Genomic DNA, 113,692 nt, shown 5'->3' with positions numbered 1-113,692 from the left:
GCATCATCACGCGCCTGCGCGCCGAAGGCTACGAGATCGCGCGCAAGCATGACGGCGCCGACCTGGTCGTCGTCAACACTTGCGGCTTCCTCGATTCGGCCCGCGACGAGTCGCTCAACGCCATCGGTTCCGCACTTTCGGAGAATGGCAGGGTCATCGTCACCGGTTGTCTCGGCGCCGAACCTGACGTGATCCGCGAACGGCACCCCAACGTTCTCGCCATTACCGGCCCGCAGGCCTATGAGAGCGTGATGGCGGCGGTGCATGAGGCGGCACCGCCCAGCCACGATCCCTATATCGACCTGTTGCCGCCGCAAGGCGTGAAGCTGACGCCGCGCCACTACGCCTATCTGAAGATTTCGGAAGGCTGCAACAACCGCTGCACCTTCTGCATCATCCCGGCGCTGCGCGGCGATCTCGTCTCGCGGCCGGCGGCGGATGTGCTGCGCGAAGCGGAAAAACTGGCCAAGGCCGGCGTCAAGGAAATCCTTGTTATCTCGCAGGACACCAGCGCCTACGGCATCGACATCAAGTACCAGACCTCGATGTTCGGCGACCGCGAAGTGCGGGCGAAGTTCCTCGATCTTTCGGAGGAACTTGGCAAGCTCGGCATCTGGGTGCGCATGCACTATGTCTACCCCTACCCGCATGTCGCCGACGTCATCCCGCTGATGGCCGAGGGCAAGATCCTTCCCTATCTCGACATCCCGTTCCAGCATGCCTCGCCGCAGGTGCTGAAGAACATGCGCCGTCCCGCGCATGGCGAAAAGACGCTGGAGCGTATCCGTGGCTGGCGCGAAGTGTGTCCCGATCTCGCCATACGCTCGACCTTCATCGTCGGTTTCCCCGGCGAGACGGACGAGGATTTCGAAATGCTGCTCGACTGGCTGGATGAGGCGAAGATCGACCGCGCTGGCTGTTTCAAATACGAGCCGGTCAGGGGCGCTCGTTCCAACGATCTCGGCCTCGAACAGGTGCCGCAAGAGATCAAGGAAGCGCGCTGGCACCGCTTCATGCAGCGCCAGCAGAAGATTTCGGCGACGCAGCTGGCCAAGAAGGTCGGCAAGCGCCTGCCGGTGCTGATCGACGAGGCGCATGGCACGTCGGCAAAGGGCCGGACCAAATACGATGCGCCCGAAATCGACGGTTCGGTGCATATCCAGTCGCGGCGTCCGCTGCGCCAAGGCGACATCGTCACCGTCAAAATCGATCGCGCCGACGCCTACGATCTGTACGGTTCAGCGGTCTAGATCAATCGGTTCGCCAAGTCCCTGTGGGATCGCAAGCTGCCGAAAGGGCGCCTTGCGGCGCCCTCGTTTTGGCAGCGTTTCGTCAGAGCTTCACTTGCTCGATTGCAGCCAGGGACCGATCGATGACCTGATTGAGGGTCTTGTCCAGCCGCGTGCCCGCCGAGCCGGCCGCTATCACCGACAGCCGTGCGGCAAATCCCAGATGGTAGTCCACGAACCATTCGGGATGCGGCTCGGGCTCCGGAATGGGCGGCCACCACGGGGGAAGCTTCGGAAGCTTCGGTCGCGTGGGGCACCAATCGTCGAGGTCGCTCAACAACGCTTTCATGTCGAGCCCGCCTCGCTCGGCGCCCCAGGCGTAGCGCACGAATTCGTCGGCGATTGCGGCGCCCAGCTCGTGAGGCGGGAGCGGCTGGGGATTGAGTGCGATTTGCGCAAGCCGCCACTGTGGTCCGTGCGGGATGACGTCGTAGAACGCGGGAATGCGTTTGCCGATAATGGCTAAGAGTTTTTTGCTCAATTGCATAAGACATTCTCCTGCTCAAATGAGTAACGTCGGCCGATTTCGTCAGGCCGCAAAATGAACATGTAAGTAAAAGGCAAATGCGTCTGTGAAGGCGGTCACGGAGCCGGGTTGCAGACATTGCGCCGGGCGCTCGGTCCGACGAAAAGACCGCGATTTACCACATTTCGCGATAGTTGCGGCCGTTTACCCTGTTTGGCCGCGACCTGCCTTATCGTTTCCAGGATGCGGAAACTCGGATGAACACCAAACCTGGCAGGCCGGATTACATCGCGACGCTGGACCTGCTGAGGCTGGCCGCGGCGCTGGCTGTCGTGTCTTTCCACTATTTCTTTCGCGGCTCCGCCGCCGGCGGCGTTCTCGCCGAGGGTTATCCGACAGTGGCGCCGATCGCCATCTACGGCTATCTCGGCGTCAATCTGTTCTTTCTGATCAGCGGCTTCGTCATTGCCTGGTCGGCGGAGAACCGCAATTGGCAACAGTTTGCAATCGCGCGCTTCGCCCGCCTCTATCCGGGCTTCCTGCTTTGCATGACGATCACCTTCGCGATTATCATCACTGTCGGTGCGCCACTGTTCTCAACCTCCTTGCGCCAATATGGCGCCAATCTGTCGATGTTCGCGCCGGCGCTGGGCCAGCCTTTCATGGATGGCGTCTACTGGTCGATCCTGCTCGAGCTTGTTTTCTACGGCTGGGTGACGCTCGCGCTGCTGTCAGGGGTTTTCCAGAAATGGAAGCTGGAGTTGATCCTCATCTGGCTGGCGATCGCAGCGCTGAACGAGTTCTTCGTCGACAGTCGCGCACTGAGGCTACTGTTCATCACCGAGTTCGGCCCCTTCTTCGCGGCAGGCCTGCTGGTTCACCATATCCATGCGCATGGCCGCTCGCCAAAAGCCTTGCTGCTGCTTGCGGCCGCCTTCCTGTTGTCCTGCTGCACGCTTTCGGTGACGCAACGCTGGATGCTCAATGAATATGGCATGGCCGTTTCGCAGACCCATCTCGTGGCCGCCAATGTCGTCATGCATACGGCGCTGATCGGCGGCGTTCTGTTGCGCAACCGTGTCAGGCCGTCCGCGCTGACGCTGGCGCTGGGCGGGCTGACCTACCCGCTCTACCTCCAGCACCAGAACATCGGCTATCTCGCGATCAATGCAGCAGCGCCTGTGGTCGGCAAATGGGCTGCCGCCTTGGGCTGCGTCGCTCTCATGCTCCTGGTTTCGGGGGTGATCTGGCACCATTTCGAACGACCGACCCAACGCATGGTCAAGATCTGGCTCGGTCGCGCGGTCGATGCCGTGCTCGCGCGATTTCGTCCGACCTCACCCGGCGCGCAGCCCGCCGAATGAAAAAGGGCGCCTCGCGGCGCCCTTCCCGTTCGATGTGTTGCCCGGCTTACTTACTGCGGAAGCTTGTCGTCGACACCCTTCACATAGAAGTTCATGCCGAGCAGAGTGCCGTCGTCGGCGACTTCGCCGTCCTTGAGCCATGGCGTGCCGTCCTGCTTGGCGACCGGCCCGGTGAAGGGGTTCCAGCCATCGGCGATCTTCTTCGAGGTTGCCTCGGCCATCGCCTTCACGTCGTCAGGCATGTTGGTGAACGGAGCGAGCTTGACGGCGCCGTCCTTGATGCCAAGCCAGACATTGTCGGGCTTCCAGGTGCCGTCGAGCGCGGCCTGGACCCGGCTGATGTAGTACGGACCCCATTCGTCGGTGAGCGAGGTCAATGCGGCGTTCGGCGCGAACTTGATCATGTCGGAGGACTGGCCGAAGCCGTGCAGCTTGCGCTCTTCCGCCACCTGCAGGGCAGCTGTGGAATCGGTGTGCTGGACGATGATGTCGGCGCCCTGGTCGAACAGCGCCTTGGCAGCGTCGGCTTCCTTGCCCGGATCGAACCAGGAGTTCACCCAGACAATCTTGGCCTTGAAGTTCGGGTTGATCGACTGCGCACCGAGCATGAAGGAATTGATGCCCATCACCACTTCTGGGATCGGGAAGGAAACGATGTAGCCGGCAACACCGGCCTTCGATTCCTTGGCGGCGATCTGGCCGAGCACATAGCGGCCTTCATAAAAGCGCGCGTTGTAGATGCCGAGATTGTCGCCGGTCTTGTAGCCGGTCGCGTGCTCGAACATCACCTTTGGAAATTTCTTGGCGACCTTCACTTCCGGATCCATGAAGCCGAAGGACGTGCCGAAAATGATCTTGCAGCCTTCGCGTGCCAGACGCTCGAAAGCGCGGTCGGCATCAGGGCCTTCGGAGACGTTCTCGAGATACGCGGTCTCGACCTTGTCGCCGAGCGCCTTTTCCACTTCGAGACGGCCCTGGTCGTGCTGGTAGGAATAGCCGAAATCGCCGATCGGGCCGGTGTAGACCCAGCAGGCCTTGAGCTTGTCGGCGGCTTGCGCCGACGCCGCCAGCGAGACAGCGGCCGTCGTGGTCATCAGGGCAATAAGCAGTTTTTTCATTGTGTTACCTCTCTGTGTTAGCCTTGGAGCTTCCCGTTTGTTTTTATTGTCAACGATCCGGAACGAATGGCTGCCCCAAGGAAGCCGGCGTGTTCATCATCGTCAGACGCTTGTTGCGCGAGATTAGAACGAGAACCACGATGGTTGCCAGATAGGGCAGCGAAGAAAGCAGCTGCGAAGGGACCGGAATGCCAAATGCCTGTGCATGAAGCTGGCCGATCCAGACCGCGCCGAAGATATAGGCGCCGGCCAGCACCCGCCACGGCCGCCACGAAGCGAACACGACCAGGGCCAGCGCGATCCAGCCGCGGCCGGCGCTCATGTTCTCCACCCATTGCGGCGTGTAAACCAGCGACAGGTGGCCGCCGGCAAGCCCTGCACAGGCGCCGCCGAAGATCACTGCGAGATAGCGATAGCGAATGACATGGATGCCGAGCGCGTGCGCCGAGGTGTGGCTGTCGCCGATCGAGCGCAGCGTCAATCCGGTGCGGGTCTTGAACAGGAACCACATGACGGCAGTGGTCAGCGCGATCGAGATGTAGAAGATCGGGTCCTGGCCGAACAAAAGCCTGCCGACGATGGGGATCGAGGTCAGGCCGGGAATATCGAGGTTGGGCAGCCGCTCGCCGGGTTGACCGACGAAACTGGTTCCCATCATGCCGGAAAGGCCGAGGCCGAGAAGCGTCAGCGACAGGCCGGTCGCCACCTGGTTGGTGGCCAGCGACAAGGTCATGACGGCAAATAGCAGCGAGAACAGCGCGCCCATGGCGATTGCCGCCAAAAGGCCGATCCAGGGCGAGCCGGTGAGATAGCCGGCGCCGAAGCCGCCGACCGCGCCCATGATCATCATGCCTTCGACGCCGAGATTGAGCACGCCGGAGCGTTCGACGACCAGCTCGCCGATCGCCGCGATGAGCAGCGGCGTCGCCGCCGTGGCGACGGTCAAAAGGATGTTGACGACGATGTCCATCAGCGGGCCTCCTCCAGCTTCGGTGCGGCTTCAAGTTTTGGCGCGGTAAAGCCGATCAGGCGAATGCGGTAGTGAATGAACGTGTCGCAGCCGAGCACGAAGAACAACAGCATGCCCTGGAACACGCGCGCCACCTTGTCCGAGATGCCGAGTGCGCTTTGAACCGCCTCGCCACCGAGATAGGTCAGCGCCAGCACAAGGCCGGCGGCGACGATGCCGAGCGGATTGAGCCGGCCAAGGAACGCCACGATGATGGCGGTGAAGCCGTAGCCGGGTGAAATCACCGGCTGCAATTGACCGATGGCGCCGGAGACTTCCGAGATGCCGGCAAGACCGGCCAGCGCGCCCGACAGCAGGAAGGCGAAGAACACCATGCGGTTCAGGCCGAAGCCGGCAAAGCGCCCTGCCCGCGGGCTTGAACCCAGCACGCGGACCTCGAAGCCTTTCAGCAGGCGGCTCATCAGGATCCAGATCAGCACCGCGGCAACCAGCGCAAAGACGAAGCCCCAGTTTGCCCGGCCGGCATCCGGCATCAATTCCGGCAAAACGGCCGAGTCGTTGAACTGGATGGTCTGCGGGAAACCATGGCCCTGCGGATCGCGCCACGGACCGCGCACCAGCCAGTCGAGGAACAGCTGGGCGACATAGACCAGCATCAGGCTGGTCAGGATCTCATTGGTGCCGAAGCGTGTTTTCAGCAAGGCCGGGATGGCCGCATAGGCCGCGCCGCCGACCATGCCGAACAACAGCATCATAGGCAGCACCAGGGGCCCTTCGAACTCCGGGAACAGCACCGGAATGATCGAGCCGAAAATACCGCCGAGGATGAACTGGCCTTCGGCGCCGATGTTCCAGATGTTGGCCTTGTAGCAGACCGACAGGCCGACCGCGATCAGGATCAGCGGTGCTGCCTTGATTGCCAGCTCATGCAGCTGCCAGACCTGGCTGATCGGCTCGATGAAATAAATCTGGAATGCAGTCAATGGGTTGACGCCAAGCAGAGCGAACAGAATCGCGCCAGCGATCATCGTCAACACGAAGGCGATGAAGGGTGACAGCGCCGAAAACAGCATCGAGCGTTGCGGCCGTTTGACGAGTTCGAGGCGCATCATGCCGTCTCCAGAGTGTGTTCGGCGTGGCCGGGCTCGGCACCGCCCATCAGCAGTCCGATCTTCTCGAAAGTGGCCTCGGCGATCGGCAACGGTTTTGACAGTTCGCCATTGTGCATGACGGCGATGGCATCCGATATCTCGAACAGCTCGTCGAGGTCCTGGCTGATGACGAGAACCGCCGAGCCGCTGCGCGCCAGCTCGATCAATGCCTGGCGGATGTGGGCGGCCGCACCGGCGTCCACACCCCAGGTCGGCTGGTTGACGACCATGACGCTGGGCTTGCGGTCGAGCTCACGGCCGACGATGAACTTCTGCAGATTGCCGCCCGAAAGGGCTGCCGCTTCGGGGTCCGGCGCGCTTTTACGCACGTCCATGGCCTCGATGATGCGTTGGGCAGCGCTGTAGATAGCGGCGCTTTTGACCACGCCGCCGGCGCCGACGAAAACCTTGCGGTCGGTGGCGTGGCGCGACAGAAGCAGGTTTTCCGAAAGCTTCATGCGCGGCGCGGCACCGTGGCCCAGCCGCTCTTCGGGGACGAAGGCAGCACCGATGAGCCGACGGCCGGTAATCGAGAGGCCACCCGCATCCTTGCCGCGGATGCGCACGCAGGCGATGTCCTGCTGCAGCACCTCGCCGGAGACGGATTCGAAGAATTCGCCCTGGCCGTTGCCGGCCACGCCGGCAATGCCGATCACCTCGCCGGCACGCACATTGAGATTGATGTTCTTCAGCGGGATCGAGAACGGCGTCGCCGGCTTGCGGCTCAGCGCGCGGATCTCAAGCAACGATTGGGCCGTCTCGATGCCCTCCGCCGGCGCCCGCACCACCGCCTGCACTTCGTTGCCGACCATCATACGGGCCAGCGACGAGGCGGTTTCCTCGCGCGGGTTGCAATGGCCGACCACCTTGCCATGACGCAACACGGTGGCGCGGTCGCAGATGCGCTTGACCTCTTCCAGCCGGTGCGAAATGTAGAGGATGGACTTTCCTTCCGAGCGCAAACGCTCGAGCGTCTCGAACAGTTTGTCGGCTTCCTGCGGTGTCAACACCGATGTCGGCTCGTCGAGGATGATGAGCTGCGGCGTCTGCAGCAGGCAGCGGATGATCTCGATGCGCTGGCGTTCGCCGACCGAGAGGTCGCCGACCAGCGATTCCGGATCGAGCGGCAGACCGTAGCTGAACGAGAGCGCCCTCGCCTTGGCGGCGATGGTGCTGATTGGCGACCCGTCATCCAGCGACAAAGCGATGTTCTCGGCCGCCGTCAGCGCCTCGAACAGCGAAAAGTGCTGGAAAACCATGCCGATGCCGAGTTTCTTTGCAAAGCCCGGGCTGGAAATCCTGACCGCCTGGCCGTTCCAGAAGATCTCGCCCGAATTGGGCTCGAGTGAGCCGAACAGCATCTTGACCAGCGTCGACTTGCCGGCGCCGTTTTCGCCAAGCAGCGCGTGGATTTCACCCCTGGCGATGTTGAGATCGACATGGTCGCACGCCGTCAGCGTGCCGAATATCTTGGTGAGCCCGCGAACCTCAAGCAAGGTCGCGTCGTCCTGATTTGCACTCACAGTGCCTCCCATCTGGTTTGCCAGATATGTTCTGTGTTCCCGCAAGCATGGTAGGCGCGGCCGGCTCCTGTCGGAAAGCGGCACACGACTTGAAAGAGCTTCAAGAATTTCAGCGGAAACTCAAGGGATAGCAAGGCTAGGGGACTAAGGGATGAGAATGGTGGTCCCGGTCGTCCTGCGGCCCTCCAGGTCTGAATGTGCCTTGCCGGCATCCCTGAGTGCGTAGCGCTGGTTGATCTTGATCTTGACGGCGCCGCTCAGCACGATGTCGAACAGCGCCTTGGTGGAGGTTTCGAGGGCTTCGCGTGTGGCGTTGTAGACGAACAGTGTCGGTCGGGTCACGAACAGCGAGCCCTTTTGCGCCAGCAGCGACATGCTGAAAGGCGGTATCGGTCCCGACGACTGGCCAAAGCTGACGAACATGCCGAGAGGCTTCAGGCAATCGAGCGAAGCGGGAAACGTGTCGTTGCCGACGGAATCATAAACGACATCGCATTTCTTGCCGCCGGTGATGGCGGCGACCCCGGCGACGAAATCCTGTTCGCGATAGTTGATGACATGGTCGAAGCCATGCGCCTTGGCGAGTTCGATCTTGTCGGTTGAACTGGCGGTGCCGATGACGGTTGCGCCAAGGTGTTTTGCCCATTGGCCGAGGATCAGCCCGACGCCGCCTGCGGCGGCGTGAAACAGGATGGTGTCGCCGGCCTTTACCTTGAAGGTGCGGCGCAGCAGATATTCCGCCGTCATGCCTTTCAGCATCATGGCCGCGGCCTGCTCGTCACTGATTCCGTCCGGCACCTTCACCACACGGTCCGCGGCAATCACACGCTGTTCGGCATAAGCGCCGACAGTGACGGCATAGGCGATGCGATCGCCCGGTCTCAGCCAGTCGACGCCTTGGCCGACTTCCAGCACAACGCCGGCGGCTTCGCTGCCCGGTGTCAGCGGGAAGCCGCCAGGCGGCGGATAGAGGCCCGAGCGATGATAAACATCGATGAAGTTGAGGCCGATCGCCGTGTGCCTGATCAGGATTTGCCCGGCGCCGGGTTGTCCGGGATCTGCGTCTTCATAGGTCAGAACCTCCGGACCGCCATGGGCGTGGATACGGATTGCCTTGGACATTGAACAGGCTTTCTTGGAATCAGGATCAGGCTTTGTCGGGATCATCTTTCCTGGCGCCAAGCGCCGGGAAGAACTGCATGATACCGCCGATGCAAGCGAGGTAAAGACCGGTGAAGGTGATGCCGACCTTGGTGAAGACACTGACCTGCTCGCCCAACACGCCGATCTGGTCGTAGAAGGCGGCAAGGGCGGCCTGCGCTAGCGCGAGCGCGCCAAAAGCGCACCATAGCAGCGTCATGCCGAGATTGAGCGGCCGCAGCCGCACCACGCGGACCGGATGGATAAAATTGATCGGCACGAAGGTGAGAATGCCGGCCGCCACGACGATGGCGAAAGAAACCCATTGTCCCGGTTCGATGACGAACAGCGTGAACACCACCATGTTCCAGACCACCGGAAAACCCTTGAAGAAGTTCTCCTTGGTCTTCATGCCAGTGTCGGCGTAGTAGATCGCGCTCGACACGACGATGATCGCCGCCGACAGGAACGACAACCGCTCGCCCATGAAGCCGCGCTGGTAAAGCGCGAAGGCCGGGATCAGCACATAGGTGACATAGTCGATGATGTTGTCGAGCATTTCGCCCGACCATGTCGGTAGGATTTCCTTGACCTCGAGCTTCCTGGCGATAGGTCCGTCGATGCCATCAACGAACAGTGCCAGGCCGAGCCACCAGAACATCGCCGTCCAGCGCTGCTCGCTTGCCGCGACCAGCGACAGGAATGCCAGGAACGAACCCGATGCAGTCAAGAGATGGACCGAAAACGCACGCGCCTGCGGCCAGGTGACTTTCTTTTTCGGCCTTGGAATCCGGTCCGCGATTTTCTTGGCCGTTTTCCTTGCCGTTGTGTTCTTGCTCACGGGCCCCGCCAGTCCAGCTTGCAGATTTCGGCCGAGCGGCCGGCAAAATTCCAGTTGCGGCCGAAAGCCCGCAGCTTGCTCTTGTCGGACCTGGCCACGATGATTTCCGGTGCGATCCAGTATTCCGAGTTGGCGATCACCGTATCCTTCTCGCGATCCTTGCCGGGAATCGGCGTCACCGCCCCGTCGATGATCCTCGGTATCTGGAAGATACGCGTCTTGTCACGCGTCTCATAGGTGATTGGCACCTGCTCGACACCAAGGAACTTTCCGACAAGGATGGAGAGCAGCGACGTGGTCCCGCCGGCCCTGCCGGTGAAAATCTTCGTCAGCGCCTTGACGGCATAGACCGAGGCGCGCTGGTCGATGAACAGGCCGGCCGTCCAGTTGCCGCGGCTCATATAGCCGGGGATTTCCATGATCAGCCCCAGATTGAGGCCGGACAGGTCGACCTCGCCGAAATGGCCGGCGTCGATGCGGAATCCCGCCCAGGTCTGGCAATAGCCCTCGGTCGGCGGATGGTTGCCGAGAGACAGCACGCAAGGGCAAAAAACCGTGCAATTGCAGGAGAGTACGAGCTCTCCTTTCATTGCCCAGCCGTGATCTGCCATCGAAATTCTCTCCCCCTACGCCGAGACTACTAGCAGGGCGGCGGCCCAGACAAGCAGTATCGCACCGGCCAGCCGGGTTGGAAGCCTGCCCGCCGTTTGTTTTTCGATCAGGGTGAACAGGCCGATGAGTGCCATCCAGAACACGTTCATGGCGCCGACGGCGAACATCACCAGCATCAGCGCCCAGCAGCAGCCGAGGCACCACACGCCTTGCTGCAGGCCGAGTTGGAAAATGCGCACAGGCTTGGCACTCCAGTTCGCGAACAGGATCGAGAACGGATTTTTGCATTTCGTCAGGCAGGCCTCCTTGAGACCGCTGAACTGGTAGAGGCCAGCAACCAGCAGGGCGGCCGCTCCGGCAAGCCCAACCACTGGAGCCAGCAATTGCACTGACGTGGCGAAAGCATGGACGGCAAGCGTCAGAGCCGCGAAGCCTGCTGCGGCGACCAGCCATGTGCCGAGGTAGCCGGCGACCAGAACAAGCGGATGGACGACCGGTTCGCCCTTGATCCGCGCCGTGTCGGCGATCTCGCAATAAATTCGGATCATCGGCGCCGCCGACGGCAGCATGGTCGCGACAGCCATCAGGAACCACATGGCAATGAGCGCCAGCGCCCTTGTGCCGACAGTTCCATCAAGCGTCGCAGGCGTAAGGCAAAGCGCGAAGAATCGATCGAGGAAATCGGGCAGCGGCAGATGCGGCAGGTATCTCAGCATGGAATCGCCGTGTGCATCGGTGCCTGGGACCCGGCTTTCGGCGCTGCGGATCGCGATGCTGCCGAGCAGCAGCCAGGCAAGCAGGATGCCCGCGCCGAGGATGATGTTGATCGCCAGCCGCGGATTGCGCGCAACGCCCGCCGTGGCGCGACCGGCACGGTCGAGATGGCTGAAATCATGATCCTGGCCGGTCATGGCAATCGAATGAGCCGAATCGCCGCGTTGATCAAGCCGCATGATCTGACCTATATCCATCAGCAGGCCGAACGTGCCTGCATCGTGATGCGGAAACCGAATTTGGACCATCAGCAGACAGCGCGGATACTGGTTGCCGGCGGCGGCCCGGCAGGGCTGATCGCGGCGCTCGGCTTTGCCGAGGCTGGCTTTCCCGTCACGCTCGTCGGACCTGAGGCAGGCGGCCCCGATGGCCGCACCACCGCTTTGATGAACCCGGCCCTGAAAATCCTCGAGCGATTGGGCGTCCTTGCGGATATCAGGCCCAAGGCGGCGCCGTTGAAGGTGATGCGCATCATCGATGCAACCAGCCGGCTGATCCGCAGCCCGGTGGTCACCTTTCGCGCCACGGAAATCGACGAGGAGCAATTCGGGCTCAATCTGCCCAACAGCGTTCTCAATCCGGCACTTGCCAAGGCGGTTGCCGCCCATGCCGGCATCGAGTGGCGAAAATCGATGGTGCAGACATGGCGCCTCGACGCCGACAGTGCCCATGCCGCCCTCGCCGACGGCAGCGAGGTTACCGCGTCGCTGGCGGTCGCGGCCGACGGGCGCCTGTCGCCGGCGCGCGAGGCAGCGGGTATTCACGCATCCGTGCGCTCTTACCCGCAGGCGGCGCTGGTGCTGAATTTCGGCCATCGCAGCGAGCACGCCTTCACCTCGACCGAATTCCACACCGAAACCGGCCCGTTCACGCAGGTCCCGCTGCCCGGCAACCGCTCCAGCCTGGTCTGGGTGGTGAAGCCGGAGACGGCGAAGGAGCTTGCAGCCCTCGACGATGCCACGCTCTCGCAGCGGGTCGAACAGCAGATGCAATCGATGCTCGGCCGCGTGACCGTCGAACCCGGCCGGCAGATCTACCCGCTTTCGGCGGCGTCGCCCGGGCGCTTCGCGCGGAACCGGGTGGCGCTGGTCGGCGAGGCCGCGCATGTGTTTCCGCCGATTGGCGCCCAAGGCCTCAATCTCGGCATCAGGGACATCGACGACCTGATTGGAATCGCTTGCGAAAATCGCTCTGATCCAGGAGCAGCGACAGCGCTCGCGGCTTACGATTCCAGACGCCGGCCCGACATTCTGGCGCGCAGCGGCGCGGTCAATCTGCTCAACATGTCGCTGCTCTCGGACATGCTCCCGGCCCAGATGGCGCGCAGCGCCGGCCTTGGCGTGCTCGGCAGTTTCGCGCCGCTGCGCGCCTTCTTCATGCGCGAGGGGCTGCGGCCCGGCAGCGGCTTTGCTGCCCTCGCCGGCGGTTTGCGAAGGGCGGCCCGACGCTAGCAGGCCTGTGCCAAAACTTTCGATCCATTCGGCGCGTAGCTTAACGAGGCGTCAATCGCGTCGGGATTGAATTGATGTGGTGTCTGCGCCAAATAGGACTGGCAATCAGCCCTAAAGTCGGGCTCGATTTTTGGCAGCGTGTTGCGTAGATTCAAAGCCTTAGAGCGTCTTTGACCCTTCCAAAGGACGCATAGCGCTCTAGGACTTAAGTGGTGAGTAAGATGAAGACAGCCAAATTCTCGATCGGACAGGTGGTTCGCCACCGGCTGTTTCCGTTCCGTGGCGTGATCTTCGATGTCGATCCGCAATTCGCCAACACCGACGAATGGTACGAGGCGATCCCGGCGGATGTGCGGCCACGCAAGGACCAGCCCTTCTACCATCTGCTGGCCGAGAATTCGGAAACGGAATACATCGCCTATGTGTCCGAGCAGAACCTGCTCGAGGACCAGTCGGGCGAGCCGGTGCGGCATCCGCAGATCGGCGAGATGTTCGACAAGCGGCCGGACGGTCGCTACGAGCCGAAACGCCAATCCAAGCATTGATACGGCCAGACATTAAGATGGGCAGGAACGAAAAAAGCGGGGCATGACCCCGCTTTATTCTTAAATCCTGGACTGTCGGTCGATCAGTTGGCGGCCTTCGCCTTCTCCTGTTCGTCCTTGAGCTTCTTGGCGAAATCCTGGTTGTTCTTTGCAACGAAGTCCTGGAGCTTCTTCTGCCGGTCCTCGATGTCGGACTGCTGCAGCGGCGGGCCGTCGAAGGCGCCGCTGAAGCCGCTGAGCGCAACCTTGATCGGGTTCGGCTGGCTCTGGAAATTGATCGAGGTGAGCGTGATCGCCTGTCCTTTCTTGAAGGACTGGACGAGTTGGTCGGTCAACGGCACTTCGGCGACGCAGCGATCGGGGAAGCAGACCACGTAGTCGAGCTTCACCGGTTTGTTGGCGTCGATCTGCAGGCCGATGCCGGGAGGCACGAGACGACCGGACGGAACCGTTACCTGGAACACCTTGCGGTTCACCTTGCCCTTCAGTTCGATCAAGCTGACGCCGGTGACCAGCTGGCCGTTGCCGGCCGTGGTGATGTTCTGGACATTGCAGATGTCGACATCTTCCTGCTTGGTGCAGGCCTTGAACCAGCCCTGTGGAATCTGCTGTTGCTGTGCGGAAGCGGCGGGAAGTTCGGCGCCCAGAAAGCCGACCACACCTGCGGCCATGACCGTCAGGCGGTACGCGTTGCTGTTCAGGCTCGTCATGTCGTGCGCTTCCTCTCAAATGATCTCAGGACCGGCTTTTTCGTGCCGTGCGGTCCAGCTACCTGTTGCCGAATTGAGGCAACAGGATGACTTTGGACGGCGTGTTACACTGCATGTGCGGCCGAATCCAGCCCGGCGCCTGGAATTCTTGGCGGTGCGATTGGCCGGCGGAATGGTTCAACTTGACCATCCTTTGCTCTAGGGTGCACTGCGAATCATCAAGCCGCCCAGTAAGGAGACGGTCATGGACCGCGTTCTTGTTTGGCTGATCGCCGCCCTCTCGTTTTTCACCCTTTCGCTCCAGCCGGCCGCATCAGAACCGAAGCACGCGATCGCCATGCATGGCGAGCCAGCGCTGCCCGCCGACTATGCGCATTTCAATTACGTCAATCCCGACGCGCCGAAGGGCGGCAGCATCACCTATTGCGTCGTCGGCAGCTTTGACAATCTCAACCCGTTCATCCTGAAAAGCCTGCGCACCACTGCGCGCGGCATGATGGACCAGAACTACGGCAATCTCGTCTTCGAGCCCTTGATGAAGCGCAATGACGACGAGCCCTTCAGCCTCTACGGCCTGCTCGCCGACAGCGCCGACATGGATCCCGAGCGCAAGAGCATCGAATTCCACCTCGATCCCAAGGCCAAATGGTCGGACGGCCAGCCGGTGACGCCGGAAGACGTGCTGTTCACCTACGACGTCTACACCGACAAGGGCCGGCCGCCTTACAGCCAGCGCATGAGCCTGATCGCCAAGCTCGAAAAGACCGGCGACCACAGCGTGCGCTTCACCTTCAACGACAAGGCCAACCGCGAAACTCCATTGATCATCGCGCTGACGCCGATCCTGCCCAAGCACGCCTTCGACAAGGAGACCTTCGACAAGACAACGCTGAAACCCTTGATCGGCAGCGGGCCCTACACCGTGGCGCAAGTGCAGCCCGGCCAGCGTATCGTGTTCAAGCGCAACCCGGATTATTGGGGCAAGGACATCCCTTCCAAGCGCGGCTTCGACAATTACGACCAGATCACCATCGAATATTTCCTCAACGCCAACGCCAAGCTTGAGGCGTTCAAGAAGGGCATCTGCGCCATCGACGACGAGAGCGATCCGGTCAAGCGCGAGCGCGATCTCGACTTCCCAGCCTTCCACAAGGGCGATGTGGTCGCCGAGACCTTCGACACCGGTATTCCGCCTGTCGTCACCGGGTTCCTGTTCAACACCAGGCTGCAGAAGTTTTCCAACCCCACCGTACGGCGCGCGCTCGGCATGCTCTACGACTTCGAATGGGCCAACAAGAACCTCTTCGCAGGCAAATACACGCGCACCATGAGTTTTTGGCAGAACTCGGAACTTTCCGCGCTCGGCCATCCGGCTGACGACAGGGAAAAAGCCCTGCTGGCGCCCTACCCCGGCCGCGTTCCGGCCGACGTCATGGACGGCACGTACCGGCCGCCAGTCACCGACGGCTCGGGCCAGGATCGCAAGGTGCTGAAGGCCGCCTTCGATCTGCTGAAAAGCGTGGGCTACACCGTTCAGGACGGCGTGATGCTCGATCCCGAGGGGAAGCCTTTCGCGTTCGAGATCCTGACGTCCTCGCAGGACGAGGAACGCCTTGCCGCCATCTATCAGCGCACGCTGGAGAAAATCGGCATCGAAGTCGGTATCCGTGGCCTCGAGGGCGACCAGATCCAGTCGCGCAAGCAGCGTTTCGATTTCGACGTCCTCATCGGCTCGGGCGGTTTCAACAACTCGCTGTCGCCCGGCATCGAGCAGCTTGGGCGCTGGGGATCCGCTTCCGCCAAGGCGGAAGGCTCCTTCAACCTTGCCGGCGTTGCCGACCCGGCGGTGGACGCTGCGCTGGACGCAATGCTCAATGCCCGCAGCCGCGAAGACTATGTGGCTGCTGTCCGCGTCCTCGACAGGCTGCTGATCTCGGGCAACTATGTGGTGCCGATGCAGCACAACACGCAGCAATGGATTGCCTACTGGAACTATCTGGAACATCCGCAAAAGACGCCCCTGGCCGGCTATGAACTGCCAAGTTGGTGGCGCAAGGCGAACTGAACTTCCGCGACAGGAGATCAAGCAATGAGCGAACTGAACTCGATCACCGTCGATGTGGTGTCCGATGTCGTCTGCCCATGGTGCTTCATCGGCCAGAAGCGGCTCGACAAGGCGATTGCCGCCGCCGGCGATGTCGATGTGCATATACGCTGGCGGCCATTCCAGCTCGACCCGACCATTCCGCCCGAAGGGAAGGATCGCCGCGAATATATGCTCGGCAAGTTCGGCAGCGAGCAGCGCATCCGCGAAATCCATGCCCGCATCGAGCCGCTGGGCGAAGCGGAGGGAATCAACTTCGCTTTCGACGCCATCAAGGTCGCGCCCAACACGCTGGACGCGCATCGCGTCATCCGCTGGGCGGGTGCGGTCGGCGAGCCTGTGCAGAACCGGCTGGTGCGCCGGCTGTTCCAGCTCAATTTCGAGGAAGGCGTCAACATCGGCGATCATGCCGTGCTGATCGGGGCCGCCCGCGAGGCCGGCATGGATGCCGCCGTGGTGGAGACGCTGTTGCCGACCGACGCCGATGTCGAGGCGGTGCGCACCGAAATCGCCACCGCTTCACGCATGGGCATTACGGGCGTGCCGTGCTTCCTGCTGGAAGGCAAATACGCGGTGATGGGAGCGCAGGACGCCGACACGCTGGCGGACGCCATCCGCCAGGTTGCTGCGGCAAAGGCGAAGGGCGAACTGGAAAAGACCGGCTGAACTAGTTCACCGTCACCTTGGCCTTGCTGACGAAAAAGCCATGGCCGTTGGAGCCGGTGCAAGTCAGCCCCCTAGTTGACGACTCGCACTTGAACGGGCCCTTGCTCCAGCTGTTTCCGTAGGCCAGCTTGGCGACATCGCTGCAGCAGCCTTGCTCGCCGGGGTTCTTGATCAATATGGCTGGTCCCTTCGGTCCCAAGATAACCGTGATGTAGCTTGGCTCGACGCGCGAGCAACTCAGTTCCGGACCACCGTCCTGAGGCTCATAGGTGCTGGTGCCGCCCTTGGGCGTGTAGATGCAGCCAATGTTGCCTGACGGGGTGTTGAACTCGACCTGCCCTTCGGCACTCGCCGGAATGGACTGTTCGGCGGCATGCGCCAAAGGCAGCCAGGCCAAGGCAGCAAGTGTCGCGACTGAAAATGTTCGTGTAAACATGGAAGCCCCCTCAACCCGATGCGCCGAATCAGGTTCGATCCGGATGGCAGCGTTGTCAAACGCGGTTTGGCGTGCATCTGGAAAAGTGCGATTTGGCGGATCGCCCAGACGCCCGGAACCCTTCGCCCGAAACGAATCGAGGCAGATAGGGCTGCCGGTCAGCGATCACGACGGTACTCCTGATGTGGTTGGAGACAGCCAATTTGGGGGCTTGCCACTCAACCCTTAGGAGGAGAATTGGCTGACCGACAAGGCGGAGAGGTTCACAAAACCGTGTGAAAAGCTTCCCCAAGGGAAGGTAAAGACGATCGCCTCACCACTGCTCAACCCATTGTAATAAATAGCAATATTTCCTTTCCGCATACAGGCTCCGCAGCCGGACCTGTTGCCCAGCGGCAACGTTGCGTGCGCCTGTTCACAGTCGCCGGGAGAAAATTAATAGAAAATGATCAATTGGTGTTACTATCCGTAACAAAAGAAAAAAGGTTTGGGCGGGATCGTGATTCGGGTCGGTAGACCATCGCAAGAGTCAGTACCTGAAAAAACACCTCGCGATGCCGCAAGGCCGTCGCCCCTGACGCCGGTTTCCTCGATGCGGACCTTCTGGGGGCTGATGCGAGCCTACTGGTTCTCGGATCGCTGGAAGGAAGCCTGGACACTGACGCTGGTGATCGCGCTGCTCACGGCGCTGTCCAGCAAGTCCGGCGTCTGGTTCGCCGAAGCGTCGGGAGAACTGGTCAACTCGATTGCCTTTTTCCACGATGCGGCAAACACCGCGCCGCTTGAATCACTGCTGACCAATGCCGGCATCCTCGTGCTGCTGGTCGTGCTCAAGGACGCAGGCTTTACCGGCATCCGCAGCCTCGTCTCGGCGACGCTGCATCGCAAATGGCGCGGCTGGCTGGACAGCCGGTTCAACGAAGCGCTGCTCGACCCCAATCACACGCATTTCCATGCCCAGCACGGTTCGTCCGGCAAAGCCGCCCCCGACAATATCGACCAGCGAGTCCAGGAATCGATCAAGGACATGACCGGTGGCGCCATCGGCCTGGCCATGGGTGTCCTGGGCGTCGCCACCTCGCTCTACTTTGTCGGTGGAGCGTTGCTGACAAACTCTGTCGAAGTAAAAGGACTCGAGTTCCTGGGCAGCTATGGCAGCGCGGTCCTGGCCTTCGTGGCGGTCGCCACCTATGTGCCACTGAACACCTGGATCGCGGTCAAACTGGGCAGGTTGCTGGAACGGCTCAACGTCAAGATGCAGCAGTCCGAAGGCAGCTATCGCGGCGAGCTGATCACGCTCCTGCGCCGCAGTTTCCATGTCGCCGCGTCGCACGGCGAGAATGTGCAGAAGACCATGCACAGCCAGCTTTATGTCGATATAGACCGCACCTGGGCGCGGCTGAACATCGTCAACACCGGCTACAATTCGTTCGAGCTGATCTACAATTTCATCGGCGCCCGCATTGTCGCATACGGGCCGGGCCTGGTGCCTTTCATCCACAATGGCTTCGACCTCAAGGGCTACATAACCGGCTCCGAGATGGTCAATTCGCTGATCAGTCAATGTTCGTGGTTCATCCATGTCATGCCGGCCATTGCGACGCTGCGGGCCAACAGCCAGCGCGTGACCGAACTCGCCAACGCCATCGAAAACGTCCAGCGTCCGCAGGAATTCTACAGCCAGACCGGACGTTCGGATTTCCGCTACGACCGCCAGAACCCGGTTTTCGGCCTGACCATCCAGAAACTCGAACTGGCGCATCAGGGCGAAGACGCCACGCCGTTCCTGAGTGCCGCGAATTTGCGCTTCCGCCGCGGCGAGTGGACGTTCCTGAAGGGTGAGTCCGGTTGCGGCAAGACCTCGCTGATCAAGGCAATCAACGGCCTGTGGCCCTATGGCCGCGGCACCATCGTCTTCCCGGACGGTGTGCGCAGTTTCTTCGCCGCCCAGGAGGTCAAGCTGCAGCAGGTCTCGCTGAAGCAGCTGGTCTGCCTGCCCGGCTCCGAATACGACCACACTGACGCACAGGTCGCATCTGCCTTGCACAAAGCCGGTCTTGGCGATTTCATCGAACACATGGCCGACGAAAACCGCGAGGGGAAGAACTGGGATCAGATTCTTTCCGGCGGCCAGAAACAGAAGCTGGTCGTCGCACGTATCGTGCTGCAGCAGCCGGGGCTGCTGTTCCTCGACGAAGCCACCGGCGCCCTCGATCCCGACGGCAAGATCGCTTTCCACCAGGCGATCAAGGACAATTGCCCCGATGTCACGGTGATCAGCATCATGCACGAGGCGGTGGCGCCGCGCTCACTCTCAGGCGCCGAATTCTACCACAGCGTGGTTTCGATCGCCGACGGCGTCGCCACCAAGAAGCCGCTGGTGCCGAACCTGCCTCGCGAGCTTACCACCATTCTCGCCCAGCCAAGGCCGGCCGAGGACAAATGGCTGCGATTCTCCCGCCGGCTGAAGCAGAAATAGCGGCGACACCGAGGGCTTTGGCCGCCGCAGGCTGTCCTTGAGCGACAGCCACACACCGACAGCGATCACAGTCTCGCGATTGGCCCGGTTCGCCGGCGTTTTCGGCCCCTATCGCGATTGACTCGGCAAGACGCGCTCCTATGTTGCGCCGGCTCGCAGAATTCCAACCTACAGCCGCGCGTCACTTCGGACGCGCAAAGGACGCTGTAGAAACTTAGCATTTGCGCATGATCCTTTCCGAAAATCGAAACCGATTTTCGGGGTCATGCGCTAGCCCGCGAGCAGAAAGGTCACCGCGCCATGCCTGGCGACAGTCACAGTCGAACGCAACAGCCGTCCGCCTAGACGTGACCTGACCGGTTCACGTCCTGCCGGATGGCAAGGAGTGAACCATGAACGAATTTTCCCCCGTAGCGGGCGACGATGCCGTCGCGATCGCCCGTATCCTTGCAAACGATCACGTCGCCGACGTCGTCGAGGCCCTGAACCGGGAGCCTCATGAAACAGCGATAGAGCTGCTGTGTGAAGTGCCGTTCGAGCGGCTGGTCGAAATCTTCGACCAGCCGGAGCTCGACGCGGCGCCCGAGCTTGTAGAGGCGCTGCCCCGCGCCAAGGCGGGCAAGCTGCTCACCGCCATGTCGGTCGACCGCGCCGCCGACCTCCTGCGCGAGTTGGAGGAGCCGGCCCGCTCCGAGCTGCTCGGCGGGCTTGCGCCGCCGCTGCGGGCGACCCTGCTTGCCATTCTGGGCTATCCGGAAGGCAGTGCGGCTTCGCTGATGACGACGGAGTTCGTCAGCGTGCCCGCGGACTGGACCGTGGGCCGCACGCTTGACTACATCCGCAAGGTGGAGCGGACGCGCGAGACCATCTACGCCATCTACATCGTCGACCCTGAGACGCATGTCCTGGTGCGCTCGACCGGCCTGCGCCGGCTGATCACCGGCGAGCCGGACGATCTGGTCATGGATGTCGCGCTGGATCGCGCGCCGGTCACGGTTTCACCGCTGACCGACCGCGAAAACGTGGCGCAGCTGATCTCCAAATACGATCTGCTCGCCGTTCCGGTCGTCGACCACGGCAAGATCCTCGGCATCGTCACCGTCGACGACATCATCGATACGATGGTCGAGCAGACGACCGAGGACGTACATCGTTTCGGCGGCATGGAGGCTCTGGACGAGCCCTACATGAAGATGAGCTTTCTCGCCATGATCCAGAAACGCGGCGGCTGGCTGTGCGCGCTGTTCATCAGCGAGATGCTGACCGCCAATGCGATGCAGAGCTATGACGGCGAACTGCAAAAGGCGATCGTGCTGACGCTGTTCATCCCGCTGATCATGAGCTCCGGCGGCAATTCCGGGTCGCAGGCGACCTCGCTGGTGATCCGGGCGCTGGCGCTGCGCGAGATCGGTCTTGGCGACTGGTGGCGGGTCGCCTTGCGCGAACTGCCCACCGGCCTCGTGCTGGAGGCCATGCTTGGCGTAGTCGGCATCTGCCGTATCTCGCTGTGGCAATATATGGGCTTCTACGACTACGGCCCGCACTGGCCGCTGATCGCCACCACGGTTGGCGCAGCGCTGGTCGGCATCGTCACCTTCGGCTCGCTGTCGGGATCGATGCTGCCGTTCGCCTTGAAACGCATCGGCTTCGACCCGGCCAGCGCATCGGCGCCGTTCGTCGCCACGCTGGTCGATGTCACCGGCCTGGTGATCTATTTCTCGGTGGCGATGGTGATCCTGCGCGGCACGCTGCTGTAGCAGGACCCTGGCGTCAGCCATCGCGGCAACCCGTTGTCGCGAAGGCTCGTCTTCGGGCGCATCACGTGCGCGTCAATCCACGCGCTGGCCGTCCTTCACCCGGTAGGTCGGCTTGTACATGGTGACGAGTTCTTCCGCCGCCGTTGGATGCACGGCCATGGTGCGGTCGAAATCGTCCTTGGTCAGCCCGGCCTTCAACGGGATGGCGAGAAGCTGCGCCATCTCGCCGGCATCCGGGCCGAGGATGTGGGCGCCCAACACCTTTTTCGAGGCGCCGTCGACCACCAGCTTCATCAGCATCTTTTCATCGCGACCCGACAGCGTGTGGCGCATCGGCCGGAAGGTGGCGCGGTAGATTTCAATGTCGGCAAAGCGCTTGACGGCCTCGTCCTCCGACAGGCCGACGGTGCCGATCTCCGGCTGCGAGAAGACCGCGGTGGCGATCGTGTCGTGATCGGGCGCGGTCGGATTGCCCTTGAAGGCGGTCTCGATGAAACACATCGCCTCGTGGATCGCCACCGGCGTCAATTGCACGCGGTTGGTGACGTCGCCGATCGCCCAGATGTTGTCGATGTTGGTGCGCGAATATTTGTCGACCTTGATGGCGCCGGTCTGGCCAAGCTCGACGCCGACGCCTTCCAGGCCCATGTTCTCGGTGTTGGGAATGCGGCCGATGGCGAGCATGACCTGGTCGACGGTCAGTATCCTGCCGCCGGTGACCAGCGCATCGAGCCGGCCGTCCGGGCGCTTGCGGATCCATTCTGTGACAGCGTGGCAGAGGATCTTGATCCCCTTCTTTTCCATCGTGTCGTGCAGCATGCGCCGCAGGTCCATGTCGAAGCGAGAGAGGATCTCCTTGCCGCGATAGACGAGCGTGGTGTCGACGCCCAGGCCATGAAAGATGTTGGCGAATTCGACGGCGATATAACCGCCGCCTTCGATCATGATCGCCTTCGGCAGTTGCTTGAGGTCAAAGGCTTCGTTGGAAAAGATGCAGTGTTCATGCCCAGGCAGTGCCGGATGCGGCGCCGGGCGGCCGCCGGTGGCGATGAGGATCTGGTCGGCGGTGACGGTGCGGTCCTCGCCCAGCAGATGCACCACATGCTTGTCGACCAGCATGGCGCGCGAATGGAACGTCTCGCCGCCGGCGCCCTTGACGTTCTTCTCGTAGATCGCCTCCAGCCGGCTGATCTCGCGATCCTTGTTGGCGACCAGCGTCTGCCAGTCGAAACTCGCCTCGGGCACCGTCCAGCCATAGCCGGCTGCGTCGGCAAAATGCTCGGGAAACTGCGAGGCATAGACGTAGAGTTTTTTCGGCACGCAGCCGCGGATGACGCAGGTGCCGCCATAGCGGAATTCCTCGGCGATGCCGACGCGCTTGCCAAGGGCTGCCGCGACACGCGCCGCCCTCACCCCGCCGGAACCGCCGCCGATGACGAAAAGATCGTAGTCGTAACCGGCCATGACGAAGCTCCCGAAGCGCGATGAACTTGCGCCACAGGTAGGCTGCAAACTGGCAAAAGAAAAGCCCGGACAAAGCCGGGCTTTCTTGGTCCAGCGACGAGAACGCCGCTTGGAAAAGAGGGATCAGTTGGCCGGCGCTGCACCATCGGCAGGGGCGGCGCCGTCGGCCGGAGCCGCACCATCCGCAGGGGCAGTGGCGTCAGCCGGCGCCGGTGCGGCCTGCGCCTTGGCTTTCGCGGCCGCGGCCAGCGTTTCGCCAACCTGCTGGGCGAGATCGCGGCCGAGGCCGTTCTGCCAGATGTCGGCGGCCTTGATCAGTTCACGCGTCACGCCCGGGCCGTTGTCGAGCAACTTCTTGCCGGTATCGGAAGTGTAGAAGGTGGCGATGGCGTTGAGGTCCTGCTCGGAGAACACCTTGGCGTAGGCGAGTGCTGCTTCTTTCTCCAGATCGGCGCGGCGCGCGGCCAGCGCCATCGCCTTCTCGCTGACCGTCTTGGCGATCAGTTCCTGCATATCGGGATTCTTCTGGATCAGCTGCTGCTCGAGCGCGGCGGCCGCCTGTGGCAGGATGCTGTCGAACGGGTCCGTTGCGTGGATCGCGGCAACCGCGGCGCGCGCGGCCTTCAGATGCGCTTCGGTGACGTCCTGCGAGAACGCCGGCGAAGAAAACGCAAAGACAGCCGAAGCCACCAGAATGGCGGAAAGGCTGCGAACCCGGTTATGCAACATCATGATCGGTAGAACTCCCTGGTTTTCGGGCGGCATGGACGGTTTGGATGCCGTCGCCGCCGGCGATGATGGCCGCTGACGCCAGCCCGATGAAAAGACCGTGCTCGACCACGCCAGGAATGGCATGGAGAGCATTCGAAAGCGCTCTTGTATCCGGAATGCGGCCAAAAGATGCATCGAGGATAAAATGGCCGCCGTCTGTAACAAAAGGCTGGCTCCCCGTCATCCTCAATGTAACCGGGCCGGAAAGACCGAGGTTTTGCGCCGCGGCACCTACCGCGATTTCGGTGGCGCGCAGGCCGAATTGATTGACTTCGATGGGCAGTGGAAAACGGCCGAGCGTCTCGACCATTTTCGAGCGGTCGGCAATGACGATCATGCGCTGGGACGCCGCCGCGACGATCTTTTCGCGCAGCAGTGCGCCGCCACCGCCCTTGATTAGAGTCAGCTCCGGGTCGACCTCGTCGGCGCCGTCGATCGTGAGATCGAGTTCCGGCGTTTCCTCCAGCGTCGACAGCGGCACGCCAAGCCCGCGGCAAAGGATGGCGGTGCGTTCAGACGTCGGCACGCCGACAACGGTCAGCCCGGTGGCAACCTTTTCCGCCAACAGCCGCACGAACTCTTCGGCCGTGGTGCCGGTGCCGATCCCAAGCCGCATGCCATCGGTGACATGGGCAAGCGCTGCCCGCGCAGCCTCGACCTTCAGTTGCCTCGCATCCATGCCTGCCCCGGAATCCGTTTGTTCGGGCGCTCCTAGCATTTTTGCCGGCCCGGTCAAAGGCTGTGGACCGAGCAAGCCTGCTTGCCTGTATGGGCAGCAAGGGCTATCGCCTGCCGGCAACGCATTTCGCCACAGGACAAGCCATGACCCGACCGATCATCGTGTTCGACCTCGACGGGACGCTGGTCGACACCGCGCCGGATCTGCTCGACAGCCTCAACCACAGCCTTGCCGCCAGCGAACTCGCCGCCGTCGACGAAGCCGGCTTCAAGCGCTTCGTCGGCCAGGGCGGCCGGGTGATGATCGAGCGCGCGCATACCGCGCAGCAGAAATCGCTCGCGGTGGACGAACACGACCGGCTGCTAAAGCTGTTTCTCGATCACTACACCGACAACATCCCCGGCAAGTCACGCCCCTACCCCGGTGTCGTCGAGGCGATCGACCGATTCGAGAAGGCCGGCTATCTCCTGGCCATCTGCACCAACAAATACGAGGCCAATTCCGTGGCGCTGATCGAAGCGCTCGGCCTGACCAAGCATTTCGCGGCAATCGCCGGCCAGGACACGTTCGCCTTCCGCAAGCCCGACCCGCGCCATCTCATCGAGACCATCGCGCTGGCCGGCGGCGACCCCGATCGTGCGCTGATGGTCGGTGATTCGCAGACCGACATCGATACCGCCAAAGCCGCAGGCATTCCGGTGGTCGCCGTCGATTTCGGTTACACCGACCGTCATGTCAGCGAATTCGAACCGTCGGCGGTGATCTCGCATTTCGACGCGCTGACGCTCGACCTGGTCGAGCGGCTGATCAAGGCTGCGGCCGGACGCTGACCGGGCAAGGGGCAGCGTCACGTCGCAAACGGGGTCGAAAGCACGACAATTCCGATCCTGGTCGCAACGCCGCACACCGCCTTGACTTCAACTGCCGGCCTCCCTTATATCGCGGCTCGCTTGGCCTTCGGGCAACGAGCGGGCGATTAGCTCAGCGGGAGAGCACACCCTTCACACGGGTGGGGTCGCAGGTTCAATCCCTGCATCGCCCACCATCTGCCCTAACAGCTACAGTTCGCCCCCTCCCCACCAAAAATCTTCTGGGCGAAATTCAAGGCGCTTGAGTGCGACGCACTTGACCTTCGAGCGCCGGGCCGGCGATTGGGCCAGCGGAAGAGCCGCCATCCGCCTTCCTGAAATCTCTGTGACCCCCTTCACAGACCGGCAAGCGATTTGCGCGCCCCTATGGCTCAAGCGGAAACGGGCATCGCCAATGCGACCAGCCCGGCCGCGATTTATGGCAATGTTTTTCAGCCCCGGAGAGGACAGATGCGGATCTTGTTTGCCTTTGGCACATTTATCGCGGCAACGGCGTTCACCGCTCCGGCGATGGCGACCACCGATGCCTATGTCCTCATCGAAACCGAATCCGGCGCGGCAGGCGACGTTTTGGCCACCAATTGGGGTTTTGGCCAATGCCTGGGACTGTCCCACAGTTTTCGCCCTGACGAGATCGTCGTCCAGATCGCCTGCGACGACCTTGCCAGCCTGAACAAGGCCATCGGCGTGGACATCCCGGCCAAGCAGGGCGTCAAACGCGTCACCCTGTGGATGCTGGGCAACAACCATTAAATGCAGAAATTTCGATCACCTAGTCATTTTCACAGTTGCCGTCTGCACGCTTCCAGGCACCTCCCGGCCGGGCGTGCAGACGGCCTTCTGCCACATTTACTTTGATCGGTCGCGCCGTTGTCGTACAACTATTACAGCCACGACAGACGGAATTTCATCATGCCGACCGCCAGCGCGAACGACAGAAGCGATCTGCCGCGCCTCGCGCGGATCGATCCGCGCCAGTTCGATCTGCTCTTCAGCGGCTGCAAGGTCGAACGCTATGCCGTCGGCCAGCATCTTTTCGTCCAGGAAGATGCAGGCGACCGCATCTACGGCGTGATGAGCGGCACGGTGGAAATCTCGATCTATTCACCAGGTGGCCAGAAGCTGGTGGCCAATATCGAACTGTCGCGCAGTCTCGTTGGCGAGATCGGCGCCCTCGACGGGCGCCCGCGCACCGCCACCGCCATCTGCCTCACCAGTTGCGAGCTGGTCTCGCTCAGCCGAACGCAACTCTTTGATCGTATTGAGAAAAATCCACCCCTGGCACGCGCCATGATCGAACTATTGTGCGCCAGGCTGCGCTGGGTCAGCGGCGAGCTCGGCGACCAGGCTTTCTTCGGCATCGAGGCAAGGCTCGCCAAGCGGCTGGTCTTTCTGGCCGAAGTGATGGCGGACGGCGCCGGATGGATACCGATCTCGCAGTCCGAACTGGGCGAATTTCTCGGCGCCACGCGCGAGTCGGTCAACAAGACGCTCAACGACTGGCGCAACCGGTCGATCATCGCCATCAAGCGTGGCGGTCTGCGCATAACCGACGCCGGCGTTCTTCGCCATATCGCCGAGTCCCAGGACGACGACTGAAGACGTCAGGGCGCAATCACAGCCGCGAAATCAGGTAGCGCAACGCCGATCGACTCGGCATGAAAAAATAGCCGCCGCCCTTGGTGGTGACGAATTGCGGGACCTCTTTCAACACCGTGACCTTTTCCCAGGACGGAATGGTGAACCTGCCATGTCTTTCGCGGGAACCGATCGTCGGGTCCTTTTCAGCGACGAGGCCCTGGAACGAGGCCGATGAAACCCAGGTCTGCTGGATGAATTCGTACTGACGCTCGATGTCGGCGTTGAGGCACATGAAGAGCAGTCCCTTTTCGACCTTTCCAGTCTCGCTGTCCTGCTTCTCATAGGTGCGGCCGACCCGCAGGATGCGGTGGCGCTTGCCGATATTGATCTGCGTATCGCGGTCCTCGCCCAGCGAATCGCGCGGGTTGGAACGGCGTATGTGGGCACCGAGCGGGCAGCGATGGCCTTGCGGATCCTCGGCGCCACTGGCGAAGTTGTTGTCGATGACGCGTCCCGGATGATCGGGGTTCCGCACCAGCGAGGAGCCGTTCTGCCAACGGCCGAGCATCTTGGCGGCAACCCAGTCTTGGGTGATGGCCTGGTTGCCGGTTTGGCTCGCGGCCAATGCCGCGGCCTTTTTGCAATAGTCGTTGAAGGTGTCGACATGCTGCTGGAACTGGCGAATGACGAGGAACGAGCCGTTGCGGCCGAAATCGCGCGGCGGTGGCGGCAGGCCTGGAACAAGCCGGCTACGGCGCACCTGCGAAAGGATGCCGGTCCGGTCGCGTGATGCGCTTACCGAGGGCGAGGACGGATAGAACCCGTGCTCGTCACGATAGCCGAACAGGAACTCGCCGGGCGCGACCAGATGCATTGGCGCGGCGCCCCTGCTGGCGCGGGTGGTGCCGCGGACAATCGGCTGCGAAATCCCGTCGGCGAAGCCGAAATGCTCATAGGCTGGCCCACGTTCCGACCTGTCGTCACCCTTTGCCGCATTCGACGCCGCACTCGACGATTTCGTCTGCTTGTTGGTCGGACCCCGATTGACGGCGAGCGGCAGTTCAGCGACGACCTTCATGCCTGCACCGGTCGTCTTTCGTTTCACGGCGGCGATCTCGGTCTGCAACTTTCCCGGTTCTTCCGCATAGCAGACGATGACCAGGTCGACAGGCTTCTTCAACGACCCCCACTCCCATTCGTCCGCTGCGTCGCCTCGGTCGTCCAGGATGCGCCTACGCTCGGGATTGCCCATGCCATGGCGAAAGGCAATCGGGAATGTGTCCAGAGGATCGTCCTCCACGCCTTCGTCGAGCCCAAGCTGCCGCAGGCCACCGGGACCAAAGGCTACCGTCATGGCTCGCCCGGCAGGCTTGCCTTCGCCGAAACTCGTCTGTTCGATAACGAAATCGAGCCAGGCCTTGCGTTTGGCTGCCGGCAATTTGTCCGGCACTTGGATCGCAAGCATGTGCGAATAGCCAAGCGGGCCGAACGGACCGAAGAAGATGGACTGGATCTCGCCGGTTTCCAGCTGCTGCTCGAGAGGCGGCGGAAAGGCCGAACTGACGTTGGCCAGCACAGAGGTGGTCTTTTGAACGGTGGTCGTTTCGCTCGCCGGACGCTGCAGCGAACCGAACAGGCTCAGCCAGTCGCGCGCCTCGTTGCCGACGGCGGAAGCAATGCCGCGCCTGATCCGGGAATTGATCCGGATGCGCGTGGTGTTGAGATCGGGATAGGCGGAGTACCAGAACAGAGTTGGCACCTGCTGGCGCCGCGCCCAGCGCTTGAAGCGATCGCCGTCGCGCGCGCCGTCGAGGAACAGCCATTGTGTACGTGGATAGCCCACGGTGTTGCTCCACACGCCGGTCAGGCCGGCGGATGCCTTGGCAATGAAGTCCTCGAGATAGCTTTCCCAGCTGCCGCCGTAGTTGGAGAAGAATATCAGTCTGTTGGAGCCCGGCAGCAGCACCCAGCGGGCGAAATGGATGGTGTTGATGGTGTTGAGAAAGCCTGGCTTGAACACCTTCTGCGCGGCGATCGAGATCAGGTAGAAGGAAAACCTCAGCGCCAGCCGCCGCAGGATGCCGGCCTTCATCGTCGAAATCGCGGTCAGATGGTTCTGTGCCGCGTGGTCCTCCTTGGCGAGTATCGCGTTCAATGCAGATATGCCGATCGATGTGCTTTCCGCATGGTCCTTGTCCTCGCGGCGCCGCAGCGCCAGCAAGCACAAAAACATTAGCAGCGCCGCCGCCACCAACACGCCAAGTCCCGACAACAGGAGCGACGTAACTGCTACGGCTATGGCGGTGAAGGAGATTTCATGGGAACTGATGTCGATCGATCTGCCGAACACCACGCTGTAAGTCATGTACCAGCAAGCGGCCCAGATGACCGCCACCGTCACGAAGACCGGCGGCACCAGCAGGGTCGTCATCAGGGCACGGCCCCAATGGCCCGGCGGCTTTTCCAGCTTGCTTTCGGCCGGCTTGAATGCCCAGGCAAACGTTCCCAATGACTGGACATGCTGGCGAACTTCAGCGAGCACGGCCGGAGCGTTGCCGGTGCCTTTGCGTGGCCGCTCCACGATGTCGCGCACGGCTTCGAAAAGCTCCTGCTCGGCCTTGATGCGCTGGACCGAGTGACCCGGCGTGCCCGAAAACACCAGCCCGGCATTGCTGCCGAAAGAGGGCGAGATGTCGACATTGTGTTTGCGCAGGAAGTCGCTCAGCGCTCCGCCTTCCGGCAAGCCGCAGGCCTTGAAGATGGGCCGCAGCCTGCTTTCGATTGCCTGCGCGACAGCAGCGATCACCTCAGCAGCGCTGCCGTCACCGGAGATCTCGAGAACGAGCGCGCCTCTTTCAAGACCTGACGCCTTGTCCGTCTCGCCGGTGCCGACAACAGCGAGACTGGAGAAATGAATGGTGCCAGCACTGTTGAGCGCGTCGCGGATCTCGTCGCCGGCGGGGTTGCCGAGCTCAGCCACCTTGGTGCGGATGGTGTCCAACGAGGTGCCCCGGGTGACTGGACAAACCACTGTCACCATTGACTGGTCGACCGTCTTGCAAAGGGCGTCCGGTTCGAAATCGACCTTCAGGGTTTCGGGGTAAGCACCGATGCGCGTCATCCGCCCGGCCTTGCCCGGCATGCGGCGCAGACCCTGCTTCTGGAACAGAGCGCGCAGGCTCTCGCCGATCTGGATCCTGGCGATCTCGGCGCCGATGCACTGATGGATGCCGTGGCCGAAGACCATGTAGTCGCGGTGCGGGCGTGACGTGTCGAACGCGTTCGGGTTCTGTACGGCGTCCGCGTCGAACATCGCCGACAGCGTTGCCGGCATCACCACAGTGCCCGCCTTCACCAGGCGCTCGCGGTGCGTGCCCTTGCCGATGATTGCGTCGCGCGCGGTGTAGCGCCACGGGCCGATCCAGATCGGCTTGAAGCGCATGGCTTCGAGAACGGCCCGGTCGAGCTTGCCGGTGTCGTTTTCGGCGAGCGCCGCGTCGATGGCCTGCCGTGCATCTGGTCGCGACAGGATCACGTCAAGGCAATTGCCCGCGGCCAGCACATTGGTCGGCACGAAGCCGGCGATCATGCCGAGCATGATCGAATGAAGGTCGGCCTTGGACAGACGCCCTTGATCCATCTGGGCAACCAGCCTCGCCAGCGGCTGCTCGCTGTTGCCCCCCTTGTCCCTGATCGCATCGATGGACCGGTCGATAACCTTGATCAGCCGATCGCCGGCGACCACCGCCAGTTGGCGTACGGTGGGTTCCCCGCTCGGATCGGAAAAAAACAACGCGCTTAAAGCTATGGACCAGTCGGCAAATTCGGATTCGTTGTCGATCTCGATACCGAAATAGTCGCGGCAGATGTGCACCGGAACGAGCTTCATCAATCCGGAGATCGCGTCGAAGCCGGGCCTGGCGCGGGTCATGATCTCCTGCGAATGGCGCGCGGCGATCGGCCTGACGGCGGCTTCGACTTCAGCTGGCGGAAAGGCGCTCAGCACCGACGATTTCATGCGGCGGTAGTCGGCGCCGTCCTGCATGCCGAGGATGAAATTGGACCCCCGCGCGAACTCGGTCATTTCCGGGCCGTACGGGGTCTGGAATTCGTCGCCGCGCTCCAGTATGTCGCGGACATCGGCGCTCTTGGTGACGAGCAGAACCCCGAGCACGGTGATGTTCGGGCGGAAGCGTCGCAAGAAGGCCAACCAGACGCGTGGATGATCTTCGACGATGAATTCGCCGATGCGCGCCAACAGGCCCGTTTTGCGGAGCCGACCCAGATCGAATGCCGGCATCTCCGACAGCGGGCGCTGGTTTTCCTGGGCCTTGCGAATGCCGTCGAAATATTTTGTCATGCGCGTTCAAGCCCCCCGGCTGTCCACGTCATTGCGATGCCGGCTCTCAAAGGCCTATGGTTGCATCGGCTCTGCGTATGTGAATTTTTTCACAGTTGTCAGCGTTCGGCCAGCCAATGACAGCAGCTCATTTGGCGCCTTCGAAATTGGCGATCAGGAATTCGTTTGCCGCCTTGTCCGCGAACGGTATCCAGCGAACCCTCTGCTCGGAAAAATCGGGGTGCCTCGTAGCGAAAATGGCCATTTCGTGCCGCGCCTGTTCCGGCCGACCGCTTCGCATCAGCGCGCCGATCTTCAGGAACCTGGCGTAGAAATAGCCGGGTGACAGGTTGAGCGAACGGTCGGCGGTGGCGATGGCAGACGGCCAGTCCTCGACGAAACTATAAGCCGCCGTCAATTCCCCCAGATTGTGGAACCGGTAGAGATCGAAGGGGCTCAGTCGCTCGGCATCAACAAAGAACGGTATGGCGGCGGCGGCATTGCCGAGCAGCAGATGGGCACTGCCCATCCCCGAGCGCGCAAAGGCAAAGCTCGGATTGATGTGGATCGCTTCCGCCAGATGCTCGACCGCGACTGCGGGTTTTCCCCGCATGATCGCGACGGCGCCGAGATGGGCATGCGGACGCGCATCGAGACTGTCCATCAGCAGCGCCTTGCGCGCGAACTGCTCGACCTTGTTCAAATCGTCGCCATCGCCGGAACGCAGCCACGCCCGCCAGAAATACCACCATGCCAGTTCGTTCAGCACGGCGCTTGAATTGGCGTCTTCCTGGTAAGCTTTCTCGAAAAATTCCAGCGCGGTTTCAGTGTCGCCGCGGGTGCGCCGGTTCATGTGCCAGCGCCCTCGCCGCACCAGCTGCCAGGTTTCGAGGCTTTCCCACGGCACCTGGAACGTTCGCGCCTGCTCCGCCCGGTCGACCTCCTTGTCGAGGATCGAGACGATCTCCGCGCCGATCTGGTCGCGCAGGTCGAATATGTCGACCAGATCGCGATCGAAGCGCTGCGACCAGACCAACCGCCCGTTTGACGCGTCGGCCAGCGAGGTGTGCAGGCGTATCTGGCCGCCGTTGCGCATCAACGTGCCGCTGACGATGTAGCGCGCACCAAGCGCGTTGCCGATCACCCGCGTTCCCAGAGTATCGTCGCGGAACTGGAAGCTGGAGCCTTTGGCGATAACCGAGAGCCATCTGGTGTTGGAAAGACCATAGATGATGTCCTCGGCGATGCCGTCCGCCATATAGCCGACGTCGCGCTCGTCGCCATCGCTCTGGAACGGCAGGACGGCGATCGCGGGCGGACCTTTGGGCGACCGCTTCTGCTGTGCATTAACCTGAGGAATGGCCGCAAACGATGCCGCCGGCGAGGAACCGTTGTCGCTGCGACCCGCGATCAGAACGCGCACCGGCAGCGCGATATTCTTCAGCATGAATTCGCCAAGATCGGTGAACTCGGCTGCCGTCTTGTCTTTCACATGGTGCCATGTCGTCTCTGAAACGGCGAGGCCGTCGCGCGGTGCGAATTCCTGGATTCTGGCGGCGATGTTGACGTCGTCGCCGTAGAGGCGGCCTTCGCGAACGATGACGTCGCCGGTGTTGATGCCGGCCCGAAAGGGCATGCGCATGTCTTCGGCAACCGATGCATTGAGCGTGACGATCCGCCCCTGGAAATCGAAGGCCGCGCGCAGAGCCTCGATCGGATTGCCGAATTCGGCCATGATGCTGTCGCCGGCATCGCCGAACGTGCGGCCGCCAAATGTGCCGCAGCTGTCAGCGATGATGTCGCGGCGCTCCTCGAAGGCGGCGACGGCGGATTCGTCGTCGATACCCATCAAGCGCGAAAATCCGACAGCATCGATAGAAATAATCGTCGCCAGCTGACGGGTGTAATTCCGTTCAGCCATTTTCACGCCTCGGTCCTTCTGGCTCTGCTCCAGCACAGGGACTACCCGCTCCTGAACATTTTCGCCGCTTTCTGAAAAAAATATCAGCAGGTGCGGCGCGCCGATGCCGCCCTGTCCCATCAGGAAGTCTAACAGGGTCTTGGTGAAAGCTCTACCACGATCAGCTAATGGAAGGCATAGCGCGGCAGCATCAATGGTTACTTGATCGTTACCTAATATTCTGTACGGCATATTCGTCCTACGCATTGAAACAAAATGGCTTTTACCAATATTAGACGATGCTCATGGACATATTGGACCTACTTTTAGATGGACCTGGATCGCCGGCTCAATCAGGAGGCGAAACCGGTTCTGGGCGCGACGGAACAAACCGGCATGGAAGCGAGTTTTCCTACACAATTCACGCCAACATGAAATGAGGGCAATCATGCGCATTGTTGTTCTGGCGATCGGTCTGGCAGGTCTCCTCGTCAGCGGATCGGCTTTCGCGGCCGACGACAAACCGCTGCCGCCGCCGAATGCAAAAAAGCTCTCGGAAATCATCGCCAAGGTCGAGCAGCGCGACGGCTTTCGCTATGTGAAGGAGATCGATTGGGACAGCGACGGCTACACCGTCACCTACTACACGGCCGACAAGGCAAAGGTTGAGATCACCTACGACCCGGTGACCGCCGCGCCGAAATAGCATCGCTGCTGGATTGTTATGCCGGACATTCCGTTTGGCGCGCATTTTCCCTAGAGTGCCCACCATCGAACAATGGGGGGCGGTCATGCGTTATTGCAGCCGAATTTCCAACCGGCTGTTGCCAACCGTCGTCATGGCCGGCGGCCTTGCCGTTCTTGGTCCGGCACGCGCCGAGGGGCCGTCCTTCGATTGTGGAAGGGCGAGTTCGCCAACGGAAAAGGCGATCTGTGCAGACCCGCAACTGTCGGCAATAGACGCGCTGATAGCCAAGGCCTTCAAGGATTTTGAGCCGGCCTTTGGTGGCGACAAGCGCAAGATCGCCCGCACACTGGTCGCCGACCGCAACGCCTGCAACAGCGACGTCGCTTGTATCGTCAGCGCGCAGAACAACGCACTGCAGACATTCGGCTTCTCGCCGCATTGGGTCGAAGCCTACAATGAAGGACTGATCGGCAAGAAGGCACTGGACACCGGGGCACGCGAACCCAAAGGCGCCAACCAGCCCCTGCCCGCCGCGATCGGCCAATGCGCGGTCACCCATATCGCCACGCTTACGACACGGCTCGGCGACGATCCTCTCGCCACCGCCTCGGCTGACGGTGGTGCCGCCGCGACCTTCGTCAATGGTGGCTCGGCGGTTTCCTATGAGCGCGATCCGGGGCTGGCCGCTTCGACGGTCGGTGACCCCGCCGTGCTGTGCCTGATGTCCATCCCCAGGGATTGCCCCGAAGGCGATTTGCGCGGCAGGGTCTATTATGGCGTCGATCTGAATTTTGAAAGTGCCTGGTGGGTGCTGCCGGATTCGGAGCATCTGTGCGGCGGTGCCTGAGCGCACCGGGCAAAGGCGGAGCCAGCGGCAACAGTCTCTTCAGCCTCCACTTGCGCCATTTCGTCTTTGATGGCTGACTGCGCCTTATGATTGCATCGCACGGGGGCGCGCGTGGCTACTGTAGGGCATGTCTTGAAACGCATCCTGATGATGCTCGCCGGCTATTTCGTTGCGGTGTTGGTCGGTCTGGTCGCGGTGGCGGCGATCTACGGCGCGCTTAGTTCATTGCCCAATGCGCCGGACTATTTCGATGCCATGGGCGTCACGCCCATCGCGGTCCTGCTGGTGCCGCCGGTCGGCATGTTCGTGTACTTCCTGACGATCATCCTGACAGGCCTGCAATCACTGATCTTTGCGCTGATCGCCGAATTCTTTTCGCTGCGCAATTTCGTACTGCACATGCTGTTCGGCGCCACATCGGCGGCTGCGGGCTTTCTTCTGATCTGGCCAGGCGCGCCGGAAGATACGGAGCGCTGGGCCGATATAGGCATCATCGCCGCCGCCGGCCTTGTCGCAGGCCTGATCTATTGGCTGATTGCCGGGCGCGAAGCCGGGTTTCGTCGCCCGCTTTATCAACGCTTTGATCAAACCTAGAATTGGCCCATTCCGAATTGGGATGGGCTTCAGCTCGTCGGCGAGCGCACTGCCTCGGTCGCATCCAGCGCCTGCATCAGCCGCGTATCGCGATCATAGACGTCGTTGAAATATTCGACATTGCCGGACAGGTTCGGCCAGGCGGTGAAATAGGCGGCGTAGACCGGGATCTTGCGCGTCACGTCTTCGGTCGCATGGCCGTGCTTCAGCTTCTCGGCGACGTCGTCGACAGAGACGCCGAGCACTGCCGCCGCCATGCCGCGCGGATCCTGCAGGCGAATACAGCCGTGGCTCAGCGCCCGCATGTCACGCTCGAAGAACGACTTTTGCGGCGTGTCGTGCATGTAGATGGCGTGCTTGTTGGGAAACAGGATTTTCAGTTCACCGAGCGCATTGGCTTCGCTTGGCTGCTGGCGTACGCTGTAGGGAATGTTGGCGCCGTAGGCGCCCCAGTCGACCGAGGACGAAGGAACTCGCTTGCCGCGCGAATCGGTCACTTCGTAGCCGGCACGGTCGAGATAGCCAGGATCGTTGCGCAAGCGCGGCAGCATCTCATTGACGATGATCGACTGCGGCACGCCCCAATAGGGGTGGAAATCGACCTGCTTGATCTCCTTGAAGAAGAAGGCGGTCTGGTTGGTGGTCCTGCCGATGACGACGCGGGTCTTCAGCTTTTCCTCGCCATTGTCGATATAGGTTGCGGTGAATGCGGGCTGGTTGATGAAAACGCGCGGACTGCCGAGATCGGATGGCATCCAGCGCAACTCTTCCAGCGCGACCTGCACTTTCTGCAGCCTGTCGGCTTTGGAGGTTCCGGCCAACGACGCGACCGTGCGCGGGCCGATGACCCCATCGCCCTTCATGCCGGCCTTCACCTGTACGGCCTTGATGACCGGCACCAGTTCGGGAACATAGACTTCGCTGGTGCCGAGCCGGGCCAGGATCTCGCCATAGGCCCCGCCCATCTCGTCATCGAGATTGCGCGCGATGAGCGTCAGCAGCTTCGGCAGTTCGGGACTGGTTTCGCCCGGCTTCAACAACAGCTTGGGGTCGACGACGATTTCGTTTTCGGCACTGGCCTGCAAAGATTCCAGTTCGACGCGCAACGCCTGGTATTCCGGGTTCTGCGGATGGCGCGATTCGAGATAGGTGCGCACTTCCTGGGTGTGCGCCAGCGTCTTCAGCACGGCTTCCATGTCGACCGGCTTGGGCGGAAATTCGTAGTAGCCGGTCATGCGGTTGGGATCGACGCGGCCGCTTTGGGCATCATGGGCGTAGCGCAGGACGCGCGCCGACAGCGCCATCTCAAAGCGGACGAGTTCCTTCATCTGGGCATTGGCATCGCCGGCCGACGCGCTGGCGGCCGGCACTTCGACCGTGTAGTCAGCAGGCGTGAGGCCGTAGCTCGCCGCTTCGCCGAGCACGCGCACGGCATCCTGGGCGCGGCTGTTGACGGTCGTTCCGGTCACCCAGATGAAATCCGGGTTGGCCGAATAGTAGGCGATCAGCGCCTTGGCGATGTCGGGTTCTGCATAGAGTTCATAGTCGCTCAGCCCGGCAACCGCTTCGCGGAAGGCGGTGCTCGTCGCCGATGGCACAAAGGCGGCGTCCTCGGCCGTCGCCACCTGGGGCTGCGCTGCAACCAGCGACGCGAAGTCGACGCGCACCAGCCGGTCGGCCTTGTAGGTGTAGTAGGACGGGCTGCTGATCCTGGTGCCGCCGCCACCGCCAGCTGCCGGGGGTTTGCGCTTGGGCGGCGGAGGAAATTCGCCTTGCTGCCCGTGCTTGATGCCGCCGCCAAAAAGCATATCGAACAGCCCCTGTGCGCCTGCCTGCGGCGCCCCGAAGGCCAGCGTCGCTGCAACCGCTGCGAGCGGCACCAAGGTTGCTCTTTTTCCAAGGAATTTCATGGATCACCCGCTCCGGTCGCAACCGGCCCCGTTCCGCGCCGCTAGATTGTCTCGCCCACCGCATGGCGGATGTAAGGCGCAACTATACCGATTCATACTGATTTCGTTAAGCTTCCATAAATTTCGGCGGGTCTGTTGCAGAACGGTTTCACAACATCGTGACGGTCGAAGCGATTTTGGCAGGGGCGATGACCGGCCCCGACACGGCGTGACAAAGGCCGCCCGTTGTGCTGGAAATCCGCAAGGCCGGCAAACACGCGGTCGGGAGGATAGCCGGTGAAAAAGGGATATCGTGAGCTGCTCGATGAGGCCAATGCCGAGATCGAAGTGGTCTCGCCTGAGGAAGCGGCTGATCTGCTTGACGACGAAGCAACGATCTTCGTCGACCTGCGCGATCCGCGCGAAGTGGAGCGGGACGGCAAGATCCCCGGCGCAAAACATGTCACCCGCGGCATGCTGGAATTCTGGATCGACCCGGAAAGCCCGTACCACAAGCCGTTCTTCGCCTCAGGAAAGAGTTTTGTCTTCTTCTGCGCCGGCGGCTCGCGCTCGGCGCTTGCCACCAAGACGGCGCAGGATATGGGGCTTTCGCCGGTGAAGCATATTCTCGGCGGCTACACCGCCTGGAAAGCGGCCGGACTGCCGGTCGAGCCCGGCGAGAAGAAGAAACAGACCGTGTAAGCCCGGCTCAGTGCAGCAGCACCGATTCCCGATGGTCGGCAATGAAGCCGACGGCGCGCTCGACCACGCCCTTGTCGGCGAGGATGCGGCGATGGCCGAGTCCATTGGCCCAATGAAGCCGCACATGGTCGCCGGCGCCGGCATAGCGCGTTGCGTGATCGGCGGAGACTTCACGGTCGTCCGGCGCATGGATGACCAGCGTCGGCACCGGCCTGTGCGCAAGCTGGCGGTCGCCCGTGAATTCGTGCAGCGGCCGGCCGGATAGTTTTTCGACCCGATCGGCCATCGCGATTTGTGAGCGCGGGCCGACATTGAGCATGCGGCTGAAGTCGGCGAAGATCGTCGGCAACGAACTCGGCGCAGCGATAAGCACCAACCGTTCGGCCGCCAGCGGCGCAATGTTCCTGACCGAACCGGCAACGGCATTGGCGGCAACGGCACCGCCGAAGGAATGGCCGACCGCTGCTGCGAACGGTCCGAACCATTCGCCAGCGATTCGCGCGGCTTCGACGGCATTGACCAGGTTCAACCGACGGCCCTGCGACTGCCCGTGGCCCGGCAGGTCGAGCGAGACGACCTTGTAGCCGGCGCTGCGATAGCCTTCGATCAGCGTGCGCATATATTCGGTGCGCGAACGCCAGCCATGGATGACGAGCACCGTGCCGGCGGACGCCCTGCCCGGCTCGGGCCTGAATTCATGCACCATCACACAGCCGGTCTTGGTCTTCAGCCGGTGATGACGCGCCTCGGCCATGAAATCGGCGGCGCGCGCGACAGCGCGCCGTTCGCCATCGTTAAGCGCCTTCACATTCGGCGTGCGGCAGAACAATTCGAATGCCGCGCGGCCGCTCAGGCGCGGAGCGACATGTTCAGTGGCTGCGAACACGCCCCGGATGACCTTCAGTCCAAATGATGCCATAGTGGCGATCCATCCATTCCGTTCAAGCATGAACATAATAGTTCAAACATGAACATTAAGCAAGAGCTACCCTGGGACAACCCGCGTTTTCGCAACTGGGTCGCGGTGGCGCGCGCCTGCCATGCGCTGGAACGGGCGCTGGCGGCAAAGCTGGCGCCGCTTGACCTCAAGCCGGCGCAGCTCGACGTGCTGATGAACCTCTATCGCCACCCCGGCATGTCGCAGCACGATCTCGCCCGCCGCCTGCTGGTCGGGCGCTCCAACATCACCATGCTCTTGCCGCAGCTGGAGAGCCGCGGCCTGCTGCGCCGTGAAGGTGACGAGAAGGACAAGCGCGTTTTGCGGCTGACCCTGACCGAAGCCGGCACGGACCTGTTGATGAAGGCGCTGAAGGTGCATATGGCGCTGATCGAGAAGGCGATGAGCCAGTCGACGCCGGAACAATGCGACATGATCGGCGAGCAGATGCGCAAGATCTATGACGTACTGAAGGAAGCGTGATCCAACCGGCCTCGCGACCCACTCACCACATCGTCTTTTTCGCCCGCTCCGGCCATTCCTTGTCGTAGGTCTCGCTGTCAATGTTCTTGCGGCTGGTGACTTCCAGGATTTGTCCCGGCGTCGGCAGCGATTTTGGATCGACATGCTTTGCCGGGTTCCACAGTTCCGAGCGGACGATGGCGCGGGCGCACTGGAAATAGACCGAATCGACATCGACCACGGTGACCGAGCGCGCCGGCTTGCCTTCGACGGTGAACGACGCACAAAGCGCCGCATCGGTGGTGATGTGGGCGCGACCATTGACGCGCAGCGTGGTGCCGGAGCCGGGTACCAAAAACAGCAGGCCGACGCGCGGATCGCGAATGATGTTTTTCAGCGAGTCAGCCCGGTTGTTGCCGCGCCGGTCCGGCATCATCAGGGTTTTCGGATCGTGGATGCGCACGAAGCCGGCGAGATCGCCGCGCGGCGAGCAATCCAGCCCCTCCGGCCCGCTGGTCGCGAGCGCAACAAACGGCGATGCCTCGATGAAGGCGGCGTATTCGGGAATGACATGATCGAGTTCCTTGACCACCGACGCTTCGCCTGGCAGGCCATAGAGGGCTTCGAGCTGTTCGACCGAGGTGATGACGGACATCTTGTTCATCTCCGAACCTTTGCCGGCGCTATCCCAGATCCGTGACGTTTTGACGACAATCCAGAACTAACGATCGCGGCTGAGACCCTTTTCCTCGAGCTCCGCGAGATAGGCGTTCCAGCGCGCGTCCTTCTCGTGGCCTAGCGTATGCAGGTAGTTCCAAGTGAAGATGCCGGTGTCGTGGAAATCGTCAAAGGTGATGCGCACAGCATAGTTGCCGACCGGCTCGATCTTCAGGATGGCGACGTTGCGCTTGCCGGGAACGGTCACGCGCTGTTCCGGCGAATGGCCCTGCACCTCGGCCGAAGGCGAGGCGACGCGCAGCAGCTCGGCCGGCAGTTCGAACGGCCGGTGATCCGGAAAGGTCACCGAGAGCAGTCTGCGGTCTTTCGAGACCCTGAGTTCCTTTGGTGCCGTCATGATGGTAGACCCCGCATCGATCGCCCTTCCCTACGCTGCTTCGCGCAGCGGGAAAAGGCGCTTTAGGGGCAACCGACATGCCATGTCGGCCAGGGAATGTTACCAAAGATCGAGAGCCGCTATCTTGAATGCGAAGCCGGATCGTATCACATAGCGGTATATAACGCCGCCGTTCGCGGCCACGGGAAACGCACAAGCATGAACATGATCGACCCATTCGGTCGCACAATCAGCTATTTGCGCGTGTCGGTTACCGACCGCTGCGATTTCCGCTGCACCTATTGCATGGCCGAGGACATGGCCTTTCTGCCCAAGAAGGACCTGCTGTCGCTGGAGGAACTCGACCGCCTTTGCACCGTGTTCATCGAAAAGGGCGTGCGCAAGCTGCGCCTGACCGGCGGCGAGCCGCTGGTGCGCAAGAACATCATGCATCTGGTGCGCCAGATTTCGCGACACCTGCAAAGCGGCGCGCTGGAAGAACTGACGCTGACCACCAACGGTTCGCAGCTTTCGCGCTTTGCCGCCGAGCTCGCCGATTGTGGCGTCAAGCGCATCAACGTCTCGCTGGACACGCTCGACGCCGACAAGTTCCACAAGATCACCCGCTGGGGCCATCTCGGCAAGGTCATGGAAGGCATCGACGCGGCACAGGCGGCGGGGCTGAAGGTGAAGCTCAATGCGGTGGCGCTGAAGGATTTCAACGACGCCGAACTGCCGGAGATGATGCGCTGGGCGCACGGCCGCGGCATGGATCTGACGGTCATCGAAACCATGCCGATGGGCGAGATCGACGCCGACCGCACCGACCAGTATCTGCCGCTGTCGCTGCTGCGCGCTTCGCTGGAGCGCCAGTTCACGCTGACCGACATCCCCTACAAGACCGGCGGCCCGGCCCGCTATGTCCAGGTCACTGAAACCGGCGGACGGCTGGGCTTCATTACGCCGATGACGCATAATTTCTGCGAAAGCTGCAACCGCGTCCGCCTGACCTGCACCGGCACGCTCTATATGTGCCTCGGCCAGGAAGATGCAGCCGACCTGCGCGCACCGCTGCGTGCCTCCGAAGGCAACGAACTGGTCGCCGATGCCATTGATGAAGCCATCGGCCGCAAGCCGAAGGGTCATGATTTCATCATCGACCGCCGCACCAGCCGCCCCTCGGTTTCCCGGCATATGAGCGTCACCGGCGGCTGATTTTTTCGCCGATCTCGTGCAAGATCGCCTCCGTCATTGGCTGGAGGCATGGCATGAAACGACTTTTCCCGACCCTGGCGTCTTTCGCAGCGATTGCAACGACCACGGCTGTTGCCGCGCCATTCACCTACGTCAACGAGCGTTTCGGCACGGTCTGCACCTTTCCCGACGAGGTCTTCACCGATCGCCAACCCGAACCGGACAATGGCGACGGGCAGGTATGGCTGAGCGCCGACGGCGCCAGCCTGACCTGCTCGGGCATATACAACGTCGACGATGACACACCGAAAAGCTTCGTCGCTGCCGAGAAAGCCAGCAAGGTGCCGGGCTACACGATCACCTACAGCAAGACCGGCAAGGACTGGGCGGTGCTGTCGGGCGTCAAGGACAAAAATATCTTTTACGAGCGCCGCCTGTTCGGCAAGGATGGCGTCATCCGCACCGTCTGGATCGACTATCCGCCTGCGCTGAAATCCAAATACGACCCTCTGGTCGGGCCGATCGCCGGCAGCCTCAAGGGGCCATGAGCATTCTCGGTAACACCCCGGAAAAAGTCTCCTCCGCAAGCGGTTGCCTGATTTACCGCCAGCATGTTCCGGCCTAGCTTTCCGCGCAGCGGAATCGTCGCTCACAGGGGGAATACACCATGCGCAAACTCATTCTTTCTCTCGCCTTGCTCGGACTCGCGACTGTCCCGGCGGCAGCCCAGTCGATCGGCGGCACCTACGCTGTCGCCGGCACCAATTTCGACGGATCGGCCTATGGCGGCGAAGCGACGATCACGCTGACCAGCGAGACGACCTGCACAATTCATTGGGAGACTGGTGGATCGTCCTCGGACGGCATCTGCATGCGCAACGACGATGCTTTTTCCGCCGGCTATGTGATGGGCAAGGAAATCGGCCTCGTCGTCTACAAGGTGCAGGAAGACGGCTCGCTGCACGGCCTGTGGACGATCGCCGGCAAGGACGGCAATGGCACCGAGGTGCTGACGCCGAAGAAATAAGCTCTACCGCTCCAGCCGCGGTCGTGATCTCGCGGCCTGTCCGGGAAACATTGCGGGCCACAACGAAACGCTGTGGCCCAGTCCTTTGGCGTTGCTGTTTGGAAACCGGCTGTTACAGGCTTGATCCAACCCAAAACCGGTAACGCCCTTGCCCCTTTCCCCAAACCTTCGCGGCGCGCTGTTCATGATCGTGGCGATGGTTGGCTTTACGCTCAACGACGCCATCACCAAATTCTCGTCGGAATCGATGAACATGGCGCAGGTCATGTTCATCCGGGGTGCCTTCGCCTCGCTGTTCGTCGGTCTGCTCGCCTGGCAGCGCGGGGCGCTGGCCAGGCCGGCCTCGATGCTGCAGCCGCTGGTGGCGATCCGCGTGATCGGTGAGGCCGGCGCCACCGTCGCCTTTCTCGTCGCCCTTGCCCATTTGCCGATCGCCAATGTCTCGGCCGTGCTGCAGGCGCTGCCGCTGGCGGTGACCATGGGTGCGGCACTGGTGTTCAACGAAGGTGTCGGCTGGCGGCGCTGGCTGGCCATCGCCGTCGGTTTTGCCGGCGTGCTGATCATCGTGCGGCCTGGGTTTGAAGGGTTCAGCGTCTATTCGCTGCTGGCGCTGACCAGCGTCGCCTGCTGCGCGGTGCGCGACCTCGCCACCAAGCGAATACCGCAGGCCATTCCAACATTGCTGGTGTCGACCGCCACGGCGCTTGCCATGACGGTGCTGGGCGCGGCGCTGCTGTCACCGATGGGTGGCTGGACACCAATGACGGCAAAAAGCACGGCGCTGCTGGCACTGGCGGCAGTGCTGGTGCTGATCGGCTACCAGTTTATCATCATGGCGATGCGGGTGGGCGACATCTCCTTCATCGCGCCGTTCCGCTACACCGCCCTTTTGTGGTCGATCCTGCTTGGCCTGTTCATCTTTGGCGACCTCCCCGACCTGCCGATGATTCTTGGTGCCACGATCATCATTGGTTCCGGCCTCTATGCCCTCTACCGCGAGCGCGTCGTCGGCCGGCAAAAAACCGCCGCCGAAAGCGCTGGACCGGACATGGCGCCGGACGGCATATAGGCCGAGCCGACACATACAGGCAGTGAGCGATGAGCCGAGAGGTTGCAGGGATCATTCTGGCTGGCGGCCAGTCCAGGCGCATGGGCGGCGGCGACAAGAGCCTGCTTACCCTTGGCGGCGACAGCGTGCTGGACCACGTCGTTGCGCGTTTTGCGCCGCAGGTCGGATTGCTGACGCTCAGCGCCAATGGCGACCTGTCGCGATTCGCCCAAGTCGGACTGCCGGTACTTGCCGACACGGTGACAGGCTTTGCCGGACCGCTTGCGGGAATCCTGACCGGGCTCGAATGGGCTGGCGCGAACACAGGGTGCAAATCACTTGTGACGGCCGCTGGCGACACGCCTTTTCTGCCAAACAATCTGGTCGAACGGCTGGCGGCGGCGGTCGAAGAGCGCCCCGATGCGATTGCCGTCGCCAGTTCGGCCGGCAAGCGGCATCCGACCTTCGCTCTCTGGCCGCTAAGTCTGCGCGACGCCTTGCGGCACTTTCTGGTCGACGAGAACAACAGGCGGGTTTCCGCCTTCATCGACCGGCGGGAGTTTGTCGAGGTGGATTTTCCGATGCTTGCAGCCGGCGGGCACGAGATCGACCCGTTCTTCAACATCAACACGCCAGACGACCTTGCCGAAGCCGAACTGCTGCTGCAAAGCATAACCCTATGAACAGACGCGTCTTCGGCATCACCGGCTGGAAGAATTCCGGCAAGACGACACTGACCGAAAAGCTGGTCGCCGAGTTCGTGCGGCGCGGCTGGAAGGTGTCGACGGTCAAGCACGCTCATCATGATTTCGACATCGACAAGCCCGGGGCCGACAGCTTTCGCCACCGGCAGGCCGGCGCCATGGAAGTCGCGATCGTCTCCGGCAAGCGCTGGGCGCTGATGCACGAATTGCGCGGCGAGGACGAGCCGACGCTGGAGGCGATCCTGGCGCGGCTGGCGCCATGCGACATCGTGCTGGTCGAAGGCTACAAGCGCGAGGCGCACAACAAGATCGAAACGCGGCGGCTGGAGGCCAGCGACCGGGCGCCGCTCGCGGCAAACGACCCGCACATCGTCGCCATCGCTGCCGACTTTGCGGTTCCCGGCGAAAGCCTGCCGGTGTTCGATCTCGACGATACGAAATCGATAGCCGACTTCATCGAGCGTACGACTGGTCTCGTTACTTGAGCCGTGACGCTGCGGCAGAATAGCTTTGCCGATCGCGATGGTTTTACAGTTGCTTTTTTCCCGGAAAGAGTGGGAGTATCCCGATCAGCGGGCGGTCAAAGCACCGCCCCACAGAGCCGTACGGAACCACGGCCGGGACCATAAAGAGAGGACTATCATGCGTATTGCACTGCGTATCGCGCTCGCCGCATCGGCTGCGCTGCTGACGCTCGGCGTAGCCCAGGCCCAGGAAAAGACCCTGCGGATCGGCACCGAAGGCGCCTACCCCCCGTTCAACAACCTGACCGCCGACGGCCAACTCGTTGGCTTCGACATCGATATCGCCAAGGCACTTTGCGACGAGATGAAGGTGAAGTGCACCTTTGTCGCGCAGGATTGGGACGGCATCATCCCGGCGCTGCAGGCCGGCAAGTTCGACGCCATCATTGCCTCGATGTCGATCACGCCGGAGCGTGCCGAGAAGGTCGACTTCACGAATAAATACTACAACACCCCGCCGGCGATCGTCGCGCCCAAGGACAGCGACATCAAGGGCGTGACCAAGGAAGACCTGGCCGGCAAGACGATCGGCGTGCAGGCTTCGACCACGCATTTCAACTACTCGACCGCAACCTACACCGACAGCACGGTCAAGCCCTATCCGACTGCGCAGGAATACCAGCTCGACCTGGCCAATGGCCGCCTCGACGCCGCCAATGACGACATCGTCGTGCTGCAGCAATGGCTGGATTCGCCGGACGGCGCCTGCTGCAAGCTGATCGGTGCGATCAAGCCTGACGTCAAGATCCACGGCCCGGGCGCTGGCATCGCGGTGCGCAAGGGCGAGACCGATCTGGTCCACCAGTTCAATGCGGCGATCGACGCCATCCGCGCCAACGGAAAGTACAAGGAAATCAACGACAAGTACTTCAAGTTCGACGTCTATGGCGGCGATTCCTGATCGCAGCTTTCTGATCAAGAGAACGGCGGGATAGTCCCGCCGTTCTTGCAAGATGCCGGGCACGAGGGGTGACGCGGCGTGGCTCTCCAAAGAGCGGATGCGGGAGAACAGGCGAGCGGATGCAGAGCGTATGGACGCTTCTCAGTTGGGGACCCGATGGCTGGCTTGACGATATCGTCTCTGGTGCCGCCGTCACTGTTATTCTGGCGCTGGCCACGCTTCCAATCGGTTTGACGATCGGCTTTTTTGTAGCGCTGGGCAAACAATCCGAGGAACCTTCGCTGCGGGTTGCCGCCAACATCTATACGACGATCTTTCGCGGACTTCCGGAGCTGGTGACGCTGTTTTTGTTCTTTTTCGGCGGCCCGCTGATCCTGCAATATCTCGTCAGATTGATAAACCCTGAAGCGACCATCGACATCAACGGCTTCGTCGCCGGCATGATCGTGCTTGCGATCATCTTCTCGGCCTATGCCAGCGAGGTATTCCTCTCTGCTTTCCGGGCCATTCCAAAGGGACAATATGAAGGTGGCTACGCCATCGGCCTGTCATACGGGCAAACGATGCGCAAAGTGATTTTGCCGCAATTGCTCCGCATCGCGTTTCCGGGGCTGGAGAATTGTTGGCTGAGCCTGCTCAAGGACACTTCTCTGGTATCCGTGGTCGGCCTAGCTGAAACGCTGCGTCAAGCCGGTGTGGCCGCACGCGTCACCAAACACACATTCCTGTTCTTTAGCGTGGCCGCAATGGTATTTCTGATCCTGGCCATCATCTCATCCTTCGCCACCGGCGCCATACTGCGCTCGCTTGGCCAGCGGGAGGCACAGCGATGAGCATCGCAGCCGCTGTAGAACGGCCTCCTGTGCGTGCGCGCGGCTGGCCGCGTTCACGAATCGTCGGCCATGTGCTGGTGGGCATCTGGATTGCCGCCGGCGCCGGCATCGTCGCCTATCTGGCTTTGGCCGGGAACAGCGAGCTCTTTGCCAAGTATGGTCCCAGCTACCTGGAGGGGCTCGGCGTCACGCTCTCGCTGGTCGGCATCTCGATTGTCCTGGGCGCAATCCTGTCCCTGCCGGTGGCCTATGCACGCATGTCGCAAAACCGCATACTCTCCGGCATTGCCTACGGTTACGTCTATTTCTTCCGCGGCACGCCCCTGCTGGTCCAGACCTTTCTGGTCTATTATGGTGTGGGCTCGTTCAAGCCACAGCTCGAAATGGTCGGGCTCTGGGGCTTTTTCCGTGAGGCATTCAACTGCGGTGTCTTTGCCTTCGCCCTCAACACCGCCGCCTATCAGGCCGAGATCTTGCGCGGTGCGATTGAAAGCGTGCCGAAAGGCCAGTGGGAAGGTGCTGCTTCGCTCGGCCTGCACAAGTTGCAGACGCTGCGCAAGGTCATCCTGCCCCAGGCGCTGATCGTCGCGCTGAGGCCCTACGGCAACGAACTCATCCTGATGGTCAAGGCGTCCGCCATCGTCGCCATCATCACCGTCTACGACCTGATGGGCATGGCAAAGCTGACCTATGCGCGCACATTCGACATCCAGGCCTATATCTGGGTCGCGCTCGTCTATCTGGTGATGGTCGAGATCTTGCGGCACGCGATCGAATGGATCGAGCGGCGGATCACCATACATCTGAAGCGCTGACCGGTGTGCGCTGCGGCTGTGCCACTCAATCCTGACGCCGCGGCGGCTTGACGAATTCGCCGCAAGGCCTAGACGTTCGGCAAACAAAATCCCGTTTCCCGTCGGAAGGTAGAACTATGGCATCGGTGGCATTTCTCGGTCTTGGCGTCATGGGTTATCCGATGGCCGGACATCTCAGGAACAAGGGCGGCCACGACGTCACCGTCTACAACCGCACCACGGCCAAGGCCGAACAATGGGTTGGCCAGCATGGCGGCAGCTTCGCCACGACACCGGCCGAGGCCGCCGACGGCAAGGATTTCATCTTCTCCTGCGTCGGCAATGACGACGATCTGCGCTCGGTGACGACAGGTGCGCAGGGCGCCTTCGGTTCGATGAAGAAGGGCGCGATCTATATCGACAACACGACGGCGTCGGCCGAAGTTGCGCGCGAACTGGCGGAGAAGGCGCAAGCGCGCGGCTTTTCGTTCCTCGACGCTCCGGTCTCCGGTGGCCAGGCTGGCGCGGAAAACGGCGTGCTGACGGTGATGGTCGGCGGCGAACAGGAGGCGTTCGACAAGGCCAAGCCGGTCATCGATTCTTTTGCCCGCATGGTCGGGCTGATGGGGCCGGCCGGTTCCGGCCAGCTCACCAAGATGATCAACCAGATCACCATCGCCGGTCTCGTCCAGGGGCTGGCCGAAGGCATCCATTTCGGCAAGAAGGCCGGGCTCGACATCGAAAAGGTCATCGAGGTGATTTCCAAGGGTGCGGCCGGCTCGTGGCAGATGGAGAACCGTCACAAGACGATGAATGCCGGCAAATATGATTTCGGCTTTGCCGTCGATTGGATGCGCAAGGATCTCGGCATCTGCCTCACCGAGGCCGACCGCAATGGCGCCAAGCTGCCGGTGACAGCACTTGTCGACCAGTTCTACAAGGATGTGCAGGCGATGGGCGGCAAGCGCTGGGACACCTCTTCGCTGCTGGCGCGCCTGGAGAAATAGGATTCGCGGTGGCCGAGCTTTCGCCTCAATCCAGTGCCGACGACATCGTCGCGTATCTGCGCTCGATCGGCTCGGAGGAAAATCGCCGTGGCATGCTGCGCTACGGCATCAAGATCGAACGTGCGCTCGGCATTCCACATGGGGTGCAGCGGCAGATTGCCAGGAAAATAAAGCGCAACCATGAACGCGCCTTCGAACTCTGGCAGACCGGCATCATGGAGGCGCAGTTCATCGCTTCCGTCACGGCCGACCCGAAGCGGTTCACTGCCGCGGATGCGAGGCAATGGGCGGCGTCCTTCGATTCGTGGGATATCGTCGACGGCGTCTCCGATCTCTTCGTCGATACGGACAGCTGGAAGGAATTGATCGGCGAGTTCGCGGCCGACGACCGGGAGTTCGTTCGCCGCACGGCGTTTGCCATGATCGCCTGGTCGGTGGTCCACCGGAAGAAAGAGCCGATAGCGACCTTCCTCGACTTCCTGCCGGTCATTGAAACGCATGCCACCGATGGCCGGAATTTCGTGAAGAAGGCCGTGAACTGGGCACTTCGCTCAATCGGCAAACGATCGATGGAGATGCACGGCGCTGCCCTTGCTGTCGCCGAGCGGTTGGCGCAGTCGACCGACAAGACAGCGCGCTGGATCGGCAAGGACGCCGTGAGGGAGCTGACCAATGCCAAGACGCTCGAGCGGATCGCCAGAAAAGGCTGATCTGGCAAAAATTCGTTTTGCCGCGGTAAATCGGGAAACGCGCGCTGATTTCGAAAGTCTGTTCGAAGCGCCGGGTGGACCGAAATATTGCTGGTGCATGGCCTGGCGCCACTCCAGCCGCGAGCACATCCAGAACGATGAGAAGAAACGCATGATGATGGCGCGGATCGAGGCCGGCACGCCCGTCGGCCTTGTCGCCGAGCTTGAAGGCCGGACCGTCGGCTGGTGCTCGGTCGCGCCGCGCGAGACCTACCGCAAGCTGTCGCCGCAACAGGACGGTGCCGAGACTGGCATCTGGTCGATCGTCTGCTTTTATGTGCCCAGAGCCTTGCGCGGCGGCGGGCTGGCGGCAGCGCTGCTCGACGCTGCAATCGATCATGCCTTTGCTAAGGGCGCCAGGGCGATCGAGGCCTACCCTGTCGATCAGGCATCGCCGAGCTACCGTTTCATGGGGTTTTCCGACATGTTCAAGGCCCGAGGTTTCCACGAGGTCGGCGTGGCCGGCTCTCGCCGACATGTGATGCGGCTCGAGCGTTGACGCCCTTGGCCACGGCGGCTTTACTCCACCGCAAAGGGAGCGGCCAATGAGCAACCGTCTCAAATCGACCACGGCGCTCGCGGTCGCGTTGTTTGTGTCCGCCGCCGATGCCTCGGCCGAGACCGCGCACATATTCTGGAAGGATCTGCGTCCGGCGACACAACAAGCCGCCGAAAGCGTCGGCCTGCCGATGATCGCGGCCAAAATGCCCGACCATGGCGAGACGCTGTCGCTCAATCTGCAGGATAAGACCGTTCAGTTAGCCGGCTATGCCCTTCCGGTCGATCGCGATGGCGACCTTGTGTATCAATTCCTGCTGGTGCCGTGGACAGGTGCTTGCAGCCACATGCCCACGCCGCCGCCCAACCAGATCGTGCTGGTCACGCCCGCCCACCCCTACAGGATGTCGGAGGCCTATCAGCCGGTTTCCGTCACCGGTGCGCTCACGCCGGGCCTGGAGAAAAGCCAGCTGTTCATCCTTGATGGCGTCAGCGTCATCCAGTCGGGCTACACGGTGCGCAAAGCGGAGGTGGTCAGTGTCGACACGGTGCCGGACACGATCACGCTGCCGGTGAACTCGCCTTGGAGTTTCCTCAACAAAAAGAAGAACTAGCGAATTGAATCTCAAGCGGCGTTGGCGCCTGACTCCTTGTCCAGCACCATATAGTCCAGCGGCATTTCGGTCGTGTACTTGATCTGCTCCATGGCGAAGGACGACGACACGTCGCGGATCTCGATCTTGGCGATCAACCGCTTGTAGAAGGCGTCATAGGCGGCAATGTCGGGCACCACCACGCGCAAGAGATAGTCGACGTCGCCGCTCATGCGGTAGAATTCGACCACTTCCGGAAATTCCTGGACGACCTCCGAAAAGCGGCGCAGCCATTCATGGCTGTGCGAATTGGTGCGGATCGACACGAAGACGGTGACGCGCACATTGACCTTTTCATGGTCGAGGATGGCGACGCGCCGCTTGATGACGCCTTCTTCCTCGAGCTTCTGGATGCGCCGCCAGCACGGCGTGGTCGACAGACCGACTTTCTTGGCGACATCGGCGACCGCAAGCGTCGCGTCCTCCTGCAGGAGGCGGAGAATTTTTCTGTCAAGGCGGTCCATTGGGTGCTCCCTGATGCCTGTCGCCCAAAAGTGCGTAGCGGTTTTGGGACAACGACATGCATAAAAAACAAAATTCAAAGCGCGTTACTTCCCTCAGGCGCGACGCGCTTTGAGGAATGGATTGCCTATAGTCCCTCTTATCTGGGCCTTTCACAAGAAAGAAATTCTGCCGGATGGTGCAAAAGCGAGTGATTTCTTGCTGAAAGCTCAACCGATGCGATAGCGGATTTCCGACCTCAGAAATGGCAGCAAATCCATTTCAAACCATGGATTCTTCTTCAGCCAGCCTGTGTTACGCCATGATGGATGCGGCAGCGGCAGCACTTTCGGGCTGGTCGGCGCATCCCAGACGGCACGCCAATCCATCACCGTCTCGGTCAGAGAGGACCGACGCGCAGTGCCCATATGCCAGGATTGCGCATAGATCCCGATCGTCAGCACGAGATCGATGCGCGGCATCAGCGCCATCAGCGGCGCGCGCCAGGCCGGCGCACATTCGCGCCGCGGCGGCAGGTCCGCGCCTTTGGCGTTCTGGCCGGGAAAGCAAAAACCCATCGGCACGATGGCGAATTTTTCCGTGTCGTAGAACTCTTCGCTGCTGACGCCCAGCCAGCTTCGCAAGCGGTCGCCGGAGGCGTCGGTGAACGGCATGCCAGAGATATGCACCTTGGTGCCCGGCGCCTGGCTGGCGAGCAGGATGCGTGCGCTCGACGAGGGGCGCAGCACTGGGCGCGGCTCATGCGGCAGCGGGCGGCCGACCGAATTGTCAACGCAGATGCGGCAGGCCAGGACTTTTGCCGTGAGGCTTTCCAGTTCGGAGCTCATCCTCAGGCGGCGGCGCTCGGCCGGCTGGAAATCGCGCCGTGCCAGCGCAGCACGTTGGTGCAGTCTTCCGGCACCTTGATGCGCGCCGGCTTCATGAAGTCGATGGCGATCAGTCCGGTGATGTCGGCGATCGAATAGCTGTCGCCGGCGGCAAACTCGCGGTCTGCCAGCTCGGTGTCGAGGAGTTTCAGGAATTCGACCGCCTTGGGCTTGTTGGCCTCACCCCATTCGGGGATCTGGGGGATTTCCCATTCCTTCATCGCAGGATGGATGTGGCGAAAAGCCTGCGCGACGCAGCTCAGCAGATTGAACTCCATGCGCCTTTGCCACATCTCGACCTGCGCCTTGCCGAGCGCGCCCTCCCCGAACAGCGCCGGCTGCGGATGCAGTTCCTCGAAATAGCGGCAGATGGCAACGGATTCGGTGATGATCGTGCCGTCGTCGAGTTCGAGCACCGGCAGGCGCTGCAGCGGATTGCGCGAACTGACCGGCTCCTGCCTGTGTCCCAGCGCCCCCATGTCGACAGGCACCAGCGGAACCTCCAGCCCCTTTTCGGCGAGGAAAACCCTGACCCGGCGTGGATTGGGCGCGCGCCCACCATCGAACAGCTTCATTCCCTTCCTCCTCGATCTCTTCCGCGACTATAGGGCGCGCATTGATGCGTTGAGTATCACCAGAAGCGAAAAATCTCGCGCAGCGCGTCGCCGATCGAAGCCAGCGTGCCATGCTTTCTTTCGACCGGCCCGTCGTGGTGGGTTTCGCGCCAGTCATGCGGCTCGTCGAAGGTGCCTGCCCAGATGCCGGCCTTGCCGGCGCGGGCGCCGGCTTCCTCGATTTCGAAATCACCATAGGCAACCGCCCAGCCGGCCTCGACCTGGGCGCGGTTGAGATCCTTGCCGTCGACCTTGCAGTCGCCGAGCAGCCGGCCATAGCGGTCGCGTTGCCAGCCGCTGCAGTAGACGGGTTTGCCTGATATCAGTCGCACCAGGGACTGGCGCGCGAGCTTGCCGCAGGGATAGTCAGCGCCGTCCTTGCGGCAGGTCTGCGCATATTCGGGAGCGTCGATGCCGCGCATGCGGATGCGCTCGGTGCCGAGCGTGATCGAATCGCCATCGTTGACGATTGCCGCGCCTTGCGCCTTGCGTGTCTCGACCCGGTCAAGACGCGCCGCCAGAAGGATCAGCAGGCCGAGCAGGATGACGGTCAGTCCGTAGTCCACCAGCCTGCGCCACAGGCTTCGCGGCGGCCGCGGATTGTATCGCCGGCGAGGCCTTTGCGACCACGAACGGCTCATATGGCAAACAGTCTCTTAATCATTCGAACGTAGCTTAAGAATTTGAAATCGCTGCGCGTATGAATTGAAGTTTCCATGCCTTTGCTACGCTCGAACACAGCGGATAAATTCATTGTGGACCGCAGGAAACCCCATCGCAACAGCGATGTGGCGCGCGCGGTGCGCAAGACGCGCGACCGTCTCTCGCAGCAAGCCGGCAACCCCGATTTCGACCGCGAACTGCTGAAGCTGCATGCACGCGCCATGGTGGGCGGCGCGATCGCCATCCCGCTGCTTGTGCTGACGATCGCGGCGGCAGGGCTGTTTTCCGGCATGGACGCCAAGCGGATCGGTGTCTGGGCGTTGTTCACCCTCGCCTGCTACAGCGTCGTCGTGTTCATGGCGAGGCGCATCGAACGCACTGAAGCTTCCGAGCTCAACCCATTGCGAACGCGAAGAGATTTGCTCATCGGCCATTGGCTGTGTGGCCTCGGCTGGGCCTGGTTCGCATGGCTCGACTGCAGCGCGTGCCAGGTCGACCAGTTTCAGGTGGTCAAGGCGGTGGTGCTGCTGCTTGCCATGGCGGCAACGGCCGTCATGGCGTCGTCGCTGCGTGGCGCGCTGCTGACGACTTTTGCCATTCCGGTGGCGGTCTATGCCTATTCCGGAGCCAAGCTGTGGCTGCCAGTCGAGGCGATCATGGTCGGGCTGCTGGTCGCCGCCCTGCCGTTCTTCGACTATGTCGCCAGCCATCTCAACCGCTCGTCGCTGATGCTCTTGTCGTTCCGCTCCGAAAAGGACGCGCTGATCGCCGAGGTGGAGACGGCGAAATCGATGTCGGACGAGGCAAGGCGGCGGGCCGAAGACGCCAATCTGGCAAAGTCGCGTTTTCTGGCCTCGATGAGCCACGAGCTCAGGACGCCGCTCAACGCCATTCTCGGCTTTTCCGAGGTGATGGCCAACGAGGTGCTCGGACCGATGAGCAACCCGACCTATCGCGACTACGCCCATGACGTGCACGAGTCCGGCCAGCATCTGCTCGACCTGATCAACGAGATCCTCGACCTGTCGCGCATCGAAGCCGGCCGCTACCAGCTCAACGAGGAGCCGGTGATGCTGCTCGCCATCGTCGAGGATTGCTGCCACATGATGGAGCTGAAGGCGCGCAACAAGGACATCCGCATCGTCCAGGATTTCGAAAGCACCCTGCCGCGTCTGTTCGCCGACGAACGCGCGCTGCGTCAGATCACGCTCAACCTTTTGTCCAATGCCATCAAATTCACGGCAACCGGCGGCGAAATCCGCGTGCGCGTCGGCTGGACTGCCGGCGGCGGGCAGTACATCTCGATCAAGGACAATGGACCGGGCATCCCTGAAGAGGAGATTCCGATCGTGCTTTCCGCCTTCGGCCAGGGTTCGATCGCCATCAAGAGCGCCGAACAGGGGACAGGGCTGGGGCTGCCGATCGTGCAGGGCCTGCTGGCCATGCATGGCGGCGAATTCGAGCTCCATTCCAGACTGCGCGAAGGCACCGAGGCGATCGCCATTTTCCCGCCAAGCCGGGTGATGGAGGAATTGCCGGCGCTGCCGACCCAGGCGGTCGCCGCGCGCCGTCGCTGACGGCACTAGGCTTTGACGGCCGCCGCCATCCCCGAACTGGTGAGCGCGGCGGCTTTCACCAGGCCCGCGGCAAGAGCCGCCCCTACCCCTTCGCCATGGCTCATGCCGAGATCAAGCAGCGGGCGCAGGCCGAGCCGAACAGCCGCCCGCACCTGCCCGGGCTCCACCGACAGGCCGGCAAGCAGACAATGGTCGAGGGAACCAGGATTGGCGGCATAAAGCACGGCGGCCGCGGCGGTCGCGGTAAAGCCGTCGAGCAGCACCGGGATCTTCTGCATCCGCGCGGCCAGAATGGCGCCGGCAATCGCCGCGAATTCGCGCCCGCCGACCCGACGCAAGGCTTCAAGCGGGTCCCTGAGGCTCGCGCCATGAAACGCAAGTGCCGCGTCGACCGCTGCAGCCTTGCGTTCCTGCATCGCCGCATCGGCGCCCGAGCCAAGCCCGACCCAGTCGGCGCCGCGGCCGCCGAAAAGTGCTGCACACAGAGCAGCAGCGACAGTCGAGTTGCCGACACCGAGATCGCCCAAACAAAGCAGATCGGTGCCGCCGGCAATGGCTTCCATGCCGAAGGCCATGGTGGCGGCGCAACCGCGCTCATCGAGTGCTGCCTCCTCGGTGATGTCGGCGGTCGCAATGTGCAGCGCGAGATCGAAGACCTTCAGGCCGAGATCGTTGGCAATGCAGATCTGGTTGATGGCAGCGCCGCCTGCGGCGCAAAGCTCGACCACGTTGGCGGTCGCCGCCACCGGCCGTGGCGAAATGCCGTGCCGGGTGACGCCGTGATTGCCGGCGAAGACCGCCACCAAGGGCCTTGTCACCGCTGGCGGCGCGCGCCCACTCCAGGCGGCGAGCCACGCGGCGATGTCTTCAATGCGGCCGAGCGAATTTTCGGGCTTGTCGGCTTTGGCAAACAGGGTGCGCACCCTGTTTTCCGCAACGGTATCGGCCGGCGGCAGGTTTGCCAGCAGATTGCGAAAATCGTCGAAGGGCAGCGCGCTGGTCATGTCGTTCCTGATCGTCCGTGGAATTGATCAGCGGCATAGCCGCCTTGCCCGGCCGGCACAACCTTCCCTGACATTGGCGCGAAAGCAGTTGCCGGCGGCGCATTCCGAAGGGCTTGCATTGGCTTTGCCGTTGCACCATGTGGAGATGGAACGAGGGATTCTGGACGGAATCTCCAAGAGAAAGTCATGACGGCCATCGAATCCCCGTGCATCCTCGTCTGCTCGATCGACATGAAAACCGGCTTCTGCTTCGGCTGCGGCCGCACGCGCGAGGAAATCGGCGCCTGGATCGATATGACGCCGGAAACGCGCCGAAGCGTGATGGCTGAATTGCCGGCACGGCTGGAAACGGTCGAGCGCCGGCCGCGCCGGGAAACGCGCCGCGGCCGCATGGCGCGCGAGCGCGGCGTCCTCTCGTGAACTGGCACCGCCCATGAACCGGCTGTTCTGGATCGTGATGGTGGCGATCGGCGTCGGGCTTGTCCTGCTCATGGTCAACAATTCCGCCGGCAGCACTTTCGGCATTGAAAACAACGATTTCAGCCGGCTGATCTGGCTGGGCGCCTTCGGCGCGCTGATCAGCGCCGGCCTCATTCGATCCGGCCGGCCGCTCGGCGCCATGGCGCGCAATCTCGGCGCCTGGGGCGTCATCGTGCTGGCGCTGGTTGCCGGTTATCAGTACCGCTACGAATTGCAGGATTTCGCCAGCCGGGTGACGGCCGGCCTCGTGCCCGGCAGTCCGCTGGCATTGGGCGTCGAGGACGGCCACGCAACCGTCACGCTCGACAAGGCCGACAGCGGCCATTTCGAAGCGCGTATCATGGTCAACGGCACGGCAATCCGCACCGTGGTCGATACCGGCGCGACCAGCATCGTGCTGACCGCAGAGGATGCGCGTGCCGCGGGTTTCAATCTGGACAGGCTGAGCTTCACCATACCGGTTTCGACCGCCAATGGCATGGCGCGCGCCGCCTCCGTCAGAACCGACACCGTGGCGATCGGCGACATCGTGCGCAAGGACATGGCGGTCATGATCGCCGCACCCGGCGCGCTCGGCCAGAGCCTGCTCGGCATGAACTTCATCGGCTCGCTGTCTGGCTTCGACGTGCGCGGCGACCGGATGATTTTGCGCGACTGACTTCGTCAGGCTGCCTGTTCGATGCGGCCGAATTCCACCGCCGCAAAAGCCGCCTTCAGCACATCCGGTCCCGCACCGGGTCTGGTCGCGTCGGTCGACAGAATCTGTCGGTAGCGGCGCGCGCCGGGCAGGCCGTGGAACAGGCCGACCATATGGCGGGTGACATGGCCGAGTCGCCCGCCCTGCTCGATGTGACGCGCCGCATAGCCGGCCATCGCGTCGATCAGCGCGGCAAAGTCGAACACGCCGGCTTCGCCGCCATAGAACGCGGCATCGACGCCAGCCAGGATGCCGGGCGTATGGTAGGCAGCGCGGCCAAGCATGGCGCCATCGACATGGTCGAGATGGCGAAGGGCTTCCTCGAGCGACTGAATGCCGCCATTGATGCCGATGAACTGGCTCGGCTTTTTGGCCTTCAGGCGATAGACCCTGTCATAGTCGAGCGGCGGGATGTCGCGGTTTTCCTTCGGGCTCAAGCCTTCCAGCCAGGCCTTGCGGGCATGCACCCAGAGCGCGTCGGCGCCAGCCGCAAAAACCCCGTCGGCCAGCACATCGAGCGCCGGCTCGGGGTCCTGCTCGTCAACGCCGATGCGGCACTTGACGGTGACCGGAATGTTCACGGCAGCCTTCATCGCGCCAACACAGTCGGCGACGAGAACCGGCACCCTCATCAGGCAGGCGCCGAACGTGCCCGACTGGACGCGGTCGGAAGGGCAGCCGACATTGAGGTTGATCTCGTCATAGCCAAAAGCCTCGCCAATGCGCGCCGCCTCGGCAAGTTTTTGCGGATCGGAGCCGCCAAGCTGCAGCGCGACCGGATGCTCGGTGGCATCGAAGCCCAGCAGCCGCTCGCGCGATCCATGGATGACGGCGTCGGCCACCACCATCTCGGTGTAAAGCAGCGCACGGCGCGTGAGCTGACGATGGAAGAACCGGCAATGCCGGTCTGTCCAGTCCATCATAGGCGCAACGGAAATCCTATGAGCTTGATTTATCACACTTTTTCTCGTATTTTCAGGACCTTAAAACGTGCACACGTTCGCCGTTTGTACGACACGATATCCGTCAGTTTTCGCATTTTGTACTCCTCCCTGTGCACACAGCGTGCACGAAAAAGAGACCACCCATGGCATCCATCAACAAGTTGGCTTCCGGCAAGTGGCGTGTGCAGGTTCGCTGCAAGGGCCACTACCTCACCACCAGCTTCTCGCTCCGCAAGGACGCCGAGATGTGGGCGCGCCGAATTGAGCGAGAAATCGACCTGGGTCAGAAGCCTGCTCCCAAGCACAAGGACGGGATCAAAACGGTTTCCGACCTGATCGACCTGCATATCGCGGATATGACGGAAGTTGGCAAGGTGATCGGGCGTTCGAAGGCATTCAGCCTGGACCTGCTACGAGCCAGGCTCGGAAGGCTCAACATCGCCGATCTTAATCGCGAACAGGTCATCAAGTTCGGCAAGGAACGAGCCGAGGAAGGCGCCGGACCTGTCACCGTTGGAATAGATATCGGATACATCCGGACATTGCTGGTGCACGGCGCGGCTGTGCATGGACTGCCTTATTCAGCGGAGCCGGTGGAGCTTGGTCGTGTCGCCCTCACCCGCTTGGGTCTTGTTGGCAAGGGCAACGAGCGCGATCGGCGACCGACGCTTGAGGAGATAGAGACCCTGATCCGATACTTCAGAGGAAACAACTTCCAGATTATCCCCGTCGATAAGATCATTCGCTTTGCGATCTCAACCGCCATGCGGCTCGGGGAAATCTGCAACGCCACTTGGGAGGACCTCAACGACCGCAACAACACCCTGCTGATCCGAGATCGCAAGGACCCACGCCACAAGAAGGGCAATCACATGCGTATCCCGCTCCTCGATGTGAGTGGTTACGACGCCCGCGCGATCCTCGAAGAGCAGCGTTTCTCCACTGAGGGAAAGGGACGCATCTTTCCTTACAATGGGAAGTCGACCGGAACCGCCTTCCGACGTGCGTGTCATGAATTGAAGATCGAGGACCTGCACTTCCACGACCTGCGTCACGAAGGCACAAGCCGCCTGTTCGAAGCTGGCTTCACCATCGAGCAGGTCGCGATGGTCACCGGGCACAAGGATTGGAAGATGCTCCGCCGCTATACCCATTTGAGGCCGGAGCATCTTCATGTGATCGCGGCGAGGCTTCAACAGACACCGCCAAATACGGAGTTGCGGCAAGCAATCGGCTAAATACCACCTTCGGGAAGAGCGGGGTCAGCTATAACGTTAACGTGCCGTCCTAGCCGCGGCTTGCTCCATAATGTCGCTACGCCTATTGCCAGTAGAATTGAACACCACAAGGAATGACGATGACCGACGAAACCCACAACCATTCGACCGAACTAGCCGAACTCACCGCAGATGTAGTCTCCGCCTACGTCGCCAATAACCCGGTCCCGGTGACGAGCTTGCCCGATCTCATCGCTTCGGTTCACGCGTCTCTGTCGGGAATTAGACAGCCAGAAACGAAGCCTGCGGCGGAGCTTGTCCCCGCAGTAAATCCGAAGAAATCAGTGTTTCCTGACTACATCATCTGCCTGGAGGACGGGAAGCGGTTCAAGTCGCTGAGACGGCACTTGAACGTCGATTTTGGCCTCTCCCCTGAGGAGTACCGCACAAAATGGAATTTGCCGCACGACTATCCCATGGTTGCGCCGAACTACTCCGCCACGCGATCTGCTCTGGCGAAAGCAGCCGGATTGGGCGTGAAGGCGGCGCCGGCGAAGAAGACTCCAGGCAAGCGCAAAGCATAATAGGGCAAAAGGCTCGCCGTCCCATTCGCGAGACGGCGAGCCTCCCCATGCCCAACCCTAACCCCAACACACCTTGCAAAGCAATTTCAGTGCCAGCTTATATGTCCCATCGCAGGACGGCATGACGCTACGTCAAGAATCAGCTATCGCTTGGATTGCGGCGGACCTGATACCGTCTGGCTGGCGCCGATCAGGCAACACCTCCCAAGCTGGCGCCAGCCATTTTCTTAGGCTCGAAGCATAGAATTGACGCACGCACCCAAAGCTGAGAACTATATCGGCGGGGGAAATAGATGGTTTTTCGCCGTCTTGGCGCGATCGGTCTCGGTGTGGCATCCATCATCGGCTGCGCTCATGCCCAGGAAGCCTGCGACCCCAACTACGCGGGGGCGTGTGTTCCAATAGCCAGCGATGTCGATTGCTCATCTGGAAAGGGCAACGGTCCAGCATACGTACGCGGCCCGGTCACTGTCGTAGGCACGGATATCTATGATCTCGACCGGGACGGCGACGGCATAGGCTGTGAAAACGGCTAGAGCACTACGGCTTGGACGGCCCGGTTCCGCTCCACTGGATGAACGGCACCTCCCTCCCGGTCACTTCCCGCACGGCTTTCAACAGCATCTCATGCAGGACGCGCGTCTGACGGTAGTGGTCGCAATGCGGCGATATAAACGGCTTGACGATGCTCAGGTGCAGCGCTTCTGCGGCTACTACAAAGCGCTCAATTTCGGCCTGTGAGAATTGCTGCGAACCTTTCGACCTGGCCATGCCCTACCCCCGAAACCTTTCCATGTGCCAGACGATTTTGCCGTCCACCTTCATTGGCTTGTGGATCATCAGCCGTTTCGGCAAGTGCTCAGGGTGAACCTCCATCAGCGTAATCTTGATCTGAGGCTTGCAGCGGCTGCAATCGAACTTCAGCCGGAGCGGATCAGCGCCGCCCCCATAGACCATCATCAGATCCGCCGATCGGCAGTAGCGGACGTTGCCGCAGCTGCACTCGGCTTTCACAAGCATGTTGTGCCGGGTCGCCTTCCCCAGCGTGTCGATCGGATCGTGCGCCATGCTGACAAAAGAGGAACATATTCCTGTTCCGTCAAGAGGGATTGACTCTCGTGTTCCTATTTTGTTCACTGCGGGTAAATTGGAGACACCTGATGAAACCGTTGATTGCCACGGAAGCCGAACAGCCCGAGATTTACGCCACGGTACGGCGCGAGATGCCCGCCATTCATCGAGCCGTCAGCAAGATGGGAAAGCAGATGCGCGGCCTCTCACCCCTCAGCCAAAAGGCGGCCATCGCCGAACTGACCGCTATCTGGTGCCTGGCGAACTATCCCGATGACCTCGATCGTGCATTGTCTTTGGCAGAGGCCATACGCCATCAGGCCGACATCTATCTCCGTGAGAGCCAGAACACCGGCGGCGCTCGCCACTGATGTGCGGCCGCTACACGCGATATCTCACCTGGTCTGAAATCCACCGGCGCTACCGGCTGACGGCAGCGGCCGAGATCGGCCGCAATGACGAACCACGCTACAACATCGCGCCAACGCAGGACGTGCCGTTCGTCACTGCCGGTGAGGATGGCAACCACAGACTACGCGAAGGGCGCTGGTGGCTGGTTCCGTTCTGGGCGAAGGAGATACCCAAGGCGGCGATGTTCAACGCGAGAATTGAGGGCGTCGATACCGCGCCAGCCTTTCGCGACGCCTTCAAATCGAAGCGCTGCCTGATCCCGGCGGACGGTTTCTATGAATGGACCATTTCGCCGGCTGACGGGAAGAAGGACCCTTGGCACATCTACCAGCCCGGCCACGCGCCATTCTCGTTTGCAGGCCTCTGGGCCTACAATTCCAATCTCGACATCACAAGCTGCACCATCATCACAGAGCCCGCCGCAGAGGCGATGAAGCAGTTGCACGATCGGCAGCCAGTCATCCTTGACCAGGCTTATTATGACGCCTGGCTAGATCCTGCGACACCCCAGGACAGCCTCAAGGATATTCTCAGTCACGACATTGACGGCCAGCTTCAGTTCAACCGTGTCGGGCGTGATGTGAACACGAGCGCCGTCAATAAGTTGCCCAATGACCATCCAGGTCTCGTTGGGCCGATCAACCCGTTATGAGCGACGAACCCTCACGACTTGCCGAAGGTATGACAGCGCCCCCGCGCGATCGACGACGCATCGACAATCACGCGTGCGAGCACGCCGGCTGCGGCAAGGATGCGGGGTTCGGCTTTTCGAAGCCGCGTCAGCCCTCGCACTGGTTCTGCATGGAGCACCGCGGCGAAGGCGAGCAACATCTTTCTGGAGCAGGATGGCGCCAATGACCCGCGCGACAAAGCGCGACGTGTTCGCCGTGAGCCGCGCTGGTCTCCAGATCACCGCCCAACGACGTTGACGACCGCCGCGTGCAGGATAGACGGATGAAACGCGAGGTCAGGGAGGCCCTGTCCGACGTCCGCGCCTTCGGTCTCGCGCCTTATGACATCATGAATTCTTAGTTGATGTCGCTGCGGCTGGAACGGCCCGAATTTACCATGTTTGTTTGGGTTTGATTAAAATGGGCAGCGCAAGGTCACCGTATGCGAAAGATCAATCCCACCTGCGCTGCAATCCTCTTGGCTCCATTTCTGATTTCGGCGGCACTATTTGTAGCTGCGCTGACGCTTGACGGAGGTTCGCATACGGACCCTCGGATCACCTCGTCTGTGAGGTAACAACCCCTGCTGCTGGGACCAGCGTCCGGATAGCGTCAAGTTCTTGACAGATTGGCCTTACCTTACGTAAGAACGGACGGGGCCATTTAGGTGAACGTCAGGCGCGGAGCAACCGGAGTACCAGCCAACTCTATTTGACGTTGCGACTTTTCAACCAAGCATGCAATGGGGTGGAACAGGCGCGCGTCACGCGCCTTCAGCTCAAAAGGCAGCGATGATCGCCTCGAGCGATACATTCAATGCGTTGGAAAAGGTCCTGCCCTTCTGCCAAATCGCCACGTAGTGATAGAGCGCGGACGGCTCCACTGGCCTTATTCCCAAGTGAAACGCCGCGTATTCGCGCGCAATGATCTCATTGGTTATCGAAATGCCTAGGCCAGCCGAAACGTATCCGGCTTCGTGACCGTTGCAATCGAATTCCACGAGTATGTCCGGCTCAACGCCGGCGAAGCGCAAGGCATTGAAGTTCATCTGGTGGGCGGCGAATTGGGGATCGATATCGACGATCGTTTCGCCTGCCAGGTCGTGTGCCTCGATACAGGTCTGTTTTGAAAAGCGGTGGTCGGGGTGAAAGATGCATACATTTCGGGCCGACCCAAGCGGCGCCCACTCAAACAGACTCGGATCCAAGGGCAACCTCGAGATACCGAGATCTGCCCGCCCGGCCAGGACGTGCTCGCCGATCTGCTCGTAGCTTCCCGAAATCGACCGGACATTCGAAGCCGTCTTTGCGTGGATGATCGCCACGACCTTGGGCAAGGTCACGAAACCGAAAACAGAAGGAGCGGCAATCGCGATCCGCTGCTTTTCCTCGTTCTTCATAGCGAAGATCGACGCTTCCAGCCGATCCAGCGACGTCAAAGCAAGTTCCACGTTTCGCAGGAGTTCCCAGGCTTCCTGCAAGGGGACGATGCGGTTGGCTGATCTCTTGAAGAGTGTGATGCCGAGCGTGGTCTCGAGTTGCTTCACATGTTGACTGACGGCCGGCTGGCTTATGCCGAGCGCTGCCGCCGCTCGCCTTGTCGAACCGGCCCGCAACACTTCTCGGAACACCTTCAGTTGACAAAAAAGGCGCCGGATCTGCTGCGGCTCCCTCGACCAGGAGTTTTCGAGCGCCTCCCAGACCTGCTCCTGGCGGGCGTGGTCGTCGGTCACGGTAAAGGCCATGAGCTGCTCGAGCTGCATGCCCTCCTGCTCGTAGACCTCGTGCAGCTTGGGCGAAACTTTTGCGAGTCGCAGGCGCTGCTGGACAAAGGTAGCGGACACGAAGAAGCGTGCCGCAATGTCCTCGTGGCTGGCGCCTTGGTCGTGCAGGGTCTGGAAGGCGCGAAACATGTCCAACGGATGTAAATCTTCGCGCTGAAAATTCTCGGCAAGTGAATCCTCCTCGATCGGGACCTCACTGTCGGCGTTGGTGACGACGCAGGGAACTGGCTCGGTCTTGATCATGCGCTTCTGCTTGACCAGCAGTTCCAGCGCGCGATAGCGGCGCCCGCCAGCCGGCACCTCAAACATGCCGGTCTCGTTGCCCTCGCCATCCAACACTGGCCGGACGTTGAGGCTCTGGAGCAGACCCCGCCGCCCGATCGAGGCGGCTAGGTCCTCGATCGTTTCCCCGCGCTTGATGCGCCGGACATTGGATTGGCTCAGCATCAGCTTGTTGAAGGGGATATCACGCGAGGCGTTGAGGGTGATCTTCTGCTTGGGCGTAACCATGTGGACTATCTCCGCGACGGGCGGCTGAGACTCTCTCGACCTCCAAACCCGTCACAAAGGAAGGCGCAGCCCTCTCACTCTGAGGACTGCGCCGCACGCGGAGCTGAAGGGACACAAGGCCGCAGACACGCTTTGCGCATCTGCGGCCTTGCGGATTTCGAGCCGAGATCTCACGCGCCCTCCCGACCAGACTGGGCGGCCAGGTAGAGGACGCGTTCGGCGTCGCGAATGCTTCCGGCCCGGCGGGCCGCCTCTGCCCAGGCCGAAATCGGCAGGTCGGTGGCAAATAGAATGTCGCGCTCGATGCCCATGCCGAAGGGCAGCCGGACCGACGTCATCTCGAGGAGTGAGAAACTGCCCAACTCGGGATAGCCTAGATCGGCGAGACCGAACATGGCGTCGCCATCGGCACCCAGCTCCGTCGCGAGCCAGGTTCCTTCGCCGAGCGGATTGAAGAACTTCACGACCGGTGCGTGATCGGCGTTGCGCTCGCGGCCATTGGCGAGCAGCCGCTCGCGCAGTTCGTCGGTGAGGAGGATCATGCCGCCCTCCTGTCGATCTCGGCCTCATCAACGTCGACCGGGCCTGCCTTGGCCGCACCGTCAGGTTGCGGCAGGAAGGCAAGCAGCCAGTCGGCCGCCTTGCTGGCCTGGGAGGCGGCACGAACGATGGCGCGGTTGTCTTCGCGCAGGACCTCGAGCCAGGAGGCCAGGTAATCGGCGTGGCGCACGGTTGGTACGATGCCAAGTGAGGCGCAGCAGAAGGCTGCGTTCATCTCGGCGACCAGTTCCTCGAAAGCATATCTCTTGGTGCCGAAGGCGCCTCCGAGGTCGCGGCCGACGCGGGAGGCATGGCCGGTCGCATGCCCAAGCTCATGCAGGGCGGTGCGGTGCCAGTCGATGGTCTCGAAATAGGCCTGCGGGGGCGGCACCCGCACGTAGTCCTGCGCCGGCACATAATAGGCACTGCTGCCACCGATACGGAAATCGATACCTGTCGCCTTGATCAGCGTCTCGACTGTAGGCTCGATCAGTCCGGGTTCCGGTGCAGGCGGAGCCGCGGCCAGATCGTCGGGCAGATTTTCGCATTGCGCTACGTTGAACACAATGAAGCGTTTCAGGAACGGTATGGCCTGTGCCGCCTCGCCGGTTTCCCGCGCGCGATTCTTCGCGTCGTCAGGGATGAAGCGGTCAGCATAAACGACGGTGGTGCCGTGTTCGCCCTTGCGGACATGGCCGCCCAGCAATAGCGCCTGGCGGAAAGTCAGCCAGCCCTGGATGGGAAAGCCATGCTCGACGACCGCTCCCCACAGGATCAGCACGTTGATCCCGGAATAGGCGCGGCCTGTCGCGGCATTGGCCGGCATAGCAAGGGGCGCTTGCGCCGCCGCCGTGCCCCAGGGCTGCACCCAGGGAAAGCGCCCTGCTTCCAGTTCGGCGATGATCTTGCTGGTGATATCGTCATAGAGGCTTGACCGGTCGGCGCCGGCGCGAGCGTAATGTCTGGACATCGCGGTTCTCCGCGACGGGCGCCGGAGGCCTCTCCTCCAGCTCTCAACCCGTCACGGCAAACCGGTCCGTACTCTCACTCTAGACGGCGTTGCGGGGGGTCTCCCGCAGAAGGGGGACGCTCTCGAATTTTGGGCAAAGGCGGTCCGCGCCAACTGCTTATTCCTACCGGACTGCGTGGCGGATGCGCTCGGTAAGCGTTTGTTCGACGTAGAAATAGCCTTCCCAGGCTTCCGGCAGCTGAGCCCGCGCGGCGGCGGCGAAAACATCGAAACCGTCGGCGCTTTCGCAGGAGGGCAACTCCTCCCAGCTGACGGGCACCGCGCACCCCGCCCCCGCGCGTGCCCGAGTGGACCAGGGACAGATTGCAGTGGAGCCCTGGCCGTTGCGTAGGTAATCGAGAAACATTCGGCCCTTGCGCTTGGCCTTGCTCATGTTGGCGACGAAGCGCGACGAATCTGTACGGGCCAGCAGTTCGGCGAAGTCTTGGCAGAAGCTCTTGACCTCGTCCCAGTCTGCCTCCGGGACGAGCGGCACGACCACATGAACGCCCTTGCCGCCGGACAGCAGCGGCCACGACTGCAGTCCAAGCGCTTCCAGGATGCTCCGTATGTCGAGGGCTGCCTGCTTGACGGCAGTGAAGCCCAAGCCCTCGTCGGGGTCGATGTCGAAGATCATGCGGTGTGGCAGATCCGGCTGCTTGCGCAGGCTTCCCCAGATGTGGAATTCGAGCACGTTCATCTGAACGCCTGCGATCAGCCCAGCCAGGTCATCGATCCACAAGATCCGGCTTTCCTTCCCGGACATCTTCTCCAACTGGCCGTCATGGATGGCCTTGGGCATGCCTGGCAGTCTGTGTTTCTGAAAAAAGGTCTGTTGCAGGTCGCCGTCGGTATCGCGCACCAGCGATAGCGGCCGATCCTGGATGTGCGGCAGCATCTTCTCGGCGACCACGGCATAGTAGGCGGCGAGCGTGGCCTTGGTCACCTTGGTCCCCGGATACATGACCTTGTCCGGATGCGTCAGCTTGACGCCGACAGCAGCGGCGATCTCCTTCCCGATTCCCGGATCGAGATTGGCGGAGCCAAGAGTTGCCGGCGTCTTCGGCATTTCCATCACCACCTGGTCGGCTGGCTTGTCTTCCCGCATGCCCTTAAAGCTTGGATGCCGCAAGCTGCCGTCCGATGTCACTTCGGCATAGGTGACCTCGGCAACAAGCTCGGGCTTCACCCATCGGGCACGGCGGGCAATGTCTCGCGGAACGGAGGCGAAAGCCGGTTTGTCAACACGGCGTGTCTCGAGCTTCGCGAGGATGTCTTTGCGCATCGCCGCGGTGAACCCCGTGCCGACGCGGCCGCGATAGATGAGCTTGCCATTGTCGTAAGTGCCGAGGATTAGCGAGGCCATGCCGTGTCCTGTGTCACTTGGTCGATAGCCGCCGACGACGAATTCCTGTCGCTTCGTGCACTTGATCTTGAGCCAACTCCCGGTGCGGTCGCCGACGTAGGAACTGCCGGCACGCTTGGCGATGACGCCTTCGTGGCCGCCCTCGCACATGGCGTCGAACACCCTTTTGCCTTGGTCGACGATGTGGCTGGAGAATTGCAGGCTGTCGTCAGGGCGGCGCGCGCCCAGCAGGGATTCAAGTCGCGCCTTGCGCTCGAGGAGCGGCTGGTTCGACAGATCTTCGCCATCGCATTCAAGCAGATCGAAGGCATAGAACTTGAGGGGCATACCTGCGGCAATGCCGGTTTTCAGCATGGAGAAGTTCGTGCGGCCCTGGCTGTCGATCGCGACGATCTCGCCATCGATCAGCATCGCGCCTTTGGTCAGTCTCTGAAGCGGCGGCAGGATGACCTTGAACTGTCGGGTCCAGTCGTGGCCATTGCGGGTATAGACGACGACGTTCGAGCCGGAGATGGCGACTTGGGCACGATAGCCGTCGAACTTCATCTCGAAGAGCCAATCCCCGCCCGCCGGTATGTCATCTGTCAATGTGCAGAGCTGGAACGACCGAAACCCGGGCAGCGGATATGTAGGGATAGATTCTGAGTCTCTGCGCCGTGTGCGCCTTTTGCTGATGCTGAGAGTGCCATCTACAACCGACATGCGGAACTCGGATACATAGTCCCATTCAATACCCTGCCCGGGATTCGGTTCCATGCCCGAGCATCTCCGCGCCGGCGACCGCCGGCGCCCAAAGGAAGAACGGCGTATAAGCCGCAGTCCTGCGCGCGTCCGTAAAACGGGCGATTGTCGCGCGCAGGACGTAGGAAATTCGCCCCCGCCGCGGGCGGTGAACGGGACAGCCGTAGGAGCGTCAGCATAGCGCCGGCCGCAGGACGGGACGCGGGACCGACTGTCCCCGTCCGCGGCGGTCCGCGTGGATCTCGGCAGCAGGCGTTGGCTCCCTGGTAGGCCCACAAGGCGGCGTCAACAGCCATCAACGATCGGCTGTGATCAGAGCGCGTCTGTACTCGATGCGCATAAAAAGCGTAGAGGCGCGCGTCGATACCAAGCTGATCCGCAGAGGCAGTTCAATAAAGACGGCGTCCGTCCGGAGTGGACGAATTCACCTGGAAGGAGCGTCGGTAATGCATTGGGCTGGTGTTGAAGCGGGCCCGAAAAGCTCGGAAATATGTCGCGGAAGACGTAAATCCGCTTGCTAATCCGGTTTCCCGCACGCTTAGCGTGCTATATAGAAGCAATTCCTTAGCACGCTGCAGTCGAAACGTAATGTAGTAGTTCTTTGGACTTGCTTTTAAATGCTTCCTGAATAAATGCTGAAGCTCTCTTTGGGAAATTCTGCATTCATTCGCCATGGCTTGGATCGACAGCGGATCCTCGATGTTGTCTTGCATCAGTTTCTGCGCACAAAGAAGAACAGGATTTGAATGCCAAGCGTTGCCATTTATGATTTGACGTTGTTGACCTGTCTCGCTTCTGACTGACGGGTAACTCATCTCGTTTGCGACAACATCCCGCAAAACCCTGCCGCAAAAACGATCCAGCATGAAGAGCGCATAGTCCAGGCAGGCGGCCTGGCCCGCGCAGGTCGACCGGTTTCGATCTACGACAAACAGCTGTTCGACGATCTCCGTTTCGGGATATAGCTCCTTGAACGACGCCAACGTGCTCCAATGGCCGGTGGCCTTGAAACCATTGAGCAGGCCCGCTTCCGCGAGAAGCAGCCCACCAGCGTCCAATCCGCAAAGATGGGCGCCAGCAGATGCCTGCCTCCGGAGCCATCGAAAAAGCGAGGCTTTGCCTTGTCCGCCCCAGGCATACGAGGAGTACAGAAGCACAAGGTCGTAAGTTGTCGGCGCGTCGATCGTAGCTGTAGCGGGAATCGAGATGTCTAGATTGGTGTTGGTGCACTGGCCGTCGATAGAAACAAATTCGATCGTGAAAAGGCGCGATTTGCTCATCCGGTTGGCGGCGCGAAACGGCTCTATCGCCAGAAGCGTGGCGTAAAGCGACGGCTCAATGCAGACGACCGCTATGCTGTGCTGGGCGTCAAAGGGCGACGTTCGATTCCGTTTCTGTTCCATCCAACGGTGCTCGTATCCAAACGTCCCTAATGCTGACCAGCGTGCCATGGTTTAAGGGGGACTAGCGATAAGCGCAATCCTTATTGCGTAATGCGCTATCGGCCTTCGTCTGCGAGCTGGCGCTGCCAGGTCCCCATCGCGCCCGCCGCTCCAATGAGGCCGTAGCGTGTCTTGGAAAACGTGAGCTTGACCTATTCGTTGGAAGCCCTCCATCCATCACGACCATATCGTGCTTCAGGATCTTGGACCTGATTGATGGGGAACACTTCAACGGCGCAACTTGGACGAATTGGAAGACCAAGTTCACCAGGCGGTCGCCACCCGAACCGTATCCGACGGCTTTGGCCACTCTGATCGCCCGCCGAGCGGAGCACATTGATAAAAAGGGAGAGCGCAGACTTGAGGATTGGTAGCGGCGCAAACCTTGTGGCCATTACCATTGGCACAGCTATTGCGCCCTTCTCCGACCGCGATTCCGTCTTTAGGTGTTTCACGTCCTTCGAAGCTCCATTGATCGACAGGCTAAGACCCTGGCTGCGCCGTTCATCCTCAATCGGCATCCCGACTGCGTCAAGCGTTGAAGGCCCGAGGAAAGCCTAGCCTTACCGCCAGACCGCCTATCAGGCGCGGTCGGCCGAAGAGGATTGCGGTAAACGCAATGTTGTTAGCGCAAAGCGATATGCATGGGCCGCAATTCGCTGGCAAGCTACCGAGGGCCGCGCCTAGAACCGCGCTACGCGCTCAGTGACGAGCCCAGGATACGATGGGAGATGACAATTCGCATCACTTCACGGCCAGTGCGTTAAACATAGACATGCACGATGATATATCATATCAAAGGCTAATAATGCCGGAAGACGTAACAATGGGAGTTGCTACAATGATGGTTATGCAGAACAGCGGTGCCCACGCGGCTCGCATCCTTCGGAGAAATACGCTCGCTCTCTCGCTGGCGGGTGCGGCGATGCTGATGCCCTTCGGTGTTGGCGCGAGCCAAGCGCAAGACAAGCCACTGGTGGTGGCGCGCGATATGGATATCAATTCCTTGGATCCCGGGCGGGCGTGGTGCGACACTTGCCAGATCTATTTGACGTCCACTTATGCGCGCCTTGTGAATCTCGACAAGGATAACAAGACGATTGTGCCGATGTTGGCGGATAGCTGGACAGTCAATGCCGACCAGACCCGTTTCACGTTCAAGCTCAATCCGAAGGCGGTCTTTTCCGATGGCTCGCCGGTGGAAGCGAAGGACATAAAATGGACGCTGGAGCGTTTCAAGAACGTCAAAGGCAACGCCTCATATCTTGTGGATCCGATAAAATCGATCGAAACGCCGGACGCGCAGACCGTCGTCATTGATCTCAACGCGCCAAACTCGGAGTTCCTGAGCGTTCTGTCCGCGCCTTTTCTGTCCATCCTCAATTCCAAGCTCGTTGCGGAACACGGTGGCGACGCCGGACCAGACGCTGCTACCAAGGACACTGCGGAGCAATGGCTGCTCGCCAACTCCGCAGGCGCGGGTCCGTTCGTCCTCGCCTCATATAGCCCGAACCACGAGGTACGGCTGAAGCGCAACGACAAGTTCTGGGGCACGCCGGCCGCTCTCTCCGAGATCATCCTCCAGCAATCGAAGGGTGGCGTGAGCCAGCTTCAGCTCTTGGAGGGCGGTAGCGCTGACATCGCGATGCAAGTGGACCCGACCACGGCCAAGGGCATAACCAATCCGGACATCGTCGTTGATGCCCAGCCCTCGCTTAACATGGTCTATGTCGCTCTTTCTCCCGGGGCCAAAAATCTGTCCAATCCGCTGGGAAGCAAAGTTCGCGAAGCGATCGCCCACGCGATCGACTATGATGGAATCATCGATTTGACCCTTGACGGCAAGGGCCGCCGCCTTGCGACTGCCATTCCGGAAGGCTTCCCCGGAACCGGCGGTGCGGAACCCATCTCCTACGATGTGGAGAAGGCAAAGGCGCTCATGAAGGAGGCGGGTGCCGAGGACGGGTTCACCATCGATACCGCGTTTCCAAACGTCAACACATACGGTGTCGACTACAGCTTGATGATGCAGAAGATCCAGCAGGATCTTTCGGAAATAAAGGTTCAGCTCAACCTGGAGCCAATCGAGTTCACCGTCTGGCGCGAGCGTATAAACGGAGACGGGATCCCGTTCACGGCGGTTTTCTATGCACCCGATTATTTCGGGACCGCGCAATACATCCAGTATTTTTCGATGATGAAGGATACCGCTTGGTACAAGCGGGCTGGCGCGGATAAAGATCCGAAACTCGCCAGGCCCGAAGCCGCGGAGCAGTTGCAGAAGGCTCTCGCCACTAGTGGGGCTGAAAGTGACGGCTATTTCCGCAAACTTGCCGTCGGAATGGCCGAGGATCATATCATCCTTCCGATCGTTAGCCCCGACAACATCTTCGTCTACAAGAAGGGCCTGTCGGGACTTCGTTTCAGCGCTTGCTGCAACATGGTTTTGTCCGAAATTTCCTGGAAATAGAGCCGACCTTTTCTAACGAAACAGAACCGATGCCGGAGAGTGTATCTCCGGCATCCGGGTATTTTTCCCTTAAAAGAGGTATTTATTATCATGCCAACGGAGTTTGATCGCGACGTCGTGGTCATCGGCGCCGGTCTGTCGGGTCTCAATGCCGCGACCCTGTTGAAGGAAGCCGGCCTTTCGGTGATCGTGGTCGAGGCGCGCAATCGCGTGGGAGGACTCACATATTCGCCGACAAGCGCGGCCTATGGAGGGCGCGTTGATCTTGGCGGACAGTGGGTATCGCCCAAGCATGGACGCATCAACAAGCTGATTGAGAAGTACACGGTTCCGTTGATCAAGCAGTTCGTGACGGGGCAGCGGGTTTGTCTGCACGGTGAGGACGCGTTTGTCGGGGCAATGGGGACGGTTCCCGGTCTCACTGACGATGAGCAGACCGCGTATAAAAACGCCTTCGGAAAATTATACGAGGCCATGGACCGGATTGCGGCCAACCCATGGGAGAGCGCCGATGCCGATCAACTGGATTCCATCACTTACGCGACCTGGGTAAACAGCGTGTGCGAGCCAGGACGGGTTCGCGGGGCAATGACGCGCATCCCGGGAGCCTATTATGGAGCGCTGGCTGAGGAGATCTCCGCCCTTGAGTTGCTCCAGAAGCTGAAGTCTTGTGGCGGGCCTATCTTTATGTCGTCTACCGAGGGCGGCGGCCAGTCAGCCCATATGATGGGAACCCAGATCGCATCGGAGGGAATGGCGCGCGATCTTGGTGACGACATCGTGCTTTCGGCTCCCGTGCGAACCGTGGATTGGACAGCGAAAGGTGCGAAGGTTCACACGGAAGCCGGCGTGTGGCGGGCCCGCTATGTCGTCTTCGCCACCTCGCCGACCATGATCAACCAGATACGCTTCACGCCCCAACTGCCGTCAAAACGCAGAATGCTGCATCAGCGCTTCCCCAACGGGCGCAACACCAAAGCGGTCATCGTCTACGACAGGCCGTTTTGGCGTGACCGCAACCTCAATGGCAACGTCATCTCCACCGATGGGTCTCTCACCGCGGCGTACGACCTTGGGGACGAAGAGGCGCGCAAGGGAATCCTGATCACACTGTTCACCGGACTTCCCGCTTATCGTGTCGACAATCTCGCGCCTGCGCAGCGAAAGGCTCGCGTTCTCCAGCTGCTGACGCAGGCGCTGGGACCGGAAGCGCAAGACCCGGTCGAGTATATGGAACGGGTTTGGGCGGATGAAGAATGGTCCGGGGGGGCATCGAGCCCCTTCCTGACACCAGGTGCGCTGACAACAATAGCTGGTGACCTTCGCGAACCGGTGGGGCCTCTGTATTGGGCCGGCACACACATGTCGCCGGAATATAGAGGATACATGGAAGGAGCCCTGGCTGCGGGTGAAATCGCTGCCAGGCGAATAACGGAGGCGGGTTAACGGCGACGGGATAAAAGGGTCAGAACTGGTACGCCTTATAGTAAAGTAACTGAGTAGCGAGACTCCGAATGCTGACATACGTCCTGAGACGGCTTCTTGCCATGCCCCTGCTTTTGCTGGGCGTGGCGGCCTTGGCCTTTTGCCTTTCTCACATGACGCAGGCCGATCCCCTCGCGGCCCTGGTTAGCGATCGAATGACGAACAACCCCGAGGTCGTGGCTGCAGCGAAGGAACGTTGGGGGCTCGACAAAAGCCTGCCCGAGCAGTTTCTCATCTATGTCAAGAACCTCGCCACCGGCGATTTCGGTGTATCTTTTCGCACGCGCAGGCCCATCCTGACGGACATTGCAGAGCGACTTCCAGCGACACTTGAACTCGTCATCGCAGCGATGATCTTTGGCACTCTAAGCGGTGTATTGCTTGGGATAGTGGCCGCGCGCTTTCGCGATAAGTGGGCGGATTACATTGCCCGCCTGTTCGCATTGTTTGGCTCGACGATACCCGTCTTCTGGTCGGGTCTACTGCTTCTCTACATATTCTCGGTTCAGTTTTCGCTCATACCAGGGCCGGGTCGTTTTGATCCGCGCGGCGAACCTCCGCCCTTCGTAACCGGGATGTACACGATAGACGCGCTTGTCGCCGGCGATTTCCGGGCTTTCCTGACAGCACTGCATTATCTCCTGCTGCCCGCCTTCGTTCTCGGCTGGTCCGTGACCGGAATCCTGGCCCGCTTGGTGCGAGCCAGCATGCTCGATGTCCTGGGCCAAGATTACATTCTGGCGGCCCGAGCGAAGGGCGCCGGAGAGAGACGCACTCTGTTCAAGCATGCATTGCCCAACGCCATGATCCCCACGCTTACGATCATCGGATATTCTTTCGCCTATCTGATCACCGGCGCCGTGCTGACAGAATCCGTCTTCGCATGGCCCGGCATCGGATCCTACGCAGTGGATTCGGCCAGAACGCTCGACTATCCCGCGATCATCGGCGTCTCGCTTGTGGGCGCGGCCGCCTTCCTGTTCTCCAACCTGATCACCGACGTCGCTTACGCATTCGCCAACCCTCGTATCAAGCTGAGCTGAATGGCATGACTTCCATCGTTTCGATAGCAAGTTCGCCGCGCCAGTGGCACATAGCGAGGCCTGCCCTGCTGATTGGTATAGGCATCCTTGCCGTGTGGACGGCAATTGCGTTGACGGTTGACTTCTGGGCACCTTACGCGCCTCTTAAAATTGTTGGCCGGCATCTCCAATCTCCCTCTTTGGCCCATTGGCTGGGAACCGACTCACTTGGCCGCGACGTGCTGATCCGCACGTTCTACGGCGCCCAATACTCCCTATCCATTGCCGTCATAGTGGTTGCCGCCTCTGTGCTCATTGGCTCAGCCCTTGGGGCACTATCCGGTTTTTTTGGCGGCTGGGTCGACTCCTTGCTGATGCGCCTTGTCGACGTAACCTTGTCTTTCCCGCCAGTGTTGCTGGCCATGTCTATCGCTGCCTCACTTGGACCAGGGGTACAAAGCACGGCCATCGCTATCGTCGTCGTATGGTGGCCTGTTTACGCGCGCCTGATGCGAGGCCAGGTGCTCGAGGTCCAGTCTCGAGACCACATCGAAGCGGCGATTGCCGGCGGAGCCTCGCGAACACGGTTGCTTCTGAAGCACATCCTGCCGCTTTCCTGGACTCCAACGATCATCAGCGCCACCATGGATTTCGGGCAGGTCGTCCTCTTGGCCGCGTCGCTGAGCTTCATTGGATTGGGCGCCAAACCACCGACCCCCGAATGGGGCTCGATGATAGCCGAAGGCGCCGCGCACTTCTATTCCTGGTGGATCGCGTTTGGGCCGGGTCTTGCGATCTTGTCTATCGGCCTTGGCTGCAACTTCGTCGGAGATACGCTCCGCGACATATTAGATCCGAAGGATGACTAGTCGTGACGTCCGATAGCCCCTTGCTAAAAGTCGACGATCTGCGCGTTACGCTGCGACGAGGGATCGAGGTCGTGCGYGGTGTGAGCTTCAGTGTCCACGCGGGAAAGGTCGTGAGCATCGTCGGCGAATCCGGCTCTGGCAAATCCATGGCAGTTCGCGCCGTGATGGGCCTGCCGCCGCCAATGGCTTCACTATCCGGATCGATATTGCTCAATGGCGAGCAACTCATCGGGGCTCCGGAGCGCCGTCTAAAGCAATTGCGCGGTTCGAAGATCAGCATGATCTTTCAAGATCCGATGACGGCTCTGAACCCAGTCGTGAGGGTCGGGGAATTGATCGCGGAAGCGGTGCGACTGCACAATCCCCAAATGTCGGCGAGGCAGGCCGCCCTGCGTGCGATTGAATTGCTGGAAACCGTTGCCGTGCCTCAGCCTGACGTCCGCGCAAGGCAATACTCGCACCAGTTCTCTGGCGGTATGCGCCAGCGGGCCATGATCGCAATGGCCATAGCAAACAATCCTGACGTCCTGATCGCTGACGAGCCGACAACGGCTCTCGACGTGACCGTGCAGGCGCAGATCATCGAGGTCTTGGCGAACTTGCGCCGGATGTTTCCGGTCGGGCTTGTGTTGATCACACACGATCTCGGCGTGGTCGCCGGTGTCGCCGACACCGTCGTGGTGATGTATGCCGGAAAGGTGGTCGAGACAGGCGAGGTGCGCGATATTTTTCATAACTCACGGCATCCCTACACGCGCGGCTTGCTGGCGTGTCTCCCCGACATCGAGAAGAAGGGCGGCAAGCTGATACCAATCCCCGGCAACCCCCCATCGCTATCGACAAGACCGAGTGGCTGTCCGTTTCGCCCGCGTTGTCCAATCGCGCGAGACATCTGTGCCCACCAAGAGCCACCGCTCAGGCACGTGGATCGCGTTGAGACCGCGTGTCATTTCGCCGAAGAGCTGCGCTCGCCCGACGCGCCGGCACTCCAAGCCACCGGAGGCCACGGATGACGACAACCATGACAGCGCCTCTGGGCCAGGAAACGCCGGTCCTTTCCGTCAGGAATCTGAAGAAGTCCTTCGATATACGGGGCGGGCTCTTTGGCACGAGGCTGGCCATGCAGGTACACGCCGTGTCTGGCATATCATTCGAGCTGTTTCGGGGGGAGACGTTCGGGCTCGTCGGCGAGTCCGGATGCGGCAAATCCACGCTTGGAAGATGTATCCTTCGACTTGTTGAACCCACCTCGGGCGAAGTCCATTTTTCAGGCACCAACATAACGAAACTCCCGCGCAACCAGATGCGCAAGTTCCGTCGCCACATTCAGATTGTTTTTCAAGATCCCCTCGCCTCACTTCACCCGCGCATGACAGTGCGATCAATCATCGCCGAACCTTTGCGTCTGATTGGGGTGACAGGAGCGCCCGCGCTAAAACGCGCGTCGGAGCTGCTCGATTTGGTTCGACTGTCGCAAGAACACGGTGACCGATACCCACATGAGTTGTCCGGGGGTCAGAGACAACGCGTGGGTATAGCACGCGCCCTGGCCCTCGAACCGACCGTTCTGGTTCTTGACGAACCGGTTTCCGCGCTTGACGTGTCCATCCAGGCCGGCGTCCTGAACCTTCTGGAAGAGCTGCAGGAAACGCTCGGAATCTCCTACGTCTTCATCGCCCACGACCTTGCTGTGGTGCGCCACGTCTCCGATCGGCTAGCGGTCATGTATTTGGGGCGCATCGTGGAAATCGGAGAGGCCTCAGACATCTACGAACACCCGGCCCATCCTTACACGAGGGCCCTATTGTCGGCAGTTCCTTTGCCTGACCCAGACAAGGAGCGCCAGCGCCAGCGCATAACGCTGACAGGAGACGTTCCAAGCCCGATGAACATTCCTTCCGGCTGTCCCTTCCGCACCCGCTGTTGGAAGGCGCAAGACATCTGCAGGGAAGTCACCCCACAACTGGAAACGCGCTCCCAGGGCCATGCCGCCGCGTGCCATTTCCCGGAGGCCTAGATGCCGCGCACAACCCGAACCTTGGGTAGTCGGCAGGGGGCAACTTGAGTTCGAACAAACAGCTGGTTTTCGGCGCCGTGGCAGATGATCTCACCGGCGGCTCCGAACTCGCGTCCATGCTTGTGGCAAGGGGCGTCCGGACGCGTTTCACGATCGGCACGGCGGCAGATTCTGGCGCGGATTTCGATGCCCATGTTATCGCACTAAAGACACGCGTAGTTTCCGCCGACGAGGCGATCTCGCAGGTCTTGCAGGCTGCCGAAACACTCCTTGCCCAAGGCGTACGACAGATATTCTTCAAGTATTGCGCCACCTTCGATTCAACTGCCGATGGCAATATTGGCCCTTGCGCCGAGGCTCTGATGGATCGGCTTGGCGCTCGATACGCTCTTTTTTGCCCTGCATTCTGCGAAACAGAAAGGACGGTCTATCAAGGTCACATGTTTGGGGGCCCGCAATTGTTGGCCGAGTCGCCGAAACGCAACGACCCGCTGACGCCAATGACCGACTCTAACTTGGTGCGGGTCCTGCAACGGCAGTCTCGCCGCAAGGCGGGCCTGGTAAATTACAAGGCGGTCGACTCGGGAGCAGGCGCTATTCGTGCCGCGTGCGAAACCCTGGCCGACCAGGACATTTCGCTTGTGCTGGTAGACACTCTACACGAGCGCCATCTGGCCTCCATTGCCGAAGCCGGCGTTGACATGCCGCTCCTGACCGGTAATTCCTCGATTGCCGCGCATCTTCCGCCAATCTGGCTGCGAGATGGACTTATCTGCGCCACGCACTCCGGCACGCTCCCCGGCGTGATGGGACCGGGCGCTGTTCTGGTGGGAAGCGTTGCCGAGCAGACACTGCTGCAGCTTGAGTGGTTTGCGCGAACTTATCCATTCATCACCGTGGATTTGGATCGCGCCTTCGCCGGCGACGACGTCGTGGGGGAAGCGATTGATTTCGCACGTAAGGCGATTGGCGATAACGTCCCGTTTGCGATCAGCACGGCGCAGCCTCATGGTTCCGTCGAACGGCTGCAGTCGAGGTACGGGCGCTACGAGGCGGCTGCCAAGGCAGAAGATCTCCTGTCGCGTGTTGCGACCACGATCACCCTGGAACTGGGCGTGCGGCGGTTGGTGGTGGCGGGGGGGGAAACGTCGGGCGCCGTCATCTCGGCCCTCGGAATATCGGAAATGACCGTGGGACCCTATCAGGGTCCCGGAATGGCGCGCGCCGTGACCTCACTGCCGGCCCGGCTGGCGTTGATGCTCAAGTCGGGAAAACTGGGCAAGCTGGATGTGTTCCAGACCGTTCTCGACGAAATGCAACGCGATTTGGCCTATACGCCCGCCTCGGAATGGCCGCCTTTGAAAAAATAACAACATATTGACCTCCACTGCCGCAGGATATTCATCTCGTCTCGGCGTTCGCTCTCAATCTCTGACCGTGAAGCCCAGCATGGCCTCCCGGCTCCGTGCCTGCCTGGAGTGACCTGTCGAATGCCGACGGAAACAACTGCTGGCCACCTTCGATCGGTCTCGCGTCTCTCCACGATCACTGCGTTTATGCTAGACACAGACGTCCGCCATGATATATCATATTTAGACTCGAGGTCCTTTGCCGGAAGACGCATGCCCAAAATCCCGCCGGACAGATCCTTTACCAGACTGTTTCGAACCTATTTGCATAGCGTGCTGTTTTGGCGCTGGATCGTGAAAGCAGCTGGTGAGGTATTTCCTGATCACACTTCAGAAATCAGTCACTAACTGGGCCATGTGACGGCCAGCGCGCGATCGTTTTGTTGTTGAGAGGGAGGGCAGTCAGGCATGAGAAAATCCATGGCCACGAAGATATTTCTGGTAACAGGCGCAGCAAGCGGTATCGGCGCCGCGATCGCGAGGTTGGTAGTCGACCGAGGTCATAAAGTCGTCGTGGCAGATATCAACGAGGCAGGGGCGCGGAGCGTTGCTGAGGCATTGGGTGACAATGCCATGGCCGCGAAGCTTGATATCCGCTTGCCTCAAGAATGGGAAAGCGTCGTCGACGCTGCCTATGCTCGATTTGGCGCCTTGGACGTTCTTGTCAACAACGCGGCCGTGGTCCACACCGGGTTGACAAAAGATGTATCGCTGGCGAAGCATGAGCAGACGATGACGGTCAACGTCATTGGGCCGATGCTCGGAATGCTGGCGGTTCTTCCTCGTTTCCGGCAGCAGCAATCAGGGCACATTGTGACCATCTGCAGCATGACCGCGTTCCTCCCCTTCCCCGGCATTGCCAGCTATGCCGCCTCCAAACATGCATTGCGTGCAATTCATTTTGGGGTGGCCATGGAAGAGCGGCACGAGCCGATTAATTTCACCATCGTTCATCCAAGCTCGACTGAAACTCCCATGCTGGAGGAAGAGGCCAGGACGGGGGTAGCACTGGCTTTCGCAGTGCCATCATGGAAACCGGAAGATGTTGCCGAGATCGTACTGGCTGCCATCAAAAACCAAAAACAGGAAGTCTGCATACCTGCCTCTCGTGGCCGCCTCGTCAAGTCGATAGGCGGAAGTCCCCGAAAGCTTTTCGAGATGGTCGAAAGAAACGAAAAAATAGGTGCGAAAAACCTTGCGGAACGTCTAAGTGTGGCAAAGACGATAAGCTGACGATCCCTTGGACGTAGACTGCCTCAGGGATGGGTTAGCGAGGAAAGGGTAAGCAATGGGAACGCACTGGACGCGGCTTGGAGAATGAAATGAGCCTAGCCGACGAAGCGGAAGACCAGGCTTCCATGGGTTTGTCGCGCGACAGCCTGTCGGCGATGATCTATGACAGTCTCAAATCCAACTTGATGACAAGTGCCTACGAACCAGGTGAGCGGCTCAATATCAGGCGCCTGGCGATCAGCTTCGACACATCCCCCACCCCGGTGCGCGAAGCCGTCATGCAACTTGTGAGAGACGGTGGACTTGAGCTGCGGCCTGGACACGAACTGCGTGTACCGATTCTTTCGGTGGACCGATACCTGAAGATACGTCAGGTGCGAGCTCCTTTGGAGCGTCTGGCAACGGAACTGGCGGCCCCCCGGATATCCAACGACGTTCTGGCGAAATTGGCGCAGGTGAACGATAAATTCCTGGCGGCTGAAGAAGCAGGCCATTGGAAAGTCGCCCTCTCCTTCAACACCGAATTTCACTTCCTGGTTTATGCTACCTCGGGAAATGAAATTCTTGTAAAGGCAATTGAGAATTTATGGCTCCAGACGGGTCCCTTTCTGATTAATCAGTATCCTTCGGCAATCCACCCCCACGACGAACACCACCCCCACCTGGAGCTCATCGATGCGCTGCGGCGCCGCGCTTCTGCCGAGGCGRGCGAGATCGTCCTGCGCGGGATGGAAAAAGGCTCTGCACTGATCATCGACAAGCTGAAACGGGACCCGCGGTAGGCCACCCGAAACCAAGAAAAAATCGCGGGACAAGCTTTGTCGTGAGCGCGTGGATATATCATATGAACTAGAGCGAAATCTCGTATACGTCCAATACATCAAGGAACTTGGCTGAAAGGAATTTATCGTGTCATCCGCAGAACGGCTAAAAGAATTGGGCATCGAGCTGCCTGCTTTGGGCGCGCCAAAGTATACCTATGTGCCTTTTCGAAGGGCGGGGGATATCGTCTTCCTGGCTGGACAAGTACCTCGTTTGCCCGACGGCTCGTACCTCACCGGGAAAGTTGGTGGTGATTGCTCCCTAGAGGACGGGAAAGAGGCAGCGCGTCTCTGCGGGTTGCATATGCTGACGTCCGCGCAAGCAGTGACCGGCTCACTGGATGACATCGAATTCTTGAAGGTCTTCGGGATGGTGAACGCGGCTCCCGACTTTCGCGATCATGGGGTGGTTATCGAAGGCTGCTCCCAGCTGCTGGTCGAGGTTCTTGCCGAGCGTGGTCAACACGCTCGATCCGCGGTCGGGATGGGATCCCTGCCCGGCAACATCCGTGTCGAAATCGAAGCCGTTCTCCGGGTAGTGAAATAGATTTGGGTCAGTGGCATGCGTGTCATCACGGACAAGCTTACGTTCCCCGAAGGCCCGATTGCGTTTTCAGATGGCTCCGTCATGGTCGTCGACATTATCGAGCAAACCCTTGTCCGAGTATCACGGGACGGTGATATCGCGGTAGTCGCCAAGGTTCCGGGCGGGCCAAACGGGGCAGCTGTTGGGCCAGACGGCAAGATATTCATATGCAACAATGGTGGTATGGACTGGGTCGAAGAGCAAAAAGGACGATTTCGACCAGCCTTGCAGAGCTCCGGATATACGGGCGGCAGCATTGACGTCGTGAATCCTGCCAACGGGTCCGTCCGCCGTCTTTATGATCGCTGCTCGGACAACCAGTTGCGCGGCCCCAATGATCTTGTTTTCGACGGAGACGGAGGCTTCTGGTTCACGGATATGGGGAAACGCCGTCCTCGAGAGATGGACCTTGGGTTCGTTTATTGGGCGGCAAGCGACGGTTCAGAAATCAAAGAGGTTATCTCTGGTCTGATCACGCCCAACGGCATCGCCCTCTCACCTGACGGAAAGACACTTTATGTCGCCGAGACTATCCCAGGTCGAATATGGGCATATCCCGTAATCGGTCCAGGAGAGGTGCGAAAGCAGCCATGGCCTTCCCCGGCCGGCGGAATACTCTTTGCCGGTCCTGGTGGACGAACCCGGTTTGACGGCTTGGCGGTGGCAGAATCGGGAGCCGTCTATGCTGCTGCGCTGGATATGTGTGCGATCCTTGAATTTACCGGAGATTTGAAGAGCCATGTCGTTCACCCCATTCCCGATCTGATGGTGACTAACCTCTGCTTTGGCGGTTCGGACATGCATACCTGTTATGTAACATTGTCTCACGAGGGTAGACTGGCCGCGTTTGATTGGCACGAAGCCGGCCTGGAGCTTAACTATCAATCCTGAAATCCAGGCACGTCACTGAGACGACGCTTGCTCGTCGTGATATATCATGCAGAAAAGAAGCCGACTCGTCCTTCGAGCAGGCATGGAGCCGCAGGAAAAAGATGAAAATCACCAACATTCGTACCACCCCGCTGCATTGCAGGTTCAAGCAGGATTACCATTGGGCAGATGGCATAACGTTATGCTCGCCCGTGATTCTTATCGAGGTTGAGACGGACGAAGGTGTTGTCGGCATTGCCGAGTCTGGAGCAGGGCCGACCATCGAGCCGATGTTAGCCATCCTTCAGGACGCGATACCCCATTTCATCGGCAAATCGGTCTACGATGGCAACAAGCTCATCTGGGACTACTTTCGGACCGGGTTCAAGGCCCGAGGAGCCGGCAGTCAGTACCGATACTTCTCACGCACCATGTCGGGCATCGAGCTTGCAATGTGGGATGCGATCGGCAAAGGCCTGGGGCAGCCGGTATGCAACCTCGTAGGGGGAGCCTTGCACGACAAGGTGGGCTATTTTGGTTTCGTCCAGGGGGATACACCGCAACAGCTTGCCGATGACGCGAAGCAGTTGGTTGAGCAGGGATATCCAGTTCTCTATGTGAAAGTCGGGCGCGACGACAAGCTCGATTTGGAGATCGTCCGGGCCGTGCGGGAGGTGGCTCCAGATGTTCGCCTTCGCCTAGACGCAAACGAAGCGTGGGACACGCTACGTGCTGTGCGCATGATGGAAAAGCTCAAAGCGTTCGATATTGAGATCATGGAGCAGCCAGTTCCCGGTATTGGAGGAGCAGATGCACTTCTGCGCCTCCGCCACGTCGGGATGCCGCTGTCTGCCGATCAAAGTGTGTATCTGCCGGAAGAAGTATATGCGATGTGCAGCACCCGCGCCGTCGAGTCGGTTGTCCTGGGACTGCACGAAACTTGCGGCGCTCTGCGGTGGCGTAAAGCGGCAGCGATCGCCGAAGCGGCAAATGTAAGAATCAATATCCACGGAATTTTCGAAACCGGCATCACGACCTGCATCGCTAATCAGGTTGGTTCAACGGTCCCCAATCTGGACGATGCCAACCAGATCATGTGGCAGTTGCTTGAGGAAGACATAATCGAGAGTCCGAACCTCACGCCTGTGAATGGATTTCTGCCGGTGTCGAAGAAGCCTGGATACGGATTCGAACTGAATCGAGATGCGGTCGGCCGTGCTGCCGAAGCCTATCTCAAGCAAAAACGCTAAAGCATGATGCCGAAAAGTGTGAAGCGCTTTTCGGACGACATCTCGACTTGGAGCCGGATTCAGATCTCAGGAGACGCTGCCCCGGCGGCCGTACGAGGTCTGCTGGGGAAATTCCGGCAGCATCGTGCGGCCAGCCCAGAGGAATTGCCGGCAACCGGAGGCGTGCTCGGAGTGTCGTTGTGGCTTGCCTATTCAACCGGACTGGTATTCGGCCCGGGTCTTCCGCAGACTGTGACGCCTGCCCCATTCCGGGATATTTTGTTATTGATACAGCCAGACTCAAGGGCGCTATATCGATTCGCCGCGCCGGAGTGAGGAGCGATCAATGCCAACCGCCATCAGGGCAAGTGGGCCTGCCGACGAGCTCGAGACCGTAGGGTCGGTTGGGATTAGCAGGAACACGTTAGCCGACCGAATTTATGCACAGCTGCGAATTGCGTTGATGTCGGGTCGCTACGAACCGGGAAGTCGGCTCAATATTCGGCAACTCGCCACCGCTTACGAGACCTCTCAGACACCCGTTCGAGAAGCGGTCCTGCAATTGGTGGCGGAGGGCGCGCTGGAACTCAAACTAGGCCATCAGCCTCGCGTTCCCATCCTCTCTATCCCCAGATATATTGAGATACGCGAGACGCGCGCTCCGCTGGAGCGGTTGGCGTCCGAACTCAGCACTGTCAACATGACACGCCAAGACATCGAGCTGCTGGAAAGGCACCAGACTGAATTCATGACGGCGGAGGTCGCGGAGGATTGGAAGGCAGCTCTCGCGGCAAACCAGTCATTCCACTTTGCGATATACCGTAAGTCGAACAACCAGGTCCTGGTGCGGGTGATCGAGAATCTGTGGCTATTGGCTGGCCCGTTCGTGAACAATCAATATCCCTACGCCAAGCCACTTGCCTTCGAAGTTCACCCCCACGATCTGATCATCGACGCTTTGAAGCGTCGGTCACCGACCGAGGCCGGGGAATTGGTGGTGCGCGATCTTCGCGATGGCTCCTACAGAATTTTGGAAAAGCTGAAGTCACAATCCGGCTCGAGGCGTAGGCAGCAAGAAAAATAGTGCCTCGTGCCTGCAACGACGTCCCGTCGGCTCCACGGAAGTGGTTGGGCAGAGCCCTCGCGATATCCTGCAGCCACCCCGGTGCGCCTGACATGGCGCACGTAACCACGCCGGGCCGCCTGAGACGCCCTGACTCGAAAATACCTTCCGCCCGTTCTGCTATTTTAGCGCGAGCGCGTTGGCTGTCGAGCCGGAGCCGCCCAGCTTGTTGAGCGGTGCGGAAACAAACATTCCTTCATAGCGGCCGTCTTCTTCGCAATCCGCGGCCAGGGCGTCCAATGCGAACATTTCCCCGATGGCGGTGCCCAGCATCGGAATGAGCCGGTAATGTAGGAAGCCATCGGCATCTGTTGAGTCGAAGGGCTGAACTTCCAAGGCAGGGTTGTCGCCGGCAACAGCGGCTACACCCTTGTTCCATATCCAACGTGCGGTCTCTTCCGACCGCGAAAGTCCGCAGGCGGCGAACTGATCGTCGGTTGCCATCTGCTCGCGCGTTGCGGAATCGACACTTTCGTACCACTGGATCCAGCCGAACCGCAGGAGCAGTATGTCTCCTATATTCAGCTTGGACTTCTGCCTGGCAAGACAGGCGTCGATTTCAGCGACCGTTATAGGATCGGCATATCCTGGTTGGATCGGCCGTCCGACCGCCTGTCGAAAGCGAGCAAGGTCCGCTAACACAAACCGGCCGACGATGCCTCGGGTGGCCCAGTTCTCGATACCCAGCCGCGTTCCCGGGAGCCCCGTTATGTCATGTTCCTGAAAGCCTTGGTAAAACCCATGAACAGGGTGGCGGATATGCGAAAGACTGTCCCACTGGGAGGAGCATTGGGGGAAGAACCCCTCATACATGTCGTCTGTGCCGGAACTATCGAAATTAATGGTGTGCTGCATGTTTCGGCGGCCAAAGAGTGCAGGGTTGGGAAGATCAAGGGACCAATTTAGAGAAAAGACCGCACCCTTCGAGACCAGAGCAACTCCGCTCAAGACACGCTCCGGCGTCAACAAACCGACACTTCCAAGCTGGTCATCGCGGCCGTAGACGTTCCATGATGACCCTGCGGGCACGCTGCCCTCGAGGCCAAGCTGGTCGTAGGGGATGCGGGTTTCGAAATTTGACACTTTTTCCTCCAACGAATCCTATCAATCATCAGGCTTCACCCGCCGAGAAACGTCACTGGATGAGATCCCTCGGCCCAACCGACGATCTCGTCTCAGTTCCATGGCTCACGTTCTGAACGGAAACACCTGACACATCACGACAGCGTCCAGTGCCGATGGCGGCCGAGCCAAGCAACACGCCAGTTCCCGCGACCTCATCAAAAAACACCCTACCAACCCCGAGAATACCAGCAGGCTGAAATCGATCGCGCGCCACAATCGACAGCAATACGCTTCTGTACCCTTAGGCTCCAAGGCTGTCGTATCGCGGTCTGTCGTCGCGTTCGTTCATCATGTTGCTAAAACCGTATGCAAGCGGGGCGCATTACATATCGTGAATTGCGCGACTAAGAGTGCAATTTGCGATTCATTGCCAAATTTGCCGTCGTCGCTCCCGATGACTTTTCATTGTGCGGCGCATTCGGAACCGCCGGGGTCGAGTTCTCAAAAAAATCATTGAGCCGTCACCACGGGCTTACCTCATTGAAGACGATCAGCCACCGCCGCGAAGCCGATTTCGGCGGCAAACAGGGTCGCCTCAATATCGGCGTCAGTGTGGGCAGCACACAGAAACATGTTGTGTTTGGGATGGAAATAAACGCCGTGCGTCAATAATGTACTGCAGAACAGCTCACCTTTGCTGCCGTCGTGGTCTTCGTCAAACAAGATGAGTGGCATCTGGACAGGACCAGTTTGTCGCAAGACCATACCAGCCTTGGCTGCACGAGCATTCAGTCCGTCGCGGAGTTTGTTCCCGAGGCGGATCAGATGCTGCACCACGTTGTCCCGGCGGGCTATCTGGAGCGTGGCCACTGCGGCCGCCATTGCGACTGACCCGCACCAGAACGATCCCGTCACGAAGATGCGCGACGCGGCTTCGCGAAGCCAATCCGCCCCTGTTACCGCCGCCAGTGGATAACCATTTGCAATCGCCTTGCTCCACGCCGAGAGGTCAGGGCGGACCCCAATTGCTTCCCAACTGCCGGCCAGATCGAGGCGCAGGCCAGCCCTCACCTCGTCGATGATAAGCGCGGCGCCGTTGCGATCGCAGATTTCGCGCACCGCGCGCGCGAATTCTGGGGTCGCCATCGCCTGATCCTTGCCGAAATCGTGGCGGAACGCCGAAACCAGGATGGCTGCTAGATCGCCCTTGGCCGCTTCCGCCGCGCTTCGCAGGCTCGAGACGTTGTTGAATTCATAGGTGCCCAAATGAACTCGGTCCTCCGCGGTGACACCAAGGACAGAGGGCGAGCACCAAGGCACTGCGCCATGATAAGCGCCCTGGGCAACCAACACCTTGCGCCTGCCGGTCGATGCGCGAGCGATGGTCAGGCACGTCGTAGTCGCATCCGTCCCGTTCTTCTGGAACTGCACCCAATCAGCGGCAGCAATCATACTGGTAAAAAGTTCCGCGAGATCAACCAGCGCATCTGTCGGACCGTTCAGGCAATCGCCACTGGCCGCCTGCCGTGCTGCCGCGGCCTCGACCTCCGGTTGGCGATAGCCCAAATAATTCGGCCCCCAGGCGCACATGAAGTCCACATAGCGTCGGCCGTTGACGTCCCAGAGTGCGGAGCCCTCGCCCTTCTTGAAGAACTGGGGATATCCAGCCGGCAGCTTGGCCGCGTTTAAGTGACCCCACATGCCACCGGGAATAACCCGCAGCGCTCTTTCGCGTAGGAGTTTGTCGGCTGATTGAATGACTTCAGGCATCTTCGTCCCTGTTCCAGTCCGGCGCGCTGCGGCCTACCAAGCGTGCCGCCCCTCGGGTATAGACTTATCCACCCAGCGGCGGCTCGCTGCCGTTGAGCGCCATGGCTGATTTTGCCTGCTCCGCGACCCACAGAAAACGGCGGCCGCGGAGCACATCATCGCCTTGGGAGGCAAACGATTTAGGAAGCTTCGAAACAGCGCGTGGACTGCTTCGAAAAACCAGCAATATGATATATCATGCTGGCGCTGGCCGTCAATCAATCTCTCCAGTTTGACTCAGGCAGCGCGGCCATCGAGCGCGCCAAAGAGGACGAAAAGCGCCGCGTCCGCAACTTGATCAGCAGGGGATGGCATTTGAGCGCTGCCGCAGATGTGGGGCCTGTGCCAGGCTCCCCTCGCCTGCCTACCAGCACATGGCAAGGTCGCCACACACACTGTCTTCGAGGGAGACCGTGCTGCATACCGGCATAGACTGCCGGACGCCCGCATCGCGCGACGCGCAGCTCTTCTGTTTTTGATTGTGCAAAGAGACCGCTGTCGGCTGTCGTCACCTTCAAACGCATAACGCGTGATAGCCCTACGCAGCCGTCGACAGGGCGATAAATCGCTCCAGGTGGAAATCAGAATCGCCGAAGCGGTGTTCGATCATGGTGAGCCGCTTCGCAAGATGGCCAAGCGCGTATTCCACGGTAATGCCAATTCCGCCGTGCATCTGGATTGCCTCCTCGACCACGATGCGTGATACCCGGCCAATGAGATTTTTTGCGGCACTCACTTGCAGTTCGCGCTCGCCGCGCGGTGCGTCCAGATGTCCGCACACGTTGATGGCGGCCGAGCGGGCCTGCTCGATTTCGATTAACATGTCGGCCATGCGATGCTGGAGGGCCTGGAATTTCCCAATTGGCTGGCCGAACTGCTTGCGGGTTCGCAGGTACTCCACCGTAAGATGCTTGATGCTCTCCATAAGCCCCACGGCTTCAGCACATTGGGCGGCCACAGCGCGGGCATGCACAGCCTCAATGGCGTCAAAAGCACCGCCCACTTCGCCCAAGCGCTGGCTATCGGGAACCGCCACACCATCCAGGCTCAATTCCGCGGCGCGACCGCCGCCATTGAGCGGATAAGATCGCAAGGCAAGTCCATCGGAATCCAGCGGGATCATGAAAAGGGTAATGCCATTTCGCTCGTCGGCTGCTCCCGAGACTCGCGCGCTGACCACCGCGAGGCTCGCCGCCGGTGCGGCCACAACCAGGGACTTGCCGCCAGAAAGCACCCAACGTCCATCCTGCCTGGTGGCGCGTGTCTCAACGTGAGCAAGATCGTAACGGCCGCCTTGCTCTGTGTGAGCCAGAGTGACAATGCGGCCCGAAATGATCTCCCCGACCAGCGCAAGCTGGTCAGCGGTCGCAAGCGATGCGATGAGGCCGCCGGCGAGGATGCCAGCTTCCATCAAGGGTTCGAAGACACCGGCGCGACCAAGTTCCTCGAAGACGACAGACAGGTCGAAGCCTGACCCGCCGAATCCGCCGACTTGCTCAGCAAAAAGGGCGCCCGGGACACCCATCTCGACCAGTCCGTCCCAGAGCTCCTTGGAATGCCCTTGTGGACTCTCCGTCGCCTGAAAAAGGATTTCCTGCGTGACAAATCCACGCAAAAACCGCCGCAGGCTGTCCTGCAGCATCTGGCGTTCTCCAGTGAGATCGAAGTTCATATCATAGCTCCAGAATGGCTTTGGCGATAATCTGCCGCTGAACCTCGTTGGAACCGCCGTAGATGGAGAGCTTCCTGTTGTTGAAGTAGCTCTGTGTGGCAGCCATCGCGTAGGCCGGACCGATCGGGGCCGCGTTGGAACCCTCGTCAAGCAATTCGGAGATGAAGGGGATTGCATTGGGACCAGCGGCCTGGCGGGTAAGCTTGTTCAACTCCTGGCGGATGATCGTGCCCTTGACCTTGAGCATCGAACTTTCTGCCCCCGGGGCCTGCCCGGCGGCTGCTTTGGCAACTACCCTGAGGTTGGTGGTTGCCATCGCCATCAAATCGATCTCGACTTGCGCGATCCGGGCCGCAAAGAGAGGGTTGTCAATCAGCTTGCGGTGGCCATCCGGCTCAGTTGCGGCGACGCACTTGAGATTGGCGAGAGCCGCGCGAGCCATGCCCACCCCGGCAAGATTCGTGCGCTCATGGGTCAATAGATACTTCGCGTAGGTCCAGCCCATGTTCTCGTCTCCCACGAGGTTCTCGGCTGGCACACGGACATTGTCGAACCAGACTTCATTTACTTCCGCCTCGCCGTCCATCAGCACTATCGGACGGACGCTGACGCCGGGTGCTCGCATGTCGACGAGCAGAAACGAAATCCCTTCTTGTGGCTTGCCCTCCTTTGACGTCCGGACAAGGCAGAAGATCATGTTTGCGTGCTGGGCAAGGGTCGTCCAGGTCTTCTGGCCATTGACGACATAGTGATCGCCGTCGCGCGCCGCGGAGGTCTTGACGCTTGCCAGGTCGGACCCGGCACCGGGCTCCGAGTAGCCCTGGCACCACCAGTCCTCGCCATTCAGAATGCGCGGGAGCCAATAGTCCTTCTGCTGCTGTGTGCCAAAATTCTGCAGGACCGGTCCCAGCATGCTGAGGCCGAAGGGCAAGATTCGCGGAGCATGAGAGCGCGATGCTTCCTCTTCGAATATATGGCGCTGAACTGCATCCCAACCGGGGCCGCCATATTCCTTCGGCCAACTCGTCGCGAGCCAACCTCGCCGGTTCAAAGCCGCATGCCATGTCTCGTGGTCGTTTTTGGTGAGACGCTGGCCGGATGCGACTTTGGCCGCGATTCTTTTCGGGAGCTCCCGGTCAAGGAAAAGTCGGACCTCTTCGCGAAATGCGAGCTGTTGCGCGGTATAGGCCAGATCCATGGTTCTTATCCGTTCAAAGTGGCAAAAATGGCGTTATCGGCCACCAGACGCTCAAGCAGTGGAGCGGGAGCCCAGAAGAACGGATCGTCTTGGGCCCAGCCTCGGATGTCCGCGAGAATGTTCGGAAGGCCAGCGGCATCCGCCCAGTGCATCGGTCCGCCGCGATAACGTGGGAACCCGTAACCGAACAGGAGCACTGCATCGACATCGAGCGGTCGAGCTGCGATTTTCTCGTCGATTACACGGGCGGCTTCATTCACCATCGCAGCCATGTAGCGGCGCTGGATTTCCCCGTCGGTGAAGTTGCGCGCTATGATGCCCTCTTTGGCGCGATAACGCGCGATCATGTCATCTACGTCGTGATCTGGCACACCAGGACGACCGCGTTCGGCGTAGATGTAGTAGCCACGACCTGCCTTCTGGCCGAGCCGCCCAATGTGATAAAGTTCATCCGCCCATTCCGGCACAACGTCGCGAGGATCCCGCGTCGAGGCCTTGCGCTGTCGGGTCAGAAAACCGATGTCGAGGCCGGCCAGATCGGCGACGGCAAAGGGTCCCATTGCCAAGCCGAAGTCCACCATTGCCCGGTCGACCTGATACGGGCTTGCGCCCGCCAGCACCATCCTGTCGGCGGCGCCCCGAACACGCGCCAAGATGCGGTTGCCGATAAAGCCGTCGCACACGCCGGACCGTACGCAAACCTTGCCCAGCTTCTTGCCCACGGCAAAGGCCGTCGCAACCACATCGGGCTTGGTTGCATCTGCGACAATCACCTCCAGAAGCTTCATTACATGTGCCGGCGAGAAGAAGTGGAGGCCAACCACATCGCCAGGGCGGCGAGTGATCGAGGCGATCTCGTTGACATCGAGATAAGAAGTGTTGGTCGCCAGAATTGCCCCCGGCTTCATCACCGCGTCCAGCTGCGCAAATACGTCCTTCTTCACATCCATGGATTCGAAGACCGCCTCTATGACGAGATCGGCCTGGGAGAGCACGGCGTATTCTGTCACGCATGCCAAGCTCCCAGACAAGATGGTCGTGCGTTCCGCTTCCGACAGCTTGCCGCGTCCAACGGCGGCCGTCAGGTAGCCCTCGATCGTTGCGCGCGCGCGCGCCGCGGCCGGGTCATCACGCTCGACAAGGCAAACGTCATAGCCGGCCAGCAAGGCTGCTGTCGCAATCCCCGCTCCCATCGTGCCACCGCCGATCACACCTACCCGCGCCACATTTCGTGGGTTGACGCCGTTCAGCGCCGGCAGGCGGGAGACCTTGCGCTCAAGGAAGAATGCATGGATGAGGCCTGCCCTTTGCGGCGTTTGCATCAGCGCCATGAACAAACGGCGCTCCTCGGCCAGACCTTCTTTGAAGGGACGCGTGGCCGCTTCAATGGCATCTACGACAAAGAAGGGCGCGACCAGGCCCCCGGCAGTCTTCTGAAGCTTCGTCCGGGCACCGGATATTGCGTCGGGATCGGCCGCGGGTGCAGGCATTTCGCTTACGCGGCGCGGGCCCTTTCCAGCCTTCAGAAGGTCATTTGCGAAAGCGAGCCCTGCCGCGCGCACATCGCCATCGCCAATCCTGTCTATGAGCCCGAGTTCGAGCGCTGCCGTCTCTGAAATGGGAGCTCCCGGAACGATAAAATCGAGCGCCTTTGCCACTCCGGCAAGGCGTGTCACGCGCTGCGTGCCGCCTGCACCTGGCAACAGGCCGAGAGTAACCTCGGGCAGGCCCAGTTTAGTGCTCTGCATGGCCAGCCGATAGTGGCAGCCAAGGGCGAGCTCAAGCCCTCCACCGAGACTGACTGCGTGCATCGCCGCCACAATCGGTTTGGCAGAGCTTTCTACGTGATTTACCAGATCGGGAAGCAGCGGCTTTAGGGGCGGCTTCCCAAACTCGTTAATGTCAGCGCCACCAACGAACATGCGTCCGGCGCCGATGACGACCGCAATGCCGACGTTCGCATCCTCGCTAAAGCGGTCTATCGCGCGCCACAGCATGGATCTGACTTCATGGCCCAAGGCGTTGGCGGCCCCGTTGCGGATGGTGATGACGGCTATCCGCCCCTCTCGCTCATAGCTTACCAGTGGATCCATTGGTCGCGTCCAGAAATCGGAATTTAATTCCATATATCGACTTTTCTTCGCGCTGACCAGTGTCCTTCGGGCGGACTGAGAGCGCGGTGCCATTCGTTGGCGCCACTGATAAAAGCGGCCCCACCGAACCAGGCAGACAGCCCTCTCGGCAGCAACTCGCACCGGCGCGAGATCTGCTCTGCGGCACAGGTGTGCAGGCGCAAATGACCCATTTCGTGTTGCCTGACCACGTGGATCTCGAACTCTGCCGATTGTCGGTGAAGGCTGGCCGAAGCCTGCCACGCCCTTCCGACCGCACCGCTGTCAATTGCCAATTCTTGCGGCATATAACTCGGTCGCGAATTCCACAGCGATATCACGCGGCAAATCCACCTTTGGCATCGATCCGCTCCCCGAACAGTCAGAATCCGCTCGATGAGCCTGCGACACTGCTGGCCAGCGTCGTAAAGGTTCGCGATCTGAACAGGGGCGACTCCGTCGGCCATTCTTCAACCTGACGAGCGCCGGCGGCACGCCAAATCGCGCTTGTCGCGATCGGCTATGCCAGAGGCAATCAATGGGCAAACAGCAACCGGGGTCTTGTCGCTTTCGGCAGACAGATCGCGCCTGTGGTGGCCCGCGCCTCCATGGACCTGACCGCAGTCGATCTCACCAGTCTGGGCTTCGTTGACGAGGGTACCGTTGTCGGAATCTTCGCCCGAGTATTCCTATCGCCGATTTGCCGAGCAGGCTGGTACGAGCGAACATGAGGCACTCATCGCACTTGGCCGCGCATGTCGCCGTATCCATTTGGGCGTCGATTCAGCGACCCGACCGGAAACAAGGGCAGTCACCCCGACGCCTAAGCGTTCTCCAGCAGATCCTGTAATTGCTGCTTCGTCCTCAGCAATGCATCACCCACGGTGGTCAGACAATCATCACGCGAGACGATATCGGAAATGCCCCCACATGTGAGAGCAACGAGCGGCGATCCGTCGGTCGGCCGGAAAGCAACTCCGATGGCGTTGATGTAGCTGTACCAAGTCCCAAATGAACAGACGAAGCCGCGCGTTCTGTAGCTCTGGATCGCCTCCTCGACACTATCTCGGATCGCGTTCGCATTGGCGGGCTCCCGCGCGATCAGTTGGGCAAGCAATTCCTCGCGCGCTTGCGGTATCATCTCCGCGAAATAGGCCAAGCCCATCGCGGTGCGCCAGATCGGCAACTGTGAGCCCACATTAAGTTGCAGCGTCACCGGCCCGAACGCACGGCAGTTGGCCAAATAGATCATCTCGAGTCCACTACGGGCGCCGAGCGCTGCTGCGACGCCCGTTTTGTCAGCCAGCCCCTGCAACAAAGGCTGGACCATGCGTACGACCGGGATAGAGCTCATCGCTGAATAGCCAAGCGAGATGGTTGAGGGGCCGATGGAGTAACGGCCCAGGGATTCGTTGTAGATGAGGTAACCACTGCTCGCCAGAGCATAGGTCAAGCGCGACACGGTGGCTTTCGGAAGCCCGGTGCGTTCGATCAAATCCTGGTTGCCCAATGTCGACTCGCTCGCCTTGAAAGCCCGCAAGATTTCCAAACCTCGCAGGAGCGAGCCGGCGGCGACGCCTTCTTCTCCGCCATTGGCATCCTCCGCTGATTTGGAACGCTTTCTCATCGTCACCTCCTGAGGTTCCGCGGCAACTCTAGCCGCAATTGGCTCGAATACAATGGAATTTAATTCCATTCAGTTGACGCGCAAGGTACCAGATGGCATTAGTAACGCAAAATCGCACCCTGCCGCCGGGCACGACAGACGAGCCACATCATCAAACGGCCGAACTGCTTGCTTCCGACATCTCGACCCAGTTTGCAGTCCGGGATCGATCGGAATCAGACAGGTAGGACGGGAGATCAGCTCGACTGCCTCGCCGGGACAGACGGGTCGCAACCGAAACCCGTTTGCGGCGGACATCTCGAGGAGACCAGCAATGGAGAAGACAGAGCTGCCGCTGGACGGAATCAAGGTGCTGGATTTGACGCGGGTGTTGGCCGGTCCCTGGCTGACGATGTCACTCGGCGATCTGGGTGCCGAAGTCTGGAAGATCGAGAGTGTGGCCGGGGGCGACGACACACGGGCATGGTCAGTTCCAAACTACATGGGGGTGAGCACCTATTATCTCTGCGCCAACCGCGGCAAGCAAAGTGTGGCTGTCGATCTGAAATCGCCGCAAGGGCGTGAAATCATCTTGAAGCTGGCTACCAAAGCTGACGTCGTGGTGGAAAATTTCCGTGCAGGCACGATGAAGCGGTTAGGTCTCAGCTATGAAACGCTTCGCGACATTAACCCGGCCCTCGTTTTCTGCTCGATCTCGGGCTACGGCCAGACCGGACCGGAAAGCGATCGTCCAGGTTATGATTTCATTATGCAGGCAGAAAGCGGACTGATGTCGATCACTGGCGCCGCCGATGGACCGCCCAATCGGCTGGGGGTGGCTTTCACGGATGTCGTCGCGGGCATGGTTGCTACACAATCGGTCTTGGCGGCGCTCTATCAGCGACGCGATACGGGAAAAGGCCAGTTTATCGACATAGCCCTGATCGAGAGCACATTGAACATGCTGATCAACGTCGGAACAGGCTACTTAAACGCCGGCGTGGATGGGTTCCGATATGGCAATGCTCATCCTAGCGTGGTGCCTTACCAGTTGTTTGAATGCTTGGACGGCTTCTTTGCGCTGGCAGTGGGCAACGACCGGATGTTCAAGGATTTCTGCATCCAGGTCATCGACCGACCGGATCTGGCCGAAAATCCACGCTTCGTCACGGCGCATCAACGTGCGCTGAACCGCGAAGACCTCTTGGCAGCCCTTGGAGAGGCGCTTTGCAAAAATTCGGTTGAACACTGGCTCGATGCCTGTCGCAGTGCGTCTGTGCCAGCGGGTCGCGTGCATACGGTCTCCCAGGCTCTGGCGACGCCCACGGTGATCGAAAGGGGGATCATTCAGTCCTTGAAGCATCCCGAACTCGGTACTATCCGCTTGATCAGTCCGGCCCATGGCCTCGCTGGCCAGAAAAACCGCGTGCAGAAGGCTCCCCCCCTGCTTGGCGAGGATACCCGCGCCGTTCTTGAGATTGTCCTTGGCTATGACGATAGCCAGATAGACCACCTGCTTCGAACTGGCGTCGTCTATTGCCACGGCGCAGCGGCACTACAGGCCCAGGCGTCGGAGGGCGCTGCGCAATGAGCCGTGCCTTCGCCGCACAGGGGCTTGCGGTTCTTCGCGCTCTTGGCCTGCCAGACGACGCGCCGCACGTGAATCCCAATGGAGGCGCCATCGCGGTGGGCCACCCTCTTGGGGCTTCGGGCGCTCGACTGGCGCTCACAGTCGCCCACGAACTGAAGCGCCGAAATGGTCGCTTTGTGCTTTGCACAATGTGCATTGGAGTCGGTCAGGGGATCGCTCTCATTCATGGAAAGGCCCTGAGCCGGAATATGCGCGCCCCATTGATCCCGCCTGGACGTCACGCATCACGAGGAAAGTCGATATGAGCAACTATCCCGACGTAAACCTTTACATCAACGGATCATGGCGGCCCGCAGAAGAGGAGCGTTGGATCCCGGTGACCGATCCATCCAGTGGGCAGGAAATTGGTCGCGTCGCCAATGCCTCGCAAAATGATTTGGACGATGCGCTGGCCGCGGCCGACGAGGGGTTCAAGATTTGGAGCCGGACTTCACCGTTCGAGCGCGCCAAGCTCATGCGTCGCGCCGCGGACCTGCTGCGCCAGCAAGTGGACGAGATTTCACATTGGATGACCCTGGAGCAGGGCAAACCCCTGGCACAGTCGCGGCTTGAAACATTGGCCGGGGCAGACATCATCGACTGGTTTGCGGGCGAGGCCCAACGTACCTATGGCCAGGTCATCCCGGCGCGCGCGAGCGACGTGCTGCAGATAACAATCAAGCTGCCCGTCGGGCCGGTGGCAGCGTTCACGCCCTGGAACTTTCCTATCAACCAGATTGTTCGCAAACTCTCGGCCGCCGTGGCTGCAGGGTGCTCCATCATCATCAAGGCGCCCGTGGAGACACCTGCAAGCCCGGCGGGTCTCGTTCGTGCCTTTGCAGACGCCGGCTTTCCTGCTGGCGTCGTCAACCTCGTGAACGGACGCTCACCCGAGATCTCGCGCTATCTGATACCCCATCCTGTCATTCGCAAGATAAGCTTCACCGGGTCGACTCCAGTTGGCAAGGAGCTAGCAGCGCTTGCTGGACTGCACATGAAGCGCGCCACCATGGAGCTTGGCGGTCACGCTCCGGTTGTGGTGGCGGCCGATGCCGATCTTGACCTCGCTGTTTCCACGATGGTGCCGTTCAAGTTCAGGAATGCTGGGCAGGTATGCGTTTCCCCCACCCGGTTTCTCGTCCACGAGACGCTGGCTGAAGAGTTCACCCAGCGTTTCACCGCCGCCTCAAAATCGATCAAGACTGGAAACGGCTTTGAAAGCACAACGGAGATGGGTCCGCTGATCAACGAGAAGCGTGTCGCAACGATAGACGGGCTGGTGGCCGACGCGGTCAAGAAGGGCGCCAAATTGATGACGGGTGGCAGGCGGATCGGGAACCAGGGCTGTTTCTACGAACCAACCGTCATTTCAGATGTGCCGGTCTCCGCGCAGATCATGAACGAAGAACCGTTCGGCCCGGTGGCAATAATCAATCGCTTTTCGACGATCGACGAAGCCATCACGGAGAGCAACCGCCTTCCTTTCGGATTGGCAGCATATGCCTTTACCCGTGATACCGCACTGGCGACGCGTCTGGGCAACGAAATTCAATCTGGCATGACCGCAATCAATCACCTCGGCCTTGCTCTTCCCGAAGTGCCGTTCGGCGGTGTCAGGGATTCGGGCTACGGTACGGAAGGCGGGTCGGAAGCGATCGAGGCCTATCTGGAAACGCGCTTCATCAGCCGCAAAGGATAACTGCGGGAGCATTATGGAAATTAATTCCATTTTCGGTTGAACGGCCGGCTCTGAAGTGGCAGAGCTAGAGACGGCTCGCCTATCGCACTTCCGGCGGTTGGCGAGCCTTGACCACGCGCAGCCGAATAGACGCGATCGGGAGAAGCCAGATGACCGTCCCTGAAAGACCACAGATGAATGGCGCGCAAAGTCTCGTCCACACGCTGGTTGCGGGTGGAATCGATACCTGCTTCGCCAACCCTGGAACCAGCGAGATGCACTTTGTCGCAGCGCTCGACCAGATTCCCGGGATTCGCTGCGTTCTCGGCCTGCAGGAAAACATCGTGACCGGGATGGCGGACGGCTTTTATCGGATAGCTGACCGCCCGGCGACCAGCCTGCTGCATTGTGGACCGGGTCTCGCGAACGGCCTGGCCAATCTGCATAATGCTCGCCGTGCTCGCAGCGGCATTGTTAATATCATCGGCGATCAAGCGACATGGCACCGTCCCTTTGACGCACCACTAACGACCGATACCGAAGGCCTGGCTCGGTTCAGTTCAGACTGGGTGAGGACGACGACCCGTTCGGCCGACGTCGGCCGTGACGCAGCCTGTGCCATGCAAGTCGCCCGCCGCGCGGGGGGTGGCGTCGCTACGCTAATTCTCCCGTCGGACGCATCGTGGGACCAAGGTGGCGTAGCGGCTTCATCGCTGCCAGATCTCGCTCCAACCGCGCCTGATCCACATGCCATCGGCACTGCGGCCCGAATATTGCGCGAGCATGGCGAAACGACGCTGATCCTGCTTGGCGGCCGAGCCATGCTGGTCGGGGCGCAAGAAGCCAGCTGGCGGCTTGTGCAGGCCACCGGAGCCGAAATGATGGGAGAATACGTCTGCGCGCGCATGTCGCGGGGACGTGGTCGTGTTCCGCTCAATCGGGTCCCCTACGCTCAGGCACCGGCGCAAAAGGCATTGTGGCGGTACAGTCACATCATTCTGGTAGGCGCCCGCCCGCCTGTGGGCTTCTTCGGTTATCCGGGACAGCCATCGATCCATCACAACCCAGAAACACTTTTCCACGTCTTGTCGCGGCCCGATCAGGATCCTGCCACCGCCCTTACCGACCTAGCGGAAACCCTGAACGCCCCAAAAGCCGCGATCCCGGACGCGGGCCCGCGCCCCGACCCGATCGTTGGCGCACCAACTCCCGAAGGCCTTGCCCGCACCTTGGCCGCGATCATGCCCGAGAATGCTATCGTTTCCGACGAAAGCGTCTCCTTCGGTCGCGGATTCTACGAGCATACGTTTGCAGCGCCACAGCATGACTGGCTGCATTTGACGGGAGGGGCAATTGGCGACGGCCTGCCTGTCGCGACGGGCGCCGCGATCGGCGCGGGAGGCCGACGGCGTGTTATCGGTCTGCAAGCGGATGGTTCGGCGATGTACTCATTGCAGTCGTTGTGGACGCAAGCACGCGAGCGTCTTCCGGTGACTACTGTTATACTTTCAAATCGCAAATACAAAATATTGATCAATGAATACGCTGGAGTTGGCGCAAGCCCTGGTCCCACGGCGATGAGCATGCTGGATTTGACGAACCCGGAACTCGATTGGGTGAAAATCGCCAACGGCATGGGTGTCGAGGCAGCCTGGACCGACACGCTGGAAGGCTGCGCCGACCTGATGAGACAAAGCTTCGCGAGCCAAGCTCCCTTTCTGATCGAACTAGCAATCTGACCTGTAGCCAAGCGGACGATGCTATGTGGCCAAACGGGACCCGACCACTTTTCCGTAGCGCGCGATGGTTCTTGCCCGACGATTTGCTCCTATGCGTTCAACGCCTCCGCATGGGCCCGCTTGCCGGCAGGGGCCTGTTGCTCCGATTGGAGCAGCCAGAGCATCAAGCACGGCAGAAGAAGCAACGTTAGCAGCGTGGCCACGAACAGGCCGCCAATGATGGCATAGGCCATCGGACCCCAGAATATCTCGGTCGCAATCGGGATCATTCCCAGGATCGCCGCGCACGCCGTCAGCACAATCGGTCGGGCTCGATGTCTTGCCGCAGCCATCACCGCCTCCAGCGGGGGCTTGCCGTTGGCAACGTTCTCATCGACTTCCTGTATCAGGATAACTGCATTGCGGATGATCATCCCGCAGAGCGCGATCACGCCAAGCTGCGCGACAAAGCCCATGGGCGTACCGGTCGGCAGCATGGCTGCCACCACGCCGATCAGGCCGAAAGGAGCCATGAGCATCGCGAGGCCCGCGCGGGTAAAGCGCTGTAGCTGCACCATAAGCAGGGCGACAATGGTGAGCAGCATGATCGGTACCATCGCATAGATCGATGAGTTGCCCTTCTCGGACTCTTCAACGGCGCCGCCGACTTCGATGGAGTAGCCCATCGGCAGCGATGCTCGCAGAGTGTCGAGCTTTCCATCGATCGTGGTTGCAATGGTCGCCGGCTGAACCCCGGGGGCAACGTCCGACTGGACCACGATCATCGGTCTGCCCTGGCGCCGCCAGACAATTGGATCCTCCAGCCCGTAAGCTACCGCGGCCACTTGCCTCAGGGGAACCGATTTGCCGCCCGAACTCCGCAATTCCAGATTCGCAACCGTCTCGATCGACGTCCGATCGGCCTCGACGCCTTTCACCACGACGTTGACGAGCCTATCCCCGTCACGCACGGTGGTAACTGTTGCGCCCGAGAAGACGGAAGCAATCTCGCTGGCGATCGACTCGGAGCTCATGCCGAGGGAATTTGCCTCGATCTGGTTGACGAGGATCATCACGGTCTTCTGTGGCTCGCCGGCGTTAAGGTTGATGTCGCGTGTGCGGTCATCTTCGCTGACGACGTTGGCAACCTTCAGGGCCAACTGGCGTACCTGGCGATAGTCAGGACCAAGGACACGATATTTCAACGGCCAACCTACCGGAGGACCGAGTTCGAGTGGCGATACGCGTGTGATAATGTCGGCGAAGTCGCTCTTGAACGCCTGCTCCAATTTCTTGCGCACAGCGTCACGCTCTGCAATTCCCTTGGTCACGACGACTGTTTCCGAAACGTTGTCGTTTTCGAGCAGCAGATCCATTGGGAGATAGAATCGGACCGAGCCGGCCCCGACATAGGTGGTGAAGTGATCAACCCCGGAATCAGCCTTAAGCATGGCCTCCAGCTTGCGGGCTTGCTCGTCGGTAGCACTGCGCGACGCATTCTGCGGCAAGGTCAGGCTTATGAGAAGCTCCGGCCGATCGGACGCCGGAAAGAACTGCTCTTCGAGCTTGGACATGCCGGAGATCGAGGCTGCAAACGCGGCGATCGCGATCAGGAGGGTTATCCAGCGATGCGTGAGCGACCATTCGAGCAGGGAACGATAGGCCCGCATCACCCGCCCGCCATTGTGATCGCCATGCTTCAAGTGATTGGGAAGAATCCACGTTCCCAGCAGCGGCGAAAACAGCACCGCGACGATCCAGGAAGCAACAAGCGCGATCAGCACGACCATGAACAGCGAGAACGTATATTCGCCCGCGCTCGAAGCGGCGAAGCCGACCGGGATGAAACCCGCGATCATCACAAGGGTGCCGGTCAGCATCGGGAAAGCGGTCGTCGCGTATGCATAGCTCGCGGCAGCAGCTTTGTCGTCGCCCTGTTCCAGGCGTGACACCATGGCCTCGACGGTAATCATGGCGTCATCGACCAAAAGGCCGAGTGCGATGATCAGCGCACCGAGCGAAATCCGCTGCAGCCCGATGCCGGCAAGGTCCATGCCGAAGAAAGTCATGGCAAGCACGAGCGGAATCGATGCGGTGATCACGAGGCCCGCCCGTGTGCCGAGTGAGACGAAGGAGACGGCCAGCACAATGACGATCGCCTCAAGGAGCACCTTGACAAATCCGCCTACGGCATCCTTCACCACCGTTGTCTGATCCGCCACCTGCTGCATCTCGATGCCATGCGGTAGCTTTGCCGCGATCTCGGCCATCTTGCCTTTGAGCGCGTCGCCAAACTCCAGCAAGTTGCCGCCTTCGGCCATGGAGACGGCGATCGCGATCACCGGTTCGCCGTTGACGCGCACGATCGGTGCCGGCGGATCGACTGGACGGCGCGAGATTGTGGAAACATCCTCGAGCCGGACGTAACGGCCGTCCGCCCGGAAGGTCAGGTCGTGCAGGCTCTTCTCAGAAGCCAAGGCACCGCTGACACGCAGTGAGATCTTTTCTTGGCTGGTGCGTACGACACCTGTCGGCGTTACCGCATTTTGGCCGCGGATGGCGTCCAACGCGGCCGACGGATCAATTCCGAGACTGGCCAGCTTTGCAGAAGAGAACTCGATCACGATCTCGTCCTCCTGAACGCCAAGCAGGTTGACCTTGCCTACGTCCTTGAGTGCGAGCACTTCGGCACGGATGCTTTCCACCCGATCGCGCAGTTCGCGAGACGAGAACCCTTCCGCGGTAAAGGCATAAATGCTGCCATAAGTGTCACCGAACTCGTCGTCGAAAAACGGCCCCTGAACGCCTGTCGGCAAAGTCGGCGCCATGTCCGTGATCTTCTTGCGAACAGCGTACCAGACGCCATTGACCGCGCTGACCGGTGCATTGTCGCGCAAATTGACGAAAATGACCGACTGGCCCGCGCGGGTGTAGCTTTGTGTGTAGTCGAGGTAGGGCGTTTCCGAGAGCTTCTTTTCAAGCTTGTCGGTCAAAAGATTCACCGTGTCTGTCGTACTGGCGCCAGGCCAGTTCGCCGAGACCACCATCGTCTTGATTGTGAAGGGTGGATCTTCGTTTCGCGAAAGGCGCTGAAAGCTCCAGACGCCGCCGACGAGTGTGGCGATCATTAGGAACACGACCAGCGACGAGCGCTTCAGGCTCCAGGCAGAGAGATTGAATTTGCCCTTTACAGTGGAGTGCTCAGCGCTCATTTCGCTGGTTCCCCTTCCAGTGTCACCGCCTCGCCATCACGCAATTTGCTGACACCGGATGTTGCGACGACGTCGCCATTCGAAAGTCCCTCGGCGACAAGGACGGCCGTGTCGGTGTACCGCTCCACGCGAACGTCTCGGTATTTCAGCTTGCCCAGTGAAGGATCGACGACGAAGACGGCGGGACGCCCGCCATCTTCCGTGAGCGCCGAAGCCGGAATGGAAACGAGCGTTTTCGGAGACAGTACCAAAGAACCGGTGACCGCCGCGCCGAAGGGCATCTTTCGTCCGCCGTCATCCAAAGCAACCTTGACCCGGTAGGTACGGGTCACCGGGTCAGCAGAAGGCGTCACTTCGCGCACCCTGCCCTTCGCCTTCACGTTCGAATCCGAAACCAAGGCAATCTCGACGTCGGCATTTTCGAGGCTCATGTTGATCAGCGTCTCGGGCGCGTCGAATACAGCATCGCGCTCGTCATCCGATATCAGGGTTGCGACCATCAGCCCGGCGGTGACAACTTGCCCTTCGTTTGCCCCGACGGCAGCGATGATGCCATCGCGCCCGGCCTTCAACTGCGTGTAGGACAGCGTCTCTTGTGCATTGGCGAGCGCGGCCTGCGTGGCCGCGGCCTTTGCCTTGGCTGTGGCCAGATTGGCATCGGCCTCCTGCATCTGTGCCTTGCTCGCAATGTTCTTGGCGAAAAGGTCCCGGCTACGATCCGCGGTCACTTGCGCGAGGTCCAACGCGGCTTGGGCAGTCGAAAGTTCGGCTTGCGCCGTCAGAAGCCCGTTTTGGGCGGGGATGGGATCGAGCCGCGCGACAACATCGCCCGCTTTGACATTCGTGCCGTTCACGATCCGGTAGACGAGTTGCCCGTCGGTCCGGAAACTCATCGCCGTCTCAACCTGCGGCCGGACTTCTCCGGTTTGGACGATGGTCTCGCCGAATTGCTCCAGTTGAGCAATGACGGTGCGAACCGGACGAACTGACTTGCTCGCCGCCTTCTCTTGCGTACAGCCGGAGAGAAACATCACAGCGATCGCTGAGACGCCAATCAGATACCGGTTCATTGTTCAGATCTCCTCGGCCGACAGKCCGCGCATCAGGATGTTTACCGTTTCATTCAGGAACTGGTCGGGATCGCCGAAATCGATTTCGCGTACCGTTACCAGCAGGGTGACGGCCCCATGCAATCCAGCCCATAGGGTATTCGTCAGCGCGCGGCCGTCGCCGGGTCGGAAGCAGCCACGCTTTAGCGCATCATTCACGCGTCTGAGGATCAGATCATAGGGCACAAACAATGTGTTGCGACCAACGAGTTCGTCTACGGTCCCGTGGTCATTTTCCAGAAAGAGCAGACGGAACCGGTCATGATCTTCAAGGCAGAATGTCCCGTACGCAAATAGCATTTGACGAATTGCCTGCGTCGCACGGGGTTCTGTTTCGTCGATGGCGGCGAAACGATCGCCAAGGGCTGTCAGCGCCTCGTCCCAAAAACTGAGCAGCATGTCCTTCTTGCTTGGAAAGTATCGATAAAGCGCGCCAGGCGTCATGCCCATACGATCGCCAAGGCTGCGCATCGACAGGCGAGCAAGACCGTCCCTGCCGACGATGGTCGCCGCTTCGTTCAGGATTCGCGACCTTGTGCGATTAAAGTTCTCTTCAGACATCGGCAGGCGTGGCATCCAAGGCCTCGATTCGTTCTTTAAACGCGTTCACTAAACGCGTTTATGGAACACGTCAATCGTTCTGGTTCGCGTATATTGGTTCAGCTCGACCCCATCGGATCGGCGGGAATTCCGGAATGAAAACTCGAAGACTCCGTGCTCCCTGCAAAAAACATCCTGGAACGCCAGACTGAAATCAGGCGTACCGGCTAGGGCAGCGCGCTATCGCGGTGGGCGCCTCTGGCGAGCTATTCAAGGGTCTACGCTCAAGAGCCCCTCCCCAAGTCTGCCGACGGCATCGATCCGCTGGTGGTGCTTGGAGGCCCGCAGTCCCCGGCAACCAGCAGGGAACAATGCCCGCATTTCGATGCGGCCGTTGAATACGAGCTGATTGCGCAATGCGTTGCCGAGGGAAAGGCCGTCGTCGGCATATGCCTCGGGTCCCAGCTCATCGGCGAGGCTTTGGGCGCCAAGTACGAACACAGTCCAGAAAAGGAGATCGGAAAATTTTTTTGATCACAATGACCGCTGACGGCAAGGCCAACAAGAAATTCAGCCATTTCGGCGACACGCTGCAGGTGGGTCACTGGCACAACGACATGACCGGTCTGACAGATGATCCCAAGATCCTCGCCTCGAGGGATGCCCTCGGCAGATCGTCAAATACGCAGATCTGGTCTACGGATTCCAGTGCCACATGGAGTTCACCCGCGACGTGATCGAACTCCTAATCGCTTCCGAACCAGACCTGGCGGAACTGTCCGATCATCGGTTCGTCCAGCAGGCGGACGCACTGAGGGCCAATGACTACGAGGACATGAACCAGAGGCTTTTCGTCTTTCTGGACGAGCTTGTGGCATCTTACATCCCGACGAATTAAGCATCCGACAAGGGTTTCGGTGCAGGACTTCGCAACAGGCTCGCCTGCCCGGCGAGCCACAACATCACCTAGTCCGATGTTGCAGCTCAGCTCGGTGAAACGGCTACAGATATCTGGCTCGGATGGAAACCTTGACAGAGTCGAGCAGCACCGCCGCCAGGACAAGAGCGCCCTGGATCATTTGCGTGTACTGCGGCGGCATGCCGAGCAGATTGATTGCTGTTCGGATGGAACTCAGCAGCAGGACACCGGCAAAGACGCCCGACAAACGCCCAACCCCTCCCTTGAGGCTGACGCCGCCAATGACAACCGCGGCGAAGGCCTCGAACAGCATGCCGATGCCGAGATTTGCAGTGGCCCCGGCGGACCGAGCAGCAAGCAGCCAACCGGCAAAGGCAGCAAGCATCCCGCAGATCACAAAACTCCAAACGGCAATGCGCCCCGTGTTGATGCCTGCCCGGAACGGCGCTACCGCATTGCCACCGTAGAGATACACATATCTGCCGAACGGTGTTTTGGAGAGAATGAAGGTAAAGACCAGGAAGATGCCGATGGTGATCCAGGCCAGCGCGGGAATTCCGAGCAAATGAGCCGTTGCGATCAGACGCAGTTCCGCCGGCATTCCGAAGATTCCCCTGCCGCCGCTGAACGCAACGACCGATCCGCGAAGAAAGATGTAGGTGGCCAAAGTCGCAATGAATGCGTTGATCCCGAATTTGAGCACGATCATGGAATTGAAGAGGCCAATACACGCGCCAAGCACGAGCGCCATCACAAGCGTTGCGGGAACAACGAGCCAGGGCAGACCAAAGAAACCTTCAGTTCCGGACGCGGCGCCTATCGCTGCTGTTAGCATGGCGGAAAGCGCCATGGTGGATTCGATGGATAGATCCATTTGTCCTGCGATGATGGCGATCGACAGACCGACGGCCAATATGCCAACGAAGGTGGATTGCTCCAAAATATTGAGGAAAATGCCCGTCTGTGCATATCCTGGAATCAACAGACAGAACGCCGCCAACAGGGCGAGCAAGATAAGCCACACGGCGTGCTGCAGGACGACCTCGAGTAAACGATGGTTGCGCACCCTTGGCGGGAATGCCTCCAGTGTCTTGGCAGTGTCCATTTTATTCCTCTGATCTTCGTATGGGCGCAACCCGGTGGCCCCGGTCGAGGACCACCGGCAGTCGCAGTCACTTCACCGGTTCGACTTTTTGCGGCGGCAACTTCAGATTTGCCCAATGGAGCGGATCGTCGACATTTTCTTTGGTTACCAAGGCGCCCGGTATTTTCAGGTTCGGACCCCATGCCTCGTCCGTTAGCACAGACTTGAGCCCCAAGACTTCGTATTCGCCCGCCTTGAGCGGCTCGCCCCGAATGATCTTGTCGAGGAACATGGCTACACCATAGGCCTGTGCGAACATCGGCGCTCCCACGGCAACCTGCTGCCACCCGGCGCGTATCTGAGCCAGGCCGCCGATGTCGCCGTCGGCGTCGAGCATCAGGATGTCGCCTGGCTTCTTGCCGGCCGCCTGCAATATGGCAACGACCGCCGAAGCCAGGTATCCCGAGTGATAGAAGATGAGATCGACATCAGGATTTGTCTGCAGGTAGTCTTGCGCGATGTTGGCAGCGTTGGTCGGCTCCCACTGCATGGCCGCCTTGGTTTCTATCTTCACATCGGGATAGGCAGCCATGATTTCGTCGAAGGCACCCTTGACGCTGACCGAATAGGAATCCCCGGGATCGCCGGTGATTTGCAGGATCTTGCCTTTCACCGCCCCTTTGCGCTCTGTCAGCAGGCGAATGGTCTGCTTGGCGGCGTCATGGCCAATCTCGATCGTGCCAGCGACGGAGGTGAGCGCGAGTTTGGCGGAGGTAATGGGCCGGTCGAACGCAATGACCGGGATTCCCGCCGCCTGTGCGCGCTCGACGCCGGGAACCACTGCGTCGAAGTCCACGGCGGCAATCACCATGGCTTTCGGCTTTAGATTGATGACGTTGTCAATCTGGTTCAGTTGTACGTCAGATTTATTGGTGGCATCGAGCGTCGTCACCTTGTAACCGATCTGGTCAAGGAAATGCGCCATCACCTTGGCTGACTCTGGATAGAAGGGGCCTCCCGAGTCAGGGATAAGATAGTATATCTCGCCCTTGTCCTGAGCTGTTGCGAATACTGGTGCAAGTATCAAAAATAATACTGACATCAGTATAGACACGGCGGATTTCAGCATGTTCACTCCTCCCGGTTAATATTGTCAGTTATGGGAATTTGTTTTGGGCTTTGTCCCGGTTATGATCCGGACGATTTCCTCAGGCGAGGTATCGACGGTGTTCACGTCGCCCACGACCGATCCCTGCCGCATGACCACCATGCGGTCCGCGATTTCGAATGCATGAGACATGTTGTGGGTGACGATGATGACTGCGATGCCCTTGCTACGGACATCGCGGATTGTGTCGAGGCTGCGCCGAACCTGTTCGACGCCAAGGGCGGCGAACGGCTCATCAAGAACGACAAGCTTGCCGCCCCAATGGACAAAACGGTTGAGTTCGATGGCCTGTCGCTGACCGCCGGATAGGTGTTCCGCATTCATCTTGACCGAGGGAATCCGCGTGCCGGCCTGCCGGAGGACACTCTCGGTGACCTGACGCATCTCCGCTTCCTGAAGGATCGGAATACCGAGAACACGGCGGACGATTTCACGACCCATGAAGAAGTTCGCGACAACGTCGACGTTCATGCAGATGGAAAGGTCTTGATATACCGTTTCAATGCCGAGTTGTTTCGCGTCCTGCGGGGAATTCAGGTGCCTATCCGCACCATCGAACAGGTAGCGGCCGCTTGTCGGCTGCAAGCCACCCGAAATGATCTTCACCAAGGTGGATTTGCCGGCGCCATTGTCGCCCAGCAGCGCAACGACCTCTCCCCTGCGCACGGAAAGATCAACGTGCTCGATGGCGGTTACAGCCCCAAAGGTCTTCGAAATTCCCTGAAGCCGCAACAATTCTCGATCCATGGGCCAATCTCGTTGTCTGCGTTTTGCAAGATGATATATCATCTTTAAGTTTCGACCCATTGGCAAGAGAAAAATCGCCTCCATTCTTTGCGCTGAGCCTCAAAGCGGTCCTACCAACTCAGTCCCCGACCACTCGACGGCTACTCGGCCTGCTGCTGCTATGCTGCGGATTCGGGGGCGAAGGGCCTCGACATAAGGGAGTCTCGGCTCTCGAGCCGGAACTTTACAACAAACGAGGTGCCGATTGCCCACAGAGCGCATGATATATCACGTTAGCGTTTAGGACTGACGATATCGATGCACTTGAGGCCAGACTGCCGGAACTATCGGGTTCGTGGAAATAAGGCGATCCTAACTTAACACCGCGTCGGAAAGCCGGCGGCAGGCCAGATTTCGGCCCAGTCGTGCGCAGCTCATCGAAGCGTTGGGAACGGAACAGGGCATAATCACGGCGTCACCGGATCKCCGTGATTTCGTCTGGGCTCGGCCTATCGATTGTAAGGACAGCTAGGCCATGCTGTTCCCCGCCAGGGCCTTCGGAGAGGTGCTCTTCTTCAGCGCGCGGCAGCTCGCGCGGCTTCTTCAGCCACGGCTTTGACCGCGGCCCAATCCGAGGCTTCAATCAATTGTTTAGGCGCCATGTACATGCCGCCCGCGGCAAAGACGTTCGGCTGGCTGAGAACCTCGCGAATTGTTTCGTTTGAGATTCCACCCGTCGGGCAAAAGCTGACATCGGGGAACAAGGGGGCGAGGTGCTGAAGCCATCGCAAGCCGCCGTTGAGATCCGATGGGAAGCATTTTAGCTCGGAGTAGCCATGCTCCCGTGCCACAAGCACTTCAGTCGGGGTTGTAGCGCCCGGCAAGAACGGGAGCCCGACCTCATCTGCGGCGTTGGCAAGTGAGGGCGAAAACGCAGGGCTGACAAAAAAGCGCGCTCCTGCATCACGCGCCGCTGCAAATTGCTCCGGCCGCGTCAATGTGCCTGCTCCTACGACGGCTTCCTTCGCGCGCGCCGCCATCGTTTCGATGACCGCGAGCGCACATGGGCTTCTGAGCGTCACCTCGATGGTCTTGATGCCCGCCTCTTCGAGAGCGTCAAGGAGGGGAGCGGCGTGACTTAGCTGTTCGACATGGAGAATGGCGATCAGCCGCGGCGTTTTGCTTAGCAGCTCATCGAAAGGTCGTGGCGATGAGAGTGAATTTTTGGGCGATAGGGCTTGCATCAGGGAGTCCTTGAGTTGTCACCGGAGCGCTTCGGCACGCCGGCGAAGATAGGGTCGTAAACCTTAGGCTGCGGCGGCGCAGAACTTGTCCTTGAAACGGAAGGTGTAATAGTGGACGTAGCGCTCGCGGCACTTCTCCAGTATCTCGCTTTCGGACATGCCTGCTGCAAATCGATCCAGAGCCATTGGCGACAGATCGAGTTGGGTGCGGCCATTGACGATAAGTTCCGCCAGTTGCTCGCCCAGAGCTGGCGCAATCGACAGACCGCCGACATTGCAGCCACCCAGAACGTATAGACCTTTTGCACCGGGCGCCTCGCCCAGGATATGATGACCGTCGGTGGTCATCGTGGGAAGACCGCCTCGATGCTCCTGAAGCTTGAGGTCTTGCTGGAAGATCGGCAACTGGTCCTTAACCGTTTCGGTGAGCCGCTTCAGAACTGAGAGATCGAGCTCCAGATCCTCAACCCGAAACGATGGCGACATCTGCGAGACATCGACCGGTTTAGGGTCCTTCTCGTAGCCGCCGAACATGAGCCCACCTTTATCGGGCCGCACATAGACATTGGCATCGATGATGCGCGTGATCGGTTGAGTTGTCTCCACCCCCTGGATCGGAGCGGTGATCATCAGTTGGTGGCGCATCGCAACAACCGGTACCTTGCTGCCGGCAAAGGATGCTATGAGCCTCAACCAACCACCGGCGGCATCGACAATGGTTTTCGCAGCAAAATCGCCTCGATTGGTAACGACACGGCTGACGGCACCGTTCTCCACGACGATCTCAGACACATGGGTGTGAGGAAGGAGCACTGCCCCCAACCTCTTCGCGCCGTTGGCATACCCGCGGGGGACTTGCACCGGCTCAAGAAAAATGTCTTGGCGCATATAGGCAACGGCTACGATGCCCTTCGTCGCCAGAAATGGGTTCAGTTCATGCGCTTGATCCGGCGAGATCATATCGACGTCGAGGCCGAGAGTCTTGGCCAGGGCAAGTCGCTCCTGCAGCATCTCAGCATGTTCCGGAAACCGGGCCACTGACATACTCCCAGGCTGGAAATATTCAATTTCCTCGCCAGTCTCCTCGGCAAAGCGCCTTATCTTGTCGATAGCGCGCATTGCGAGCTTCGTCATCACTTCGGTCTGTCGAACCTGTCCGCTCAAACCGGCGGCGCGGGCGGATGTCTGGGACGCGATTTCTGCCCGGTCCAGCAGCGCTACGCTTTTCCCCGCCTTCGCCAGATGAAATGCCGTACTGGCGCCCAGGGCTCCTGATCCGATGACAATTGCGTCAAATTTTTCCATGACTGAGCGTCCTTTCGTCCACTGGGCCTATGCTGAGGCGAGCCTCAAGGATGCGAACAAGATAAGATAAAGGGAGGGCCATCAGCAGGTACATGAGTCCGACCGCAACATAGATTTGCWGCGGCATAAAATACTCGCTTGTGAGATCGCGAGCTTGCAGCATCATTTCGGGAGCCGAAATCAACGAAGCGACGGACGTATCCTTCAGCAAGGAGATGCTAAAATTTCCCATCGGAGGAAGAACGACCCTGAAAGCTTGCGGTAAAACAACGTGCCGCAGGACCTGGGCAGGACGCATTCCAATCATTTGTGCAGCTTCGCGCTGCCCGGGGTCGATAGCCTGAATGCCTGAGCGATAAATTTCGGACACGTATGCGGCGCCGTTCAGCCCCAGCCCGAGAATCGCCGCGTCAATCGCGTGCAGGGTCAGCCCGAATGATGGCAGCCCGAAGTAGATGACGAACAGCAAAGTCAGGGACGGCATGCCTCTGATGATCTCGACATAAGTCTGTGCGATTAAGCGCAAATAGGAATAGCGTGAGAGCCTAGCCAAGGCGATTGGCAGCGCGAGCACGGCCGCAAGCAGGAAAGACAGTCCCATCAGTCGCAGTGTCCAAAGGACACCACGCATCAACTGCGGCATCCATTCGACGACGAGCGAGACAAATGCCATCACACGCTCCTCCCTTGGCTGAAGCGCCGTTCGAGACGCTGTGCAAAGCGCGACAATGGGAAGCTCATGGCGATGTAGACGGCGGCCACCAGGAAATAGATAGGTCCACTGAGATAGGTCCGCGTCACGAGATTGCGCGCATAGAAGCTCAATTCAGGTGCGGCTACCGCAGATGCTAGGGAGGTGTCCTTGAGAAGTCCAACCGCGAAATTCGCCAAAGGCGGCAAGACCACACGCATCGCCTGCGGCAGAACCACGTAGCGCAAGGCCTTCATCCGCGTCATTCCGACCATGAATGCGGCCTCTAGCTGGCCGGAGTGAACCGACTGCAGGCCCGCGCGGAAAACCTCTGTCAGATACGCTCCGCCGTTGAGACCGAAGCCGACGATAGCGACCGGGATCGGATCTAACTTGATCCCGATCTGGGCTAAACCGAAATACAAAACGAACAGTTGAGTTAGGACGGGAACTCCTCTGAATACCTCGATATAGATCCGGATGATTATCTTCGGCAGGCGAGCGGGGAAGGTCTGAATAAGCCCCAGGACCAGTCCGATAGCGACCGCGAGCACGAAGGAGCCGATCGTTATATGTATCGTCGTAACCGCTCCCCAGAGCAGAATTCCCAGGAATTCGGGAAAAAGCGGTAGTGCGCGAGCCCACTCATTCATGAGGAGGTTCCAGCCCGCAGCGCTGTCGACCGAGGTTCGCGGTTCGGGCGCAGGAGCGCTAGCGTGCGCGGATGCGCCGGTGAGGACACCAGCATGTCGGGTGCGCCCTGATCGACGATGACGCCGTGATCCATGACGACGATGCGGTCGGCCACTTCCTCGGCAAAGGACATCTCGTGGGTGACGATCAGCATTGTCATGCCTTCTTCGGCGAGCTGGCGAATGACGTGCAGCACTTCGCCGACGAGTTCCGGGTCGAGCGCCGAGGTGGCCTCATCGAACAGCATCAGCTTCGGCTTCATCGCAAGAGATCGTGCGATGGCGACCCGTTGCTGCTGCCCACCCGAAAGATGGTCCGGATAAGCGTCGGCCTTGTGGGGAAGGCCAACCTTCTGGAGTAGATCACGAGCAATGGGCTCAACATCCTCGCGCTTCCGGCGCAGCACTTTGAGTGGACCAAGCATGATGTTTTCTAGTGCGGTCAGATGCGGGAAAAGGTTGAAGCGCTGGAACACCATGCCGATGCCGGTGCGGATCTGGGCGATTTCCTTGTCGGACATCGGCACCTTGCGTGCGCCGACGACCTTCTCTCCGATGGACTTGCCGTCAATGGTGATCTGTCCACTTGTCGGCTTTTCGAGATAGGCTATGCATCGCAGCAGGGTGGTTTTTCCCGAACCGCTCGAACCGATGATCGCGACCTTCTCGCTTGGGGCGATAGACAGATCAACTCCGTCTATCGCCTTGAAGCTCCCGAACGATTTGTGAAGACCCTTTACCACGACGAGCGGCAGATCGATTTTTGGAGCCGGGTCGGCGTCTCGCTGATCTTTGGCCGATCGATCTGCCACCGCGATCACCCGAAGAAGCTCGAGAAATCTTTCGGCGCATGCGCCCAGGGACCTAGGACGGTGCCCTTTTCGTCGCGATCGATACCGATGCGAGGGTTGCGTTCGGGCGGGACCAGAAAGTCAGGGTTGTTCAGTCCGTACTTCGCCAGAAACTCCTTGTTCCCGCCGGTCTTCCACAGCCAGGCGATACCGGCATTAAGCGCGTCGAACAGGTCGGTATTCTCTGGGTTCATTCCCATCAAGGTCAATTGCTTAACGCCAAGAATCTTGAACTGTGGGTAAGAGGTAGTTGGAATTACCTTCAGATCCCAATCGGGGTTTTGCTGAATCATGTAGCTGATTGTCGGAGTATCAAGGAACCCGAAATCCAAGCGGCCGGCGCGAATGTCGCGCACGCAAGCGTCGGTGGTGTCGTAGAGCCTCACTTCCGCGGCGCCCGGCACCTGCTTCAATTCCGGAACGATCGTGAATCCTTGGACAGTCCCAAGGGTTCGATCCTTCATATCCTCAAGTGTGAGCCGGTCGCCAACGGGCATGTCCTTGCGCATGAGCGTGAACTTCGGCGTGTAGTAGATCGGATCGGTAAGAAGCATTACTTCCGCGCGCTTCTGCGTCCAACCCATATTTCCCAACATGACGTCAGCTCGGCCACCGCGGACCGATTCAATCGTAGCCGACCAATCCATTAAAGCGGGCTGTGGCGTAAGGCCGAGTTTCTCGGCGATCTTTGAAATCATTTCGCCATCGGTTCCAATTATCTTGCCATCTTTGACGCTGGTCATTGGCATGTCGCCGTTCATCGCGATGGTCAATGCGCCTGGGACCACCGTCTTTACTGCTGCAGTCGCCGCGAACGCTGCGGGCAGCAAATTGGTCGCGGCGGTGACGGCGGTCGCCGCAGCGCCAACTAAAATGGATCGGCGGGTGAGGTGATGCTGAAGACAGGCGTGTGCTGGCAATTTTGATGTCATCGCTGTTTCCCCTTCAAGCCGGTGCAATCCTGAGAGGCGAGGCCCGGCGCCCTCGCACGAAGCTCCGCCCTAAACTCCAAAGGCTTGGTCCAAGAGATCACTCCGCTATTTTCTTTCGCTTGGTGAGCACTATAGCGCATGATATATCCGATCTTTAGCGAAGTCGGGATTGGGCCATCTGTCGAACCTCGACAAATGCATATCAGCCGCAAGATCCACAGTTTGCAACAAAAAAAGTGAACGCCATGACATTTTGCGCGACTAGATAGCGAAAAAAGGCCGAAGCTCATTGGGCTAATTGACAGGGATTTTGCCTCATGCAACACATGATATATCAACCAACCGGCTGATGTGATGCCGGATCTCAAATCCTCAGGCACCAAGAAGGACCCGAGGACTGGAACCGAACTAGCAATCGCCGGACCAAGGCGCCCCTGCCCGCCCCGCGCCCCCCCGGAAAGCCGCCAGAAGGACCTTGATATGAAAGCTGTCGTCTTCGAACAGTTCGGCCAGGCGCCGACGATCCAGACCGTCGCCGATCCGAAGCCGACGCCCGAAGGTGTCGTCATCAAGGTCGAGGCGACGGGCCTTTGCCGCAGCGACTGGCATGGCTGGATGGGCCATGATGACGGCATCACGCTGCCGCATGTGCCGGGCCATGAACTGGCCGGCATCGTCGTCGCCGCCGGCAACCAGGTCACACGGTGGAAGGCCGGCGAGCGCGTCACCGTGCCGTTCGCCGTCGGCTGCGGGCGCTGCTTCGAATGCACTTCGGGCCATCACCAGATCTGCGAACACCCTAAGACGCCAGGCTTCAGTGCCTGGGGCTCGTACGCTGAATA

At 60.6% G+C, this 113,692-nt stretch carries 108 protein-coding genes, 1 tRNA gene and 2 pseudogenes (1 of these 111 cut by a window edge); 60 read left to right on the top strand and 51 right to left on the bottom strand.

The genetic code is table 11. The features are described from left to right. Positions 1-1,250, top strand: the 3' portion of a protein-coding gene (gene rimO / locus AC1DXN_RS21660; RefSeq protein ID WP_477246931.1) for a 30S ribosomal protein S12 methylthiotransferase RimO. It extends 64 nt beyond the left edge of the window; the window shows 1,250 of its 1,314 coding nt (coding positions 65-1,314); the start codon falls outside the window, past its left edge; the stop codon is at positions 1,248-1,250. Positions 1,251-1,332: 82 nt separating this feature from the next. Here rimO and AC1DXN_RS21655 read toward each other — a convergent pair whose 3' ends face one another. Beyond that, positions 1,333-1,776: a hypothetical protein gene (locus AC1DXN_RS21655; RefSeq protein ID WP_477276106.1), complete on the bottom strand. Its 444-nt coding sequence runs from the start codon at positions 1,774-1,776 to the stop codon at positions 1,333-1,335. A gap of 236 nt (positions 1,777-2,012) precedes the next feature. Between AC1DXN_RS21655 and AC1DXN_RS21650 the strand changes: the two genes are divergently transcribed. Next, complete coding sequence (locus tag AC1DXN_RS21650) at positions 2,013-3,119, top strand: acyltransferase family protein (protein ID WP_477276108.1); 1,107 nt, start codon at positions 2,013-2,015, stop codon at positions 3,117-3,119. Between the two features lie 50 nt (positions 3,120-3,169). Here AC1DXN_RS21650 and AC1DXN_RS21645 read toward each other — a convergent pair whose 3' ends face one another. The 8 genes from AC1DXN_RS21645 to AC1DXN_RS21610 all read right to left on the bottom strand — a co-directional run bounded on the left by AC1DXN_RS21645 (position 3,170) and on the right by AC1DXN_RS21610 (position 11,427). Beyond that, complete coding sequence (locus tag AC1DXN_RS21645; protein WP_477246937.1) at positions 3,170-4,237, bottom strand: BMP family ABC transporter substrate-binding protein; 1,068 nt, start codon at positions 4,235-4,237, stop codon at positions 3,170-3,172. 49 nt (positions 4,238-4,286) lie between these two features. After that, positions 4,287-5,207 (bottom strand): ABC transporter permease, encoded by a 921-nt coding sequence (locus AC1DXN_RS21640; RefSeq protein WP_477276110.1) that lies wholly within the window; start codon positions 5,205-5,207, stop codon positions 4,287-4,289. Beyond that, positions 5,207-6,319 carry an ABC transporter permease gene (locus tag AC1DXN_RS21635; protein WP_477276113.1) on the bottom strand — a complete coding sequence of 371 codons (1,113 nt, stop codon included), beginning with the start codon at positions 6,317-6,319 and terminating at the stop codon, positions 5,207-5,209. The genes AC1DXN_RS21640 and AC1DXN_RS21635 overlap by 1 nt, the downstream gene beginning before the upstream one ends. Continuing rightward, on the bottom strand, positions 6,316-7,893 hold the full coding sequence (locus AC1DXN_RS21630) for an ABC transporter ATP-binding protein (RefSeq protein ID WP_477276115.1): 1,578 nt from the start codon (positions 7,891-7,893) through the stop codon (positions 6,316-6,318). The genes AC1DXN_RS21635 and AC1DXN_RS21630 overlap by 4 nt, the downstream gene beginning before the upstream one ends. Before the next feature lie 132 nt (positions 7,894-8,025). After that, positions 8,026-9,003: a quinone oxidoreductase family protein gene (locus AC1DXN_RS21625; RefSeq protein WP_477276117.1), complete on the bottom strand. Its 978-nt coding sequence runs from the start codon at positions 9,001-9,003 to the stop codon at positions 8,026-8,028. 25 nt (positions 9,004-9,028) lie between these two features. After that, on the bottom strand, positions 9,029-9,862 hold the full coding sequence (gene pcsA / locus AC1DXN_RS21620) for a phosphatidylcholine synthase (RefSeq protein WP_477246946.1): 834 nt from the start codon (positions 9,860-9,862) through the stop codon (positions 9,029-9,031). Further along, on the bottom strand, positions 9,859-10,473 hold the full coding sequence (locus AC1DXN_RS21615; protein ID WP_477276119.1) for a DUF1326 domain-containing protein: 615 nt from the start codon (positions 10,471-10,473) through the stop codon (positions 9,859-9,861). Before AC1DXN_RS21615 ends, pcsA begins: the two co-directional genes overlap by 4 nt. A 15-nt stretch (positions 10,474-10,488) precedes the next feature. Further along, a complete protein-coding gene (locus tag AC1DXN_RS21610) occupies positions 10,489-11,427 on the bottom strand; it encodes a DUF2182 domain-containing protein (RefSeq protein WP_477276121.1) in 939 nt (312 codons plus the stop codon). Between the two features lie 60 nt (positions 11,428-11,487). Here AC1DXN_RS21610 and AC1DXN_RS21605 point away from each other — a divergent pair, with 60 nt between their 5' ends. Both AC1DXN_RS21605 and hspQ read left to right on the top strand, forming a co-directional pair. Next, positions 11,488-12,699: a UbiH/UbiF family hydroxylase gene (locus AC1DXN_RS21605; RefSeq protein WP_477276270.1), complete on the top strand. Its 1,212-nt coding sequence runs from the start codon at positions 11,488-11,490 to the stop codon at positions 12,697-12,699. A gap of 221 nt (positions 12,700-12,920) precedes the next feature. Further along, positions 12,921-13,244, top strand: coding sequence for a heat shock protein HspQ (hspQ, locus tag AC1DXN_RS21600; RefSeq protein ID WP_477246952.1), 324 nt, complete (start codon positions 12,921-12,923; stop codon positions 13,242-13,244). A gap of 83 nt (positions 13,245-13,327) precedes the next feature. On the opposite strand, the gene AC1DXN_RS21595 is transcribed toward hspQ, so the two are convergent. Next, a complete protein-coding gene (locus AC1DXN_RS21595) occupies positions 13,328-13,954 on the bottom strand; it encodes an invasion associated locus B family protein (RefSeq protein ID WP_477246953.1) in 627 nt (208 codons plus the stop codon). Between the two features lie 244 nt (positions 13,955-14,198). Here AC1DXN_RS21595 and AC1DXN_RS21590 point away from each other — a divergent pair, with 244 nt between their 5' ends. Both AC1DXN_RS21590 and AC1DXN_RS21585 read left to right on the top strand, forming a co-directional pair. Continuing rightward, the gene (locus AC1DXN_RS21590) at positions 14,199-16,019 is read left to right on the top strand and encodes an extracellular solute-binding protein (RefSeq protein WP_477276123.1); all 1,821 of its coding nucleotides are present in this window, start codon (positions 14,199-14,201) and stop codon (positions 16,017-16,019) included. Between the two features lie 24 nt (positions 16,020-16,043). Further along, complete coding sequence (locus AC1DXN_RS21585; RefSeq protein ID WP_477276125.1) at positions 16,044-16,724, top strand: DsbA family oxidoreductase; 681 nt, start codon at positions 16,044-16,046, stop codon at positions 16,722-16,724. Between the two features lies 1 nt (position 16,725). Here the strand turns inward: AC1DXN_RS21585 and AC1DXN_RS21580 are convergent, their stop codons facing one another. Further along, positions 16,726-17,160, bottom strand: a complete 435-nt coding sequence (locus AC1DXN_RS21580; protein ID WP_477276127.1) for a hypothetical protein — start codon at positions 17,158-17,160, stop codon at positions 16,726-16,728. 592 nt (positions 17,161-17,752) lie between these two features. Here AC1DXN_RS21580 and AC1DXN_RS21575 point away from each other — a divergent pair. Continuing rightward, a complete protein-coding gene (locus tag AC1DXN_RS21575; protein ID WP_477276129.1) occupies positions 17,753-19,639 on the top strand; it encodes an ABC transporter ATP-binding protein/permease in 1,887 nt (628 codons plus the stop codon). Positions 19,640-20,031: 392 nt separating this feature from the next. Next, entirely contained in the window at positions 20,032-21,396 is a 1,365-nt protein-coding gene (mgtE, locus tag AC1DXN_RS21570) for a magnesium transporter (RefSeq protein ID WP_477276131.1), read from the top strand. A gap of 72 nt (positions 21,397-21,468) precedes the next feature. On the opposite strand, the gene gor is transcribed toward mgtE, so the two are convergent. The 3 genes from gor to rpiA all read right to left on the bottom strand — a co-directional run bounded on the left by gor (position 21,469) and on the right by rpiA (position 24,310). Continuing rightward, entirely contained in the window at positions 21,469-22,860 is a 1,392-nt protein-coding gene (gene gor, locus AC1DXN_RS21565; RefSeq protein ID WP_477276133.1) for a glutathione-disulfide reductase, read from the bottom strand. A gap of 123 nt (positions 22,861-22,983) precedes the next feature. After that, positions 22,984-23,592, bottom strand: coding sequence for a DUF2059 domain-containing protein (locus AC1DXN_RS21560; protein ID WP_477276135.1), 609 nt, complete (start codon positions 23,590-23,592; stop codon positions 22,984-22,986). Beyond that, a complete protein-coding gene (gene rpiA, locus AC1DXN_RS21555) occupies positions 23,579-24,310 on the bottom strand; it encodes a ribose-5-phosphate isomerase RpiA (protein WP_477276137.1) in 732 nt (243 codons plus the stop codon). The genes AC1DXN_RS21560 and rpiA overlap by 14 nt, the downstream gene beginning before the upstream one ends. A 143-nt stretch (positions 24,311-24,453) precedes the next feature. On the opposite strand from rpiA, the gene AC1DXN_RS21550 reads away from it, so the two are divergent. The 4 genes from AC1DXN_RS21550 (at position 24,454) to AC1DXN_RS21535 (ending at position 26,778) form a co-directional block, all read left to right on the top strand. Further along, positions 24,454-25,140 carry a phosphoglycolate phosphatase gene (locus tag AC1DXN_RS21550; RefSeq protein ID WP_477276138.1) on the top strand — a complete coding sequence of 229 codons (687 nt, stop codon included), beginning with the start codon at positions 24,454-24,456 and terminating at the stop codon, positions 25,138-25,140. Positions 25,141-25,280: 140 nt separating this feature from the next. Next, positions 25,281-25,355 (top strand) — tRNA-Val (locus AC1DXN_RS21545). 274 nt (positions 25,356-25,629) lie between these two features. Next, the gene (locus AC1DXN_RS21540) at positions 25,630-25,932 is read left to right on the top strand and encodes a hypothetical protein (protein WP_477276140.1); all 303 of its coding nucleotides are present in this window, start codon (positions 25,630-25,632) and stop codon (positions 25,930-25,932) included. A 159-nt stretch (positions 25,933-26,091) separates the two neighbouring features. Further along, positions 26,092-26,778, top strand: coding sequence for a Crp/Fnr family transcriptional regulator (locus AC1DXN_RS21535; RefSeq protein WP_477276142.1), 687 nt, complete (start codon positions 26,092-26,094; stop codon positions 26,776-26,778). 16 nt (positions 26,779-26,794) lie between these two features. Here the strand turns inward: AC1DXN_RS21535 and AC1DXN_RS21530 are convergent, their stop codons facing one another. Then, complete coding sequence (locus AC1DXN_RS21530; protein WP_477276144.1) at positions 26,795-31,120, bottom strand: cytochrome P450; 4,326 nt, start codon at positions 31,118-31,120, stop codon at positions 26,795-26,797. Positions 31,121-31,247: 127 nt separating this feature from the next. Further along, positions 31,248-33,020 carry an adenylate/guanylate cyclase domain-containing protein gene (locus tag AC1DXN_RS21525; RefSeq protein WP_477276146.1) on the bottom strand — a complete coding sequence of 591 codons (1,773 nt, stop codon included), beginning with the start codon at positions 33,018-33,020 and terminating at the stop codon, positions 31,248-31,250. A gap of 427 nt (positions 33,021-33,447) precedes the next feature. On the opposite strand from AC1DXN_RS21525, the gene AC1DXN_RS21520 reads away from it, so the two are divergent. The 3 genes from AC1DXN_RS21520 to AC1DXN_RS21510 all read left to right on the top strand — a co-directional run bounded on the left by AC1DXN_RS21520 (position 33,448) and on the right by AC1DXN_RS21510 (position 35,128). Then, positions 33,448-33,705 (top strand): PepSY domain-containing protein, encoded by a 258-nt coding sequence (locus tag AC1DXN_RS21520; protein ID WP_477276148.1) that lies wholly within the window; start codon positions 33,448-33,450, stop codon positions 33,703-33,705. An 85-nt stretch (positions 33,706-33,790) separates the two neighbouring features. Further along, positions 33,791-34,534 carry a lysozyme inhibitor LprI family protein gene (locus AC1DXN_RS21515; protein WP_477276150.1) on the top strand — a complete coding sequence of 248 codons (744 nt, stop codon included), beginning with the start codon at positions 33,791-33,793 and terminating at the stop codon, positions 34,532-34,534. Positions 34,535-34,681: 147 nt separating this feature from the next. Next, the gene (locus AC1DXN_RS21510; protein WP_477247198.1) at positions 34,682-35,128 is read left to right on the top strand and encodes a hypothetical protein; all 447 of its coding nucleotides are present in this window, start codon (positions 34,682-34,684) and stop codon (positions 35,126-35,128) included. Between the two features lie 29 nt (positions 35,129-35,157). Here the strand turns inward: AC1DXN_RS21510 and AC1DXN_RS21505 are convergent, their stop codons facing one another. Beyond that, positions 35,158-37,038 carry a L,D-transpeptidase family protein gene (locus tag AC1DXN_RS21505; RefSeq protein ID WP_477276152.1) on the bottom strand — a complete coding sequence of 627 codons (1,881 nt, stop codon included), beginning with the start codon at positions 37,036-37,038 and terminating at the stop codon, positions 35,158-35,160. Between the two features lie 276 nt (positions 37,039-37,314). On the opposite strand from AC1DXN_RS21505, the gene AC1DXN_RS21500 reads away from it, so the two are divergent. After that, a complete protein-coding gene (locus AC1DXN_RS21500; RefSeq protein WP_477276154.1) occupies positions 37,315-37,719 on the top strand; it encodes a rhodanese-like domain-containing protein in 405 nt (134 codons plus the stop codon). Between the two features lie 7 nt (positions 37,720-37,726). On the opposite strand, the gene AC1DXN_RS21495 is transcribed toward AC1DXN_RS21500, so the two are convergent. Beyond that, entirely contained in the window at positions 37,727-38,638 is a 912-nt protein-coding gene (locus AC1DXN_RS21495; protein ID WP_477276156.1) for an alpha/beta hydrolase, read from the bottom strand. Positions 38,639-38,686: 48 nt separating this feature from the next. On the opposite strand from AC1DXN_RS21495, the gene AC1DXN_RS21490 reads away from it, so the two are divergent. Continuing rightward, on the top strand, positions 38,687-39,139 hold the full coding sequence (locus AC1DXN_RS21490) for a MarR family winged helix-turn-helix transcriptional regulator (protein ID WP_477247000.1): 453 nt from the start codon (positions 38,687-38,689) through the stop codon (positions 39,137-39,139). A gap of 22 nt (positions 39,140-39,161) precedes the next feature. Here AC1DXN_RS21490 and AC1DXN_RS21485 read toward each other — a convergent pair whose 3' ends face one another. Both AC1DXN_RS21485 and AC1DXN_RS21480 read right to left on the bottom strand, forming a co-directional pair. Further along, positions 39,162-39,773, bottom strand: coding sequence for a pyridoxamine 5'-phosphate oxidase family protein (locus AC1DXN_RS21485; RefSeq protein WP_477276158.1), 612 nt, complete (start codon positions 39,771-39,773; stop codon positions 39,162-39,164). A 66-nt stretch (positions 39,774-39,839) separates the two neighbouring features. After that, positions 39,840-40,193 (bottom strand): gamma-butyrobetaine hydroxylase family protein, encoded by a 354-nt coding sequence (locus AC1DXN_RS21480; protein ID WP_477247004.1) that lies wholly within the window; start codon positions 40,191-40,193, stop codon positions 39,840-39,842. Between the two features lie 198 nt (positions 40,194-40,391). On the opposite strand from AC1DXN_RS21480, the gene moaA reads away from it, so the two are divergent. The 13 genes from moaA (at position 40,392) to AC1DXN_RS21415 (ending at position 50,065) form a co-directional block, all read left to right on the top strand. Continuing rightward, entirely contained in the window at positions 40,392-41,387 is a 996-nt protein-coding gene (moaA, locus tag AC1DXN_RS21475) for a GTP 3',8-cyclase MoaA (RefSeq protein ID WP_477276160.1), read from the top strand. 53 nt (positions 41,388-41,440) lie between these two features. Continuing rightward, the gene (locus AC1DXN_RS21470) at positions 41,441-41,914 is read left to right on the top strand and encodes a hypothetical protein (protein ID WP_477276162.1); all 474 of its coding nucleotides are present in this window, start codon (positions 41,441-41,443) and stop codon (positions 41,912-41,914) included. A gap of 119 nt (positions 41,915-42,033) precedes the next feature. Next, on the top strand, positions 42,034-42,393 hold the full coding sequence (locus AC1DXN_RS21465; protein WP_477247009.1) for a hypothetical protein: 360 nt from the start codon (positions 42,034-42,036) through the stop codon (positions 42,391-42,393). Positions 42,394-42,541: 148 nt separating this feature from the next. Beyond that, positions 42,542-43,462, top strand: coding sequence for a DMT family transporter (locus AC1DXN_RS21460; RefSeq protein WP_477276164.1), 921 nt, complete (start codon positions 42,542-42,544; stop codon positions 43,460-43,462). A gap of 29 nt (positions 43,463-43,491) precedes the next feature. Then, positions 43,492-44,124 carry a molybdenum cofactor guanylyltransferase MobA gene (gene mobA / locus AC1DXN_RS21455; RefSeq protein ID WP_477276166.1) on the top strand — a complete coding sequence of 211 codons (633 nt, stop codon included), beginning with the start codon at positions 43,492-43,494 and terminating at the stop codon, positions 44,122-44,124. Beyond that, positions 44,121-44,630, top strand: a complete 510-nt coding sequence (mobB, locus tag AC1DXN_RS21450; RefSeq protein WP_477276168.1) for a molybdopterin-guanine dinucleotide biosynthesis protein B — start codon at positions 44,121-44,123, stop codon at positions 44,628-44,630. Before mobA ends, mobB begins: the two co-directional genes overlap by 4 nt. A gap of 157 nt (positions 44,631-44,787) precedes the next feature. Then, entirely contained in the window at positions 44,788-45,570 is a 783-nt protein-coding gene (locus AC1DXN_RS21445; protein ID WP_477247017.1) for an ABC transporter substrate-binding protein, read from the top strand. Positions 45,571-45,689: 119 nt separating this feature from the next. After that, entirely contained in the window at positions 45,690-46,403 is a 714-nt protein-coding gene (locus AC1DXN_RS21440) for an ABC transporter permease (protein ID WP_477276170.1), read from the top strand. After that, positions 46,400-47,218 carry an ABC transporter permease gene (locus tag AC1DXN_RS21435; RefSeq protein WP_477276172.1) on the top strand — a complete coding sequence of 273 codons (819 nt, stop codon included), beginning with the start codon at positions 46,400-46,402 and terminating at the stop codon, positions 47,216-47,218. The genes AC1DXN_RS21440 and AC1DXN_RS21435 overlap by 4 nt, the downstream gene beginning before the upstream one ends. A 116-nt stretch (positions 47,219-47,334) precedes the next feature. Then, complete coding sequence (locus AC1DXN_RS21430) at positions 47,335-48,204, top strand: NAD(P)-dependent oxidoreductase (RefSeq protein WP_477276174.1); 870 nt, start codon at positions 47,335-47,337, stop codon at positions 48,202-48,204. Between the two features lie 8 nt (positions 48,205-48,212). Continuing rightward, complete coding sequence (locus AC1DXN_RS21425) at positions 48,213-48,914, top strand: DNA alkylation repair protein (RefSeq protein ID WP_477276176.1); 702 nt, start codon at positions 48,213-48,215, stop codon at positions 48,912-48,914. Continuing rightward, the gene (locus AC1DXN_RS21420; protein WP_477421653.1) at positions 48,877-49,452 is read left to right on the top strand and encodes a GNAT family N-acetyltransferase; all 576 of its coding nucleotides are present in this window, start codon (positions 48,877-48,879) and stop codon (positions 49,450-49,452) included. The genes AC1DXN_RS21425 and AC1DXN_RS21420 overlap by 38 nt, the downstream gene beginning before the upstream one ends. 46 nt (positions 49,453-49,498) lie before the next feature. Further along, positions 49,499-50,065: a DUF3299 domain-containing protein gene (locus tag AC1DXN_RS21415; RefSeq protein ID WP_477276180.1), complete on the top strand. Its 567-nt coding sequence runs from the start codon at positions 49,499-49,501 to the stop codon at positions 50,063-50,065. Between the two features lie 11 nt (positions 50,066-50,076). Here AC1DXN_RS21415 and AC1DXN_RS21410 read toward each other — a convergent pair whose 3' ends face one another. From AC1DXN_RS21410 to AC1DXN_RS21395, 4 genes are all read right to left on the bottom strand, one after another. Then, positions 50,077-50,568 (bottom strand): Lrp/AsnC family transcriptional regulator, encoded by a 492-nt coding sequence (locus AC1DXN_RS21410; RefSeq protein ID WP_477247033.1) that lies wholly within the window; start codon positions 50,566-50,568, stop codon positions 50,077-50,079. Positions 50,569-50,775: 207 nt separating this feature from the next. Continuing rightward, complete coding sequence (locus AC1DXN_RS21405) at positions 50,776-51,393, bottom strand: uracil-DNA glycosylase family protein (protein ID WP_477247035.1); 618 nt, start codon at positions 51,391-51,393, stop codon at positions 50,776-50,778. A 2-nt stretch (positions 51,394-51,395) separates the two neighbouring features. Continuing rightward, positions 51,396-52,007, bottom strand: a complete 612-nt coding sequence (locus tag AC1DXN_RS21400) for a glutathione S-transferase (RefSeq protein ID WP_477276182.1) — start codon at positions 52,005-52,007, stop codon at positions 51,396-51,398. A gap of 56 nt (positions 52,008-52,063) precedes the next feature. Beyond that, positions 52,064-52,687 carry a thermonuclease family protein gene (locus AC1DXN_RS21395; protein ID WP_477324360.1) on the bottom strand — a complete coding sequence of 208 codons (624 nt, stop codon included), beginning with the start codon at positions 52,685-52,687 and terminating at the stop codon, positions 52,064-52,066. Positions 52,688-52,762: 75 nt separating this feature from the next. Between AC1DXN_RS21395 and AC1DXN_RS21390 the strand changes: the two genes are divergently transcribed. Beyond that, on the top strand, positions 52,763-54,286 hold the full coding sequence (locus AC1DXN_RS21390; protein ID WP_477276186.1) for a sensor histidine kinase: 1,524 nt from the start codon (positions 52,763-52,765) through the stop codon (positions 54,284-54,286). Positions 54,287-54,291: 5 nt separating this feature from the next. Here the strand turns inward: AC1DXN_RS21390 and AC1DXN_RS21385 are convergent, their stop codons facing one another. Further along, on the bottom strand, positions 54,292-55,290 hold the full coding sequence (locus tag AC1DXN_RS21385) for a nicotinate-nucleotide--dimethylbenzimidazole phosphoribosyltransferase (RefSeq protein ID WP_477276188.1): 999 nt from the start codon (positions 55,288-55,290) through the stop codon (positions 54,292-54,294). On the opposite strand from AC1DXN_RS21385, the gene AC1DXN_RS21380 reads away from it, so the two are divergent. From AC1DXN_RS21380 to AC1DXN_RS21370, 3 genes are read left to right on the top strand one after another with little or no spacing between them, the layout of a single operon-like run. After that, the gene (locus tag AC1DXN_RS21380) at positions 55,289-55,480 is read left to right on the top strand and encodes a hypothetical protein (RefSeq protein ID WP_477247045.1); all 192 of its coding nucleotides are present in this window, start codon (positions 55,289-55,291) and stop codon (positions 55,478-55,480) included. The genes AC1DXN_RS21385 and AC1DXN_RS21380 overlap by 2 nt on opposite strands. Beyond that, positions 55,477-55,710 (top strand): DUF1289 domain-containing protein, encoded by a 234-nt coding sequence (locus AC1DXN_RS21375; RefSeq protein WP_477247047.1) that lies wholly within the window; start codon positions 55,477-55,479, stop codon positions 55,708-55,710. Before AC1DXN_RS21380 ends, AC1DXN_RS21375 begins: the two co-directional genes overlap by 4 nt. Positions 55,711-55,723: 13 nt before the next feature. Beyond that, entirely contained in the window at positions 55,724-56,428 is a 705-nt protein-coding gene (locus AC1DXN_RS21370) for a TIGR02281 family clan AA aspartic protease (protein ID WP_477276190.1), read from the top strand. Between the two features lie 5 nt (positions 56,429-56,433). Here AC1DXN_RS21370 and dusA read toward each other — a convergent pair whose 3' ends face one another. After that, entirely contained in the window at positions 56,434-57,426 is a 993-nt protein-coding gene (gene dusA / locus AC1DXN_RS21365) for a tRNA dihydrouridine(20/20a) synthase DusA (protein WP_477276192.1), read from the bottom strand. Between the two features lie 128 nt (positions 57,427-57,554). Between dusA and AC1DXN_RS21360 the strand changes: the two genes are divergently transcribed. Together AC1DXN_RS21360 and AC1DXN_RS21355 are read left to right on the top strand one after the other, a co-directional pair. Then, on the top strand, positions 57,555-58,649 hold the full coding sequence (locus tag AC1DXN_RS21360; RefSeq protein ID WP_477276194.1) for a site-specific integrase: 1,095 nt from the start codon (positions 57,555-57,557) through the stop codon (positions 58,647-58,649). A 119-nt stretch (positions 58,650-58,768) separates the two neighbouring features. After that, positions 58,769-59,212 (top strand): Ros/MucR family transcriptional regulator, encoded by a 444-nt coding sequence (locus tag AC1DXN_RS21355; protein WP_477276196.1) that lies wholly within the window; start codon positions 58,769-58,771, stop codon positions 59,210-59,212. A 540-nt stretch (positions 59,213-59,752) separates the two neighbouring features. On the opposite strand, the gene AC1DXN_RS21350 is transcribed toward AC1DXN_RS21355, so the two are convergent. Next, positions 59,753-59,983, bottom strand: a complete 231-nt coding sequence (locus tag AC1DXN_RS21350; RefSeq protein WP_477276198.1) for a hypothetical protein — start codon at positions 59,981-59,983, stop codon at positions 59,753-59,755. A 3-nt stretch (positions 59,984-59,986) separates the two neighbouring features. Beyond that, complete coding sequence (locus tag AC1DXN_RS21345) at positions 59,987-60,280, bottom strand: hypothetical protein (protein ID WP_477276200.1); 294 nt, start codon at positions 60,278-60,280, stop codon at positions 59,987-59,989. A gap of 92 nt (positions 60,281-60,372) precedes the next feature. Between AC1DXN_RS21345 and AC1DXN_RS21340 the strand changes: the two genes are divergently transcribed. Continuing rightward, the gene (locus AC1DXN_RS21340; RefSeq protein ID WP_477276202.1) at positions 60,373-60,654 is read left to right on the top strand and encodes a hypothetical protein; all 282 of its coding nucleotides are present in this window, start codon (positions 60,373-60,375) and stop codon (positions 60,652-60,654) included. After that, positions 60,654-61,346, top strand: coding sequence for an SOS response-associated peptidase (locus AC1DXN_RS21335; protein WP_477276204.1), 693 nt, complete (start codon positions 60,654-60,656; stop codon positions 61,344-61,346). Before AC1DXN_RS21340 ends, AC1DXN_RS21335 begins: the two co-directional genes overlap by 1 nt. A 797-nt stretch (positions 61,347-62,143) precedes the next feature. Here AC1DXN_RS21335 and AC1DXN_RS21330 read toward each other — a convergent pair. The 5 genes from AC1DXN_RS21330 to AC1DXN_RS21310 all read right to left on the bottom strand — a co-directional run bounded on the left by AC1DXN_RS21330 (position 62,144) and on the right by AC1DXN_RS21310 (position 68,717). Continuing rightward, a complete protein-coding gene (locus tag AC1DXN_RS21330; RefSeq protein ID WP_477276206.1) occupies positions 62,144-63,658 on the bottom strand; it encodes a LysR substrate-binding domain-containing protein in 1,515 nt (504 codons plus the stop codon). A 170-nt stretch (positions 63,659-63,828) separates the two neighbouring features. Beyond that, the gene (locus tag AC1DXN_RS21325) at positions 63,829-64,200 is read right to left on the bottom strand and encodes a DUF2958 domain-containing protein (protein ID WP_256754696.1); all 372 of its coding nucleotides are present in this window, start codon (positions 64,198-64,200) and stop codon (positions 63,829-63,831) included. Continuing rightward, entirely contained in the window at positions 64,197-65,168 is a 972-nt protein-coding gene (locus AC1DXN_RS21320) for an ArdC family protein (RefSeq protein ID WP_477276208.1), read from the bottom strand. Before AC1DXN_RS21320 ends, AC1DXN_RS21325 begins: the two co-directional genes overlap by 4 nt. A 163-nt stretch (positions 65,169-65,331) precedes the next feature. Beyond that, the gene (gene ligD, locus AC1DXN_RS21315) at positions 65,332-67,329 is read right to left on the bottom strand and encodes a DNA ligase D (protein WP_477276210.1); all 1,998 of its coding nucleotides are present in this window, start codon (positions 67,327-67,329) and stop codon (positions 65,332-65,334) included. A 374-nt stretch (positions 67,330-67,703) separates the two neighbouring features. Beyond that, positions 67,704-68,717 carry a GlxA family transcriptional regulator gene (locus AC1DXN_RS21310; RefSeq protein ID WP_436260249.1) on the bottom strand — a complete coding sequence of 338 codons (1,014 nt, stop codon included), beginning with the start codon at positions 68,715-68,717 and terminating at the stop codon, positions 67,704-67,706. Positions 68,718-69,600: 883 nt separating this feature from the next. Between AC1DXN_RS21310 and AC1DXN_RS21305 the strand changes: the two genes are divergently transcribed. The 13 genes from AC1DXN_RS21305 (at position 69,601) to AC1DXN_RS21245 (ending at position 83,851) form a co-directional block, all read left to right on the top strand. Beyond that, a complete protein-coding gene (locus AC1DXN_RS21305) occupies positions 69,601-71,226 on the top strand; it encodes an ABC transporter substrate-binding protein (RefSeq protein WP_477276272.1) in 1,626 nt (541 codons plus the stop codon). 90 nt (positions 71,227-71,316) lie between these two features. Continuing rightward, positions 71,317-72,672, top strand: coding sequence for a flavin monoamine oxidase family protein (locus tag AC1DXN_RS21300; protein WP_477276212.1), 1,356 nt, complete (start codon positions 71,317-71,319; stop codon positions 72,670-72,672). A 68-nt stretch (positions 72,673-72,740) separates the two neighbouring features. Next, positions 72,741-73,754: an ABC transporter permease gene (locus AC1DXN_RS21295; protein ID WP_477237756.1), complete on the top strand. Its 1,014-nt coding sequence runs from the start codon at positions 72,741-72,743 to the stop codon at positions 73,752-73,754. Positions 73,755-73,759: 5 nt separating this feature from the next. Next, positions 73,760-74,602 (top strand): ABC transporter permease, encoded by an 843-nt coding sequence (locus AC1DXN_RS21290; RefSeq protein ID WP_477237754.1) that lies wholly within the window; start codon positions 73,760-73,762, stop codon positions 74,600-74,602. Between the two features lie 2 nt (positions 74,603-74,604). Beyond that, complete coding sequence (locus AC1DXN_RS21285) at positions 74,605-75,615, top strand: ABC transporter ATP-binding protein (RefSeq protein ID WP_477276214.1); 1,011 nt, start codon at positions 74,605-74,607, stop codon at positions 75,613-75,615. Further along, a complete protein-coding gene (locus tag AC1DXN_RS21280) occupies positions 75,612-76,619 on the top strand; it encodes an ABC transporter ATP-binding protein (RefSeq protein WP_477237750.1) in 1,008 nt (335 codons plus the stop codon). Before AC1DXN_RS21285 ends, AC1DXN_RS21280 begins: the two co-directional genes overlap by 4 nt. 44 nt (positions 76,620-76,663) lie before the next feature. Then, the gene (otnK, locus tag AC1DXN_RS21275) at positions 76,664-77,989 is read left to right on the top strand and encodes a 3-oxo-tetronate kinase (protein WP_477276216.1); all 1,326 of its coding nucleotides are present in this window, start codon (positions 76,664-76,666) and stop codon (positions 77,987-77,989) included. 459 nt (positions 77,990-78,448) lie between these two features. After that, the gene (locus AC1DXN_RS21270; protein WP_477237746.1) at positions 78,449-79,261 is read left to right on the top strand and encodes an SDR family NAD(P)-dependent oxidoreductase; all 813 of its coding nucleotides are present in this window, start codon (positions 78,449-78,451) and stop codon (positions 79,259-79,261) included. 89 nt (positions 79,262-79,350) lie between these two features. Further along, positions 79,351-80,043: a GntR family transcriptional regulator gene (locus tag AC1DXN_RS21265; RefSeq protein WP_477421651.1), complete on the top strand. Its 693-nt coding sequence runs from the start codon at positions 79,351-79,353 to the stop codon at positions 80,041-80,043. Positions 80,044-80,170: 127 nt separating this feature from the next. Beyond that, positions 80,171-80,629, top strand: a complete 459-nt coding sequence (locus AC1DXN_RS21260) for a RidA family protein (RefSeq protein ID WP_477237742.1) — start codon at positions 80,171-80,173, stop codon at positions 80,627-80,629. A gap of 15 nt (positions 80,630-80,644) precedes the next feature. Further along, positions 80,645-81,559, top strand: a complete 915-nt coding sequence (locus AC1DXN_RS21255) for an SMP-30/gluconolactonase/LRE family protein (RefSeq protein ID WP_477276219.1) — start codon at positions 80,645-80,647, stop codon at positions 81,557-81,559. A 101-nt stretch (positions 81,560-81,660) separates the two neighbouring features. Next, positions 81,661-82,788, top strand: a complete 1,128-nt coding sequence (locus tag AC1DXN_RS21250; protein ID WP_477276221.1) for a mandelate racemase/muconate lactonizing enzyme family protein — start codon at positions 81,661-81,663, stop codon at positions 82,786-82,788. Positions 82,789-83,113: 325 nt separating this feature from the next. Beyond that, positions 83,114-83,851, top strand: a complete 738-nt coding sequence (locus AC1DXN_RS21245) for a GntR family transcriptional regulator (RefSeq protein ID WP_477276223.1) — start codon at positions 83,114-83,116, stop codon at positions 83,849-83,851. A 159-nt stretch (positions 83,852-84,010) separates the two neighbouring features. On the opposite strand, the gene AC1DXN_RS21240 is transcribed toward AC1DXN_RS21245, so the two are convergent. The 5 genes from AC1DXN_RS21240 to AC1DXN_RS21220 form a co-directional block, all read right to left on the bottom strand. Then, positions 84,011-84,973, bottom strand: a complete 963-nt coding sequence (locus tag AC1DXN_RS21240; protein ID WP_477276225.1) for a cyclase family protein — start codon at positions 84,971-84,973, stop codon at positions 84,011-84,013. 519 nt (positions 84,974-85,492) lie between these two features. Beyond that, positions 85,493-86,725, bottom strand: a complete 1,233-nt coding sequence (locus AC1DXN_RS21235) for an aminotransferase class III-fold pyridoxal phosphate-dependent enzyme (RefSeq protein WP_436260263.1) — start codon at positions 86,723-86,725, stop codon at positions 85,493-85,495. 577 nt (positions 86,726-87,302) lie between these two features. After that, positions 87,303-88,436: an acyl-CoA dehydrogenase family protein gene (locus tag AC1DXN_RS21230; RefSeq protein ID WP_477276227.1), complete on the bottom strand. Its 1,134-nt coding sequence runs from the start codon at positions 88,434-88,436 to the stop codon at positions 87,303-87,305. Position 88,437: 1 nt separating this feature from the next. After that, positions 88,438-89,634: an acyl-CoA dehydrogenase family protein gene (locus AC1DXN_RS21225; RefSeq protein WP_477276229.1), complete on the bottom strand. Its 1,197-nt coding sequence runs from the start codon at positions 89,632-89,634 to the stop codon at positions 88,438-88,440. 5 nt (positions 89,635-89,639) lie between these two features. Then, positions 89,640-91,727: a 3-hydroxyacyl-CoA dehydrogenase NAD-binding domain-containing protein gene (locus AC1DXN_RS21220; RefSeq protein WP_477276231.1), complete on the bottom strand. Its 2,088-nt coding sequence runs from the start codon at positions 91,725-91,727 to the stop codon at positions 89,640-89,642. A 512-nt stretch (positions 91,728-92,239) separates the two neighbouring features. On the opposite strand from AC1DXN_RS21220, the pseudogene AC1DXN_RS21215 reads away from it, so the two are divergent. Further along, positions 92,240-92,476 (top strand): annotated as a pseudogene (locus tag AC1DXN_RS21215) (alanine racemase C-terminal domain-containing protein); the annotation flags it as partial. Positions 92,477-92,568: 92 nt separating this feature from the next. Here the strand turns inward: AC1DXN_RS21215 and AC1DXN_RS21210 are convergent. Beyond that, positions 92,569-93,372, bottom strand: coding sequence for an IclR family transcriptional regulator (locus AC1DXN_RS21210; RefSeq protein WP_477276233.1), 804 nt, complete (start codon positions 93,370-93,372; stop codon positions 92,569-92,571). 313 nt (positions 93,373-93,685) lie between these two features. On the opposite strand from AC1DXN_RS21210, the gene AC1DXN_RS21205 reads away from it, so the two are divergent. From AC1DXN_RS21205 to AC1DXN_RS21190, 4 genes and pseudogenes are all read left to right on the top strand, one after another. After that, complete coding sequence (locus AC1DXN_RS21205; RefSeq protein ID WP_477276235.1) at positions 93,686-94,942, top strand: CaiB/BaiF CoA transferase family protein; 1,257 nt, start codon at positions 93,686-93,688, stop codon at positions 94,940-94,942. Continuing rightward, positions 94,864-95,166, top strand: a pseudogene (locus AC1DXN_RS21200) (3-oxoadipyl-CoA thiolase); the annotation flags it as partial. The gene AC1DXN_RS21205 and the pseudogene AC1DXN_RS21200, both read left to right, overlap by 79 nt. 77 nt (positions 95,167-95,243) lie before the next feature. Then, on the top strand, positions 95,244-96,680 hold the full coding sequence (locus AC1DXN_RS21195; RefSeq protein WP_436260269.1) for an NAD-dependent succinate-semialdehyde dehydrogenase: 1,437 nt from the start codon (positions 95,244-95,246) through the stop codon (positions 96,678-96,680). Between the two features lie 149 nt (positions 96,681-96,829). Further along, entirely contained in the window at positions 96,830-98,398 is a 1,569-nt protein-coding gene (locus AC1DXN_RS21190; protein ID WP_477276237.1) for an acetolactate synthase large subunit, read from the top strand. An 89-nt stretch (positions 98,399-98,487) separates the two neighbouring features. Here AC1DXN_RS21190 and AC1DXN_RS21185 read toward each other — a convergent pair whose 3' ends face one another. From AC1DXN_RS21185 to AC1DXN_RS21175, 3 genes are read right to left on the bottom strand one after another with little or no spacing between them, the layout of a single operon-like run. After that, complete coding sequence (locus AC1DXN_RS21185; protein WP_477276239.1) at positions 98,488-101,589, bottom strand: efflux RND transporter permease subunit; 3,102 nt, start codon at positions 101,587-101,589, stop codon at positions 98,488-98,490. After that, the gene (locus AC1DXN_RS21180; RefSeq protein ID WP_477276241.1) at positions 101,586-102,659 is read right to left on the bottom strand and encodes an efflux RND transporter periplasmic adaptor subunit; all 1,074 of its coding nucleotides are present in this window, start codon (positions 102,657-102,659) and stop codon (positions 101,586-101,588) included. Before AC1DXN_RS21180 ends, AC1DXN_RS21185 begins: the two co-directional genes overlap by 4 nt. 3 nt (positions 102,660-102,662) lie before the next feature. Next, positions 102,663-103,274, bottom strand: a complete 612-nt coding sequence (locus AC1DXN_RS21175) for a TetR/AcrR family transcriptional regulator (protein WP_477276242.1) — start codon at positions 103,272-103,274, stop codon at positions 102,663-102,665. A 222-nt stretch (positions 103,275-103,496) separates the two neighbouring features. Between AC1DXN_RS21175 and AC1DXN_RS21170 the strand changes: the two genes are divergently transcribed. The 3 genes from AC1DXN_RS21170 to AC1DXN_RS21160 are packed head-to-tail and all read left to right on the top strand — an operon-like array spanning position 103,497 to position 104,136. After that, positions 103,497-103,772, top strand: a complete 276-nt coding sequence (locus tag AC1DXN_RS21170; RefSeq protein WP_477276274.1) for a glutamine amidotransferase-related protein — start codon at positions 103,497-103,499, stop codon at positions 103,770-103,772. Further along, on the top strand, positions 103,769-103,975 hold the full coding sequence (locus AC1DXN_RS21165) for a hypothetical protein (RefSeq protein WP_477276244.1): 207 nt from the start codon (positions 103,769-103,771) through the stop codon (positions 103,973-103,975). The genes AC1DXN_RS21170 and AC1DXN_RS21165 overlap by 4 nt, the downstream gene beginning before the upstream one ends. Next, the gene (locus tag AC1DXN_RS21160; RefSeq protein WP_477276246.1) at positions 103,972-104,136 is read left to right on the top strand and encodes a hypothetical protein; all 165 of its coding nucleotides are present in this window, start codon (positions 103,972-103,974) and stop codon (positions 104,134-104,136) included. The genes AC1DXN_RS21165 and AC1DXN_RS21160 overlap by 4 nt, the downstream gene beginning before the upstream one ends. Before the next feature lie 103 nt (positions 104,137-104,239). Here the strand turns inward: AC1DXN_RS21160 and AC1DXN_RS21155 are convergent, their stop codons facing one another. From AC1DXN_RS21155 to AC1DXN_RS21115, 9 genes are all read right to left on the bottom strand, one after another. Further along, positions 104,240-105,262: an ABC transporter permease gene (locus AC1DXN_RS21155; protein ID WP_477237720.1), complete on the bottom strand. Its 1,023-nt coding sequence runs from the start codon at positions 105,260-105,262 to the stop codon at positions 104,240-104,242. Between the two features lie 67 nt (positions 105,263-105,329). Further along, a complete protein-coding gene (locus tag AC1DXN_RS21150) occupies positions 105,330-106,370 on the bottom strand; it encodes a sugar ABC transporter substrate-binding protein (protein WP_477276248.1) in 1,041 nt (346 codons plus the stop codon). 24 nt (positions 106,371-106,394) lie between these two features. Next, on the bottom strand, positions 106,395-107,156 hold the full coding sequence (locus AC1DXN_RS21145; protein WP_477276250.1) for an ATP-binding cassette domain-containing protein: 762 nt from the start codon (positions 107,154-107,156) through the stop codon (positions 106,395-106,397). A 554-nt stretch (positions 107,157-107,710) separates the two neighbouring features. Next, positions 107,711-108,379 carry a bifunctional 4-hydroxy-2-oxoglutarate aldolase/2-dehydro-3-deoxy-phosphogluconate aldolase gene (gene eda / locus AC1DXN_RS21140; RefSeq protein WP_477276253.1) on the bottom strand — a complete coding sequence of 223 codons (669 nt, stop codon included), beginning with the start codon at positions 108,377-108,379 and terminating at the stop codon, positions 107,711-107,713. 63 nt (positions 108,380-108,442) lie between these two features. Next, a complete protein-coding gene (locus AC1DXN_RS21135; protein ID WP_477276255.1) occupies positions 108,443-109,684 on the bottom strand; it encodes an NAD(P)/FAD-dependent oxidoreductase in 1,242 nt (413 codons plus the stop codon). Beyond that, positions 109,671-110,357 (bottom strand): amino acid ABC transporter permease, encoded by a 687-nt coding sequence (locus AC1DXN_RS21130; RefSeq protein WP_477421649.1) that lies wholly within the window; start codon positions 110,355-110,357, stop codon positions 109,671-109,673. Before AC1DXN_RS21130 ends, AC1DXN_RS21135 begins: the two co-directional genes overlap by 14 nt. Then, on the bottom strand, positions 110,357-111,028 hold the full coding sequence (locus AC1DXN_RS21125) for an amino acid ABC transporter permease (protein WP_477276259.1): 672 nt from the start codon (positions 111,026-111,028) through the stop codon (positions 110,357-110,359). Before AC1DXN_RS21125 ends, AC1DXN_RS21130 begins: the two co-directional genes overlap by 1 nt. Beyond that, on the bottom strand, positions 111,025-111,828 hold the full coding sequence (locus tag AC1DXN_RS21120) for an amino acid ABC transporter ATP-binding protein (RefSeq protein WP_477276276.1): 804 nt from the start codon (positions 111,826-111,828) through the stop codon (positions 111,025-111,027). Before AC1DXN_RS21120 ends, AC1DXN_RS21125 begins: the two co-directional genes overlap by 4 nt. A 56-nt stretch (positions 111,829-111,884) precedes the next feature. Then, positions 111,885-112,850, bottom strand: coding sequence for a substrate-binding periplasmic protein (locus AC1DXN_RS21115; protein WP_477276261.1), 966 nt, complete (start codon positions 112,848-112,850; stop codon positions 111,885-111,887). Positions 112,851-113,330: 480 nt separating this feature from the next. Between AC1DXN_RS21115 and AC1DXN_RS21110 the strand changes: the two genes are divergently transcribed. After that, positions 113,331-113,692: alcohol dehydrogenase catalytic domain-containing protein (locus AC1DXN_RS21110; RefSeq protein ID WP_477421647.1), on the top strand; the 362-nt coding region annotated here is incomplete at its 3' end.

The organism is Mesorhizobium sp. P2_H9, from assembly GCF_056403215.1.
This window is presented reverse-complemented; position numbering and strand designations above follow the sequence as displayed.

Coding starts and splice junctions, on each gene's coding strand:
- AC1DXN_RS21480 (WP_477247004.1), bottom strand. CDS start 40,193: ATGACGGCACCAAAGGAACTCAGGGTCTCGAAAGACCGCAGACTGCTC.
- AC1DXN_RS21180 (WP_477276241.1), bottom strand. CDS start 102,659: ATGAACCGGTATCTGATTGGCGTCTCAGCGATCGCTGTGATGTTTCTC.
- AC1DXN_RS21335 (WP_477276204.1), top strand. CDS start 60,654: ATGTGCGGCCGCTACACGCGATATCTCACCTGGTCTGAAATCCACCGG.
- AC1DXN_RS21155 (WP_477237720.1), bottom strand. CDS start 105,262: ATGGACACTGCCAAGACACTGGAGGCATTCCCGCCAAGGGTGCGCAAC.
- AC1DXN_RS21430 (WP_477276174.1), top strand. CDS start 47,335: ATGGCATCGGTGGCATTTCTCGGTCTTGGCGTCATGGGTTATCCGATG.
- AC1DXN_RS21405 (WP_477247035.1), bottom strand. CDS start 51,393: ATGAGCTCCGAACTGGAAAGCCTCACGGCAAAAGTCCTGGCCTGCCGC.
- AC1DXN_RS21515 (WP_477276150.1), top strand. CDS start 33,791: ATGCGTTATTGCAGCCGAATTTCCAACCGGCTGTTGCCAACCGTCGTC.
- AC1DXN_RS21590 (WP_477276123.1), top strand. CDS start 14,199: ATGGACCGCGTTCTTGTTTGGCTGATCGCCGCCCTCTCGTTTTTCACC.
- AC1DXN_RS21190 (WP_477276237.1), top strand. CDS start 96,830: ATGACCGTCCCTGAAAGACCACAGATGAATGGCGCGCAAAGTCTCGTC.
- AC1DXN_RS21370 (WP_477276190.1), top strand. CDS start 55,724: ATGAACCGGCTGTTCTGGATCGTGATGGTGGCGATCGGCGTCGGGCTT.
- AC1DXN_RS21610 (WP_477276121.1), bottom strand. CDS start 11,427: ATGCGGCTTGATCAACGCGGCGATTCGGCTCATTCGATTGCCATGACC.
- AC1DXN_RS21485 (WP_477276158.1), bottom strand. CDS start 39,773: ATGTCCGTCATCACCTCGGTCGAACAGCTCGAAGCCCTCTATGGCCTG.
- AC1DXN_RS21410 (WP_477247033.1), bottom strand. CDS start 50,568: ATGGACCGCCTTGACAGAAAAATTCTCCGCCTCCTGCAGGAGGACGCG.
- AC1DXN_RS21255 (WP_477276219.1), top strand. CDS start 80,645: ATGCGTGTCATCACGGACAAGCTTACGTTCCCCGAAGGCCCGATTGCG.
- AC1DXN_RS21295 (WP_477237756.1), top strand. CDS start 72,741: ATGCTGACATACGTCCTGAGACGGCTTCTTGCCATGCCCCTGCTTTTG.
- AC1DXN_RS21310 (WP_436260249.1), bottom strand. CDS start 68,717: ATGGAACAGAAACGGAATCGAACGTCGCCCTTTGACGCCCAGCACAGC.
- eda (WP_477276253.1), bottom strand. CDS start 108,379: ATGCAAGCCCTATCGCCCAAAAATTCACTCTCATCGCCACGACCTTTC.
- AC1DXN_RS21580 (WP_477276127.1), bottom strand. CDS start 17,160: ATGTTTACACGAACATTTTCAGTCGCGACACTTGCTGCCTTGGCCTGG.
- AC1DXN_RS21350 (WP_477276198.1), bottom strand. CDS start 59,983: ATGGCCAGGTCGAAAGGTTCGCAGCAATTCTCACAGGCCGAAATTGAG.
- AC1DXN_RS21520 (WP_477276148.1), top strand. CDS start 33,448: ATGCGCATTGTTGTTCTGGCGATCGGTCTGGCAGGTCTCCTCGTCAGC.
- AC1DXN_RS21360 (WP_477276194.1), top strand. CDS start 57,555: ATGGCATCCATCAACAAGTTGGCTTCCGGCAAGTGGCGTGTGCAGGTT.
- AC1DXN_RS21205 (WP_477276235.1), top strand. CDS start 93,686: ATGGAGAAGACAGAGCTGCCGCTGGACGGAATCAAGGTGCTGGATTTG.
- AC1DXN_RS21535 (WP_477276142.1), top strand. CDS start 26,092: ATGCCGACCGCCAGCGCGAACGACAGAAGCGATCTGCCGCGCCTCGCG.
- AC1DXN_RS21320 (WP_477276208.1), bottom strand. CDS start 65,168: ATGTCCAGACATTACGCTCGCGCCGGCGCCGACCGGTCAAGCCTCTAT.
- AC1DXN_RS21115 (WP_477276261.1), bottom strand. CDS start 112,850: ATGACATCAAAATTGCCAGCACACGCCTGTCTTCAGCATCACCTCACC.
- AC1DXN_RS21445 (WP_477247017.1), top strand. CDS start 44,788: ATGCGTATTGCACTGCGTATCGCGCTCGCCGCATCGGCTGCGCTGCTG.
- AC1DXN_RS21325 (WP_256754696.1), bottom strand. CDS start 64,200: ATGATCCTCCTCACCGACGAACTGCGCGAGCGGCTGCTCGCCAATGGC.
- AC1DXN_RS21375 (WP_477247047.1), top strand. CDS start 55,477: ATGACGGCCATCGAATCCCCGTGCATCCTCGTCTGCTCGATCGACATG.
- AC1DXN_RS21470 (WP_477276162.1), top strand. CDS start 41,441: ATGAAACGACTTTTCCCGACCCTGGCGTCTTTCGCAGCGATTGCAACG.
- AC1DXN_RS21595 (WP_477246953.1), bottom strand. CDS start 13,954: ATGACGAGCCTGAACAGCAACGCGTACCGCCTGACGGTCATGGCCGCA.
- AC1DXN_RS21185 (WP_477276239.1), bottom strand. CDS start 101,589: ATGAGCGCTGAGCACTCCACTGTAAAGGGCAAATTCAATCTCTCTGCC.
- moaA (WP_477276160.1), top strand. CDS start 40,392: ATGAACATGATCGACCCATTCGGTCGCACAATCAGCTATTTGCGCGTG.
- AC1DXN_RS21585 (WP_477276125.1), top strand. CDS start 16,044: ATGAGCGAACTGAACTCGATCACCGTCGATGTGGTGTCCGATGTCGTC.
- AC1DXN_RS21400 (WP_477276182.1), bottom strand. CDS start 52,007: ATGAAGCTGTTCGATGGTGGGCGCGCGCCCAATCCACGCCGGGTCAGG.
- AC1DXN_RS21650 (WP_477276108.1), top strand. CDS start 2,013: ATGAACACCAAACCTGGCAGGCCGGATTACATCGCGACGCTGGACCTG.
- mgtE (WP_477276131.1), top strand. CDS start 20,032: ATGAACGAATTTTCCCCCGTAGCGGGCGACGATGCCGTCGCGATCGCC.
- AC1DXN_RS21530 (WP_477276144.1), bottom strand. CDS start 31,120: ATGACAAAATATTTCGACGGCATTCGCAAGGCCCAGGAAAACCAGCGC.
- AC1DXN_RS21385 (WP_477276188.1), bottom strand. CDS start 55,290: ATGACCAGCGCGCTGCCCTTCGACGATTTTCGCAATCTGCTGGCAAAC.
- AC1DXN_RS21245 (WP_477276223.1), top strand. CDS start 83,114: ATGCCAACCGCCATCAGGGCAAGTGGGCCTGCCGACGAGCTCGAGACC.
- AC1DXN_RS21345 (WP_477276200.1), bottom strand. CDS start 60,280: ATGGCGCACGATCCGATCGACACGCTGGGGAAGGCGACCCGGCACAAC.
- AC1DXN_RS21440 (WP_477276170.1), top strand. CDS start 45,690: ATGCAGAGCGTATGGACGCTTCTCAGTTGGGGACCCGATGGCTGGCTT.
- rpiA (WP_477276137.1), bottom strand. CDS start 24,310: ATGGATGCGAGGCAACTGAAGGTCGAGGCTGCGCGGGCAGCGCTTGCC.
- AC1DXN_RS21490 (WP_477247000.1), top strand. CDS start 38,687: ATGAACATTAAGCAAGAGCTACCCTGGGACAACCCGCGTTTTCGCAAC.
- AC1DXN_RS21225 (WP_477276229.1), bottom strand. CDS start 89,634: ATGGATCTGGCCTATACCGCGCAACAGCTCGCATTTCGCGAAGAGGTC.
- AC1DXN_RS21230 (WP_477276227.1), bottom strand. CDS start 88,436: ATGAACTTCGATCTCACTGGAGAACGCCAGATGCTGCAGGACAGCCTG.
- AC1DXN_RS21125 (WP_477276259.1), bottom strand. CDS start 111,028: ATGAATGAGTGGGCTCGCGCACTACCGCTTTTTCCCGAATTCCTGGGA.
- AC1DXN_RS21625 (WP_477276117.1), bottom strand. CDS start 9,003: ATGTCCAAGGCAATCCGTATCCACGCCCATGGCGGTCCGGAGGTTCTG.
- AC1DXN_RS21635 (WP_477276113.1), bottom strand. CDS start 6,319: ATGATGCGCCTCGAACTCGTCAAACGGCCGCAACGCTCGATGCTGTTT.
- AC1DXN_RS21395 (WP_477324360.1), bottom strand. CDS start 52,687: ATGAGCCGTTCGTGGTCGCAAAGGCCTCGCCGGCGATACAATCCGCGG.
- AC1DXN_RS21560 (WP_477276135.1), bottom strand. CDS start 23,592: ATGATGTTGCATAACCGGGTTCGCAGCCTTTCCGCCATTCTGGTGGCT.
- hspQ (WP_477246952.1), top strand. CDS start 12,921: ATGAAGACAGCCAAATTCTCGATCGGACAGGTGGTTCGCCACCGGCTG.
- AC1DXN_RS21150 (WP_477276248.1), bottom strand. CDS start 106,370: ATGCTGAAATCCGCCGTGTCTATACTGATGTCAGTATTATTTTTGATA.
- AC1DXN_RS21380 (WP_477247045.1), top strand. CDS start 55,289: ATGTCGTTCCTGATCGTCCGTGGAATTGATCAGCGGCATAGCCGCCTT.
- AC1DXN_RS21615 (WP_477276119.1), bottom strand. CDS start 10,473: ATGGCAGATCACGGCTGGGCAATGAAAGGAGAGCTCGTACTCTCCTGC.
- mobB (WP_477276168.1), top strand. CDS start 44,121: ATGAACAGACGCGTCTTCGGCATCACCGGCTGGAAGAATTCCGGCAAG.
- AC1DXN_RS21415 (WP_477276180.1), top strand. CDS start 49,499: ATGAGCAACCGTCTCAAATCGACCACGGCGCTCGCGGTCGCGTTGTTT.
- AC1DXN_RS21210 (WP_477276233.1), bottom strand. CDS start 93,372: ATGAGAAAGCGTTCCAAATCAGCGGAGGATGCCAATGGCGGAGAAGAA.
- AC1DXN_RS21300 (WP_477276212.1), top strand. CDS start 71,317: ATGCCAACGGAGTTTGATCGCGACGTCGTGGTCATCGGCGCCGGTCTG.
- AC1DXN_RS21655 (WP_477276106.1), bottom strand. CDS start 1,776: ATGCAATTGAGCAAAAAACTCTTAGCCATTATCGGCAAACGCATTCCC.
- AC1DXN_RS21645 (WP_477246937.1), bottom strand. CDS start 4,237: ATGAAAAAACTGCTTATTGCCCTGATGACCACGACGGCCGCTGTCTCG.
- AC1DXN_RS21435 (WP_477276172.1), top strand. CDS start 46,400: ATGAGCATCGCAGCCGCTGTAGAACGGCCTCCTGTGCGTGCGCGCGGC.
- AC1DXN_RS21495 (WP_477276156.1), bottom strand. CDS start 38,638: ATGGCATCATTTGGACTGAAGGTCATCCGGGGCGTGTTCGCAGCCACT.
- AC1DXN_RS21305 (WP_477276272.1), top strand. CDS start 69,601: ATGGTTATGCAGAACAGCGGTGCCCACGCGGCTCGCATCCTTCGGAGA.
- AC1DXN_RS21575 (WP_477276129.1), top strand. CDS start 17,753: ATGCGGACCTTCTGGGGGCTGATGCGAGCCTACTGGTTCTCGGATCGC.
- mobA (WP_477276166.1), top strand. CDS start 43,492: ATGAGCCGAGAGGTTGCAGGGATCATTCTGGCTGGCGGCCAGTCCAGG.
- AC1DXN_RS21135 (WP_477276255.1), bottom strand. CDS start 109,684: ATGGAAAAATTTGACGCAATTGTCATCGGATCAGGAGCCCTGGGCGCC.
- gor (WP_477276133.1), bottom strand. CDS start 22,860: ATGGCCGGTTACGACTACGATCTTTTCGTCATCGGCGGCGGTTCCGGC.
- AC1DXN_RS21280 (WP_477237750.1), top strand. CDS start 75,612: ATGACGACAACCATGACAGCGCCTCTGGGCCAGGAAACGCCGGTCCTT.
- AC1DXN_RS21465 (WP_477247009.1), top strand. CDS start 42,034: ATGCGCAAACTCATTCTTTCTCTCGCCTTGCTCGGACTCGCGACTGTC.
- AC1DXN_RS21390 (WP_477276186.1), top strand. CDS start 52,763: ATGCCTTTGCTACGCTCGAACACAGCGGATAAATTCATTGTGGACCGC.
- AC1DXN_RS21145 (WP_477276250.1), bottom strand. CDS start 107,156: ATGGATCGAGAATTGTTGCGGCTTCAGGGAATTTCGAAGACCTTTGGG.
- AC1DXN_RS21630 (WP_477276115.1), bottom strand. CDS start 7,893: ATGGGAGGCACTGTGAGTGCAAATCAGGACGACGCGACCTTGCTTGAG.
- AC1DXN_RS21340 (WP_477276202.1), top strand. CDS start 60,373: ATGAAACCGTTGATTGCCACGGAAGCCGAACAGCCCGAGATTTACGCC.
- AC1DXN_RS21550 (WP_477276138.1), top strand. CDS start 24,454: ATGACCCGACCGATCATCGTGTTCGACCTCGACGGGACGCTGGTCGAC.
- ligD (WP_477276210.1), bottom strand. CDS start 67,329: ATGGAACCGAATCCCGGGCAGGGTATTGAATGGGACTATGTATCCGAG.
- AC1DXN_RS21250 (WP_477276221.1), top strand. CDS start 81,661: ATGAAAATCACCAACATTCGTACCACCCCGCTGCATTGCAGGTTCAAG.
- AC1DXN_RS21330 (WP_477276206.1), bottom strand. CDS start 63,658: ATGGTTACGCCCAAGCAGAAGATCACCCTCAACGCCTCGCGTGATATC.
- AC1DXN_RS21235 (WP_436260263.1), bottom strand. CDS start 86,725: ATGCCTGAAGTCATTCAATCAGCCGACAAACTCCTACGCGAAAGAGCG.
- AC1DXN_RS21220 (WP_477276231.1), bottom strand. CDS start 91,727: ATGGATCCACTGGTAAGCTATGAGCGAGAGGGGCGGATAGCCGTCATC.
- AC1DXN_RS21195 (WP_436260269.1), top strand. CDS start 95,244: ATGAGCAACTATCCCGACGTAAACCTTTACATCAACGGATCATGGCGG.
- AC1DXN_RS21640 (WP_477276110.1), bottom strand. CDS start 5,207: ATGGACATCGTCGTCAACATCCTTTTGACCGTCGCCACGGCGGCGACG.
- AC1DXN_RS21525 (WP_477276146.1), bottom strand. CDS start 33,020: ATGGCTGAACGGAATTACACCCGTCAGCTGGCGACGATTATTTCTATC.
- AC1DXN_RS21420 (WP_477421653.1), top strand. CDS start 48,877: ATGCCAAGACGCTCGAGCGGATCGCCAGAAAAGGCTGATCTGGCAAAA.
- AC1DXN_RS21540 (WP_477276140.1), top strand. CDS start 25,630: ATGCGGATCTTGTTTGCCTTTGGCACATTTATCGCGGCAACGGCGTTC.
- AC1DXN_RS21510 (WP_477247198.1), top strand. CDS start 34,682: ATGATGCTCGCCGGCTATTTCGTTGCGGTGTTGGTCGGTCTGGTCGCG.
- AC1DXN_RS21355 (WP_477276196.1), top strand. CDS start 58,769: ATGACCGACGAAACCCACAACCATTCGACCGAACTAGCCGAACTCACC.
- AC1DXN_RS21290 (WP_477237754.1), top strand. CDS start 73,760: ATGACTTCCATCGTTTCGATAGCAAGTTCGCCGCGCCAGTGGCACATA.
- AC1DXN_RS21270 (WP_477237746.1), top strand. CDS start 78,449: ATGGCCACGAAGATATTTCTGGTAACAGGCGCAGCAAGCGGTATCGGC.
- AC1DXN_RS21505 (WP_477276152.1), bottom strand. CDS start 37,038: ATGAAATTCCTTGGAAAAAGAGCAACCTTGGTGCCGCTCGCAGCGGTT.